The organism is Rhizobium sp. NFACC06-2, assembly GCF_900101425.1.
Classification (GTDB): Bacteria; Pseudomonadota; Alphaproteobacteria; order Rhizobiales; family Rhizobiaceae; genus Agrobacterium; species Agrobacterium leguminum.
In genome coordinates this window covers 337,359-450,242 of the sequence record NZ_FMVA01000002.1, presented here as the reverse complement: position 1 = coordinate 450,242, position 112,884 = coordinate 337,359, and the positions used below count along the sequence as shown (strand labels likewise).

Sequence of the window (112,884 nt, the reverse complement as noted above, 5' to 3'; positions counted from 1 at the left end):
ATGGGCCTGCATGAGGGTATCGGCCGCGGCCATGCTGTCGCAATGGACGACCTCGGCTTCCGTTTCTTCCGAAAGCCGCGTCTTCAGCAGCATGGAAAGAGCAACGGAATCTTCAATCAGAAGGATTTTATCCTGCATGGCCGTCCCAAGCCCCCCTGGCCTGTCTTCACAATCTTTCCTCAACGCCGAATATTCGTCATCCGCGTGTCTGCGGATTCGAAAGCCGGCTTATGCATTGTTGTGGAAAAAAATGCGGAATAGAAAAGTTCTTTTGTATTCACTAATCTATACGTCGGTGTTCGTATAGCCTTCTTGTGGAAGGCGAGCTTTTTACTACACTTTCGTTGCAGCTTCGTTACAGAAGGCCGCCGATTTTATGAAAGACTGACGCTCTGCAATTTAGCGGCAGTGCTTGAAACAAAAACGGCGCCCGGAAAAGGCGCCGCGTGATTGTCGATTTTCCGTTGGGAACGTTCCGTTTTCCGGGCAGTCCGCAAAATTCGAAAAATCAAAAAACCGAATATTTTCAGGCGGTTTTGGCGGCAGGCTTGCGCTTCAGCATCAGGGCTGCGGCCGCAACGGCCTTCAGTCCGAGCGGGCGGTAGTGGCTGTTGAGGTCGGGCTTCGCCTGCGGCTGCGCCTTCGTCTCGTTCGTCATTTCTCTCTCTCCACAATTCACGCCAATCGCCGTTGCGATGCGTGTGAGCCACTTCTTTCGCGGCTAATCTTGACGGATTCGAGGCGAAGAAAAACGAAGGCGGCTTTTCAGGCTGCGACATTTTGCGTCACATCTTGCGCCGGCATGTGCGAGAAAAAATAAACCTGCGGTTTTAAATACCGCGATCGAGGCCGTTGCCGCCATTGGCGTCGTCATGCCCGTCTTCCTCGATGGTCAGCGTGCCGTAGCGGCGATGCCAGAGGCGGGCGCTGATGGGAATGAAGACGAGATAGGCGGCAACCGTCAGAACCAGAACTTCCCAGGTGAAGCTCATCAGCATCGCTACATAAAGCACGACGACGAGGATCATCGGCAGCACCAGATCGCGGCGAATGCGGCTGGTGCCCGATTTGCCCGACCAGACCGGCAGGCGGCTGATGAGAAGGTAACCGATCAGCACGGTATAGGCGGCGGCGACATAGGCGAAGGGCTTGTCCGGCTCGACGCCGAGGAAGCCGAGATAAACCGGCAGCAGCACCAGCATGGCGCCCATCGGGGCGGGAACGCCCACGAAGAACTCATTCTGCCAGGGCGCCTTCACCGGCCGCTCGATCATGACGTTGAAGCGCGCCAGACGCAGACCGGCGGCGATGACGTAAATGAGGGCGGCGATCCAGCCGATGGAGCGTGCCTGATCGAGAAGGTAGGCATAGACCACCAGCGCAGGGGCGACACCGAAATTGACGATATCGGCCAGAGAATCCATCTGCTCGCCGAATTTGGACGTCGCTTTCATCATGCGGGCGATGCGCCCGTCTATGCCGTCGAGGAAGGCGGCCAGCAGCACCATGCCGACAGCCAGTTCGAACCGCCCCTCGATGGCGAGACGCACGCCGCTCAGCCCCGCACAGATGGCCAGAACGGTGATGAGATTGGGAACGACGAGGCGAAAGGGAATTTCCCTCAGCCGGGGTCCACGGCCGCTGTCGCTGCGGCCCTCTGGTTTGCCGTTCTGTTGCGGCTCGGCGATCGGCGTTTCCATGCGCATGCCCTTCCTGTTTCCGTCAGCCGCGGCGGCTGACGACCGGACCCTTGGCGGAGCCGAATTCGGCGAGCACGGTTTCACCGGCAATCGCCGTCTGGCCGACCGATACGCGCGGCTCGAAACCTGCGGGAAGGAAGATATCGAGGCGCGAACCGAAACGGATAAGACCGAAACGCTCACCGGCATCGACTGGTTCATTCGGCTTTACCCAGCAGACGATGCGGCGTGCAACCATGCCGGCGATCTGCACCACACCGACCTTGCCGTGCGATGTCTCGATGACGAGGCCGTTGCGCTCATTGTCTTCGGAAGCCTTGTCGACTTCGGCATTGAGGAAGAGGCCGGGACGGTAGGCGACATTGACGATGCGGCCGCGTACCGGCGAACGGTTCACATGGCAGTTGAACACGTTCATGAACACCGAGATGCGCACCAGCGGCTCCTTGCCGAGTTCCAGCTCCAGCGGCGGAACGACGCTCTGCACGGCGGAAACCTTGCCATCGGCCGGGCTGATGATGAGGTCGTCATCCTGCGGCGTGACGCGCTCGGGATCGCGGAAGAAATAGGCGCACCAGGCCGTCAGCACGAGGCCGACCCAGAACAGCGGTTCGGCGATCCAGCCGAGCACCAGCGATGCGACGAAGAAGGCCGCCACAAAGACATAACCTTCCTTGTGGATCGGTACGATGGTGTTGCGAATGGTGTCGAACAGATTCATGAGATTCCTTGCTCCGGTTTCCGTCTGTCGCGTCTATATGTGGTCGTGATACGACACGATCCAAACGGCAATGCGACAAATTTTGCCTAGCTGGTTACAGCCAAAAGGGCCGCCCGGCAATGGTGGGGTTCTTCTGTCGGCCCTGTTACCCCGGGGTACAGCCATCAATGGGCGGGTTCCCCGCGGTCGATGACACCCAGATCGTCGGTTTCGCGCACATGGCGCAGCATTTCCTCGGCCCGGATCGCCTCGCGCTGGCGGCTCCACATCGAGGCGTAGAGGCCGTTCTGCCCCATCAGCGAGCTGTGCGTGCCGCGTTCGGCGATCTGCCCGTCCTTCAATACGATGATCTCATCCGCGCCGATGACGGTGGAAAGGCGGTGGGCGATAACCAGCGTCGTGCGGTTCTTCGAGACGATGTCGAGCGCGCTCTGGATTTCCTGTTCCGTATGCGTGTCGAGCGCCGAGGTGGCCTCGTCGAGAATGAGGATCGGCGGCGCCTTGAGGATCGTGCGGGCAATCGCCACGCGCTGTTTTTCCCCGCCGGAAAGCTTCAGACCGCGTTCGCCGACCATGGTGGCGTAGCCCTCCGGCAGCTTGCCGATGAAGGCGCTGATCTGCGCCGCATCCGCCGCAGCCCTCAGTTCCTCGTCGGTGGCCGAGGGACGGCCATAACGGATGTTGTAGGCGAGCGTGTCGTTAAAAAGCACGGTGTCCTGCGGCACCATGCCGATCACCGAGCGCAGGCTCTTCTGCGTCACATCGCGAATATCCTGCCCGTCGACGGTGACGGAGCCTTCCTGAATATCGTAGAAACGATAAAGCAGCCGCGAGATCGTCGATTTTCCCGCACCCGAAGGGCCGACGATGGCTACCGTCTTGCCCGCCGGCACGTCGAAGGAAACGCCCTTCAGGATCGGTCTTTCGGGGTCATAGGCGAAATGCACGTCGCGGAAGGAAATCGCGCCGGGTCCGGCTGCGAGCGGTTTTGCATCCGGTTTGTCGGTGACTTCCGCCTCCACTTCCAGAAGATCGAACATCTGCTCGATGTCGGTCAGGCCCTGGCGGATTTCGCGATAGACGAAACCGATGAAATTGAGCGGCACCGAAAGCTGCAGCAAAAGCGCATTGACGAAGACGAAATCGCCGATGGTCTGTTCGCCGCGCTGCACGGCAAGCGCCGACATCACCATCATAACGGTCGAGCCGATGCCGAAGATCACGCCCTGGCCGAAGTTCAGCCAGCCGAGCGAGGTCCAGATCGAGATCGCCGATTTTTCGTAACGCTCCATGGCGACGTCGAAACGCCGCGCCTCCATCTCCTCATTGCCGAAATATTTGACGGTCTCGAAATTCAGAAGCGAGTCGATCGCCTTGGTATTGGCGTCTGTGTCGCTGTCGTTCATGGCGCGGCGAATGCCGATACGCCAGTTGCTGGCCCGCACGGTGAACCAGATATAGGCCCAGACCGTGATGACCGTGACGAGCACATAGGAAAAACCGTAGGAGGCCCAGAAGATGATCGCCGTCAGCAGGAATTCGATGAAGGTCGGCGCGGTGTTGAGAATGGTGAAGCGGACAATGGTTTCGATGCCCTTGGTGCCGCGCTCGATGACCCGCGACAGTCCGCCGGTCTTGCGCTCCAGATGGAACCGCAAAGAAAGCCGGTGCATGTGCACGAAGGTCCTGTAGGCGAGCTGACGCACCGCATGCTGGCCGACGCTGGCGAAAAGCGAATCGCGCAGCTGGTTGAGCCCGACCTGGATCAGCCGCGTCAGATTATAGGCGATAACCAGCGCGACGGCGCCGAGCAGGAAGGCGGGAACAAGCCCGGCCATGTCCAGCCGGCCGTTCAGCGCATCGGTCGCCCATTTGAAGAAATAGGGAACGGAGATCAGCACCAGCTTGGCGACGACGAGGTACACGGTGGCCCAGATCACCCGCATCTTCAGGTCCCACCGTCCCTCCGGCCACATATAGGGCCAGAGATTGATCAGCGTCTGGGTGGGATTGCTGGAATCCGCCGAAATGGTTTTTTTCTTCGTGGCCATCATTCGCTCCGGTCACTGCCGGAAGCCGACAGCAGGGCGGCGGCTTTGGTCAAGCCGCCGCGCGTGTCACAGATAGGGTCGTTGCGGGTTCACCGCAACGCTTCAAATGCTCAGGAGCCGCTCTTCAGCCGCTTGCGGTGAAGTTCTTCCGCATTCGGCAGCGCCTCTTTCGGCACGCCGAAAATCTGGCCGGGCTCGATCAGATCAGGGTTTTTGATCTGATCTTCGTTGGCGAGGTAGATCGTGGTGTAACGCACGCCCTGACCATAAACGCGACGGGAAATCTGCCACAGCGTATCGCCACGGCGGATGATGACGCTGTTCTGGCTCTCGGCAAGCGGCGCCTGCTCGAAGGTCTGCGGGCCGGCGGGCGCCTGTGGCGCGGGAGCGGCGGGTGCCGTGATGTGGAGTTCGGCAAGGCGGCTTGCCAGCGACGCAATACCCTTGCCGATTGCCGCCACATCGTTCGGCCATGCTTCGACCGATGTCAGCAACTGACGCGCTTTGGCGGTAATATCGCCCGCAAAAGCGGTGAAGGCGGGTTCGGTCGCGGCTGCGGTGCGGAATTCCGAAAGCGACTTGAGGCCGATGACGACGGCGGAGCGGCCGGCAATGGCCTGATCGAGCGCCGGCGTGGCCTGGTCCTTGTAGAGATTGGAAAGAATGCCGAAGGCCTTAGCGACATCGGCGCGCAGCTTTTCGAAAGCGGCGCGGTCGCTTGCCGTGCTCTGGTTTTCGGCAGGCGCCGCAGTCGTGGTCGCTGACGACGAAGCGGACGGCGACTGCATTGCGACGGTTGCCTGGTCGGTCTGCGGCCGCTCGAAGGGAACGCGCACGCGCACCTTCGCGGTCCCGTCGGCATTCAGTTCCTCGACGGTGATGATGTGGCTGCCGACGCTAAGATCGACATCGCCTTCGACGACGAAATGGCCGGAGGCTTCCGTGGTGCTCTTGCCGATTTCCCTGTCATCGACCAGCGCGCGCACCGTCGAACCGGCGGGCGCGGAACCGGCGACGAAAATCTTCGATCCCTCGAACTCGACGGCGGTGACCTGAACGCTCGATGTCAGCGGGGCCGCAGCGGACGGAGCCGCAGTACCGGCGAGCGGTGCGGAAGCGGTGTTGGCGCTGGGCTCAGGTGTTGCCGCAGGCTGCTGCGACGGCGCGGCTTGCGGCTGAAGCGCCGGCGGAGCCGCCTCCGGCATGGCCAGCACGCGGCTTGCCTTGCCGGGCTTGGAAACCATGGCCAGAAGCTCGCCCGTCTTGCCGTCAGGCACGGAAACCGTGGCCACTTCTTCGGATTGCGTCGCCTTGCCGCTGGCATCGGTCGAACGCAGCACCAGCTCGTGATCGCCCGGGGGAAGCGGATTGTCGAAAACCGCGGCGAAATCGCCGGTGCCGTCGATGGTCGTCTGGGCGACCACCTTGCCATTGCTCAAGATTTCGAGCTTCGCGCCGGGCTGTGCCTTGCCGGCAATCACGGCCGAACCATCCGGCTCGACGCGCAGCACGTCGAAAGTCGGTGTGCCGGAAGACGACTGTGCTGCATCGGCCGGTGCTGCGGCCGGTGTTGCCGGTTGGGGTGCGCCATCGTCGGTGCCGGCGAAGACGCCCGCCAGACGACGCACCTGTGCTGCCGCCGCCGCCGCATTGTCGGGCAGGCCGCGGAGGAACGCCGTGGCACGTTCGGCCGCCGTGCGGGCCGTGGTGATGAGCCGCGACGTCGTCTCGTCCAGCGACTCTGGAATTTCGATATTTGTCAGTTCCTTGAGCGAGGTCTCGACCTTCTTGCGCGCCGCTGCGAAATCGGCGTCAGAGGGAACCTTGCTATCGGCGAAAAGCGTCGTCAGATCCTTGATCGACTGGGTGGCGGAAGCCGCCCGCCGCCCGACCTTGTCGGCGATATTGGCGGTTTCTTCGGCCGCGTCGGAGAGAATGTCGCCCGCCTTGTCTGCTCCCATTTCAACGCTGTTCTTCACGGCGTTGCCGGCTTCGTTGATGGCGTCGCCGATCGGTTTGCCGTCGTTTGAAATCCGCGGCAGGACGAAAAAGATCATGAGCAGGGACGCAACGCCCAGCACGATCAGCGCCAGCAAACCGGCCTTATTATTTTTCATCCTGGAATCTCCGGGTATTTCAAGCTTTTCACACGAGTTGAGATTGCTAGCGTTTTACCTTCTCCCAGACAAGCGGCGAGTGGCCAAAAGGCCATATTTGCAAGGGATTTCCCAAATTTTCTTGACGTGCCGCATCGCACATAGTTCCTTCCCTTCATGACGGACAAAAATACAGCGATTCGATCCATCTGCGTTTATTGCGGCTCCCAGCCCGGACGTGATCCGGCCCATATGGAAGCGGGCCGCGCGCTTGGGAAGTCCATTGCCGAAAACGGCATTCGCCTCGTCTATGGCGGCGGCACCAAGGGCATCATGGGCGCAGTTGCCAGCGGTGTTCTTTCCAATGGCGGCGAAGTGACCGGCATCATACCGGAATTTCTGGTCGATATGGAGGCGACGCGCCATTCTCTCGGACAATTGAACGAGCTTGTCATCACCAAGGACATGCATGAGCGCAAACATATGATGTTCGAGCGCTCCGATGCCTTCGTGACATTGCCGGGCGGTGTCGGCACGCTGGAGGAGATCGTCGAGATCATGACCTGGGCGCAGCTCGGCCGCCATGCCAAGCCGATGGTCTTCGCCAATATCAACGGTTTCTGGAACCCGATGCTGGAACTGGTGCAGCACATGCGCGACCAGGGTTTCATCCACCGCGCGCATCTTCTCAACCCGCTCGTCATCGACGAGGTGAAAGATATCGTGCCCGCCATCATCGACCGGGCGCTCGCGCAGCAGAACCCGGAAGGCGATCTTTCGGTGATTTCCCGCCTCTAGGTCTGCCGTTTGTTAACGGCCGTCCGGGCGGCTCGTTACAATTTTAAGTGTATATTAATACAGATTTAACGGCGGCCTCGTTCCGCCCGCTCTTTTCATGGCTCTGCGACTGATCCTGTGCCAGCCTCAATAAGGCGTTGGTTGTCGCGGAATTCGTTTCGCCGCCATGAGAGTGGGTGTCATCGGGAAATGATTGCTTTTGTGGTGCGGCTCAAAAGTCGGGCGCATTTTATCATTCAGAGAAATTCCGCGCAGGGCAGGGAGGCGCTCCTTGGTTCCGCCGCCCGCCGCAGGGTCGATGCGCGCATGAGGCTCGGCATCGTGATCGCCGTCTTCGCCGTCATCTATGGCGTCGTCGCCGCGCGTCTCGTCCAATACGGTCTTGCCGAACCGGTGGCGACCGCATGGATCAATACCGGCGCAAACGCCGTAGCCTCCCGGCCGGATATTATCGATCGCAACGGCACGCTTCTGGCGACCGATCTCAACATGGTCTCGCTCTATGCGGATCCGCGCCGGATTGTCGATCCGGATGAGGTGGTGGAGAAACTCGCGACCGTCATTCCCAATCTCGACTGGCGTGAAACGCACCGCCGGTTGCGTTCGGATACCGGTTTTCAATGGCTGCAACGCCAGCTGACGCCCCGGCAGCAGGCGGATATTCTCAATCTCGGCATACCGGGCATCGGCTTCCGGCCGGAAAAGCGAAGGTTTTATCCGGGCGGCCCCACCGCGTCGCATATTATCGGTCACGTCAATGTCGACAATCAGGGGCTTGCCGGCATGGAGCGTTATCTCGACCAGCAGGGCCTGGCCGATCTGCGCGCCGTTGGTCTTGCCAGCGGCGCGCCGCTGGAGCCGGTCCGTCTCTCCATCGATCTCAGGGTACAGAACATCGTCCGCGAAGTGGTCGTGAAGGCGAAAAGCGCCTATCAGGCCGAAGCGGCAGGCTCTGTGATCCTCGATGTGGAGACGGGCGAAGTGCTGGCCATGGCCTCCGTGCCGGATTACGATCCGAACGAGGCTTCCCGCACCCTTGCCGATGGCAGCATTGACAGGGAGTACGAAAAGGGCTGGTTCAACCGGATGAGCAACGCCACCTTCGAAATGGGCTCCACTTTCAAGAGCTTCACGCTCGCCATGGGGCTGGATGCCGGGGCGATCACGCTGGGTTCGGTGGTGGATGCGTCGCGGCCGATCCGCATGGGCGGCTTCACCATCAAGGATTTCAAGGGCCGGAACCGGCCGCTTTCCATTCCGGAAGTGTTTCAATATTCATCGAATATCGGTACGGCGGCGGTGGCGGACAGGGTCGGCGTCGAGGGCCATCAGCAATTTCTGACGAAACTCGGGCTGCTGACCAGAATGGACACGGAAATGCCGGGCGTTGCCACGCCCACTCAGCCGAGAAACTGGAAGAAGATCAATTCCGTCACCATCTCCTTCGGCCACGGCGTCGCCACCACCCCGTTGCAGACGGCGGTGGCCGCTGCCGCGCTGATCAATGGCGGCAACCTGATTTCGCCGACCTTCCTGCCGCGTTCGAAAGAGGCCGCCGCATCGCTCGCGCGCACCGTCATCAACGACAGGACGAGCGCCGATATGCGTTACCTGTTCAACTGGAACGGCATCAAGGGTTCCGGCCGTGGCGCGCAGGTGGAAGGATTTCATGTGGGCGGCAAGACCGGAACCGCCGACAAGGTGATCAATGGCCGTTACGCCAAGGATATCAATTTCAACGCCTTCGTGGCCGGTTTTCCCATGCACAAGCCGAAATATGTCGTGCTGACGATGATCGACGCGCCGAGAACCGGCGTGAACGGCGGGCGAACGGCGGCCTCCACCGCAGCCCCCATGACCCGCGAAATCATCGCCCAGACGGCGGGCCTTCTCGGCGTCAAACCGCGTTTCGGTTACGATGCCAACCCGCATTTGCTGGTGGATTATTGACGCCACTTCTCCCCATTCCCGTGATGAGCAAAGGAATGAGGGAAGCGGCCCGGATTACCGCTTGAGCCGCAGCAGGCTGGAGCCGGTATAGATCGCCAGCGCCACCCAGATCATCGCAAAGGCGGCCATGCGCACCATGTCGAACGGCTCCTTGAAGACGAAAATGGCGATGAGGAAGATCATCGTCGGCGCGATATATTGCATGATGCCAATGGTCGACAGCCGCAGCAATTTCGCGCCATTGCCATAGAGGATGAGCGGCACGGCCGTGATGAGCCCGCTTGTCGCCAGAAGCCAGGTATCGGCGGAATTGCCGCCCATGAAATGCGCCTGTCCGTTGAAGGCAAGCCAGATCATCACCAGCACGGCGGGGATGGACAGAAGCATGACTTCCAGCAGGAAGCCCTGCGTCGCGCCAATCGGCAAAGTCTTGCGGAAAAAGGCGTAAAAACCCCAGGACACGGTGAGTGCGATGGACACCCAGGGCAGGCTGCCCGCATGCCAGGTGAGGATGGCCACCGCCAGCGCCACGAGGCCGATGGCGGCGATCTGCGCCGGATAGAGCTTTTCCTTGAGGAGAACCGCACCGAGGAAAATACTGAACAGCGGATTGATGAAATAGCCAAGCGCGGCATCGAGCGCGCGGCCTGCGCCGATCGCCCAGATATAGACGCCCCAGTTGATGCTGATCAGGATGGCCGTCAGGCTTGCCATCGCCAGCATCTTGGGAGTTCTGAGCGCGGTTCTGATTTCCGCCGTGCGTCCGAGCGCAATCAGCACGACGGCCGCAATCGGCACCGACCAGACGACGCGATGGACGATGACCTCGATCGGCGAAATATGCGCAACCGCCTTCATGTAAAAGGGAAGAAACCCCCAGAGCAGATAAGCGGAAAGCGCGAAAGCAAAACCGCGCGCGCTGTCGCCGCCCTCCTGGGCCGGGAGCGATTTGTCGAGTGCCATGGGGAGTACCGCCAATTGTTCGGATAGCGTTTTATAACGGATCGCCACAGTGGCGGCCAATTCATTTCCGTGAAGGTTTCATGAGAAAAACTGCATGAATAAAAGGCGCTCTGCCCTTGAAATGGGCTGCACCGCGACGGGAGGAGATGATTCACGCAGGAAGCCCCGCGTGAATCATTGTCTTATCCGGCCGTTGCAAGGCGCTGAAAGGACTGGTTATTTCCCGGCAAAACGGTCGTTGGCGCGGATCAGTTGGTCAAGAATGCCCGGCTCGCTCATCGCGTGTCCGGCCGCCTCGATGATGTGGAAATCCGCCTTCGGCCAGGCCTTGGCCAGCTGCCAGGCATATTTCAGCGGGCAGGGCATGTCATAACGCCCATGCACGATGACGCCGGGAATATCTTTCAGTTTGCCGGCGTCGCGCAGCAATTGGCCTTCCTCCAGCCAGCCGCCATTGACGAAGAAGTGGTTTTCGATGCGGGCGAAAGCGATGGCGTATTTATCCTCGCCGAAATCCTCGACCCGGTCGGGATCGCTGACGAGCGAGATGGTCGCCCCTTCCCACTGGCTCCATGCCTTGGCGCATTCGAGCTTCTTCGCCTCGTCGGCGCCGGTGAGATAGCGGTTATAGGCCTGCATCATCTCGCCGCGTTCAGCCTGCGGGATGGGCGCGATGAATTTTTCCCACCGATCCGGATACATTTCGGAAACGCCGAACTGGTAATACCAGTCCAGTTCCGGTCTGGTGACGGTGTAGATGCCGCGCAGAACCAGTTCGCTGACGCGGTCGGGATGGGTCTCGGCATAGGCGAGCGCCAGCGTCGAGCCCCAGGAACCGCCGAAAACCAACCATTTTTTGAAGCCGCAGAGTTCGCGCAGCCTTTCGATATCGGCAACGAGATGCCATGTGGTGTTGGCTTCAAGCTCCGCATGCGGCGTGGAGCGGCCGCAGCCGCGCTGATCGAACAGGATGACGTCGTAAAGGGCGGGATCGAAGACGCGGCGATGCGTGGGGTTCACCCCGCCGCCCGGACCGCCATGCAGGAAAACCGCCGGTTTTCCACCGCGCGTGCCCACCCGTTCCCAATAAATCGTGTGGCCATCCCCGACATCGAGCATGCCGGTCTCGAAAGGTTCGATCTCGGGGTAAAAGCCGCGCAATTCTTCGGTCATGGGTCATCGTCCTTCGCTGGCCATTCGGCCGTATCATAGTCCGGGTGCTGGCAATTTTTCACCCGAGGGGGAGGGCTATCCGTTGCAGGTTCCGGCTCGACCGGCAAGCCATCGAGTGCGCCGAACCAGTGCATTTTACCGGCGAGATTGGATTGCGCCTCGGGTCTTACCCGCTGGGGTTCGTCGAGCGAACCGAGGGTGATATTGATGAAATCGGCGCCCGGCATGTCATAGAACAGCGGCGTGCCGCATCTGCCGCAGAAACCGCGACGCACGTGATCGGAGGACTGGAACCACGCTGCTTCGCCACGGGTCATTTCAAATTGCGTAAGCGCAGCTGCGGCAAGCGGCATGAAATAATTGCCCGATGCCTTCTGGCACATGCGGCAATGGCACAGATGCGGATAACGAAGACCGCCCCCTATCCGATAACGCACCGCGCCGCACTGGCATCCGCCGCTGAAACCCTTGGCCCCGCTCATGCGCGCTCGTCTTCCGGTGGCCAGGCCTGCGTGTCGTGATCCGGGTGCTGATAGGAGGTGATCTCCGCCTCGTCCACGCCCTGTTCCACGGCCGGTTTGCCGAACAACTGCTCGATCCACGGCATGCGCTTGTGGAAATTGACCTGCACCTGCGGCTCGATAAGCTCGGGCTCATCGAAAGCGCCGATGGCGATCTCCACGCCGCCGGGATAATGATAGGTCAGCGGCGTGCCGCATTTGTTGCAGAAACCGCGATGGATTTTTGCCGAAGAGCGGAAGAGGGACGGCTGGCCGCGTGTCCAGGTCAGATGAGCCTGATCGGCGCTGACCAGCGCGCCGAAGAAATTGCCGAAATGTTTCTGGCACATGCGGCAATGGCAGATGGAGGCCCGGCCGAGCTTGCCCGCATGGAAACGCACGGCGCCGCACTGGCAACCGCCGGAGAATCCCGCTTCACTCATCATCTCTTCTCCGGTGGCCAGTTTTCAGTGTCGTGGTCGGGGTGCTGGTAGGAAACGAGATCGGCGAGGTAATCCACCTGCGTCAGGTCGTCCTCGGTGGCAACGGCAGGCAGCGTGTGAAGCGTGTCGACGAAATCGATCTTGCGTTCAACGCCCCACTGAATGGTCGGCGGCAACGCGGCGGGATCGTCAAAGGCCCCGGCCGCCACCGCCACACCGTCAGGCGCTTCATAAGTCAGCGGCGTTCCGCATTCTGGGCAGAAACCGCGCTTGACGACACTGGAGGACTGGAAGCGTTTCGGCTCTCCCCGCGTCCATTCGAATTCCACGCCGCGCACCGAAACCAGCGGCGCGTAATAGGCCCCGAAAGCCTTCTGGCACATGCGGCAATGGCATATGGAACTGTCTTTCAGTTCACCGGAGGCGCGAAAACGGATCGCGCCGCACTGGCATCCGCCGGTATATGTCGTCATGGTCGGTCCTCCTTTACCGTTCGGATAATATGGAGACAGACATTGTCGATGTCTCTGAGGATATCCTCGTTCCAGAAACGGAGGACTGTCCAGCCAAGTTCCTCAAACGTGCGTGTTCTCTCTCGGTCATAGGCTGCCGCAGCGTCGTCCGCGTGCTGAAACCCGTCCAGTTCGACAATGATCTTATGCGAGGGGCAAGCGAAATCAACGATATATCCGGCGACCGGCATCTGGCGTCTGAAAGACATGCCGTCAAGGCGGTGAGCGCGGACGGCGTTCCAGAACTTCAGTTCTGCGTCGGTCATGGCCTTTCGCATCTGCCGGGCATACGCGCGGTGTTTTAGCTCGACCTTGGCATGGGGCACGGGATGCTCGCGGCTTGATGGGGGTGCGGCGAGATTGGAGCATGGCGTGGGTGAAAGCAAGGGCGTGTCGTGGGTCTTACCCCCCTCTGCCCTGCCGGGCATCTCCCCCTCAAGGGGGGAGATCGATCTGTGGCTCGGCCTTGCCCATCTCAACGCTTAAGAGTGAAGTTGAGATAGTGCCTCTGGCTGATCTCCCCCCTTGAGGGGGAGATGCCCGGCAGGGCAGAGGGGGGTAAACCGCAAGCCGCAGCAGCAAATTACCGCTTCAACTCCCACGTCGTCGTCCGCTCCCCGGTCTCCTTGTCCTTGCCATCCTTCAACTGAATGCCGTTCTCGGAAAGCTCATCGCGCAACCGGTCCGCCTCCGCAAAGTTCTTCGCCTTCAGCATCTCCAGACGCAGCTGCACCAGCGCATCGACGGCCGAAACGATGGCCTCGTCCATTTCCGCCTTCTTCGGCAGGACACCTAGCAGGGCAGCACTCGCCGCAAAGGCGGGCAGCCTGGATGGGTCGGTGTTGGCAGCATGCGCCAGCGCATGCAGCGCCTGCACGGCGGCAACCGTGTTGAGATCGTCGGCGAGCGCTTCGAGCACGGTTTCATCCGGTGCAGCATCGGATGCTTCCGCTGCTGGCCATTTGGCGAGCAGGCGTTCGGCTTCTTCCAGACGCTTCACCGAAAAATCGATCGGCTCGCGATAATGCGTCATCAGCATGGCGAGGCGCAGAACCTCGCCCGGCCATTTCCGGCCGCCAAATTTCTCCGTGTGCAGCAATTCATAGATCGTCACGAAGTTGCCCTCGGACTTCGACATCTTGCGGCCTTCCACCTGCACGAAGCCGTTATGCATCCACAAATTGGCCATGACATGGGTGCCATTGGCGCAGCGCGATTGCGCAATTTCGTTTTCGTGATGCGGGAAAATGAGGTCGAGCCCGCCGCCATGAATATCGAAGACCTCGCCGAGATATCGGCCGGCCATGGCCGAGCATTCGATGTGCCAGCCCGGACGGCCACGGCCCCAGGGGCTTTCCCAGCCGGGCTCGTTATCCGAGGACAGTTTCCACAGCACGAAATCGCCGGGGGTTTTCTTGTGGGCTTCCACCGCCACGCGCGCCCCGGCCTGCTGCTCGTCCAGCGGCCGCTTGGAAAGCTGGCCATAATCGGCCATCGAGCGGGTATCGAACAGCACCTCGCCGCCGGCCGTATACGCATGTCCGCGGGCGATCAGCTTCTCGATGAGGTCGATCATCTCGGCTATATAGTCGGTGGCGCGCGGTTCGACGGTCGGGGGAAGGCAGCCGAGCGTGGCCACATCCTCATGGAACTGGTCTGCGGTCTTTTTGGTCACCGCATGGATGGCGTCGTTCAGCGGCAGATGCGGATAATCCCTCAGGGCCCGCGCATTGATCTTGTCATCGAGATCGGTGATGTTGCGGGCATAGGTCACATGGTCTTCGCCAAAGACGTGGCGCAGCAACCGGTAGAGAACATCGAAAACGATGACCGGGCGCGCATTGCCGATATGAGCAAAATCATAAACCGTCGGGCCGCAGACATACATGCGCACATTGTCCGCGTCGATCGGCGCAAATTCCGCTTTTTCGCGTGTGAGTGTATTGTGAAATTTCAGGCGCAAGGACATGCGGCAGTTCCCTAAAGGCAGAATATTATCCTGGCCGGAACGTTTATCTTTCTTGACCTTGCGGGAGACGAAAACGATCTGGCCGGTGGCGAACCAGCAAAAAAAATCTCAGCAGCAGGTGCAGATCATCGTTCTCATATCTTGCTTTATGGCGCGGCGGTGCGGCCCGGTCAAGAGCAACCGTGGTGACCAAATCGCCGCTCCGAGCGGAAAATATTCACTCCGGCTGACGGTAATCCACGAATTTCCCCTCGCGCACGAGGAAGAGTTTGCCTGTTTCTTTGAGATCGGGCGAGGCGAGCGGGAGAATGGCCGCGGCCACCTCTGACGGATGCGGCACGGTGGCCGGGTCTTCGCCGGGCATGGCCTGCGCGCGCATCGCCGTGCGCGTGGCGCCTGGATTGATGCTGTTGACGCGAAGGGCGCTCTTCTGCGTTTCCGCCGCCCAGGTGCGGGCCAGCGCTTCGACTGCCGCCTTGGAGGTGGAATAGACGCCCCAGAAGGGGCGACAGCTATGGGCGGCGCCCGAAGACAGGATCAGCGCGCGGCCGGCATCCGACTTCAGAAGCAGCGGTTCGACCGAGCGGATCAGCCGCCAGGTGGCGGTGACGTTGATGTTCATGACTCTTTCGAAGACTTTCGCCTCGATATGGCCAACCGGCGAAATGACGCCGAGAACGCCGGCATTGGCGACGAGAATATCGAGCTTGCCCCAGCGCTCGAAAATATTCGCGCCCAGCGCATCGATGGCTTTCATGTCGGAGAGATCGAAGGGAACCAGCGTCGCCGTGCCGCCGACGGCCTTTATGGCGTCGTCCAGCTCCTCAAGGCCGCCCACCGTGCGGGCGCAGGCGATGACATGCGCGCCGGCCCTGGCGAGCTCCAGCGCCGTGAAATAGCCGATGCCGCGCGAAGCGCCGGTAACGAGAGCGATGCGGCCCTTGAGATCGATAGTCCCCTTCAGATCGGTAGTCATTGTCTCCCCCGAATTGATTGCGCTTCCTTCTACGAAGCGCCGCTGGCTTTTCGCAAGCGATCATATCGTCGCATGCGAGGGCCTGAACAAAAGGCAAGAAAAAAGCGGCCACCGGAAGCCGGATGGCCGCTTTGTGTGAGGCGTGTCAGCCGTTGCTGGCCAGCATGGAAATCTTGCTGCCCATCGCCTCGCCATTCTGGTCGAGAAGGCGGGTCGGATAATCGCCGGTGAAATAATGGTCGGTGAACTGCGGACGCGCGGGGTTGCGGTTTTCGCCGCCCACCGCACGGTAAAGTCCGTCGATGGACAGGAAGGCCAGCGAATCGGCGCCGATATATTTCGCCATCGCCTCGACATCGGCATATTGGTTGGCGAGCAGCTTGTCGGCGTCCGGCGTGTCGATGCCGTAGAAGTCCGGATGGAAGATCATCGGGCTGGCAACGCGGATATGAACTTCCTTGGCGCCCGCCTCGCGGATCATCTGCACGATCTTCACCGAGGTCGTGCCGCGCACGATGGAATCATCCACCAGCACCACGCGCTTGCCCTCGATCATCGCCCGGTTGGCGGAATGCTTGAGCTTGACGCCGAAAGCGCGGATCTGCTGCGTCGGCTCGATGAAGGTGCGGCCGACATAATGGTTGCGGATGATGCCGTATTCGAAGGGAATACCGCTTTCCTGCGCAAAACCAAGTGCTGCCGGCGTGCCGCCATCGGGAACCGGAACCACCACATCGGCTTCCAGCGGGGCTTCCTTGGCAAGGTTCATGCCCATGTTCTTGCGCGTCGTATAGACGTTGCGGCCGCCGACGACGGAATCGGGGCGGGCGAAATAGACATATTCGAACAGGCAGAGACGCTCCGGCTGCGGCTTTGAAGGCTTGCGTGCATCGATGGTGATCGAACCGTCAGGCTGGATTTCGCAGATGATGACTTCGCCGTTCTCGACGTCACGAACGAACTTCGCGCCGATGATATCGAGAGCGCAGGTTTCCGAGCAGAAGATCGGCTTGCCATCCAGCTCGCCCATGACGAGAGGGCGGATGCCGATCGGGTCACGCGCGGCGATCAGCTTGGTGCGCGTCATCGCCAGCATCGAATAACCGCCTTCCATCTGGCGGATGGCGTCGATGAAACGATCGGCTGTGGAGGAGTGGCGCGAGCGGGCGATGAGGTGAAGGACGACTTCGGTATCGGATGTCGACTGACAGATGGCGCCGGTGGCGATGATCTGGCGGCGAAGCGTCAGGCCGTTGGTGAAATTGCCGTTATGGGCAATGGAAATGCCGCCTTCTTCCAGTTCGGCAAACAGCGGCTGCACGTTGCGCATCGCCACTTCGCCTGTCGTGGAATAACGGGTGTGGCCAATGGCGATGGAGCCGGGCAGGCGGGCAAGGGTTGCGGGATCGGTATAATGATCGCCAACGAGGCCCATATGGCGTTCCTGATGGAAGCGCTTGCCATCGAAGGAGACGATGCCGGCTGCTTCCTGGCCGCGATGCTGAAGCGCATGCAGCCCGAGAGCGGTCAGCGCCGAGGCGTCGGCATGGCCGAGAATGCCAAACACGCCGCATTCTTCATGCAGCGTATCGCCGTCGATCTCTTCCTTGAAAGTGGCCCCAGGGAACGGGGAATGCGAAAGCGGCTCAATCATCCGGCTTGCCCTTGCTCTCTACCGAGAAAAAAGAAAGACCTCTCCGGTGAGTATTTCACCCGGTCGGTCCGTCTGTGTCGTGCTTGATATTTAGCACAAATAGCGCGCCTTGCATGCATTGCAAGGCGCGACACTGTGTCAATTATTCGTTGCCGGCGGATTTGTTGCCGGCACATCTTCCGCAGGCGCCTGCGTGGCTGTCGGTTCCTGTGGTTTTCCGAGGATGCGGGCGCGGATCTGCGGTTCGATATCGTCAGGCAGAACCGCCTCCAGCTTGCCCACCAGCCCATCGAGGAAGGGCTTGGACTTCGCCTGCGTCACCCATTCCGGCTGCGTCTTCACATCCACCAGCCAGTTCCAGAAGGCGACCGCGACGACAAGCAGCAGAATGCCGCGCGCCGCGCCGAACAGGAAACCGAGCGTGCGATCCAAAGCGCCGATGCGGCTGTCGATGATGAAATCGGCAATGCGCGAGGTGATGAAGGAAATCACGATCAGCGAGACGAGGAAGACCACGCCTGCCGAACCGGCAATGGCGATCTTGTCGTCATCGGTATAGTTGCGCGCATAGGGCAGCAGGACGGGATAGAGATAATAGGCGGCGGCGACCGAACCGCCCCAGCTCGCAATCGACAGAATCTCGCGTGAAAAACCGCGCACCATTGCAAGAAGGGCGGAGAAAAGAACAACGGCGATGACGATGCCGTCGAAAATTGTAATGGGCATATACCAACTCCGGAGGTGCGACGCCTTGTCAGACGCTGCCTTGCCAATTTTGCGATCCTCTTACACCACTGTTTCCCTTGGCGAAAGGATCAATATTCGTCGTCCTCAACCTGTTTGAACCGGTTGCCGGAGCCGGCGATGCGGGCGACGAGGTCCGGCAGGCTTTCAATTTCCGTCCAGCGACCCTTGCCCGCTTTCGGCAATTCAGCCGAACCAGACGGCAGAAGTGCGGCGGAAAAGCCAAGTTTTTCAGCTTCTTTCAATCGCTGGCCCGTATGCGAGACCGGCCGAACCGCGCCCGACAGGCTGATTTCGCCGAAATAAACACAATCGGCGGGCAGGGCAAGACCGGCAAGCGAGGAAACCAGCGCCGAGGCAATCGCCATATCGGCGGCCGGTTCGGAAATGCGGTAGCCGCCCGCGACATTCAGATAGACATCATGCTGGCCGAGCTTCACGCCGCAATGGGCCTCCAGCACGGCCAGAATCATCGCGAGGCGGGAACTGTCCCAGCCGACCACGGCGCGACGCGGCGTACCCAGCGAAGTGGCAGCGACCAGCGCCTGCACCTCGACAAGCACGGGCCGCGTGCCCTCGATGCCGGCAAAAACCGCAGCACCCGGCGACTTTTCGTTGCGCTCGCCGAGAAACAGTTCGGAGGGGTTGGAGACTTCCCGGAGACCGCGATCCGACATTTCGAAAACACCAATTTCATCGGTCGGCCCGAAGCGATTCTTGACGGTGCGCAGGATGCGATGATGATGTCCGCGGTCGCCTTCGAAATAAAGCACGGCATCGACCATGTGCTCGACCACGCGCGGACCGGCGATCTGGCCTTCCTTGGTGACATGGCCGACGAGCACCATGGTCGCGCCGGTCTGCTTGGCGAAGCGGATCATCGCCTGCACACCGGTGCGCACCTGCGTCACCGTGCCGGGGGCGGAATCGGCCGTATCACTCCACAGCGTCTGGATGGAATCGATGATAACGAGATCGGGCCGCTTGCCTTCGGAAATCGTCGCCAGAATATCCTCGACATTGGTTTCCGCCGCCAGCAGCACATCGGTTTCCGCAGCCCCGAGACGCTGGGCGCGCAGACGCACCTGCGCCACCGCCTCTTCACCCGAGACATAGATGATGCGATGCCCGCGCCGCGAAAGGGCCGCTGCGGCCTGCATCAGCAACGTCGATTTGCCGATGCCCGGATCGCCGCCGATCAGAACCGCAGAACCGCGCACGAAACCGCCGCCGGTCGCCCGGTCGAGTTCGCTAATGCCGGTCGGAATGCGCGGCGCTTCCTCGATCTCGCCGGAAAGCGAGGTGAGGGTGACAGGTCGACCCTTTTTGGGTGTCTTGCCCGGCCCGGAGCCGATGCCACCCATCGGGTCCTCCTCGACGATGGTGTTCCATTCGCCGCAGCCTTCGCATTTTCCCGCCCAGCGGTTGTGAACCGTGCCGCAGTTCTGGCACACGAATTGGGTCTTGGCTTTGGCCATGTTATGTCAGTTTTCTTCTTCTACGTCTTCAGTGCCAATGTGTTGATGGCCGTGGACGATGCGCAATATGCGCAGTTCGTTTTCTTTTACACGAAAATAGATGCAGCGGTTTTTGTGATTTACGGCACGAAGACCGCTGCTGATCCAGTCACGGGAAACTCCGGTTAGACCCAGCCGGGCTGTATCCCGGATTTTCCGCTCAATAGCCGATACGAGCTGTTCGCCGGCGACCGGATTTTTGTCCTCCAGAAATTTATAGAGATGGATAAGATCACGAATGGCACGCGATGAGAGGGAATAAGTGCGGGCCTTTGTCACTTTTCGTTTCTGGCGCGTTCGATGATGTAGGCGGTCAGATCATCATCCGTCGAAAAGGTCACGTAGTCACCCCGTTCGAACTCTGCGTCAGATTCGTGAATCATCTTCCGGAGCTCCGCGAGTCGTCCCTCGTCACTGCTCAACAACTGCAGGCTCGCATGAATAACCGCGTCCGCATCGCTGTAGATGCCCGCCGCCACCTGCTCCTCGATGAACTTCTCGTCCTGCTCGCTCAAATGGATTTCGGGCATTTCGATCTCCTTTTGTTCTCTTCTAGCACAGGTCACCGCAGCTTTCCAAGGGCTAAAGGCGCGGCTCAGTCGTCGGCCATCAGATATTGCCGCTCGTAACGCAGGCCAAGCCCCGTCAGCATCTCGTAGCCGATGGTGCCGGCCGCCCGCGCGGTCTCGTCGACAGGCACATTGGGACCGAAAAGCTCGATATAGTCGCCGGCACGGATGGCATTGGCCGGAACATCCGTCACGTCGAAAATGGTGAGGTCCATGGTCACGCGGCCGGCGACCGGCACCCTGTGGCCGTTGACGACGCCATAGGCGCCACCATGGCCCATTTCGCGCAGCGGAATGCCGGAACCGGAAAGCGAACGCTGATATCCATCCGCGTAACCCACGGAAGCGATGGCAAGGCGGCTTGCGCGCTTCAGCAGAAAGGTGCCGCCATAACTCACGGTCTGTCCCTCGCCCGCTTCGCGAATCTGAATGATCCGCGCTTCGGCTGTGGCGACGGGACGCATCGGGTTCGCCATGCCGTTGACCGCTTCGCCGCCATAAAGGGCGATGCCGGGGCGGGTGAGGTCGAAATGATAGTCCGAGCCGAGGAAGATACCGGCGGAAGCCGAGAGGCTTGATTCGATGCCTTCGAAAGCAGCGCTAACCTTTCGGAATGATTCGAGCTGGACGCTGTTCATTGGCGATGAGGGCGTGTCGGCGCAGGCGAGGTGCGACAGCACCAGAACCGGGTCGAAACTCGCCGGCCGCGTCACGTCTTCAGCCAGAAACAGCGCGTCGTCGAGGGGCAGACCGAGGCGGTTGAAGCCCGTATCCACATGCAGCGCGCAGGGGTGATCGCCCCGCTCGGCAACCGTCGCCATCCAGAAGGAAAGCTGCTCCTCTGAGGCCAGAACCGGCACCAGATCATTGTCGAAAACTTGGCGTTCCTGGCCTTGCCAGATGCCTGATAGCACGAAGATACGCGCTTCCGGGGCATAGGAACGCAGGGTCGCACCCTCGGCCACAGTCGCCACGAAGAAATCGCGCGCGCCGGCATGGTAAAGCGTCGCCCCGCAATCCTCGATACCGAGACCATAGGCATCGGCCTTGACCACCGCTGCCGTCCGCGCCCTGCCGGAACGCTTCTTCATGTCCCGCCAATTATCGGCCAGAGCGCCGAGATCGACGGTCAGCCTCAGCGGCGCGTGCTCGAAAATGTCGGTTTCGTTTTCGGGAAAGCTGTCTTCGAAGTCGTCTGTCATGCCATGCGTCCGGTTGATTTTGGAACCGGCCAGACCCTAGCACTTTTGTTCAAGACGGTAAGGATCGAATGCTCTAAACTTTGCTCATGCACAATGTTTCGCAGGAACAGGCCATAGACGTCATGCCGATTGCGACGACGGAAACCACGCGTTTCTGGCGCGACAGGCGTTTTGGCGGCATGGAGTGCCTGAGCGCGACTTTTCTGACCCATGAATATTCGCCGCATGCGCATGATACCTTCTCGATCGGCGCAATCGAAAGCGGCTCGCAGATTTCCACCATTCAGGGCACAACCGAGCAGACGGGGCCGGGGCATCTTTATCTCATCAACCCGGATGAGGTTCACGATGGCGCACCGGGCGGCGGCGGTTATCGTTATCGGATGATCTATCCCGATATCGGCTTGCTGCGCGATATTATCGAGGATGTGACGGGCAGGGCCTTTCAAGGCACGCCCTCCTTTCCGAGATTTTTGCCCCGCGATCCGCAGATGGCGGCGGCTTTCCAGATGGCGCATCGGCGGCTGGAGGAGAAATCCGGCGCTCTGGAGGCGGATGAGGGCATGTTCTCGGTTCTCGCCGCCCTGTTCGGCAGGCACGGCAGCGCCATTATCCTGCCCGTCGAAACACGCGAGAAAACGGCGGTTTATACCGCCCGCGATTATCTTTCCGACAATTACGAGAGCGATATCGGCCTAGAGGAACTGGCCTCCATCGCCGGTCTCAGCCGTGCGCACCTCATTCGCGCTTTCAGGAAAGAGTTTCACATCACCCCGCATGCCTATCTGACGGATGTGCGCATCCGCAGGGCGCGCCGGCTTCTGCGCGCCGGCGAGATGCCGGCCGAGGTGGCGGCGATGTGCGGTTTTGCCGACCAGGCGCATTTCACCCGGCATTTCAAGGCCCGCACCGGTGTCACACCGGGGCAGTTCCGGTTGGCCTGAGTTCAAAGGCCGCATTTCCGTTCGGAAATGCGACAAAAGAAAAGGCGACGCTTCAGCAGAAAACCGCCTGACATCACTTTCGTTCAAGACCGAACAATGTCGCAAGCGTAATCCCTCTCTTTCGAAAGGGAGAATGCGATGTCGATATCGGGAAAAGGCGCGGAATTCAGCGCGGGATTGCGGGCCGCCGCGCCATTGCTGGTCGCCATGGTGCCGATTGGCGTGGTCTTCGGCGCTGTCGCCATCGGCAAGGGCCTGTCGCCGCTCGAAGCCTCGCTGATGTCGCTGCTGGTCTTTGCCGGCGGTTCGCAATTCGTGGCGATGGATTTATGGACGCATCCGGCAAGCTGGAGCGCGCTCGGCTTTGCGGCGCTGCTGGTCAATCTGCGCCATGTGCTGATGAGCGCCTCCATCGCCGGCAAGCTGGAGGATTTCAGGGGCTGGCGCAAATATGCCGCCATGCTGGTGCTGACGGATGAATCCTGGGCATTGTCCGAATTCCGCGTCATCGCCGGCAGGCTGACGGCGGCCTTTTTCACCGGCGCTGCGCTGTCGATCTATCTCGTCTGGAACCTTGCAACTCTTGCCGGCGCGCTGCTCGGTTCGGTGGTGGGGGATATGTCGGTCGTCGGTCTGGATTTCGCCTTTCCCGCCGTCTTCATCGTGCTGCTCATGGGGTTCTGGAAGGGCAGGGAAACCGGCTTCGTGCTTCTGGCAAGCGCCGCCGCCGCCTGTCTCACCCACGCGCTGGTTCCCGGCGCCTGGTATATCGCCGCCGGCGCGCTGGCGGGTCTGGCCGTCGCCGCCTTTGGCCACGAGGAACAGGCGGAGCAGCCGGCATGACACTCGATCCGAATACGCTGCTGACAATCCTTGCCATGATGGCGACAACCGTCGCCACGCGCCTTGGCGGCCTGTTGCTGGTCACTCATTTTACGCTGACACCGCGCCTGAAAAAGGCGCTCGGCGTGGTGCCGCCCGCCGTCCTGATGGCCGTGGTGACGCCGACAGCGCTCGCCAGTGGGCCGGCAGAAACCATCGCCTGCGCGATAACCGCCATCGCGGCGCTGCGCCTCAGCCTTCTGCCGGCCGCAACGCTCGGTGTTGCCGCCGTGGCGCTGCTGCGCGGAATCGGATTGTAAAAAAATCCTGCCAAAGTCCTGAAAAGATTCCGGACTCTGCGTTCGAAATGCAACGGGCGCAGCGAGGGCAAAAATACATCACCCTCGCTGTGCTTCAGATCAATGTTCTTCGTACTGGCTGAAGCTCGGATCGGCCAGATCCGTAAAGCGGGTGAATTCGGACTGGAAGGCGAGCTTTACCGTGCCGGTCGGTCCGTGACGCTGCTTGGCGATGATCACGTCGGCCGTGCCTTTCACCTTGTCGAACAGCGCTTCCCATTCGGCATATTTGGGATCGGAAATATCGCGCGGCTCCATGTTCTTGACGTAGTATTCCTCGCGGAACACGAAAAGCACCACGTCGGCGTCCTGCTCGATGGAGCCGGATTCACGCAGGTCGGAAAGCTGCGGGCGCTTGTCTTCGCGGCTTTCCACCGCACGGGAGAGCTGTGACAGCGCAATGATCGGAACGTTGAGTTCCTTGCCGAGCGCTTTCAGACCCGTGGTGATCTGGGTGATTTCCTGCACGCGGTTTTCGCCGCTCTTGCCGGAGCCGGTCATAAGCTGAACGTAGTCGACCACCAGAACGTCAAGGCCACGCTGGCGCTTCAGGCGGCGGGCGCGGGCGGAAAGCTGGGCAATCGAGATACCACCGGTCTGGTCGATGTAAAGCGGCACCTTCTGCATCATCTGGGAGCAGGCGACAAGCTTTTCGAAGTCAGCCTCGGTAATGTCACCGCGGCGGATTTTCGAGGAAGACACTTCGGTCTGCTCGGAAATGATACGGGTGGCGAGCTGTTCGGACGACATTTCGAGCGAGTAGAAACCGACGACGCCGCCGTTCTTCGCCTTGTACGACCCGTCCGGCTGCACTTCCTGCTCGTAAGATGCGGCGATATTGTAGGCGATGTTGGTCGCAAGCGAGGTCTTGCCCATACCGGGACGACCGGCAAGCACGATAAGGTCGGAACGCTGCAACCCGCCCATGCGGGCGTCGAGCGAATGAATGCCGGTGGAAATGCCGGAGAGATTGCCGTCGCGTTCGAAGGCGGCGCCCGCCATGTCGATCGCCAGCGCTACTGCATCGTTGAACGACTGGAAACCGCCATCGTAACGGCCGGTTTCCGCCAGCTCGAACAGACGCCGCTCGGTGTCTTCGATCTGCGCCTGCGGCGGCATGTCGAGCGGCGCGTCATAGGCGATGTTGACGACATCCTCGCCGATCTGGATCAGCGCGCGGCGCAGCGCCAGATCATAGATCGCGCGGCCGTAATCTTCCGCATTGATGATGGAGACGGCTTCCGCCGCCAGACGTGCAAGATACTGCGCCACCGTCAGATCGCCGATCTTGTCGTCGGCGGGCAGGAAGGTCTTGATCGTCACCGGATTGGCGGTCTTGCCCATGCGGATGATGTCGCCCGCCACCTCGAAAATCTTGCGGTGCAGCGGTTCGTAAAGGTGAACGGGCTTCAGGAAGTCCGACACGCGGTAATAGGCGTCGTTATTGACGAGGATGGCGCCGAGCAGCGCCTGTTCGGCCTCGATGTTGTTCGGCGCTTCGCGGTAATGCGGTTCCGCCGGTTGCGCGGGGGTGATCTTTCTCACAGCGTCGTTCATGGTTTGCGCGATCTCCCTTTGCCTTTGTCCTTGAACCTCGGGTTTGGCTTTCTGGGGCATGGCAGTCAATGATAATGTTGCAACACTCTATGGCAGGCTGACGTCCGCTCTGCGAAGCTCGATCACTTCTTCAGTTGTCCCCAGCAATCCACAGGCGGGTTGGGGACAAGGCGCCGGATCCTTCCGGCAAGGTGATTCGCTGCCATGAGTTTATCGCATGGCAGACCCGGCGTGAAAGAAACTTGAAAATCGTCAGTCTTACGAATAAATAGGCAGAAAATAAGTAGTGTGCTAATTATAAGGCTTGCTGACATGTCCCGCGAGACCGACAAGGAACAGCTTCTGGATGAAGTCTCCGCTTTCACCCGCAAACTGCGCGCGTTTTTCGATGCGCGGGTGGGGGAGAGCGGGCTGACGCTTGCACGGGCGCGAGCGCTCTTTGCGCTCTCGCGTCGTGGACCGCTGACGCAGACCGAGCTTGCCGAGGAAATGGAAATCGAAACGCCGACGCTGGTGCGGGTGCTCGATGGCATGGAGAAACAGAACCTCATCGAGCGCCGTTCCGATGAGAACGACCGCCGCGCCAAACGCATCCACATGACGGCAGAAGGGGAGAGAACCTCCGAGACGGTGCAGGCGATGGCGAAGTCGCTGCGCTCCGAGATTGCCGCCGATATTTCTTCGCAGGAACTGGCTATGGCGCTCGATGTCATGCGCCGGCTTTCGGCCAATCTGCAAAATCTGGCGGCGGGGAGGGCGCAATCGTGAGTACCCCGGTGCCACAAACCGCAGATGAGGCCGCTGCCCGAAATGCCGAGGCGGTCTCCAAACCCGCCGACCTTCCGGAAGAGGCAGTGACGCCGGTGAGTGCTTCGGGCGCGAGTGAAGCCGTGCCAGAGCCTGCCGCCGCCGCACCTCAGCCGGTCGAGCGGCCGCTATGGCTGCGGCTGTGTTTCATCTTCGCGGGCCTGTCGTTCTTCATTACCCAGGGCCTGGGCATGAACCTCGTCATGGCCAATATTTACCAGTTGCAGGGCGAGTTTTCCGCCACCGTGGCCGAGGTCGCCTGGCTGTCCGCCGCCTATATGGCGCCCTATGCCACCTTTTCCATCGCGCTGTTCAAGGTCCGGGCGCAATATGGCCTGCGGCCTTTCGCCGAAGTTTCGATTATCGTGTTTGTCGTCGCTTCCTGTCTCAACCTGTTCGTGACAGACCTGCATTCGGCAATCGTTATCCGTTTTGTCAGTGGCATGGCCGCCGCACCGATCTCGTCGCTCGGCTTTCTCTATATTCTGGAGGCCTTTCCGCCTGCGCGGAAATTCTCGCTCGGTTTCAGCATAGCGCTGACCGGTACGCTGCTGTCGGCGCCGCTCGCGCGCATCGTCTCGCCATCCCTCTTGGAAATCGACGGCTGGAATGCGCTCTATTCCATGGAAGTGGGATTCGCGCTGATCGCTTTCGCCATGATCTATGTGCTGAAAGTCACGCCGCCGCCGCGCGCGAAAGTTATCGAGCGCATGGATATTCTGAGCTATCTTCTGTTTGCAGGTGGTCTCGGCTGTCTGGCGGTCATGCTCACGCTCGGCCGGTTCTACTGGTGGTTCGAAACCTGGTGGCTGGGCGTTCTTCTGGCAACGTCGATCACACTTCTGACCCTCATGGCTTTCATCGAATTGCCGCGCAAGAATCCGCTGCTCGACCTGCGCTGGATTTTCTCGAAAACCAACCTGCACATTATTGCGGTCCTGCTTGTCTACCGTGCGGTTTCCTCCGAGCAATCCTCAACGGCGGTCAGCTTTTACCAGCAGCTCGGCTTGCTGAACGAACAGACGACGACACTTTATGCGCTGGTGCTTTTGGCGACCGTTCTCGGCGGTGCTGCCTGTGCGTGGCTGATGCTCACGAAATACGTCGATACCGCCCACGTGATTGCGCTGGCGCTGATCGCCGCCGGTTCGTTCATGGATAGCCAGTCCAACAATCTGACGCGGCCGGGTGAGATGTATCTCAGCCAGATGATGATTGCCTTTGGCGCTGCCATGTTCCTGCCGCCCGTCATGGCCAAGGGTTTTGCCGCCGCTCTGGCCCGGGGTGCGCCCTATCTGGTGAATTTCATCACCATCTTCCTATTTACCCAGATCACCGGATCGATGCTGATGACCGGCCTGCTCGGCAGTTTCGTGACGCTGCGGGAGAAATTCCACTCCAATATTCTGGTGGAAAATATCCTGCTCACCAATCCGATGGTCGCCCAGCGCGTCTCGCAGCTTTCCGGCGCTTACAGCCATGTCATCACCGATCCGGCATTGCTGAAGGCCGAAGGACTGTCGCTGCTTGGCCAGCAGGTCAGCAAGGAGGCCTATGTGCTTGCCTATAATGACACATTCCTGCTGGTCTCCGTCGTCTCTGCGCTGGCGCTGGCCACGCTTTTGATCCACCTTGCATGGCTGCGCATCCGCCCTTTCCTTTTCCGGAAAGAAATCGATGCCTCACCGGCACCACAGTCTTGAACATTCCAAGAGTGACAAAATGCTGAAGAAGTTTTTTACCCCCGTTTCCATTCTCGTGCTGCTCGGCGGTCTCGCCGGCGTGGCGCTGGTGCTTTACGCCTGGCGGCTGCCGCCGTTCCTTTCCACCGTCGAAATGACCGACAACGCCTTCGTGCGCGGTTATGTCACGACGATGAGCCCGCAGGTGAGCGGCTATGTCGTGGACGTGCCGGTGAAGGATTATCAGGAGGTCAGCCAAGGCGCGCTGCTGGCGAAGATCGATGACCGCATCTACCGCCAGAAGCAGGCGCAGGCGGAAGCAACGCTCGATACGCAGAAGGCGGCTCTCGATAATTCCCGCCAGCAGGAAAATGCGGCCAATGCCAATATTCTTTCCAGCCAGGCGGCGGTCGACAGCGCCCAGGCCTCGCTGAAACAGGCGCAGCTCGCATCCGACCGTCAGGATAACCTCATCAAGAGCGGTGCGGGAACCTCCAGTCTTCAGGAAGAGGCCCATGCCGCGCTCGAAAAGGCGCGGGCGTCGCTTTCGCAGGCCAAGGCGGCGCTTGAGGTTTCGCGGCAGGATCTGCAAACCATCATCGTCAACCGCAGCTCGCTGCAGGCGGCCGTCGCCAATGCAGAAGCGGCCGTCGAGCTTGCCCGGATCGACCTTGCCAATACCGAAATCCACGCGCCCGTGGATGGCAGGCTCGGCGAAGTCGGCGTCCGCACCGGACAATATGTCACCGCCGGAACGCAACTGATGGCCGTCGTGCCGCATGATGTCTGGGTCATCGCCAATTTCAAGGAAACCCAGCTTGCGGGCATGCAGGTCGGCCAGCCGGTGACGATCGCCGTGGATGCGCTGCATCGCCGCAAGCTTACCGGCCATGTGGAGAGGTTCTCGCCCGCCACCGGCTCGGAATTCGCCGTCATCAAGCCGGACAATGCGACGGGCAATTTCGTAAAGATCGCCCAGCGCCTCGGCGTGCGTATCGCCATCGATGCCGATCAGCCGCTGGCGGCGGATCTGTCGCCGGGCATGTCGGTGGTGGTGCATGTGGATAAGAGCGTGGCGCCGGAGGGAGCGGAGACGGCGGAGAAGTAGTATTACGCCGAATTTGCTGCGGGACACCCCCCTCTGTCCTGCCGGACATCTCCCCCTCAAGGGGGGAGATCGGCAAGGCGGGCTTACATCGCCAAAATCGCAACGTTGAGATGGTCGAACGGTAGCCACGATTCGATCTCCCCCCTTGAGGGGGAGATGCCCGGCAGGGCAGAGGGGGGTAAACTTCCCTGCAAACTCTCAGCGCGCAAACAAAAAACCCCGGATGCTTCCATCCGGGGTTTTCCTTTGACCGTTAAGCCAGATCTTATTCGTCGTCGCCGTCGCGGTCAGCTTCCGGATCGAAGAAGTCTTCCGGACGCAGCGCGTCTTCGTCAACGCCGTAGATGGCGTCAGCGGAGGTGAGGCTTTCGCCCTTGGCCTGACGCTCGGCTTCTTCAGCCGAACGGGCAACGTTCAGCTCAACCTGCAGCTCGACTTCGGCATGCAGGTGAAGGGTAACGTTGTGCAGGCCGATGGTCTTGATCGGCGTGTTCAGTTCAACCTGGTTACGGCCGATGTTGAAGCCTTCTGCGCCGAGGATTTCAACGACGTCGCGAGCGGCGACAGAGCCGTAGAGCTGACCGGTTTCGCCAGCCGAGCGGACGACGATGAAGGACTTGCCTTCCAGAGCCTCGGCAACCTTCTGGGCTTCCGACTTGCGCTCGAGGTTACGGGCTTCGAGCGTTGCGCGCTCGGTTTCGAAACGTGCCTTGTTGGCAGCGTTGGCGCGCAGCGCCTTGCCCTGCGGCAGCAGGAAGTTACGGGCGTAGCCGTCGCGAACCTTTACGGTTTCGCCCATCTGGCCGAGCTTGTTGATGCGTTCGAGAAGAATGACGTCCATCTTCTTGATCCTTTCTATGGTTTGGTTTCGTTCGTATTGTCGGTTTTCCGCGTCGGAGTAAGAGAGATCGTGCTGCGCACGTCGCTCAGGCCGAACACGAGAATGATGAACAGCGGAAAGACAAAGACCGCCGAGAGATATGCGAGAATGAGAACCGGCAGCCGCCAGTCCTTGCCGCGGGCGCGCTTGTGCAGCGAGGCGTAACCCGCCATCAGAAAGCCCGCGCCGAAGGTGCCGCAGATGACCGCGCCGACCATGGCCGCGACGCCGCCGAGGAACATGGCGACAATGCCGGCCAGAAAAATGAAGATGGCGTTGCGGTGCATGCGCAGCGCGGAAGCGATATCCTCACGCGGGCGAAGGCCCTTGCCGAAGGAGCCGACCACCCGGGTCGCGAAATAATAGGCCGCAAACAGAAGGATGACCCACAGGCCGCCCTGCACGATCGGCAGCATCAGCACCAGCAGCGATTTCGTCTGGGCGAGCGCCTCGGCATTGGGTTCGAACAGCGGCTCACGGTTCTGCACCGAGGTCATCATGATATCGACCATGCGGGCGACCAGATCGGGGCCGTAACCGATCATCCAGCCGAGAATGACGACGGCGATGGAGACCAGAATGCACAGGTGCAGGACGATGCCGGAGAGCGGATACCAGGCGAGAAGATCGTCCGGGCCGCCGAGTTCGGAAGCCGGGCGTGCCAGATTGGCGAGATGCGAAAGCCAGCCCGCCGGGATCAGCGTGAAGATAGCAATGGTCAGCGCAAACAGCGGCGACATGACGAGAGCGCCGATGATGGCCGTGGTGATGATCGCGACGATGGCGGCGCGATTGCCCCAGCCCATGCCTGCGATCAGGATGGGCATGGCGGAACCGGCATAGAGCAGGAAGGAAAAGGACGACTGTGCCGTTGCGCCAAGCGTCAAAAACGCGGCGCATATGCCGGCGAGAACGCCGGTGATCAGCACTGTCTGGTTCAACTTTTGCACTTCGCTGTCCTGCTGAAACTAAAGCAGTTAGAGGATTGCTCCGTGGAGCCTCATCCCCAACATGGGTTTTATGGTATCGATCCGCGCCCAACGCGGAAGGATGAAGACCCTCTGGTTTGGGACCAGAGGGTCTTCGTTTAGTGTATTACGCTACGACGTAAGGCAGCAGGCCGAGGAAGCGGGCGCGCTTGATCGCCTGGGCGAGTTCGCGCTGCTTCTTCTGGGAAACGGCCGTGATGCGGGACGGAACGATCTTGCCGCGCTCGGAAATGTAGCGCTGCAGGAGACGAACGTCCTTGTAGTCGATCTTCGGAGCGTTTGCGCCGGAGAAGGGGCACGTCTTGCGACGGCGGTGGAACGGGCGGCGTGCCTGGGAAGAGGATGCGTCAGCCATTGGTCAAAACTCCTTCTTATGCACGGTCTTCGCGCGGACGGCGCGGACGGTCTTCGCGGTCGCCGAAGCCACCTTCGCGCGGTGCGCGGGGGCCACGATCTTCACGCGGGCCACGGTCCGGACGGTCGCCGTCACGGCGCGGACGGTCGTCACGGTCGCGCTTCTGCATCATCGCGGACGGGCCTTCTTCGTGGGCTTCGACGGCGATGGTCATGTAGCGAAGAACGTCTTCGTTGATGCGCATCTGGCGCTCGACTTCATGGATGGCGGCCGCCGGAGCGTCGATGTCCATGAGAGCGTAGTGAGCCTTGCGGTTCTTCTTGATGCGGTAGGTGAGGGACTTCAGACCCCAGTTCTCGATGCGTCCGACTTTGCCGCCGAACGATTCGATAACGCCCTTGTACTGCTCGACAAGTGCGTCGACCTGCTGGGCAGAAATATCCTGCCGGGCAAGGAAGATGTGTTCGTAAAGAGCCATTTAAGCTTTGCCTTTCTTGCGTTTCGTCCTTCACCCGGCAACGGCGCTAAGCCTCAACGACTGCTCCTGAAAAGGCGTGAGCCTTAAAGCAAGAAAAGCGTTGTTCGAGACGGTCGAGAGCGGAGACACGGGAGGCCGGAAAAACCTTATGGTTCCTGCTGTTCCGTTACCGGAACCAGCCCTCCGTTCAGCCACCAGCCAGTTGGACCGGGTGTTGTGAACAGCGCGCTTATACGGATTTTTGCCCGGAATGCAAGGGCGACCGTGAAAAAGCGCGCCGTTTGATCATCAGATCGGCATTGGATATTGCCGGTGGATGGCTGCGATACCCGTCAGCACCTCGTCCGACAGCGTCACATCCGCAGCCGCAATATCCACCTTCAACTGTTCCATCGTCGTCGCGCCGATGATGGCCGAGGCCATGAAGGGACGTGTCAGGCAGAAGGCGATGGCGAGCTTTGCCGGATCGATTCCATGCTGTGCGGCAAGCTCCAGATAGGCCTTGACCGGCGCTTCCTGATGCGGCTGCAAACGGCCGCCGAGGTCCTTGTTGATGGTTCCGCGCGATCCCGCCGGGCGCGCGCCGTTCTGGTATTTCCCGGTCAGCAGCCCGGCTGCCAGCGGCGAATAGGCGAGCAGGCCGACATCCTCGTGATGGGCAACTTCCGCCATGTCGAGATCGAAACTGCGATAGAGCAGGTTATATTCGTTCTGGATCGTGGCGACGCGCGGCAGGCCGTTGGCCTTGGCGATGTCGATATATTTCTGCGTGCCCCAGGCGCTCTCGTTGGAAAGGCCGATGGCGCGGATCTTGCCGGCCTTCACCAGTTCGCCGAGCGTTTCGAGCTTTTCGGTGATTTCGGCGAGCGTGCGCTGCTTTTCCTGGCCGGAAGCATCGAAGCTCCAGACGCCGCGGAAATGATAGGTGCCGCGATTTGGCCAGTGAATCTGGTAGAGGTCGATGTAATCGGTCTTCAGGCGCTTGAGGCTGGTATCCACCGCCTCGCGGATGGCGGCGGCGTCGATATCGCGACCGCCGCGAATATAATCGCGTCCCGAACCGGCGACCTTGGTGGCGAGCACGACCTGATCTCGCTTGCCGGTCTTTTCAAACCAAGTGCCGATGTAATCTTCCGTCCGGCCCTGGGTCTCGGCGGAAACGGGGGTGGTGGGGTAGAGTTCTGCCGTATCGAAGAAATTGACGCCGTTTTCGACGGCGTAATCCATCTGCGCATGCGCGTCGGCTTCGGTGTTCTGCGTGCCCCACGTCATCGTGCCGAGGCAGATTTCAGACACGGAAATATCCGTGCGGCCCAATAGTCTCTGTTTCATGGAAATGTCCCGGTGCTTGGCCAGATAGTTTGGAAGGTGGTGTGAAAGTAATGGGGAATTGCCGCAGTGCAAGAAAAAATATGATGAAAGATAAGGGGAAAACAGGACGGCAAAACCCCTGACATGGGCCTGCCATGGGGCTTCAAGCCTTGACTTCGCTGGCGGGAATGTGAATGGAAGTCGACAAGAATAAAGGCAAGGCCAGACAAGAAGGACGACATCCCATGGGTATTGCATTCACATTTCCCGGACAGGGAAGCCAGGCCGTCGGCATGGGCAAGGAGCTGGCGGATACCTATCCGGAAGCGCGCGCCGTGTTTCAGGAAGTCGACGAGGCGCTCGACCAGAAGCTTTCCGATATCATGTGGAACGGCCCGGAAGAGACGCTGACGCTGACCGCCAACGCGCAGCCGGCGCTTATGGCTGTGTCCATGGCGGTCATGCGGGTTCTCGAAGCGCGCGGCTTCAAACTGTCCGATACGGTTTCTTATGTCGCGGGCCACTCGCTCGGCGAATATTCGGCGCTCTGTGCCGCCGGCACCTTTTCGGTTGCCGATACCGCCCGTCTTCTGCGCATCCGCGGCAACGCCATGCAGGCCGCCGTGCCGGTGGGCGAGGGCGCCATGGCGGCGATCATCGGGCTTGAGCATGACGCCGTTTCGGCAATCTGCGAAGAGGCGGCCATTCTCGGCGTCTGCCAGATCGCCAACGACAATGGCGGCGGTCAGCTCGTCATCTCCGGCGGCAAGGTCGCCGTCGAGAAGGCTGCGGCGATCGCGTCCGAAAAGGGCGCCAAGCGCGCCATCATGCTGCCGGTTTCCGCACCCTTCCACTCCGCGCTGATGGCGCCGGCGGCGGAAGCCATGCGCGAGGCGCTGGCGGCCGTCGAAAAGCACAACCCGGTCGTGCCGGTCATCGCCAATGTGCGCGCCGCCCCCGTTTTCGATGCCAATGAGATCGCCGGCCTGCTGGTCGAGCAGGTGACGGGCCAGGTGCGCTGGCGCGAGACGGTGGAATGGTTTGCCGCCAACAATGTCACGCAGCTTTACGAGATCGGCTCCGGCAAGGTGCTGACGGGCCTTGCCCGCCGCATCGACAAGACGGTGAACGGCGTTGCCGTCAACGGCGCTGCCGATATCGACCAGCTTCTTGCCACCCTCATCGGCTGAGACGGGATACTCCGGCTGCCGCATTCATCGGGCGCAACTGCGCTGAACATTTTCAGTCCGAAGCTCTAAAGAAGGAATAGGACATGTTTGATCTGACAGGCCGCAAGGCTCTCGTAACCGGCGCGACCGGCGGCATCGGCGAAGAAATCGCCCGCCTTCTGCACAGCCAGGGCGCAACTGTGGGCCTGCACGGCACCCGCGTTGAAAAGCTCGAAGCGCTGGCGGCGGAACTTGGCGAACGCGTCAAGATTTTCCCGGCGAACCTTGCCGACCGCGCCGAAGTAAAGGCGCTCGGCGAAAAGGCCGAAGCCGAGCTGGAAGGCGTCGATATCCTCGTCAACAATGCCGGTATCACCAAGGACGGCCTCTTCGTGCGCATGAGCGACGAGGACTGGGATAACGTCATCGAAGTGAACCTGACGGCGATGTTCCGCCTGACGCGCGAGCTGACGCATCCGATGATGCGCCGCCGTTTCGGCCGCATCATCAACATCACCTCCATCGTCGGCGTTACCGGCAATCCCGGTCAGGCCAACTATTGCGCCTCCAAGGCCGGCATGATCGGTTTTTCGAAGTCGCTGGCCCAGGAAATCGCCACCCGCAACGTCACCGTCAACTGCGTGGCGCCGGGCTTTATCGAAAGCGCGATGACCGGCAAGCTGAACGACAAGCAGAAAGACGCCATCATGGGCGCCATTCCCATGAAGCGCATGGGGACAGGTGCCGAAGTCGCCTCGGCCGTTCTCTACCTCGCCTCCAACGAGGCGGGCTACATGACCGGCCAGACCCTGCACGTCAACGGCGGCATGGCGATGATCTGACGGCACTTGTGACCGTCATAAAAGGATTGCGGCGCTGTTTAAGCACCTTCTTGGGTAGCTGGCGCCGCAAGGCCCCGCCGGCTGGTTTTCGGCGAAATTGCCTGTCATACGCTGTGCTTAGCGCGTTTTCAGGCTTTTCGACCGATTGAAACCATGTTAAGCGGGCCAAGACTGTGAACAGTCGTCCCGGAGAGACAGGAAGCCGTTGCGATTTTGCGTGACGATGTCTAGCTTGGACCGGGTTGAACGGGTTTGCCAGCAGTGCCGGATTTGAACGGCGCATGAGGGCTTCTAACAGGGCAGGGTGCCGTAAGGCATTCCCTTCAAAATAAAGGTCGAGGAAACCGACATGAGCGATATCGCAGAACGCGTAAAGAAAATTGTAATTGATCATCTTGGCGTTGACGCCGACAAGGTTGTCGAAGGCGCCAGCTTCATTGACGATCTGGGCGCTGATTCGCTCGACACCGTTGAACTGGTCATGGCTTTCGAAGAAGAATTCGGCGTTGAAATCCCCGACGACGCAGCTGACTCGATCCTGACCGTCGGCGACGCCGTAAAGTTCATCGAGAAGGCCCAGGCCTGATCGACCTTGATGGGGGAGGTGCAATATCCTCCCGTCCTTGGCCCGGCTCGTCCGGGCCAATGTTTTATAGGCAGACGGTAACATGCCCGCGGGTGGTGCGTGTTCCGGGCAATGCATGGGGGGCAAGGGCCGGAAACGGCGCCCACAACCTTCGTGCTGAGATTTGAAATACTGCAGCATCCGATGAACATCTCCTGATGTCCGGCGTTGCATGAAGACCGATGATTTGGATAAGGGCGGAGCATTGGCGATGAGGCGTGTCGTTATCACCGGTACCGGCATGGTATCTCCTCTTGGATGCGGGACGGAAGTGACCTGGGAGCGGCTGCTGGCCGGCCAGAACGGCGCCCGTCTCGTGACTGAATTCGAAGTCGAAGACCTTCCGGCAAAGATCGCCTGCCGCATTCCCGTGGGCGATGGTTCCAACGGCACCTTCAATGCCGATGACTGGATGGAACCCAAGGAACAGCGCAAGATCGATCCTTTCATCCTGTACGGCATGGCTGCTGCCGACATGGCGCTTGCCGACGCGGACTGGCATCCGGAAACGGACGAGGACCAGATCGCCACCGGCGTTCTGATCGGCTCCGGCATCGGCGGCCTGGAGGGCATTGTCGAGGCGGGCTATACGCTGCGCGACAAGGGTCCTCGGCGCATTTCTCCATTCTTCATTCCCGGCCGCCTGATCAACCTCGTATCCGGCCAGGTTTCCATCCGCCACAAGCTGCGCGGACCGAACCATGCCGTGGTGACGGCCTGCTCGACTGGCGCGCACGCCATTGGCGACGCCGCCCGTCTGATCGCGCTCGGCGATGCTGACGTCATGGTCGCCGGTGGCGCCGAATCGCCGGTCTGCCGCATCGCGCTTGCTGGCTTCGCCGCCTGCAAGGCGCTCTCCACCCAGCACAATGACAATCCGGAAAAGGCCTCGCGTCCCTATGATCGCGACCGTGACGGTTTCGTCATGGGTGAAGGTGCAGGCATCGTCGTTCTGGAAGAGCTGGAACATGCCAAGGCGCGCGGTGCGAAGATTTATGCGGAAGTCGTCGGTTACGGCCTTTCGGGCGATGCCTATCACATCACCGCACCGTCCGAGGACGGTGAAGGCGCCTATCGCTGCATGTCGATGGCGCTGAAGCGTGCAGGTCTCACGCCTGACGATATCGACTACATCAACGCCCACGGCACCTCGACCATGGCCGATACGATCGAGCTTGGCGCGGTGGAGCGGCTTGTCGGCGAATCGGCTTCGAAGATTTCCATGTCTTCCACCAAGTCGGCCACCGGCCATCTTCTCGGTGCGGCGGGCGCTATCGAGGCGATCTTCGCGACGCTTGCGATCCGCGACAACATCGTTCCGCCGACGCTGAACCTCGACAATCCCGATGTGGAGACGAAGATCGATCTCGTCCCGCACAAGGCGCGCAAGCGGAAGGTCGATGTGGCGCTCTCGAACTCCTTCGGCTTCGGCGGCACCAACGCCTCCCTCGTGCTGCGTCGTTACGAAGCATAATTGCGGCGGCGGCTCTGCCGCCGCTGGCTCCCTCCCACCGGGTGCTGACAAAGGACGTTCTTTCCTTTGAAGAGCGCATTGCTGCTTGCGAAAGCCATTCCGGTTTTCGCGCCGATATTGTAGTCGTTTATGGGAAGCGTTTGCCGGTTCGGGGTAATTTCCGGCCGCAGGCTGCTTCCTCCATCGGCTTTGTCCGAAACGATGTTCGTGAAGCGGGAATAGCAAGGCTTCACGATATCTCTATGTGGTGCAGGAAGACATTCCGAACCTGTTTTTGCCGCATTACCTGCGCAAAAAGCGCTGACAACGCCGAACTGAAAAGGACCGACGGTGAGCGACACGAACCAGAACAGCCAGGGACAATACGGACAAAACGGCGCGGGCGAAGGCAATCGCGGCCCGATCATTCCGAAATCCCCGACGGAAGCCCTGCGGCCGGAAAAAGTGCCGGCTCCGCCCAAGCGCTCCCGCAAGGCCCACGGCCAGCTTGTGATCTTTCTGAATTTTCTGATGACGCTCGCGGTTGCCGTCTGTGTGCTGGCCATTGCCGCTTTCTACTACATGATCGATGCGTTTCAGGAGCCCGGTCCGCTCCAGACGAACACACATTTCACTGTGCGCAACGGTGCCGGCATTATCGAGATCGCCAATAATCTCGAGCGTAACGAGGTCATCTCCAACGCCCGTGTCTTCCGCCTGATGACCGGCAGCTACCTGCAAAAGGACCAGACGCTGAAGGCCGGCGAATATGAGATCAAGGCCGGCGCATCGATGAAGGATATCATGATGCTGCTGGAGTCCGGCAAGTCGATCCTTTATTCCGTGTCGCTGCCGGAAGGTTTGACCGTAAAGCAGATGTTTGCGCGCCTTGGAGCGGATGAAGTGCTGGATGGCGAACTGCCCTCGGCCCTGCCACCGGAAGGCAGCCTGCGCCCCGATACCTATCGCTTCACCCGCGGCACCAAGCGCGAAGAAATCATCAACCAGATGAGTGCGGCGCAGGACAAGCTGATCAATATGATCTGGGAACGGCGCGATCCGGACCTTCCGATCAAGACCATCGAGGAATTCGTGACGCTTGCCTCGATTGTCGAGAAGGAAACCGGCAAGGATGATGAGCGCGCCCATGTCGCTTCGGTGTTCTACAACCGTCTGAAGAAGGGCATGCGCCTGCAATCCGACCCGACGATCATCTACGGCCTGTTCGGTGGCGATGGAAAACCGTCGGACCGTCCGATCTACCAGTCGGACCTGCAGAAGCAGACACCGTTCAACACCTATGTCATCAAGGGCCTGCCGCCGTCGCCCATCGCCAATCCGGGCCGGGCGGCGCTTGAGGCCGTGGCCAATCCATGGCGCACGGATGACCTTTATTTCGTTGCCGATGGCACCGGCGGCCATGTGTTTGCAAAGACGCTTGAAGAGCATAACGCCAATGTGCGCCGCTGGCGCAAGATAGAGGCCGAAAAGGCGGCCTCCGGCGCCAATCCCGATGTTGTCGTGGATGGCCAGCCGGGCGGGGCCGAGGCGGAAAAGCCGGCCAACAATTGAAAATCCTGACCGGGCCCTGCGATCCGCACGGGCCCGGTTTTGCACAGCATGACGGGGGCTTCCAGATATGACATTGCAATCGATGACCGGCTTCGCACGCAGCGAAGGAACCTCCGGCCGTTACCGCTGGGCGTGGGAATTGCGCTCGGTGAACGGCAAGGGGCTCGATGTGCGCCTGCGTCTGCCGACCGGTCTTGAAGCGCTGGAAACGGCCCTGCGCGAAATCGCGGGCGAGCATCTTTCCCGCGGCAATATCCAGGCGGGCCTGACGCTGGCGATTGCGGAAAACCGGCTGGAGGCGGTGATCAACCGCGATGCTCTGGCGGCGGTTCTGGCGCTGAAGAAGGAGCTTGGCGATGTCGTGGAAGACAAGCTGCTGAGCTTCGACACGCTGCTTACGCTGCGCGGGCTCGTCGATTTTCGCGAGGCGGAAGATGACGCGGAGGCGCAGGCCGCACGCAACGGCGATGTGCTTGCCGGCTTCGCCGCCGCCGTCGAGAAGCTGAAGGATATGCGCGAACGGGAAGGGGCGTCGCTGTTTGGCATCCTGTCCGGTCAAATCAACCGGATCGAGCAGCTCGCGGACATCATTGAAAACGATCCTTCCCGCCAGCCGGAACAGATCGCGGCACGGCTCGCCCAGCAGATCGCCCTCATCGGCGACGGCTTGCATGGTCTCGACCGTGACCGGCTGCATGCCGAGGCGGCGCTGCTCGCCACCAAGGCGGATCTGCGCGAAGAGATCGACCGGCTGCACGCCCATGTTCAGGCGTCGCGGGAGCTTTTGGCCAATGGCGGGCCCGTAGGACGCAAGCTCGATTTTCTTGCACAGGAATTTAACCGCGAGTCGAATACAATCTGTTCCAAATCGAACGCCAGTGCGGTAACCGCAGCAGGCATAGAGCTGAAAGTGGTGATCGACCAGTTCCGCGAGCAGGTCCAAAATCTGGAGTAGACCCAATGGTCCCGGTGAATAACTCTCCCGTCACGATTGCCCGCAGAGGGTTGATGCTGGTGATTTCTTCGCCATCCGGCGCGGGCAAATCGACGATTGCGCGCAACCTGCTCGACAAGGACAAGAATATCGGCCTGTCCGTCAGCGTCACGACGCGCCCGCGCCGCCAGAGCGAGATTGACGGCATCCACTACCATTTCATTTCCACGCGTGAATTCGAGCGCCTGCGGGATAGCGATGCGCTGCTGGAATGGGCTGAAGTTCACGGCAATTTTTACGGCACGCCGCGTGGGCCGGTGGAAGATGCCATGGCCGCAGGCCGCGACATGCTGTTCGATATCGACTGGCAGGGCGCCGAGCAGCTTCAGGACAAGATGAAGGCGGATGTCGTTTCGATCTTCATCCTGCCGCCGACCATGACCGAACTTCAATCGCGCCTGCATCGCCGCGCCGAAGACACCGAAGAGGTCATCAAGACCCGGCTCCTCAATTCCCGTGCCGAGATCGAACACTGGCGCGACTACGACTATGTCATCCTCAATGACGACCTGCAGGCTGCCTTCGAGGCCGTCGAAGCAATCGTGAAGGCCGAACGCGTCCGCCGCGACCGCCGCCACGGCATGTTCGATTTCGTGCGGGCGTTGCTCGAGGAAGAGCCGAAGCTCTGATGGAAGGTAGCGTCTGGCGACCGGCCCCAAAATCTTGAAATCGAACCCGTTAGACGTTATGTATATCCCGGCGGGATATACGAGGCTCTGACAATGGCTACGTCAACGGTTTTTATAAGCAATCGCAGTCAAGCTGTAAGGCTACCGAAGGCCGTGGCTTTTCCTGATGACGTGCATAAGGTCGATGTTCTGAAAATCGGTCTTGCGCGTGTTATAGTGCCGCAGGGAAAGCGCTGGGACGACCTTTTTCTGACCGGCCCTCGTGCAACGGATGATTTTCTTTCCGTTCGCGAAGAGCCTGCATTGGATGAGCGCGAGCCCTTCTGATGCTCACATATATGCTCGATACCAATATATGTATCTATGTAATGAAGACTTATCCTCCGGAACTGCGGGAGAAATTCAACGCCCTGGCAGATCAACTGTGTATTTCGAGCATCACACTGGGCGAGCTTTATTATGGTGCTGAAAAATCCGTCCGGCGCCAGGAAAACATCAACGCCATTGAAAATTTTACCGCGCGTTTGGACGTTCTGCCTTTTGCCGAAAAAGGCGCCGCACATTACGGCCAGATCAGGGCCGAACTTGCCAAGGCTGGAACGCCGTGCGGCGTTCATGATATGCAGATTGGTGGTCATGCCCGTAGCGAGGGGCTGATCGTCGTAACCAATAATATGCGCGAGTTTGTCCGGATGCCCGGTTTGCGAGTTGAAAACTGGATTTAGTCCTCGGCCTCGCCCTGTTCCAAAACGTTCGGCTAACCGATGGGAGAGGCTGCTGCTCTCTGGGAGATAGGTTCATTTGCCGCCCATTGGCGAGATAGCCGCTCGTCTGCGGCGTCTTCAGCCCAGCCGTGGCCCGTCTCAACTGTCTGCAGAACAACATCCGCACCGGCCGATGCCAGTTGTTTGGCCAAATGCGGCGCATCGGTGGGGTGACGCCTTTCGTCGTAGGCGCCGGCGAGCAGGAGTATGGGGTATCCTGAGAGGTTTGGGAGAGCCTGATCCGGTCTTGGAGAAAGCGGGCGAAGCAGAATGGCTCCCCTCGACAAATTCCGATTCAAGGATATGGTTTCAGCCGCTATGATCGCGCCGTTCGAATATCCAACGAGAAGGGGTCTCTGCCCGGTCTCATGAAATACAAAGTCGATGAACTGGCAGAGGCTGGTCGCTCGATGTTTGAGGTCGTCAGTATCAAGCTGTCTGTCGGGCTTTCGGCGGAAAAACGCGAATCCATTCTCCCAGGAAACAGTGCCTCTCGGAGCATATAGAACGCTCTTGGGAAAGACGGCGCGGCCAAACAGAATGAGGTCGTCTTCCGTTCGCCCCGATCCATGCAGCAAGACAACCGCGCAGTCGGGTGTTTCAGCGGGAATGTCGAGCTTGTAATGAAAACCGGCACTCTCCACGCACTTCTTCCTTTATTCGCGGTCTCCACGAACTCGTGTCCCGCTGCTCGGAACTGCACATTACACGACGGATTTACAGGCAGTTCGCCAAAGTGACGAATTCCTCCACCGACAGCGTTTCCGCTCGCCGTGTGGGATCGATGCCCGCTTTTTCCAGCAGCGTTTCGCCGCCAAGGCTTTTCACACTCTGGCGCAGCATCTTGCGGCGCTGGCCGAAGGCGGCTTCCGTTACCTTTTCAAGCTTGGCGACATCGCAGGGCAGCGGCTTGTCCTTCGGCAACAGGTGCACGACCGTGGAGGTTACCTTCGGCGGCGGGCTGAAGGCCTGCGAGGGGACGTCGAAGGCCATTTCGGCAACCGTGCGCCAGCCGGCGAGAACGCCCAGCCGGCCATAATGGTTGTCGCCTTCTTCGGCCACGATGCGCTGGCCGACTTCCTTCTGGAACATCAGCGTCATGGAGAGCCAGAAGGGCGGCCATTGTTTCGGCAGCAGCCAGTTGACCAGCAATTGCGTGCCGACATTGTAGGGCAGGTTGGCGATGATCCGCACCGGTTCGCCGGCGGGAACCAGAGCCTCGAAATCGGTCTTGAGGGCGTCGCCCTCGATGACCTCGAGCCGTCCGGGATAATGCGCTTCGATTTCCGCCAGCGCCGGCAGGCAGCGGCTGTCGCGTTCGACGGCGATGACCTTTTTTGCCCCGAGCGACAGAATGGCGCGGGTGAGGCCGCCGGGACCGGGGCCGACCTCTATCACCGTCACGCCGTCGAGCGGCCCTGCCGTCCTTGCGATCTTCTGGGTGAGGTTAAGGTCGAACAGGAAGTTCTGGCCGAGCGATTTCTTCGCGTCGAGCCCGTGGCGCTGGATGACATCGCGCAGCGGCGGCAGTCCGTCGATGGCCGCCATTATGCGTTGGCCCGGCTGCGGAGGAAAATATCCGCCGCCATCTTCAGCGCCGCCACGAGGCTCGCCTCATTGGCTATGCCCTGGCCGGCAATGCCGAAGGCGGTGCCATGGTCGGGCGAGGTGCGGATGAAGGGCAGGCCGAGCGTGACATTGACGGAATCGTCAAAGCCGAGCGCCTTGGCCGGAATCAGCGCCTGATCGTGATACATGCACACCGCCACGTCATAACGCTTGCGGGCGGCATCGTGGAACATGGTGTCGGCGGGCAGGGGGCCGAAGGCATCGATCCCGTCCTTGCGCAACCGCATGGTCGCCGGGTGAACGATATCGCGATCCTCGGTGCCCAGTGCGCCATCTTCGCCCGCATGCGGGTTGAGGCCGGCAACCGCCAGACGCGGCGCCTCAATGCCGAATTTCTGCCGGAGATCGGCATCGATGATCCGGCAGGTCGTGACGATCAACTCTTCGGTGAGCGCGGCCGGCACGTCTTTCACGGGGATATGGATCGTCACCGGGACGACACGGACCCTGGGGCCGGCAATCATCATCACCGGGATGACTTGCTCGCCGGTCTGGCGCAGGGCGAGATCGGCCAGAAATTCCGTATGGCCGGGGAAGCCGAAACCCGCCTCGTATAGCACCGATTTCGCGATCGGATTGGTGACGACGGCCGCAGCCTTGCCCTCGACCGTCAGCGAAACGGCGGTCTCGATGGCCTTGATCGTTGCGTGCGCCGCGCCGACATGCGGCTGACCCGCCTGCACTTCGAAGCCGACAGGAAGGGAGAGGATGGGGAAAGCCTGTTCGAACAGGCCGACGGCGCTTTCCGCATCGCAGGTCTCGATATTGACCGGCACGCCGATCAGCGCCGCACGGCTCGCCACCACATCGGGGTCGCCGATGAAGATGAAGGGCGGCACGCCGTTCTCCCGGCGCTTTGCCCAGGCGGTGATGGCGATGTCGGGGCCGATACCGGCTGGATCTCCCTGTGTCAGGGCAAGCGGCAGGGATGCATATGTCACGGAAAGACCCGGCTCTCGTATCAATATCAAGTGTTGACGATCTGCGCCTTCTTGCGCAGCTCATCCATATATTTCTTTTCGTTCGGGTTTTCGCCGTCCTTGGCCTTCATCAGATCTTCGGACTTGAACACCATCTCCGCCGCATAGTCGTCGGAAACCTGGCGCTGCTTGCAGATGGCCAGATATTCGACGCCCTTTTCGGTGACGCGGGTGCCGGTGGTGCCGCCTTCCTTGGTCTTCTCCACCAGCGCCTTCCAGTCTTCCGGCAGCTCCGGCGCCAGAATGCGGCCAAGGTCCTTGATCGCCACATCACGCATGGTCGCGGCGAAGCTCATGGCCTGGTCGCAGCCGGGATAACGCTTGCGCGATGCTTCAGCCTCGGCCTTGCGCTTGCCGGTAATGGCGTTGCGTTTCGATTCCGGGATAACGAAAATGACCTGCTGCAGGAAATATTCCGTGGTGACGGGCTTGTCGCCGCGTTCCTTCAGTCGGGTCACGAGATCCTGCGTCGACATCTTGCCGCGTGCGCCATAACGGGCGTTGACAAGGCGCGGCCAGCTCATCTGAACGGCGATGAAGGCCTTGAAATGGTCGGCTCCAACACCCGCCTGCGCAAGCACCTTCGTCAATTGCTGCGGGGTCATCTTGTTGTTGCTGGCAAAGCGTGCGAAGGCCGCATCGACATCGTCGGTGCTGACCGACATCTTAACGCGGCCGATTTCCTCGCGCTTCAGCGCTTCGTCGACAAGCTGCTCACGCGCCTTTTCGTTGAGATTGCCGGACTGGCGCTGCAACTTGAGGAAGGCGACGCGCTTGGCAATATCGTCATTGGTGATGGGGGTCTTGTTGACGACGATCTTGACGGTGCTGTCGGCGAAGGCCTGGCCGGCATAGGGCACAACGGCCATGGGAACGGCGAATATCGCAAAGGCGAAAGCAGCGCCACGCAAAGCCGTCTTTCCGAAATTCATCATATCCTTCTCCCTTTCGTCGGGCAGGGTGCTGTTGCCCTGTCCCGCCAATCTGTTCTGCCTGATGAGGGGAATATTGAACTCTCCCGCTTTTCAGACCTGCAACTGTGCATCCGCACCGCGAATTTGCCACGTATATATCATCGCGATCCGCAAGACGGCAATGTGTCGGTTTGTTGAAAGAAAACCCGATAGGTTCCATGCGCGGCCGACATTGGCGTGTTGTTGCGGCGAAACCGTGGCTTTACTGGCCAAATGGTAAAAAGGCAGGTCACGATGCTGCGTAACCTGCCTCTAAACTCAGTAGTTGTTTGGCTTCCAGCCAATATCCATGTCGTTCCAGTCCTCATTGGCTGAACCGACGCTGATATCGCCGAGCGTACGGAAGGCCAGACGGGCGTTGATCGACCAGTCATTGGCGGCCTGACGGCTGGAATTGATATTGCCTTCGTCGGAATAGCTGACCGTCAGGATCGTGCACTCATCCTGATAGGCAATGCCGATGCGGCGTTCGGCGGCAAACTTCCCGTTCAGATCGTAATTGATCGAACCGAACAGCGACCAGTTGTCGTCCATGCGCAGCGAACCGGACGCCTGGATGATATCGCGGTCTTCGTTATAGCCGTATTTCGGCTGTGCCTTGACCTGCGTATAGCTGAGCTTGCCGGTAAGGCGACGGTCCGAATAGCTGATACCGGTTTCCGAGCGGTTGATGTCGAAATCGTCCTTGTCGAGACGCAGGCTCGACGACAACGAAAGTCCGATCGGCGCATCGAAAGCGGCCATGGCGACGTAATCCGAACGGTCGGATTCGAGGCCCGAGTTGGCGCCTGCATTGACGAGATCGTAGGAGGCGAAGGAATTGTCGCCCGCCAGATGGAAGGACTGGCCGGCAATGGCGCGAACGCCGTAGCCGTTGTCGAACGTACCGTTATAGCGGAAGCCGATATTCGCGCGCGTGCCGCCTTCGATCCGGTCGAAACCGGAGAATTTGTCGCGTTCGAACAGGTTGGTCGCGTCGAAGACGAATGCCTGTGCATCCTCGTTCGGAAGGCGGCCGGCATATTGTTCGTTCGGGCGCACGAAAATCTGTGCAATGGGCTCGATCACGTGGCTGCTGTTGAGCGCGGTGAACAGCCAGGGATAACGCACTTCCAGACCACCGGTGACCATGCCGCGGAAAGCCGCGCCGTCATGCATCATGCCCTCATAGGCATAGGAGGTCCCGCCCGAGGTGAAGGCTGCAGGCGACATGTCCGTCCAGAGCGCGTCGCCGCGCGCGGCAAGGATCGGCGTGATCTGCAGGCCGCTGTCCATCGTGAAGGTGCGCTTCCACTCGGCTTCGGTGGAAAGGCGCGTATAGTCACCCTCAAGCCCGCTGAAACGCGGATAACCGCCGAGCGCGTAAGCATCCTGCCGCAGGCGCGTGATGCTCGTCAGGTTGGTGGTCAGCGAAAGTTCGCCGCCATAAACCGGATCCGGCACGAAATAACGGTAGTCGACAACCGGGTGGACGATTGCCTGTTTGCGTTCCTTGGCTTCGGTATTGTCCGTATCCTGAACGTTGAAATAATAACCGCGGGCTTCGAAGCTGTTACGCTCACTCGCACCGTTCAGATAAATCTGGTTGGTCTGAACGTCGTTTTTATAACCCTTCAGCCCGTAGGTGCGCGAAAAGTTATTGTCGGTCTGCACCATGGCATCCCAGCCGAACGCCCAGCGCGGGTTGATCGAGAAATCACCCTTGCTTGCGATCATGCCGCGATTGTCGTTGAGGGCGTCGCTGGTGCCGGCCGTGAAGGTTTCGGACTTCTGCTGGCTGATGCCCGCAATCGTGACCGTGTGCATGCCGGTTTCGAAGCGCTGGCGCAGTTCCGCCTGCAGCAGCAGACCCTGCGTCGTGTAATAGGTCGGCGTGACGGTCACGTCCGAGGTGTCGGACAGAACGTGGAAATAGGGGACGCCGATACCGAAACCGAGATTGTCGGTAATGCTCATCTGCGGGAACAGGAAGCCGGATTTACGCTTCACCGTATTGTCCGGAACCGTAAGGAACGGCAGATAGGCGATCGAATGGCCGAAAAGCTGCAGGCGGGCCTTTTCCAGCCGCACCGTATGGGTCTTGCCGTCCTGAACGACGCGCTCGGCCTTGACCTGCCACAGCGGCGCCTTTTCGGGCCGCTCGGCGCAGGGCAGACACGCGGTGTAGACACCGTTGTTGAGCACCATCAGGTCGCCTTCGAGACGCTCGGCGCTTTCACCGGCAATACGGGTATTGTCCGTGGTCTCGACGCGCAGCGCATTGACGAAGCCCTGACCGAAATCGTCGGTCACGTCCATCTCGTCGGCATAAATCTTGTTGCCGCCCGGCTCGATCAGCTCGATGTTGCCATGGGCGATCACGCGGCCGGTCTGCTGGTTATATTCCACTTGCTGGGCCACCATGCGGTAGCCCGAATATTTCATGCGAACCACGCCCTTCGCGATCACACGCTGGGAATCGCGATTATAGGTCAGTTCATTTGCTGTAAGCAGGAGTTTCGAATCGTCTTGGCTTGCCGACGCAAGCAAACCATCCTGGCCGATAGCGACCGGGCTGGATGCCAAATACGCGCACACAGCGGCACCTGTCAGAAGGGCCGTCCAAAGCCGCCTGATATTCCCGCGGTCATATACCGCCACTAGCCGTCCTCCTGATGAAGCAGAATGGTTGCCCCCAAAGCCAACGCCACGATGACTGGAACCCAGACCGCGACGGTGGGAGGGACAACGCCACCACTCCCGAATGCCCTTACGAGCACGGTTACTACATAAAGCACGAAGCCGGAAACGATTCCACCCAGAATCACGGAGCGCGATTGGGCGAAGCGGCTGAACTTTAATGAAACGGTCGCGGCGATCAAGGTCATCGCAACCAGAAGCAAGGGCGTCGATAGCAGGAAATGATACTGCGTCTCAAGCGCCTTCGAAGATAGTCCAAAGGACTTTGCAACTTCGATCTTGTGAGAAAGGTCAAAGAAAGCAACGGTTTCCGTCTGCGTCATGCGCTCCTGGACGAATTCCCGTCTCAGATTGGTACTGATCCGCGTGCTTTCTTGCCGAACTGGCACATGCCCGGCGCGCGTTTCCGAAACGCCATTAAGAAGCCAGTAACCATCTTCCAATTTAGCCGACTTCGCATCCTTACGGGAGACGATGTTTCCGTCCTTGTCGATGTCGATCAGAACCACGTCGAGAAGCAGCGTTCCATTGTCCTCGAAGCTCTTGGCCCCGATGATCGTATCCTGGCCGCCGCTTGCCTGGCGCATCCACGGAATGATCTCCTGCTGGCGGCCGCCGCCCGCTTCGTTGCGCAGGCCGGCTTCCATCGCCAGCGACTTGTTCTGGCCCCATGCCGCGATGGGGTTCAGGACGGTGACCGACAGGATGCCGATGAAAACCGCGCCGAGCACGAAGGGAAGGATGAACTGCCAGGCGGAAATGCCGGCGGCGCGCGTCACCACCAGTTCGTAACGCCGGTTGAGCGAGATCAGCGTCGTCATGCCGACGAAAAGTGCGATGAAGGGCACGGTCTGTTGCAGGATCAGCGGCAGGCGAAGCGCCGTCAGGCCAAGGGCGGCCGGAACGGAATAGCCGGGCAGGCCGGACATGCGCCGTGCCGTTTCGCTGAAGTCGGCGAGGTAAATGATCGAGGATACACCGAGCAAGAACCAGATGGCGGTGATCAGATATCGCTTCAGGAAATACCGGGAGAGCGTGTTGAAAATCATGCGTTGCCGCTCCCAGAGCTTTTCGCCATCCGGCTGGAGAAGAGACGGCGCAGACGACCCATCGCATCGGCGATGACTTTCGGCATCTTCGGCTTGCGGCCGGTTAGCAGAATGAAGGCGGCGGCGCCGCCGCTGAGGCCCGGAACGGCATAGACCAGCGGAATGAAGGCCGCGCTCTGCTTGATCTGATTGGTGACGTAAAAACCAAGCCACCGCAGCATGAAGGCCGTCACCAGTGCGGCGACCATCGGATGCAGGCGCGCTTCGCGGTGCGAACGGGCATCGGCGGCGATGACCAGCGAAATCAGCGCGAAGGAGAAGGCGAACATCCAGTCCGACAGGCGCTTGTGCAGCTCGCTGCGGAAGGCTTCCGGCGAGCGCTTGTAGCTCGCATTGTTCTCGTCGGGCGAAAGAAGGAAACCGAGGCTGGCATCGCCCGGAGAGAGCGACGGCTCGGAATCCTGCTTTTCCGACATGGTCGAAAGGTCGAAGGCATAGGACAGGAACTTGACGATCGAGACCTTGCCGTCCGGCGTCTTCTGCTGCACTTCGCCGTCGCGCATGGTCAGCGACGTGCCGCTTTCATCGATCATGCCTTCCTTGGCATAATAGATGAGATCGAAATTCGGATCGCGGCGGTCGGCGACGAACAGGCCCTTGAGGATACGGCCTTGCCGCTGGGCGATCTGCACGTAAAGACCGTCCTGAATGGTGCGGAAAGTCTTTTCTTCGATCACCGAGGACAGAAGGTCGGCATAGGCGGCGGCCACCATCTGCCGGGCGGAGCTGCGGGCGGGCGGCTCGATGAAATTGGTGATGGTGAAGGAAAGCGCGCTCAGAATGGCAGCCAGAATGAGAACCGGACGATACATGATCGAACGGGGCGATCCGGCCGCATCGATGATGGCAAGCTCGGAATCGTTGTTCATCGTCGTGAAGATCTGGGTGATGCCGATCACCAGCGCGAAAGGCAGGACGACCGGGATCAGCGTCGGCAGGATCATCGTCGCGAGCGCCATGAAGGAACCCATCGACTGGCCGGTATCGGTGACGAGATTGATTCTCTGGAGAACCTGGATGGTCCAGATGATGGCCAGCACCGGCAGCAGCGCGACCAGAAACATCTGCGTTGTCCGCCGCAGGATATAGTTCTCGAGAAGCTTCATACGGCCCTGTTCGACATTGTTTTTCCGTGCGATCGCTCGCCGAGTTTCCGCCTATCTAATCGCATCGTTTGCAATTGGCTATTCCGGCGTGCTCACAAATATGTTTTGCGCGATGATTTTTCCATCGCCTGTGTCTTTTTGTGGAACAAGCTGTCGGTTTCATGACGCGATTTCGCATTCCACAAAAATGCCTTTCCTTTAACGACTGTAGGCCTTTAAAGAATGCGGGGTTGCGCCCGGGGCCGAAAAGGCCATGATCATGCGCATCGTGCAAGTCGTAGAAGAAGAGCAGGAAAACATGTCCGCCAAATTCGATATTTCTTTCGCCAATTCCGCCGCGCTTGAAAACGCGCTCGCCGTTGTGCTGCAGGCCTCGGGTGAGGCGCAGGCCGTCGCCGGCGCCTCCGAGGCCGATCCGGGCGGTGTGATCGAAAGGGCGGCGAAGATTTCGGGCTTTTCCGCAAAATCCATGACGACGCTCGACGTGATCGCGCCGCAGGGTTCCGCCGCCGACCGGCTGCTCGTCATCGGCCTCGGCAAGCCCTCGAAGCTGGTCGCCCATGACTGGCTGCGCGCCGGTGGCACCGCCGCCGCCAGTTTCAAGAAGGCGGACAGGGTCGTCATCTATCTCGATGCGCCGGGCGTAGAGGTCGGTGCGCAGGCGGCTGCGGATTTCGCGCTTGGCCTGCTGCTGCGCGCCTATAGCTTCGATGCTTACAAGACCAAGAAAAAGTCCGACGAAGAGAAGACGCCGAAGAAGGTGGAGATCGTCATCGTCACGGCCGCCCATCAGGAAGCGGAAAAGGCTTTTGCCGTCTCCGAGGCCGTTGCGGGCGGTGTTACCCTGGCGCGCGATCTCGTCAACCTGCCACCGAACGCTCTCGGCCCCGTCGAATTTGCCGAGAAGGCGGAGGAGCTGCGCAAGCTCGGCGTCGAGGTGGAAGTCCTCGGCGAGAAAGAGCTGAAGAAGCTCGGCATGAATGCGCTTCTCGGTGTGGCGCAGGGATCGGCGCGCCCGCCCAGACTTGCGGTGATGCAGTGGAACGGCGGCAACAAGAAGGATGAGCCGATTGCCTTCGTCGGCAAGGGTGTCGTTTTCGATACCGGCGGCATTTCGCTGAAGCCCGGCCTCAATATGGAGGATATGAAGGGCGACATGGGCGGGGCCGCCGCCGTGACCGGCCTGATGCATGCGCTGGCCGCCCGCAAGGCCAAGGCAAATGTGATCGGCGTCATCGGCCTTGTGGAAAACATGCCTGACGGCAATGCCCAGCGTCCGGGCGATATCGTCACCTCCATGTCCGGCCAGACCATCGAGATCATCAATACCGATGCCGAAGGCCGTCTGGTTCTGGCCGATGCGCTCTGGTACACCAAGGATCGCTTCAACCCGAAATTCATGGTGAACCTTGCCACGCTGACAGGCGCGATCACCGTGGCGCTCGGCAATCTTCAGGCCGGTCTTTTTTCCAATGACGACGAGCTTGCAGCGCGCCTCACGCAGGCGGGCGATGTGACGGCAGAAAAACTGTGGCGCATGCCGCTCGGCAAGGATTACGACAAGATCATCGATTCCAAATTCGCCGACATGAAGAACAGCTCGGGCCGTCTGGCGGGTTCCGTCACCGCTGCGCAGTTCCTCAAGCGTTTCGTGGGCGAAACCTCCTGGGCGCATCTCGATATCGCCGGCACCGCCATGGGGTCGCCGCTGACCGAGATCAACCAGTCATGGGGATCGGGCTACGGCGTCAGGCTGCTGAACGAACTCGTTCGTGCCCATTACGAAGATTGAAGCGAGCGGAGCGGCACGTCTGCGGATGACTGAAATTCTGTTTTACCATCTGACGGAATCGAAGCTGGAGGATGCGTTGCCGCCCCTGCTCGAGAAATCGCTGGAACGCGGCTGGAAGGTCGCGATCCAGACGGTGGGCGAGGAGCGCCGTGATTTCCTCGATACGCATCTGTGGACCTTTCGTGACGACAGTTTCCTGCCGCACGCCACCGATACTTCGCCCGCACCGCAAAACCAGCCGATTCTCCTGACGGCGTCCGACGAGAACGCCAACGCGGCAAGTGTCCGCTTTCTCGTCGATGGCGCCGAGCCGCCGGCGGTTGAGGCCTACGAACGTATCGTATTCATGTTCGACGGGTACGATGCCTACCAGCTCGAAATGGCGCGGAATCACTGGAAAAGACTGAAAACAGAGGGACATTCCCTGACCTACTGGCAGCAGTCGCCTGAAGGCCGCTGGCAGAAGAAGGCCTGATCGCACCGCCGATTGGCCATCGCGACGATTGGTTCCATACGCAAAGAGACCGGCAAAAATTCGCACGTGGCGTCAATTGCGGGTTTTTGCATTATGCGCTCGAAGGAAACCTGGTGGAATGGGCTTTCGCTTCGAGCGAGGCGGCTGGTTTGACCCGCTCTGCCTCGGGCGGCTTCCTGTAACGCAACAGCAGAAGGACTTGAGTATGGGACAGGCGATATCGCGACCGGAGGGAGAAACCGAGCGTCTGGTCGCGGTGCGGTCGATCATGTCCTTCAAGAATGCCGAGATGCCGGAGCTGAAAGTGCTGTCGCAACTGGGGCAGGGGGTTTTTGGCGTGGCGCGTGCGGCGATCAATATTGTCGACGAGGATTGGCTTCATATCGCCGAGCAATCGGGAATGCAGCTGTCGGAATGCCCGCGCGATCTGTCGATCTGCAACCGCGTCGTCGCCAAGCAGGATGTGGTGGTGATTCCCGATCTCACCGAGCATCCGCATTTCCGCTTCATGCCCTATGTGAAAGAGGGGCCGGAGCTGCGTTCCTATGCGGGTGCGCCGATCGAACTTGAGCCCGGTCTTGTTGTTGGCGCCTTTTGCCTGGTCGATACGGTGCCGAGAAATTTTTCCCGCATCGAAATCGACAATCTCAGACATTTCGCGTTGCTGGCGGCTGCATTGCTGCGGCTTCAAAAAGCCAATTTCACCATGAGTCTGGCCGAACGCGAATTGCGCGATGCTGCGATGACCGATCCGCTGACCGGGTTTTACAATCGCAAGGCGCTGGAGGCGATTGTCGACGGCCAGCTCGGCGCGGCCCTGCGTGCAAACGAGGCCTTCGGTGTGCTCTATCTTGATCTGGACGGTTTCAAGACCATCAACGACACGTTCGGCCATCCTGCCGGTGACCGCGTTCTGACCGCCGCCGCCGGACGTATCCGCAAGGCAATCCGCAAGGAGGATATCGTCGTGCGCATGGGCGGCGATGAATTCGCGATTTTTATACCGCGGCCCCGCAGCCCAGATGTCATGAGCGGAATGGCGGACCGGCTTCTGGCCGCTTTCCGAAACCCCTTCGACTTGGACGGGCAGGAGGTGGACGCCCGTCTCAGCATCGGCGGCGCGCTTGCTCCGCAGGCGGGTGCCGACCGGGCAACGCTGCTATCCAGCGTCGACGAAGCGTTGTATCAGGCCAAAAAATCAGGGCGCGACCGTTTCGTCAGCCGCGCCCTTTGAGGCATTGTCCTTCGGGAAGCGTTTTTGCCTCTCAGTCGTAGAAGGAATCCACGAATTTGTGGCGGCCGAGCAGGAAGGCGTCGGCTACGTGGGTCAGCGGCGCGAGATCGACATCGGAACGGCCAGCCTTGATGATTTCCGAGAAACGCTCGTAAAGGGCAGGATATTCCCGCTCCGGCTGTGAGAGTTTTTCTTCGCCATTGATGGCAAGCTTTGCGCCGCCTTCCGAAAGCACCATCCGTCCCGCTGCCGTCTCGGCAACGATATCCCAGCTCTGCTTGCCGGTCTGGCGCCAGTCGAATTCGGCATGGACGGGCGTTTTCGCCACATCGGAAAAATGCAGGTCGGCGGCGATCGGGGCGTCGCGGTTTTCCGGGAACTCCAGCGTCGCCTTGGTCAGGAACAGCGCGCGCGGCAGGATATGGGTGATGATCGAAAGCGCATTGATGCCGGGATCGAACACGCCAAGACCGCCAGCCTGCCAGATCCAGGCCTGGTTCGGGTGCCAGTGGCGCACATCCTCTTTCCAGATGACATGCACGCTCTCGATTTTGGTGGAAGCCAGAAACGCCTTCGCAGCCTCGACCGCCGGGGCATAACGCGAATGCCAGCTTGCAAAGAGCGAAAGGCCCTTCGAATCCGCCAGCCGGACGAGATCCTGCACTTCCGAAAGGGTGGCGCCCGGCGGCTTTTCGAGGAAAACGTGCTTGCCCGCATTCAGCGCCGCGTAGGCCGCCTCGTAACGATATTGCGGCGGCATGCACAGCGATACCGCGTCGATAGCAGGCACGGCCTCCAGCATGGCCTCGATGGTGCCATAGGAAGCGACGCCGTCCACGGTGCCGTGGCGGCTTGCGGTGCAGATCAATTCAAAATCCGGATTGCCTGCAATGGCGGGAAGATGCTGGTCGCGAACGATTTTGCCGACGCCGACGATGGCAAGCTTGGTGGCTGACATGAAGTGGAACCCGTGTGAGTGCTGCAGGGGATAAAGTGTGATTTTTACAAGTTTTTAGCAGAAACGACCGAAGGAGCAAGGTGATCGTTTCCACGCCGCGCGTCTTTTTTCAAGCTGTAATGTCATAACAAAATTTTGGTATTTACATTCGTTGCTTTGATAGAATTTGAGAATAGAAACTATTTTTCTGAATTTTAAAATGTTGTTTTTTGTGATTCAGCAGTTTTAATGTCGATTTTTTTCGGTATATTCGAAGAATATTCGTATTAATTTTAGATTTCGCTTTAATATATTTTTTAAGAGTCGGTGCATGGTGGTTTTACTTGAAGATGGCCGTTCGTCTGGCTCCCTTCGCAAAGTCGATGACAGCAGCCATCCATTCAATGCACATGCATTGGTTTTCGGTGTCATGAGCTGGCCGTATGCTGGCCGTCGCTATGCCCGGTTCGCGGGCTGCCTCGGCATTCCGGTTCCCGATGACGGCAGAAGCACCGTGGCCGGTGCTGGCCTCCGTGTATATGGGACCAATTGTCGGGGGTCAGCGAAGCTTTACAGCGTCGAAGCCGCAATGGCGACATAGGACACTGAAGGCCTGGCGATTGTATTATAAATTCTGTCCTGCACGAAGCAGGATTTGTGAAGGCCATATGCCGGAATGCCGGCGCCAGAACAGATAATAATGGGGGAATGCAGATGATGGAATTGATCGCCGCACAAGCGGCAGCATCGGCTGCCGAACTTCCGTTTCTGCTGCTTCAGGCGGCTGCTGTCGTTGGCATGGTGTCTGTGCTGATCCTTCTGCGGCGAAACATCGCCCTCGAGGATCCACGCTATAAAATCTATTACGGCATCGTGTTCGGGGCGACTGGCTTTCTGCTGACATTGCTGGTTTCCGAATTCATCAAGCTCCCCTCCAAACCCTATATCCGCTCCGACCTGCTGTTTCTGGCCGGGGTGCTGGGATCCTGGCAGGGCGGACTGATCAGCCTTGCCCTCGTGGCGGCCGGGCGTTTCGTGTTCGGCGGTCCCGTGCTGTTTTTTGCGGCCCTGCAGGACATGGCCGTCATTTCGGCCTGCGGCATCATCATGTATGGCTGGATGCGCAAGCGCCGCCTCGCCGATCTGGGAATTCGGGATATCCTTACTGTCTTCGCGGTCAGGTTCATTGCAGTGCTGCTTGCGATCTCTGTCTCACTCGCGCTCGGGCTGGTCGACCAGACGCTGTTTTTGAGTGCAATAGGCCGCCGAACCCTGGGCGCGGTCGCCGTCGGCCTGCCGATGATCGTCTGCCTGTTCATCCTGCTGCGCAGCGAGGCGCGGGCGCGGGAAGAGACACGGAAACGCGAGGTGGCGGCGCGGACGGATTCATTAACCGGCCTGCCCAACAGACGCGCCCTCAAGGACCATATAGAAGCGGCGATGCGGCAGGAGCCGGCCGTTCCGCACGCCCTCATTCTGATCGAGATCGTCAATATTGCCGATGTCGCCGCCTGCGAGGGCGAGGACTGGAGCGATCTTTTCTGGCCCCGGCTGGCGCGGGAGATCTGCAACGGGGACTACGGCGTCCTTTGCGAAACGAATGCGCCCTGTAGCTTCATGTTCGGCGATACGACACTCGCAGTCGTCATGCAGGGGATTTCGCTTGAAAAGTCCGAAAGTGCGAAACTCATGATGCATCTGCATGAGGGTTTGAGCACGTTTTGTCGCTCGGCGGAGGCAGGGCCGGTCCCGCATCTCAAAATCGGCGCGGCAAATCTGGACAAGCTTTCGCAACGGAACGTCGCCTCCTTCCTCAGGCACCTCAGCCTGGCGCTCAAGGGCAGCGATCATCCGGTGCAGATTTTCCCCTTCTCCTTTGCCGAGAAAGCGACACTGGACGAGGCGGTGCGGCAGATGCTGGTCAACTGGATCAAATCCGGCACGCCGCCCATTTGTTATCAGCCGAAATTCGAAATGCGCAATCGCCGCATGATCGGCGCCGAAGCGCTCCTGCGCGCGGTCGATGCGCGGGGGCAGGCGCTTTCGCCTTATTATGTGCTGGAAATCGCCGAACGCCATCGGCTGCTGGTGGAATTCGAATGGTCGACGATCGAGGCCGTCGTGCGCGATCTTCGCGACCTGCACGGCCTCGAGGCGGATTTTCATCTGGCGGTGAATATTTCCGCTTCGTCCTTCGCGAGCGCGCATTTCGCAGACCGGGTCGTGGCGCTGCTGCACGAAATGGCGGTGCCGGCGCATCGCCTCTCAATCGAAGTGACGGAGATGAGCAGGATACCGACCACCGATATCGTACAGCAGAATTTCGATACGCTGATTGCCGCAGGCGTCCGGCTGGCGCTCGATGATTTCGGCACCGGTTATGCCGCCCTCACTTTGCTGGCGCGGTTCCCGTTCGAAGAGGTCAAGATCGATCACTGGATGACATCGAGGCTCGACCAGTCGCGGTTCAGGGAGGCCATTGCGCTCGCCTTCGAGAGTGCGGAGCGTTACGGCGCAAAGCTGGTGACGGAAGGCATAGAAACCGAGGAGCAGAGCCGGCTCCTGATGCAGATGGGCATTCGCTTCGGGCAGGGTTATCTTTATTCCCCCGCCGTACCGCTCGACCGCCTGCAACCGCGCAGGGCATGCGCCTAGGACATATCCAGTTTAACCGAAAGCGCAGTCGCGCATCACCCCGCCATTGCTTCTTCATATTCGCTCGAAAGCAGCAGCCATTGCTCCTCCGCATCCGAAAGCTTCGCGGCGGCCTCGCCACGCTCCTTCACTTTCTGCGCGGCCTTGGCGGGCGCTTTTTCGTATAGGACGGGATCCGCCAGCTCGGCGTCGAGCGACTGAATCAGTTTCTCAAGCTTCGCCGTCAGGGATTCGATTTCGTTGATCTTTTTCTTGAGCGGCGCAAGCTGGGCGCGCTTTTCCGCACTGGCCTTGCGCTGATCGGCTTTGGAGGCCTGATCGGCCACAGCGTCGGTCTTGTCTTCCTTCTTTTTACCGGAGGAAACGACGAGATCGCGATATTCCTCCATGTCGCCTTCGAAGGTCTTGACCGTGCCGTCAGCCACCAGCCACAGCCGGTCCACTGTCGCCTCGATGAGATGGCGGTCGTGCGAGATGAGGATGACCGCGCCGCTGTAATCGTTCAGCGCCTCGATCAGCGCCCTGCGGCTGTCGATATCGAGATGGTTGGTCGGTTCGTCGAGGATGAGCAGGTTCGGCGCGTGGAAGGCCGCAAGTCCCATCAGAAGCCGGGCCTTTTCGCCACCGGAAAGGTCCTTTGCCGCTGTCGCCATCTTTTCGGTTGCGAGACCCATCTGCGCCACGCGGGAGCGCACCTGTGCCTCTGGCGCCAGCGGCATCAGCTTGCGCACATGTTCGACCGGCGTTTCGTCCGGCACGAGGTCATCGAGCTGGTGCTGCGCGAAGAAACCGATTTTCAGGCCAGGGGCGACGCGAAGATCGCCCGCCTGCGGCGCAAGCCGGCCGGAGATGAATTTCGCGAAGGTGGATTTGCCGTTGCCGTTGGAGCCGAGCAGCGCAATGCGGTCGTCATTGTCGATCCTGAGATTGAGCTGCTTCAGGATCGATTTGCCCGGCTCATAACCCACAGCCCCGCCATTGATGGCGACGATGGGGGAGGCGGGCTGCTTTTCCGGCTCCGGGAAGGTGATCGGCTGGACGTGATCCTCGATCACGGCGGCGACGGTGCCCATGCGCTCCAGCGCCTTGATGCGGCTCTGCGCCTGCCGCGCCTTGGTGGCCTTGGCGCGGAAACGGTCGATGAAGCTCTGCAGGTGTTTGCGCGCGGCGTCGTTTTTCGCCTTCGCCTTCATCTGCAATTCGTCGGCCTCGGCCTTCTGCCGCTCGAACTGGTCGTAACCGCCGCGATAGAAGGTCAGCTTCTTCTGGTCCAGATGCACGATGGAGTTGACGGCATTGTTGAGAAGATCGCGGTCGTGGCTGATGATGATGACGGTGTGCGGATAACGCCGGATATAGTCCTCCAGCCAGAGCGTGCCTTCGAGGTCGAGATAGTTGGTCGGCTCATCGAGCAGCAGCAGATCGGGTTCGGCAAACAGCACGGAGGCGAGCGCCACGCGCATGCGCCAGCCGCCGGAGAAGGAGGAGGCCGGGCGAAGCTGCGCTTCGTGATCGAAACCGAGGCCGGCAAGAATGCTGGAGGCGCGCGCTTCCGCCGAATGGGCGTCGATATCGACGAGCCGCATCTGGATTTCGGCGATACGGTGCGGATCGGTTGCGGTTTCCGCCTCGGCCAGAAGCGCGCTGCGCTCCTTGTCGGCCGAAAGCACGATGGAAATCAGCGATTCTTCGGTACCCGGCGCTTCCTGCGCCACTTGGCCGATGCGCGCCTGTTTCGGGATTGTCACCGAACCGCTTTCCGCCGAGAAATCGCCGGTGATGACCCGGAACAGGGTGGATTTGCCGGCGCCGTTGCGGCCAACAAGGCCCGCCTTCACACCGGCGGGAAGCGTCACGCTGGCATGGTCGAGAAGCAGACGCCCGGCGATACGGGCGGAAAGATCGGTAATCGTAATCATGGCGCCGTTTTGGCCGAACTGTCTGGCCAAGGCAAGAGCGCCCGCGCCACATCGGGCGAGATTAAACTGTCAATCGCCGAGCTGCACCAGATAGCTGCTGCGGCTATGCTGCGCCACCTCCCGCGAATAACCGACGACGCAGTTGCGCGTGCCGCAGCGGGCCGAAAGCAGAGCGAGTTCGGCATGGCTGAAAAATTCGGCGGGCGTTGCGGTTCCGTCCACCGCAGCGACGCCGATCGAAACGGTCAGATGTTCGCCGTCTCCTTCCTGCGTCACGAAACGCAGCGCCTCCACGCTTTGCCGCAACCGCTCGGCAATGGCCTCGGCCGTGTTCTGCGGCACGCCGGCAAACAGGAAGGCGAATTCATCGCCACCGATACGGGCGACGAAATCGTCCTTCTTGATGGTTTTGCGAAACAGGGCGGCGAGACGCCGTAATGCCTTGTTGCCGGCGGCGGAGCCATATTTGCCGTTGATTTCCCGGAAATGGTCGATATCCAGCAGCACCAGCGAGGTGGCGGATGCGGCCCGGTCCTTTGGAAAAAGAGCGCCAAGCTTTTCGAGAAAGGCCGCCCGGTTTGGCAGGGCCGTCAGCGCATCGCGCAGCGAGGCAGCCTGAAGCTCCCCACGGTTTCTTTCAACCTCGCGGATTTTCACCAGTCCCATGGCGATGAAATGCCGAAGGCTCGTCTGTTCTTCGTGGATATCGCCCAGCAAATCGATGAAGCGCTCCGTTGCGGGCGGCTCGCCATCCTCATTCTGCGCAAGGCTGGCCAGAAAGGTTTCGGTGCGCTGAAGGCTTGCATCCAGCCGCGCGGAAATCTGCGTCAGTGTATCGAAGGCCGCGCTTGCCATCTGTTCGGCTTCGATGCGGGAAAAGCCGGGCAGATTGTGCCGCTGGCCGATGAGGTCGATTTCATGCTGCTGCGGCGCATTGCCGAGCGCGAGAATGTCACGGCCCATGGCCGGATTGTGTCCGGACAATATTTCATAGATCAATTCATAATTGCGCGGCAAAGGTGCAATGTTCATCTTGGCGATGAACTGCGTGATCTTGGTAACGACAAGAGCGCTTCTTGCCTGTTCGCGTTTTTTATCGCCCGCCGATGTCGTCACTGACAGCCCCAATAGCAATGGATTATTATGAATGGACCGGCGATAACCGATTGTTGAACGGCGTTATTCTTACAAGCGACGGTTTAAAATAGAATAAATCCACAAAGAATTTTGCCGTCCCGAAGCATAGATTCCGCGTTGCGGAAGGCGGTGTGCCCCAAGCGTTCCTTGATCGATAATATGACAAATCCTGATTTGATTTCGGGCGGCGACCGTTTTTATATCGCTCCATCGATGTTGCAGAAGAGGGGCAGCCCATGACGACTTCCAGAACGCTCTATTCGCTATGCGGAAGCGACACTTCCCGGCCATTTTCTCCCCATTGCTGGAAAACCGTGCTTTCGCTGGCGCATAAGGGGCTGGATTTCGAGGAGCGGCCTTTACCCTTCACGGTGATCCCGACGGTGGAGGATGGTTTTTCGAAGACCGTGCCGATCCTGCGAGACGGTGACGAGCTGGTGAGTGACAGTTTTGAGATCGCGCTTTATCTGGACGAGGCTTACCCGGAGCGCCCGTCGCTGTTCAACGGCGAGGGCGGCAAGGCCATGGCCCGTTTCGTCGAAAGCTGGTCGCAGACGATGCTTCACCCGGCCATCGTCCGTATTGCCGTGCTCGATATCCACAATATGCTGGACGAGCCGGACCGCCGTTATTTCCGCGACAGCCGCACGAAAGCGCTCGGCCGTCCGCTGGAGGATGTGGTGGCAAACCGCGAGGCGGAAATCGCAGCCTTTCCGGCATTGCTTGCGCCGATCCGGCGTATGCTGAGCTTCCAGCCTTTCATCGGCGGCACATCGCCGCTCTTTGCGGATTACATCGTGTTCGGCGCGCTGCAATGGGCGCGGATCACCACCGGGGCGGATCGCCGATAACGACCCCGTGCGGGACTGGTTCGAAGGCTGCCTCGATCTCTACGATGCGAGAGGCCGCAGTGTGACAGCGGCGTGAAATGTCTGGCATCATTGCCGCAATCTCGTCGATCCCCCTTGTTTTCGGGCCTTTGGGCGGGTAAAGACCGCCCACTTTCTCTGAAGGAAAAGGAAACGGACATATGGCGATTGAACGCACATTTTCGATGATCAAGCCGGACGCAACCAAGCGTAACCTGACGGGCGCGATCACCAAGGTATTTGAAGACAACGGCCTGCGCGTCGTCGCCTCCAAGCGCGTCTGGATGAGCAAGCGCGAAGCCGAAGGCTTCTACGCCGTTCACAAAGAGCGTCCCTTCTTCGGCGAACTCGTTGAAGGCATGACTTCCGGTCCGACCATCGTTCAGGTTCTGGAAGGCGAAAACGCCATCCTCAAGAACCGCGAAATCATGGGCGCCACCAACCCGGCCCAGGCCGCTGAAGGCACCATCCGCAAGACCTTCGCGCTCTCCATCGGCGAAAACTCCGTTCACGGCTCCGACGCCCCGGAAACCGCCGCACAGGAAATCGCCTACTGGTTCGCCGAAACCGAAATCGTCGGCTGATTCAAAATCTCAACGGCTTGAATCGCTGTTGCAGGCGATTGCACGAAGCTGCTGAAAAGACTCGAAGAAACGGAGCCGAAAGGCTCCGTTTTTTTTTGTTTTGGAGCGCTGCCTGCAAGACGGTGCGTTTCTGCGGAGACCTCACTTCATACTCCGTCACCCCGGACTGGATCCGGGGTCCAGCGCGATCAAGTCCTTGATCGCAAAGACTCTTACGCCACGCAGACGCGCGGCGGCTGGATGCCGGGTCAAGCCCGGCATGACGGAAGAGAGGTTTGCCACCCCCTACAGAGAACTGAGCCTAAGGCTGCAATTTTTTGTTAGGACGCCGGACACCCCTGAACCGGTCGCATATCCGTCGTGCCATCCGGTTTGAACACCTCCGGATTGGGCGTATAAAGCGGGCCGACCACCAGCGGCTTGGCGGGAAGAAGCGACTGGTCGGTGTCGGAGCGGATCGTGGTTTCGATGGTCTGAAGGATGTCGCCTTCCGGCCCCTTGATGCGGATGGTGACCTTATAGGGCCGGTCCTGCTTCACACATTCCACCGGTGGGCTCTGAACCGTGATCTTTTCGTCTTTCGGGAAAATCTTCTCGCGGCTGGTAAGGTCTGGACCGCCGCGCGGGTTTTCGAATGTCGCTTCCACCGTGCTGCCATCGCGAATGGGGGCGATGCGCTGAAGCGTCACCAGATAGGTGGCGATGGCGACGCGATAGTTGAAAACGAACATCCGGCCGGAAACCTTCGCCACTTCGCGCGGTTCGTCCCGCTGGCAGCCGGAAAGAGCGAGCATTCCCGCAATCGCCAGCAAGGGAAGGGCAATTCTTCTCATGATCGCACGTCCTTCTTCCGGTGATAGTGCCGGCTGGCTTTCTGCCGGTTGCCGCACACAGCCATATCGCACCAGATACGGCTTCTGTTCTTGCTGCGGTCGATGAAAAGCCAGCCGCAATTGCCGCAAATCCGCAGCCGCTCCCGTGTTTCACCGGCAAGCAGCGAGAGGGCGGAATGGGCGGTGGCGTTGCCGAGGCTTTCGGCAATCGGAAACGTCCGCAGTGCCATGCCGCAGGCGAAGAGAAGTCCGGCCAGCCTGTCGTCGTCATCGTCGCCGCCGGTAATGGCGGCGCGGAAATAATCGTCGACAGCCTCGCGAAGATCGAGAAAAACCGCCTGCTTTTCCGCCTCGGGCGCGATGAGCGTGGGAAACCTGTCACGTTCCGCACCAAGCCTTGTGGCCGCTTCAGCAAAGGCCGCGATCTGCGCCGGCACGGCAAAACGGTCGACTGATTTTGCCGCATCCGAGCGCAGGATCACGCTATTGGCGACATCCAGCGCCAATGCGCCGCCTGCGAAACGATGTTCTGTCCAGCGAAAGGTCATGCTGCACATTATAACTGTCAAAATGAGTTTTAACAGTTATAATCATGGCGGGAGGACGCGCTTGGCCTATTTCCTGCAACAATTGCTGAATGCCGTGCCGGTCGCCTCGCTTTATGCGGTTCTGGCCTTTGGTTATGCCATCGCATTTTCGGTCACCAAACGCGCCGATGTCACCTATGGCGCCATATTCGCCTTTGCCGGCCAGACCTGCCTGTTATTTGCGGATTTCGGCTGGAACCGGCTGTGGCTGGTTTTGCCGGCAACATTGGCGCTCGGGGCAGGGGCAGGCCTGTTCGGCGGGCTGTGGGCGGCGGGTTTTGTCGGCCGGGCGGTGATGCGCCCGCTGGCGAAAGCCTCTCCCAATGCCGTGACCGTCGCCTCCGTCGGCGTGCTGATTGCGCTGACCGAAAGCGCGAGGTTGGCCGCCGACACAAGGCAGTTATGGCTGCCGCCGCTTCTGTCTCAGCCGGTGCGCTTCTGGGCCGATGGCGGCTTTGCCGTGACCCTGACGCCGATGCAGATGCTGAACACGGCGGCGTTCTGCCTGCTCATTCTCGCAGGGTCGCTTTATCTTGGCCGTTCCGCTTTCGGCAGGCGCTGGAAATCGGTCTCGGACGATGCTTCCGCCGCCGCCTTATGCGGGGTGAATGCCGGCCGGATATTTCTCGTCTCCTATTGTGCGGCGGGCCTCGTTGCCGCCATCGCCGGCGTGCTGGCCACATTCTATTACGGCACCATGGATTTCGGTGCCGGTCTGGTCTTTGGCCTGAAGGTGGTGCTGATTTCGGCGGCGGGCGGTTATGCCAGTCCGCTCATTTGCGGCCTTGGGGCCGCCGCCGTCGGCTTTGCGGAAACTTTCTGGGTCGGTTACGGACCGGCGGCCTGGCGCGATGCGGTGGTTCTGGCGATGCTGGTCGGCTGGCTGATTGTCATGCGCAGCAGGGTGGAAGCGCCCTGAGTCTGGCCCCTGGAGCGCTTTCGCGTTTCTTCGAATGGCAAAAGCGCTCTAACTCTTTGTTTCGTCGCATTTCCGGACGGAAAACCGGGCTCCACTTTTCCTGGAAATGCTCTATCGCCACTTGTTCTTCGCCGTGTCGTCGGTTGTCTTTGCCGCAACCCAGTCGCCCGCCGAGCCATCCTTGCCATGTTCCTTTTTCCAGAACGGGGCGGATGTCTTGAGATAATCCATCACGAAATTGGCGCCATCGAATGCCGCCTGTCGATGCGATGAAGCTGCGATGACGAGGACGATGTTTTCGCCGGTGGCGATCTTGCCGTGGCGGTGGATGGCGGTGAGGCCGAGAAGGCCGAAGCGCTCCATGGCAAGTCTGGCGATGCGGGTTATTTCCGCCTCCGCCATGCCGGGATAGTGTTCAAGCTCCAGCGCCGCAAGCGTGCCGCCATCATCCCGACAGAGCCCGGTGAAGGCTACGACCGCGCCGATGCTCCTGTCACCTTCCGTCAGCCGGCGGGTTTCTTCCGCAGCGTCGAAATCCTCTGCCTGCACGCGGACCGTCGGCTGCATCCGCTCATCCCCCCGTCATCGGCGGGAAAATGCCGATCTCGCGCGCGCCGACGATGCTTTCATCATGCTCGACATGCTCCTGATTGACAGCGACGCGGATCACATTGGGGAATTCGAAGGCAGCTTCGTAATTCTCGCCGCGCGTCGCAAGCCAGGCGATCAGCTCGCCGGCGGTGGTGACGAAGGAGGGGATGTCCAGCTCTTCTTCGTCCGTGCCGATCTTCTCGCGAACCCAGGCGAAATAAACGATCCGTGTCATCAGTCTTCATCCACGATGTGCTTCAGGCCGGCCTTGAAGTAATCATAGCCGGTATACATGGTCAGCGCCGCCGCGATCCACAGCAGGGTGATGCCCATTTCGGTCGTGTAGGGGAGAACCTTGTCGCCCGCAGGACCCGCGAGCAGGAAGGCGATGGCGACCATCTGGATGGTGGTCTTCCATTTGGCGATGCGGGTGACGGGAACGCTGACCTTCAGCGCCGCCAGATATTCTCGCAGGCCCGAGACCAGAATTTCGCGGCAGAGAATGGTGATGGCCGCCCAGAGCGACCAGCCGGCAATGGTGCCATCCGCCGCCATCAGAAGCAGGACGGAGGCGACCAGCAGCTTGTCGGCGATCGGGTCCAGCATGCGGCCGATATTCGACGTCTGGTTCCAGATACGCGCGAGATAACCATCGAGGAAATCGGTCAGCGAGGCGATGATGAACAGCCACAATGCTGTCCAGCGCGCGAAATCCGAGCTTTCCAGTTTCCCTTCGATGTAAAAGCACAAAACGATGACAGGAACCGCGAGGATGCGGCCATAGGTGAGTAGGTTGGGAATGCTGTATGCGCGCGAAGCCATGGGAAACCTGTCAGTCTAAGATTAGCTGCCTTGATGCCGCCGCCAGGGCATAGCGTCAACATGTGATTATGTTTTTTTAGCAGTTCGCCACGACGGCGCTGCGTCAATCGCTGCCGCTCTCGTGGAAGTGATTGTAGATTTGCCGCGCAACCGTCTCCGAAATGCCGCTGACAGCCATCAGGTCGTTGAGGCCGGCGCGGGAAACCGCCTTGGCCGTGCCGAAATGCTGCAGCAGGGAGCGCTTGCGGCCCGGACCGATTCCCGAGATTTCGTCGAGCGGATTGCGCACCATTTCCTTCTTGCGCCGCGCCCGGTGCGAGCCGATGGCGAAGCGGTGCGCTTCGTCGCGCATGCGCTGAATGAAATAGAGCACGGGATCGCGCGGCGGCAGCGAAAAATCGCTGCGCCCATCCGCAAAGAAGCGCTCGCGGCCCGCCTCGCGGTCCACACCCTTGGCGACGCCGATGGCGGTCACGCAGTCGCGAATGCCGAGTTCATCGAGAATGGCCCGTACCGCCGTCATCTGGCCCTGACCGCCATCGATCAGGATCACATCGGGCCAGGCGGGGAAGGGCATATCGGCGGCTTCCTCCGGCGTCGGCGTCTGCGACTGCCCACGGTCGGGCTTTCCCTCTTCCTTCAGCAGGCGCGAGAAGCGGCGGGTCATTACCTCGCGCATCATGCCGAAGTCGTCACCGGGGGTGATGTCGGTCGATTTGATGTTGAACTTGCGGTACTGGTTCTTCACGAAACCTTCAGGGCCCGCCACCACCATGCCGCCCACGGCATTGGTGCCCATGATATGGGAGTTATCGTAAATCTCGATCCGGCGCGGCACATAAGAGAGACCGAAGGTTTCCGCAAAACCTTTCAGCAGCCGCGCCTGAGACGAGGTTTCTGCCAGCTTGCGGCCATGCGCCTCGCGGGCATTGGCAAGCACATGGTCGGTGATGTCCTTCTTCTCGCCGCGCTGCGGCACGCTGATTGTCACCTTGTGCCCGGCCTTTTCGCCGAGTGCTGCGGCCAGCAGCTCCTGCTCCTCCACCGTTTCGGAAAGCAGGATCTGTTTCGGCACCGGCTTGTCGTCGTAAAACTGCGCCAGGAATGCGTTGAGGATTTCCGAGCCGGCGAGCGATGGGTCGGCCTTGGGGAAATAGGCACGGTTGCCCCAGTTCTGCCCGGTGCGGAAAAAGAACACCTGAATGCAGGAGATGCCGCCTTCATGGTGGATGGCGAAGACATCCGCCTCCTCGATGCCGGCCGGATTGATGCCCTGATGGCTCTGGACATGCGAAAGTGCGGCCAGCCGGTCGCGATAGACCGCGGCGCGCTCGAAATCGAGGTCCTCGGCCGCCTCGTTCATCTGCCGCGCGATCGCGGTCTTCACGCTCTGGCTCTTGCCGGACAGGAAATCCTTGGCTTCCTTCACGAGTTCTTCATACCCCTGATCGCTGATCTCATGCGTGCAGGGGCCGGAACAGCGCTTGATCTGGTAAAGAAGACAGGGACGCGTGCGGGTTTCGAACACGCTGTCAGTGCAGGTGCGGATCAAAAAGGCGCGTTGCAGCGAATTGATCGTGCGCCCGACCGCGCCGGCCGACGCAAAGGGGCCGAAATAATCGCCCTTGCGCGCCCGCGCTCCACGGTGCTTGAAAATCGCCGGCGCGCGGTTGTCTGCGGTAATGAGAATATAGGGGAAGGATTTGTCGTCGCGCAAAAGCACATTAAAGCGCGGCCGCAAGCGCTTGATGAGATTCGCTTCCAGCAGAAGCGCCTCTGTTTCCGTGCGGGTGGTGACGAATTCCATATGGGCGGTCAACCGCACCATCTGGGCAATGCGGTTGGAATGCACGCGGCCCTGCGCGTAATTGCCGACACGCTTCTTCAGCGAGCGCGCCTTGCCGACATAAAGAACGTCGTTCGCCTCGTTGAACATGCGATAGACGCCCGGCGCATTCGGCAGGTGTTTGACGAATTCGCCGATCAGATCCATGCCCTTCAGGCCGGATTCGTTCTTCCAGCCCGCATTCCAGTCCATGCCGGCGACGTCGCGCGGCGCCTCGGCAGCATCCGTCGCTGCAGGGTTGGCATCGTCGTCTTCGTCGTCGGTTTCATCGAAGAGAATACCGCCATCAGGCAGCTTCTTTCCGTTCATTCATTTATCTCCGCCACGTCAGGGGTTTCCCAGCCAAGATGCTGGCCGCCGTCGAGCGCGATCATTTGTCCGGTGACCGACGGCGTATCATAAAGAAAGCGAATCGTCCGGCCGAATTCATCCGGCGCGGGACCACGCTTTAATATAAGGCCGTCGATCTGCGCCTGAAAGTCCTGGGGCGCCTGTCTTTCGCTTTTGAAGGTGGGACCAGGCCCGATGGCATTGACCCGCACACGTGGCGCAAAGCTCTGCGCCATGGTGCGTGTGGCGGTCCACAGCGCCGATTTCGAAAGCGTGTAGGAGTAAAAACGCGGCGTGAGCGCAAGCACACGCTGGTCGATGATATTGACGATCAGCCCGGATTTGTCGGCCGGCAATTGCTCGACAAAGGCGGCGGCGATGAGGGAAGGGGCCCGCACATGCACGGCGAAATGGGCGTCGAAGACATCAGGATCGGGCGTTTCTGCGGTATCGGCGAGAAAAACAGACGCATTGTTGACGACGACGCCGATGGGGCCAAGGGCGGAAGCGGCCTTTTCGACAAGCGCCATGGTCGGCGTCGATTGTGTCAAATCCGCCTGAACAGCCGTGGCCTTGCCGCCTTTTTGCCTTATTTCGTTAGCGAATTCCTCCGCCTGCGCCATCGATTCATTGGCATGGACGGCGATGGCGAAGCCATGGGCGGCCAGATCGGTGGCGATTGCCCGCCCGAGCCGGCGGGCGGCTCCCGTTATCAAGACTGTCTTTTGTATATTTTCTTTCACGGCTGACCTGCATTTGCTCATATCCGTCCTATTTGCTGGATATAAATGCAAATCGCAAGCTGTCCATCGGCCCCAAAAGAATTGGGCGATTTTTTATTCACAATGCAATTTCGGTTTAATTTGAATATAACTAAGTTTAAAGGCGATCTATTGCTGGTTAGGCTTCTGTTAGGGTTAATAAACCCCTTGTGGCAATTAGGCAACGTCTAATTCTAGTCACGTCGCTGCCCCAAACAATTCACATTTTGGCTCTTTGATCTCCGCATTCTCCTATCAAATTCAGTTTCCAGAGGGGCGATTAACCCGACGAGTTTACACCGCGTCTGAGAACAATGTTTTGAGTACAGAGCGGTCCTGAAAGGAGAATAGCATGCGTATTTTCGTAGCAACCCTTATGGCTTCGACCATGGCAGCCGCCGGCTTTTCGGCTGCTCACGCCGCTGACGCCGTAAATGAAGTGCCGCAGGCACCGGTTTCCTACGACCAGCCCGCGCCGGTCAAGGATTGGTCCGGCGCCTACCTCGGTGGTACGGTCAACTACGATTGGGGCCGTTTCAGCTCCAGCAACGACGGTCGTGACGCCAAGGGCGCTGGCGGCGGTCTCTACGGCGGTTACAACTGGCAGAACGGCCAGCTGGTTTACGGTGCGGAAGCCGACGTCAACCTCGGTGACGAGCGCGGTTCCGCCGGTACGGTCGCAGGTCGCGCCGTCGAAGGCAAGCAGGGCGTCAACGGCTCGCTGCGTGGCCGCGTCGGTTACGACATGAACCCGTTCCTGCTCTACGGTACGGCCGGTCTTGCTGTTTCCGACAACAAGGTTCGTGACGGCGTCAACAAGGACAGCGCCACGGCTCTCGGTTACACGGTTGGTGCCGGTGTTGAAGCCATGGTTACCGACAACATCACCGCTCGTCTGGAATATCGCTACAGCGACTACCAGAAGAAGGACTACACGCTCGGCAACGACGCCTTCTCGCGTGGTTATGACGACCACTCCGTCAAGGCCGGTATCGGCGTCAAGTTCTGATCCCTCAAGGATCGCTATTGGAAAAGCCGGGGTTTTGCCCCGGCTTTTTTGTTTTTCGCTCTTAAGCGTCGGCATGAATGCCCGGCCTTCCGGCCGGGCGTCCTTCTGCATCCGCCTCAGGCGGCGGCCTTCATTTCCGCGTAGGCTTCGAAACGCTTGCCGAAGGTTTCCGGCCAGGCGGCCAGCGCATCGCGCCCTTCGGCCCATTCGCCGGCGAAACGCAGGTCGAGATAACCGATCATCGCGGCAAGGGCGAAATGGCCGCCATGCAGTTTCTTGCCGGTTTTCGGCAGGTTGGTGTTGAGATAATCAAGCCCGCGGACCACCTTGCTCCACTGCTTGTCGATCCATGGCTGGTGGATCTTTTCTTCCGGGCGAAAACGACGCTCGTAGACGATGGCGAGCAGGCAATCCATGATGCCGTCGCACAGCGCTTCGAGAATTTCCACATCCGTGCGCTTGCCGTTCTTTTTCGGGTAGAGCTTGCCACCCGAAAGACGGTCGAGATAATGCATGATCGCCACGCTGTCATAGACCGAGCCGCCTTCATCCAGAAGCAGGACCGGAATTTTGCCGAGCGGATTGTTGTCCATCAGCGTTGCGGGCTCGGCATTGGTATCGACACGCACGGAGGTAATGTCGATGCCGAGATGGCGCGCGGCCATACGGACCTTGGCGGAGTAGGGGGAGGCGGGCGAGTAGAGCAGTTCCATGGTCGTGTCCTGTGGGTTGTCGTCTGGGGACTGGATTAGTCAATAAAGCTGCATAGCGGTTTTATGTCTGGAAAATGTGTAGAAGAGCGCAACAGGGAACATTCGATGCGCTCTAGCGAATGGGGATGATTTCCGTGGCGTTGGCGCGGCAGCCCTTGCGGTCAAGCTCGGGGCAGTCGCGGAATGTCATGTCCCTGTTCAGGCAGATACGCACTTCCTCGAGGCGCCTGCCGTCGCAGCTGATGGAGATGCCGCGTTTCGACAGGCCGGGATTGGCGTCGGTGAAAGCGGTTTCTATGGCGTCGGCGGAGAGAGTGGCGGCTTCGGCGCCCGAGGCGATCTTTCCCGGCAGCCGGATGGCTTCGAAGGCGGCCCGCGTCGCTGAGAAATAGTCCCTCTGCGACAGGCCGGAGCAGGAGCCGTGCTTGCGCCACTGGTGGCCGATCAGGCCCATGGACGGCATGATATCGAACATGGTGCGGCCGATCGCGTCCGGAACACGGTCGGGCTCGCCGCTCTGGCAGAATTCGGGATAGCCGTTTTCGTTCTGCGGCCACAGCCCGTGCACCACGAAACCGTAACGCCTGTCGCTGCCGCATTGCTGGCGGTTGCCCGAGCCTTCGGAACTGGCGCAGAACGCCGGTGACCAGGAGAGCGACAGCACGTAAAAATCGAACCCGTTTCCGCGGGGCGCAGGGTTCTTGGCCGTCTCCTGTCGGGAAACGTCGCGCCCTGGGGCGTCCGGCCGGGAATTGCCGGCGGCCTGCGATTGGGATTGCGTCTGCCGGTTGCCGGCGGGATCGGTCGGAGCCGGATTTTCCCGCGCGAACCACAATGCGCCGAGCGACAGAAGGCCCAGGGCGATGAAACCGGCATAACGCTTCATTCCGTGTACGTTCTCCGGAAAATGGACGACCTCATATCGCCGGCGGGCGACGATCCGGTCTTACATCAACTTGTGAACGGGGCAAACCGCCAATCTTTGATGAAAAGGTTGAAAGCTTTGCCGCATAACGAATAAAGTCGAACGAATCTTCCGCAAAGACGGAAAAGGGCTGGGGTGAGGCTGGAGGAAATAGGCGGGCATGACCGCATGAAATTCAAGAAATATATCTGGCCCGTCGTTGGCTTCGCGACGATCGGTTTTTCCGCCTGGTTGCTCTTTCACGAATTGCGCGGCCTGTCGCTCGATGATCTCTGGGACAGTCTGAAAGCCATTCGCGTGCGGGACTGGCTGTGTTCGGGCCTTGCTACCCTGCTGGCCTATGCCGCGCTCGCCGGTTACGACCGCATCGCGTTGCAGCATCTTGGCCGCAAAGTGAACTGGTTCTTCATCACGCTCACCTCTTTCACCACCTATGCGCTGTCCCACAATGTCGGGGCCTCGGTATTCTCCGGCGCCGTGGTGCGATATCGGGCCTATACTTCCAAGGGGCTGAGTGTGGCGGAAGTGGGTGTGCTTGTCGGCCTCTGCTCCTTCACCTTCCTTATCGGTACGATCATGCTGATCGGGCTGGTGCTGCTTTACGAGCCTGACATCACCGAACGGTTTACCGGCATTCTGCCCGTCGAAGCCTCCACCACCACAGGTGTGGTGCTTCTTCTTTTCGTCGGTCTTTATATTCTTGGCAGCCTGCTAAGGCTGAAACCCCTGAAAATCGGTTCCTTCGTGCTGCCATACCCCGCGCCGAAGCTTGTTGCGCAGCAACTCGTCATCGGCCCGATCGAGCTGATCGGTGCGGCGGGCATCATCTATTTTGCGCTGCCGGAAGCCGGAAATCCCGGTTATATGGTCATTCTCGGCATATTTCTGGTTTCCTTCTCGGCGGCGCTCATCTCGCACGCGCCGGGCGGTCTGGGGGTGCTGGAACTGGTCTTCGTCACCGGCCTGCCGGACATGAACCCGGCGGATGTCATCGCGGCGCTTCTGGTCTTCCGGCTGTTCTACCTCATCATTCCCTTCATCATGGCCCTGTTCGTGATCCTGTTCTTCGAACGGTCGCAGCTTGCGCAGGCGCAGAGGCGGGAAGGGCTGAGATAGCCCCTCAAATCTCTTCCGATTTTTCCTCGCCGCGCAGCCAGAAGGCGCGCTGCGAGGCGAACCTGTCCTGCGCCAGCATTGTCTTCAGATAGGGCAGCAGCGTATGCAACTCGTCCTTCAGCGTATAGGGCGGATTCACGATGATAAGGCCGGAGCCGCTCAGGCCATCCAGCCGGTCGCTTCTGACGGAAAGCTCCGCGCACAGCATCTTCGGAATGTCGAAGGATTGCAGCCGCTCGTGAAAGTCCTTGATCGGTGCGCCTTTCTTCAAGGGATACCACAGGCAATAGGTGCCGGTGGAAAAACGCCGATAGGCCTTGTTCAAACCATCCGCCAGACGCTGGTATTCATTCTCAAGCTCGAAAGGCGGATCGACGAGGATGAGGCCGCGCTTTTCCTTCGGCGGCAGATGCGCGCCGAGCGACAGCCAGCCATCCAGCTCGGTGACACGCACCTGATAGTCCCCCTCGAACAGGCGTGCGAGCGCCCGGCTGTCATCCGGGTGCAGTTCCATGGCCGAAAGCCGGTCCTGCGGGCGAAACAGCATGCGCGCGAGTTTCGGTGAGCCGGGGTAGAATTTCACGCCACCTTCCGGATTAAGCTCCTTCACGGCATCAAGATAAGGCTCAAGCAGTTCGGCGATGGGGGCGGGCAGATCGGCCTCCATCAGCTTGCCGATACCGGTCTGCCATTCGCCGGTCTTCTGCGCCTCTTCCGAGGTCAGGTCGTAAAGCCCGATGCCGGCATGGGTGTCCAGCACCCGAAACGCCTTGTCCTTGTTCTGGAGATAACGCACGAGGCGGGCGAGAACGGCATGTTTGAGGACATCCGCGAAATTGCCGGCGTGATAGATATGGCGGTAGTTCATGGATGTGTCTCGCTTGCCGTTTATCCGGATGAATGGTCAGGATGAATATTCTTGATGGACGTCACTTCGGCCTTTTTGCCGCATCGTTGATGCAATATACAAAAGACATGAACGTTGCGACCCCGATTTCCGCTGAAAAAGCCGCCCCGAAGTCCGAAGTCCGTATCGGACACACGGTCTGTCCGCATGACTGTCCGAGCGCCTGCGCGCTTGAGGTCGACATCAATGCCGATGGCCGCATCGGCCGCGTGCGCGGCGCGAATGCCAACACCTACACCGCCGGCGTGATATGCGCCAAGGTGGCGCGGTATTCCGAGCGCATCTACCATCCCGGTCGTCTGCTGAACCCGAAGCGCCGCAAGGGCGCAAAAGGCGCAGGCGACTGGCAGGAAATCTCCTGGGAAGCGGCGCTGGACGAGGTCGCGGACGCTTTCGTAAAGGCGGAAGCCCGTCATGGTGCGGAGGCCATCTGGCCCTATTTTTATGCCGGTACGATGGGGCAGGTGCAGCGCGATTCGATCGAGCGGCTGCGCCACGCCAAGAAATATTCCGGCTTTTTTGGCTCGATCTGCACCAACATGGCCTGGACCGGTTATGTGATGGGCACCGGCGCATTGCGTGGCCCGGATCCGCGCGAGATCGCCAAGGCCGATGTCGTCGTCATCTGGGGCACCAATGCGGTCGCCACGCAGGTCAATGTCATGACCCATGCGGTCAAAGCCCGCAAGGAACGCGGCGCGAAGATCGTCGTCGTCGATATCTACGACAATCCGACCATGAAGCAGGCGGATATGCGCCTCGTCGTCCGCCCCGGCACGGATGCCGCACTTGCCTGCGCCGTCATGCACATCGCCTTCCGCGACGGTTACGCCGACCGTGAGTATATGGCGCGCTTCGCTGACGATCCGGCCGGGCTTGAAGCACATCTGAAGACGAAGACGCCGCAATGGGCGTCCGAAATCACCGGCCTTTCCGTCGACGAAATCGAGGATTTCGCAAGGCTTGTCGGCACCACCAAGAAGACCTTCTTCCGGCTCGGATATGGTTTTGCCCGCCAGCGCAACGGCGCGGTCGCCATGCATGCGGCGCTTTCCATCGCCACGGTTCTCGGTTCCTGGCAATATGAGGGCGGCGGCGCGTTCCACAACAATGGCGACATCTTCCGGCTCAACAAGGCGGAGCTGATGGGCAGTTCTTACGCCGACCCCGAGGTGCGCCAACTTGACCAGTCGCAGATCGGCCGCGTGCTGACGGGCGATGCGGAAGCGCTGCGCCATGGCGGCCCGGTGACGGCCTTGCTCATCCAGAACACCAATCCCGTCAATGTCGCGCCCGAACAGCGACTGGTAAAACAGGGCTTCCTGCGCGACGATCTCTTCGTCGCCGTGCATGAGCAGTTCATGACCGAAACGGCCGATGTAGCCGATATCGTGTTGCCCGCCACCATGTTCCTCGAACATGACGACATCTACCGTGCCGGCGGCCAGAACCACATTCTGCTTGGCCCAAAACTGGTGGAGCCGCCGGAAACGGTGCGCACCAATCTCTTCGTCATCGAGGAACTGGCAAAACGCCTCGGCGTCGACCATATGCCGGGCTTCGGCCTTTCGGCCCGCGACCATGTCGACCGTATGCTGAAAGTCAGCGGCTGGGGCGATTTCGACACGCTGGCTGAAGAGAAGTGGATCGATGCGCAGCCGTCCTTCGAGGTGGCGCATTATCTCGAAGGATTCGGTTACGGCGACGGCAAATTCCGTTTCAGTCCCGAATGGGCGACGGGACCCTCTCCGAACAAGCCGCCGAAGAATATCGGTGTGATGGGGCCTGTTGCGCAATTTCCGAAATTCCCGGATCAGGTCGACGTCATCGAAACCGTAGACGGTGACCATCCCTTCCGGCTGGCGACATCGCCGGCGCGTAACTTCCTGAATTCCACCTTCGCGGAAACGAAGACCTCCGTGCAGAAGGAAGGCCGTCCGGAATTGATGATCTGTCCCGAGGATGCGAGCGGCAATGGCATCGCCGATGGCGACATCGTCCGCATCGGCAATGCGCGCGGCGAAGTGCGCCTCCATGCGAAAATCGTGGAGGGTGCAAGACCGGGTGTGCTGATCGCCGAAGGGCTGTGGCCAAACAGGGCGCATCTGGATGGCGAAGGCATCAATGTGCTGACCGGCGCCGATGCCGTCGCCCCCTATGGCGGTGCGGCTTTTCACGACAACAAGGTGTGGCTCCGCCGCGATGACGAGGTCCGCCAGGCTTGATATTGCGCCGCAACACGGGCAGGCTGAAATCCCACGACAGGCAAGGACATATCCGGTGACACAGACGCAGGCGAAAAACATTCCGGCCGACACGGATGCGGGCAGAATCCGGCTGGTGGAAAAAGAAACCGTCTGGAAGGGCTTCGTGCATATGCAGAAGCTCGTTTTCGACCAGCGCATGCCGGATGGCAAAACCATACGCATCGTCCGGGAAGTCCACGATCATGGCAGCGCTGCCGCCATTCTCCTTTATGATCCGAAGCGCGACAGCGTGGTAATGGTGCGCCAGTTCCGCCCCGCCGCTTTCGTGAACGGCGATCCGAGCTTCATGATCGAGGTACCGGCGGGTCTTCTCGATGACGACGATGCCGCCGATGCCATTCGCCGCGAGGCGATGGAGGAATCCGGCTATGCGGTCGAAAAGGTCGAGTATCTCTTCGACATGTATGCGAGCCCCGGCACGCTGACGGAGAAGGTCAGCCTCTTCGTCGCGCGCATCGACCTCGACGTGCAGGCCGGCAACGGCGGCGGGCTGGAGGACGAAGGCGAGGATCTGGAGGTTCTGACCTACGGGCTGGATGAAGCCTTCGGAATGATCGCCTCGGGTGAAATCACCGATTCCAAGACGATCATCCTGCTGCAATGGGCGATGTTGAATCGAGGCCTCCTAAACAAGAGCTGATCAGCCCCGCCCCTTAAAGATGCGGACAAGTTAGCCTATTTAACGCTGTAAGTGTTGTTGAGGCTGCCGGTCTTCGCGTCCAGAAATTTCAGTTCCGTTCCACTGCCCACGACGACTTTGTTACATTCCTTGAATTTCATCGACTTGAATTCGGAACACAAGGTATCGTTCTTGAACGTCCAACTGAGGTCGCCCGAGGTTTTGCCTTCGATGGAAAACTTGCCCTTGCCATTGGCGTCATAAGTAGCCGTAAAAGTATCACCTTTCTTGGTCTTCGTTGTGAGCGTCTTTCCGGCGGTGGCTGTGATGAATTCAGCCTTGGTCGCAAATTTCTCGGCCGCAAGTACCGGAGCCAGCATCGCGGAGGAGATGGAGAATGCTGTCACGTAAAAAGCGGAAACAATACGAATTGATTTCATCAGAAATCTCCAAATTTTTTATGAGAATGACTTGAATAATAACTTCTGAGACAGGTTGCTTGGCAACTATAAAGTAACGCCGATGAAAATAAGAAGTCAATCGTCGCCCGAACGTTGCTTTTCATGGGAACGACGATACGGCGTGCATCTCACCTATATGCGGTGATGTCCGCTGACCATCGGCGAGCGCCCTATGCTGCGCTTCCGTCTCAAAGTTACCGCATCCTAGAACCGTCCCTTGACGCCCATCCCCACGAAAATCGACTGGAGGTCACCGCCGCCGGCATTCTTTTCAGAGGCGAGATTTCCCGCGCCTGCGCCGCTGTAATGGGTGTCTCCGCGTCCTAGGCTGGTATAATCATAGGCGCCGTCGATGTAGATTGAAGCGTTCTGGGTCAGGTCATAGGCAACGCCTGCTTTTACCCCAAACATGCCGGCGACATCGAATTTGTCGGTGAAGCGCATGTCGCGTAGATGATGGTCGTCTGTTGCCTTGCCATAGACCATCGCGCCGCCTTCGAGGCCAGCATTCAATGACCAGTTGCCGAACCTCTGGCCGCCTGTAAGGTTGCCGTAAAAAACCGGGATTTGCTGACGGTAGGTGATGCCTTTGACATCATCATTGAACCTTACACTCAGGTCCCGTGGTGAGAAAAGGCTGTAGGTGCCTTTGCCGCCATAAGCCGACCATTGAACATCCGTATAACGAAAACCCACACCGGCGCTTAGATATTGCTGCGGATCGTCCAGCAACATGCGATTGAGTTCGAGGCTTCCCGAAAAATAATGGTCGAGCCGCGTGTCGTCATGCTGGGAACGGTGGCTCCAATTGTCTTTCGAGCTATCTCTGGAAAAAGGCCAAACCCAGTCATAGTCGGTCATGTAGCCGTCGCCCTCGAAGCCGACGCGGCCTTCCGCCTTGACGCGCCAGCCGGGCGCAAGTTCAAGCCCGAGCGAGCCGCGCAATGCCACGGCGTTTTTGGTTTCCCATTCGAGTTCGCTCAACTTGCGTCCACCGATATGAACGGTTTCCGTTGCGCGGAGATTGAGAACGCCGGCATCCACTGAGGCCGTAATGCCGCTTTGCTCAGCCGCGACGGGCAGACTGGCGCCCGCCATCAGGACAACAGAAAGCGGCAGGGAAAATCTCGACAATGGCATAATCGCTCCTGAATGACCGGAGGGCCCGAAATAAGGGCCGTTGCGGGCATTAAAGATGATTATGGTAAACGATCGGTTTATTTTCCGAAAAATACCATTATGAGTGTTTTTGTACTTTAGTTATAGCTTTATCAGGAGGCGGAGATGAGATTTGAATACTCAGTTTTACTTTCGCCATCCGTGGAGACCGCCTTGCCGTCTTCCATTCGAACCTTGCCTTCGGCAAGCCGCTTCAGGGTCAGCGGGTAGAGCTGATGCTCGACTGTCAGGATCCGCGCCGCCAGAGTTTCGGCCGTATCGCCGGAAATGACCGGCACCGCACCCTGCGCGATGGTCGGACCTTCATCCATGCCTTCGGTGACGAAATGGACGGTGCAGCCGGAAATCTTCATGCCGCTGTCAATGGCGCGCTGATGGGTGTTGAGGCCGGGGAAAAGCGGCAGCAGGGAAGGGTGGATATTGATGATGCGCCCTTCATAGGGAGCAATGAAATCCCCCGATATCAACCGCATGTAACCGGCGAGACAAATGATATCGGGCGCGATTTCACCAAGTGCGGCCAGAATGGCGCCCTCATGCTCGGCCTTGCTGGCATAGGTCTTGCGCTCGAAGACCAGCGTGGGAATGCCCATGCCCCTTGCCTTTTCCAGGCCGCCCGCAGATGCCTTGTCCGAGATGACGCAGACGATTTCCGCCGGAAAATCCGCCGCCTGACAGGCCTTGGCCAGCGACACCATATTGGAGCCACTGCCGGAAATGAAAACGACGACGCGTTTGCGGCCGGACGGGAAGGCGGCGCTCATCATAGGCCGAGAGCGCCCTTGTAGATGGTGCCATGCGCGCCTTCTTCGCGGGCGACCATGCGGCCGAGCGGGAAGACGGTTTCACCTTCGGCAGTCAGAACATCGGTGACCTTTTCGGCATTTTCAGCCGAAACGACGACGATCATGCCGACGCCGCAATTGAAGGTGCGCAGCATTTCCTTCGCTTCAACACCGCCGGTTTTCGCAAGCCAAGAGAAGACGGCCGGAACCTTGATCGCGTCGAGATCGATTTCGGCGGCGAGATGCTTGGGCAGAACGCGCGGAATATTCTCCGGGAAACCGCCGCCGGTAATATGCGCCAGCGCCTTCAGCGCGCCGGTCTCGCGGATCGCCTTCAAAAGCGGCTTCACGTAGATGCGGGTCGGCGTCAGCAGCGCTTCGCCGAGCTTCTTGCCATCCGCGAAGGGGGCCGGCGCGCTCCAGTCGAGACCGGAGATCGACACGATCTTGCGCACCAGCGAAAAGCCGTTGGAGTGAACGCCGGAAGAGGAGAGGCCGAGAATGACGTCGCCTTCGGAAATATCGCCAGCCGGCAGAAGCTGGCCGCGTTCGGCCGCACCGACGGCAAAGCCCGCGAGATCGTAATCGCCATCGGAATACATGCCGGGCATTTCAGCGGTTTCGCCGCCGATCAGTGCACAGCCGGATTCGCGGCAGCCAGCGGCAATGCCGGAAACGATGGCCGCACCCTGGTCTGGGTCCAGCTTGCCGGTGGCGAAATAATCGAGGAAGAACAGCGGTTCTGCGCCCTGCACCACGAGATCGTTGACGCACATGGCGACGAGATCGATGCCGACGGTGTCGTGATAGTCAGCATCGATGGCGATCTTCAGCTTGGTGCCGACGCCGTCATTGGCGGCTACCAGAACCGGATCGGTGAAGCCCGCGGCTTTCAGATCGAACAGGCCGCCGAAGCCGCCGATTTCGCCATCCGCACCGGGACGCCGCGTCGAGCGCACCGCCGGTTTGATCTTTTCGACCATCAGGTTGCCGGCGTCGATATCCACACCTGCATCACTATAGGTAAGACCGTTCTTGCCCGACTGGCTCATGGCTCTCGTCTCCGCTGGTTCCTTTGGCGTCGCCATTCGCACGGGACGGGGCCTGATGCAAGGGTTTGAGTGGCAAAAGCTCCGGTTTTTAACGGCTTTGGCGGGGCTGGCCGGATTGGGTGCTTACGATGGCTGCGGCGCGGCGCGACAGACGAGATTGAGCAGGCCGTCATTGGACGTATCGGAATTTTCCTCTATCGGCCGTCCGTTCTCGCCATAACGCGCGGCGATCTCAAAGCCCGCCGCTTCCAGCTGGCGGGTCTGGGCGGCAAGGTCGATGAAATAAAACAGGCCGCTCCATCGATGCGCCTGATCCGCGAGAATGGCATATTCCGGCGTCCGCCGTGTCGAAGGTTGCAGTCGCAGATAGTTGATCCAGCTTTGCGGATGCAGCGAATTCACCACCTCGCGAGGGTGCCAGGAGCGGCGGTGCAGCGGCATGCCGCCAGCCCGCTTCCATTGCCGGTTATGAAAAGAAAAGATGAAGTACCCGCCCGGTGACAGAATGCTTCGCACGGCATGGATGATGGCAAGCCGGTCCTCATGGTCGAAGGCGCTCAGAATCGCGAGCGCGCCGAGCACGCAATCGAAACGCTCCGCGCCGAACTGGCCGATCGCCCGCACATCCATATCGAGAAACGTGGCGGCTGGAAAATTTCGCCGCGCCAGCGCAAGCATCGGCTGCGAACGGTCAATGCCGATATAGTCTCCCACGAGCGGCAAAAGCGGCTTCGTCGTTCGGCCGGTGCCGACACCGAGGTCAAGCAGCCGCTTGCCCGCATAGGCATGGCGGAACTGGTCGAGAATGATGCGTTCGGCCGGATAAAGCTGCTGGTTGTCATACCATTCGGCAACTTCGGGATTATCGAAGAGACCGGCATTATATTCCGCGATGCCATTTTCACTGCTGTTCTGCATCGTGCCCCCCGGCCGCCGGACATGAAGGAGCGCCGCTGGCTCGCCCGGCAATATTTGATAGTTGTCTAATATTTACCGTCGGTCAACCTGCCGTTGCGAGGGGTTGGCCGGAAATGAAGGATTTTACCGCTGTGCGGGCAGCCTCCTTCTGCCCACGCGCGAAAGCGCCGGTCTTGACCATGTGCATGTACGCATCCTATCTCCATCACGGGCGGTGACGGTGCGGCGATAAAGGATGAACGGATGCAACCCCATGTAAGCGGTACGAGCCTGCGCCGGCAGGTTTTTTTCTGGATCGGCGTGCTTGCCGTCTTTGTCCTTTTCCTTATGGTCTTCAGCTCCATTCTCCTGCCTTTCGTGGCGGGCATGGCGCTTGCCTATTTTCTCGATCCGGTTGCCGACTGGCTGGAACGGCGCGGCTTGAGCCGGTTGATGGCGACCGTCGTCATCCTCGTCTCCTTTGTGCTGATCTTTGCGCTGTCGCTCATCATCATCATCCCGCTGATCGCCGCCCAGGCCTCGGAATTCATCACGCGCATCCCGCAATATATCTCGTCATTGCAGCAGCTGATTGCCGGCGCCGACACCAATCTCCTGCCGGATTGGGTGAGCAGCCAGATCGACGCCGTGAAGGAGAATTTTTCCAAGCTTTTGACCGAAGGCGCCGGTTTCATCGGCACGTTGCTGACGCAGATATGGAATTCCGGCAAATCGCTGGTTGATGTCATGTCGCTTCTGGTGGTCACGCCCGTGGTCGCCTTCTATCTGCTGCTCGACTGGGACCGGATGATCGACAAGGTCGATAGCTGGATACCGCGCGACTATGTCCATACCGTCCGCCAGATCGCCCGCGACATGGACAAGACCATTGCCGGTTTCGTGCGCGGGCAGGGGTCGCTCTGCATCATTCTCGGCGTTTATTATGCCGTCGGCCTGTCGCTGGTTGGCTTGAATTTCGGCCTGCTGATCGGCCTTTTTTCAGGCCTCATTAGCTTCATCCCCTATATCGGCTCCATGGTCGGCCTCATCCTCGCCGTTGGCGTCGCCATCGTGCAGTTCTGGCCGGATTACATTTATGTGTTTCTGACGCTCGTCGTGTTCTTCTCCGGCCAGTTCATCGAAGGCAACATCCTGCAGCCGAAGCTTGTTGGCAAAAGCGTCGGCCTGCATCCGGTCTGGCTGATGTTCGCCCTTTTCGCCTTCGGTGCGCTTTTCGGTTTCGTCGGGCTTCTCGTCGCGGTGCCGGCTGCGGCGGCGGTCGGCGTGCTTGTCCGCTTCGCCTTGTCGCGGTATCTTGAAAGCGATCTTTACCACGGGCATGCCGCCAACCTTCCCTGGGACACAAACCCTGCCCTGGAAGAAGGGGAAACGTCCTCCGGCAAGGTTGACTCTCAGAGCTGACGATGACTGACCAAATCAAAACCGACAATGCCCGGTTGAAGGCCGAGCAGCTGCCGCTCGCATTCTCGCACCAGTCCGCTTCCGGCAGGGATGATCTCCTCGTCTCCGCCTCGCTTGCGGCTGCCGTCAGCCTCATCGATGAATGGCCGAACTGGCGCTCGCCCGTCGTCGTGCTGGCCGGGCCGCCGGGTTCGGGAAAATCGCATCTCGCCAATATCTGGAAAAATATCAGCGACGCCCGCGACATTCACCCCCAGACGGGCTCCGATGCCGCGCGTGCGGCCGAAACGGGACCGGTTCTTTTCGAGGACGCCGACCGGCGCGGTTTTGACGAGACCGAACTCTTCCATGTCATCAACAGCGTACGCCAGCACGGCACCACGCTTTTGATGACGAGCCGGCAATGGCCGGCCGCATGGCCGGTGACGCTGCCCGATCTGCGCTCGCGCCTCAAAGCCGTAACGGTGGTGGAAACCGGCGAGCCGGACGAGGGGCTTTTAGCGCAGGTGCTGGTGAAACTCTTCGCCGACCGGCAGCTTTACATGGATGACAAACTCATAGGTTACATCGTCAATAGAATGGAGCGTTCGCTCGATACGGCCCAGACGATCGTGGACCGTATCGACCGGCTGGCGCTTTCGCGTGGAACGAGAATTACACGGCCGCTGGTGGCGGAGGTCCTCAATGCGATGGACAACGCAGCAGGGGGCAGCGGACTGGATGTCGATTGACTGTCACAGTTCCGTCGTCAAACTGTTATACGGGCAAGAAGGACGATCGCGCGATGCAGCAGGATCACGGGACGGAAATCGGTCAGGGGATGGAACAGGGAATGGACGCTATCGCGCAGGAAGACTTCAACAAGGTTCAGCCGGTGACCGAAGGCGAGAGCCTGTGGGACAGCCCGGCGCGTTTCATCAACCGCGAATTCTCCTGGCTCCAGTTCAACCGCCGCGTTCTCGAAGAAACGCTGAACACGGATCATCCGCTGCTGGAGCGGCTGCGTTTCCTCTCCATCTCGGCCGCCAACCTCGATGAATTCTTCATGGTCCGCGTCGCCGGCCTCGAAGGGCAGGTCCGCCAGAAGATCACCGTCAAGACGCCGGACGGCAAGACGCCGGCCGAGCAGCTCGAAGATATTCTGAAGGAAATCGATAATCTGCAGATGGAGCAGCAGGCATCGCTCGCCGTTCTGCAGCAATACCTCGCCAAGGAAGAAATCTTCATCGTGCGCCCCGCCGCACTTTCGGATGCGGACCGCATCTGGCTGGAAACGGAGTTCGAGGAACGCATGTTCCCCGTTCTGACGCCGCTCTCCATCGACCCGGCGCATCCGTTCCCCTTCATTCCCAATCTCGGCTTTTCAATGGGCCTGCAGCTCGACAGCGTCAACGGCCGCGAGCCGATGACGGCGCTCTTGCGCCTGCCGCCCGCGCTCGACCGTTTCGTACGCCTGCCTGACGAAAAGAACGCCATCCGCTACATCACCCTTGAAGATGTGGTCGGCCTGTTCATCCACCGGCTCTATCCCGGCTACACCGTCCGCGGTTCCGGTACGTTCCGCATCATCCGCGACAGCGATATCGAGGTTGAGGAAGAGGCGGAAGATCTGGTCCGTTTCTTCGAGAGCGCGCTGAAGCGCCGCCGCCGCGGTTCGGTCATCCGCATCGAGACCGACAGCGAAATGCCGCAGTCGCTGCGCCAGTTCGTGGTGCATGAGCTTGGCGTGCCTGATAATCGTGTTGCCGTTCTGCCCGGCCTTCTCGCGCTCAACACCATCTCGGAAATCGTCCGCGCGCCGCGCGACGACCTGAAATTCGAACCATACAACGCCCGTTTCCCCGAGCGCGTGCGCGAACATGCCGGCGATTGCCTCGCCGCCATCCGCGAAAAGGACATGGTGGTTCACCACCCCTATGAAAGCTTCGACGTGGTCGTGCAGTTCCTGCTGCAGGCCGCGCGCGATCCCGAAGTGCTCGCCATCAAGCAGACGCTTTACCGCACCTCCAATGACAGCCCGATCGTTCGTGCGCTGATCGATGCGGCCGAAGCCGGTAAATCCGTCACCGCGCTGGTCGAGCTGAAGGCGCGTTTCGACGAAGAGGCGAATATCCGCTGGGCGCGCGATCTGGAGCGCGCCGGCGTGCAGGTCGTCTTCGGCTTCATCGAACTCAAGACCCACGCCAAGATGTCGATGGTTGTGCGCCGCGAGGACGGCAAGCTCAGAACCTATTGCCATCTCGGCACCGGCAACTATCACCCGATTACCGCCAAGATCTATACGGACCTGTCCTTCTTCACCTGCAACCCGAAGATCGCCCATGACATGGCAAATATCTTCAACTTCATCACGGGTTACGGCGAACCGGAAGAGGGCATGAAGCTGGCCGTTTCGCCCTATACGCTGCGCGCCCGCATCGTGAAGCACATCAACGAAGAGATCGAACATGCCAAGCGCGGCGCGCCGGCGGCGATCTGGATGAAGATGAATTCGCTGGTCGATCCTGAAATCATCGATACGCTGTACCGCGCCAGTGCGGCGGGCGTGGAGGTCGATCTCGTCGTGCGCGGCATCTGCTGCCTGCGCCCGCAGGTGCCCGGTCTGTCGGATAATATCCGCGTCAAATCCATCGTCGGGCGCTTCCTTGAACACAGCCGCATCTTCTGCTTCGGCAATGGTTTCGGCCTGCCGTCGGACAAGGCGCTGGTCTATATCGGCTCGGCCGACATGATGCCGCGCAACCTTGATCGGCGTGTGGAAACGCTGGTTCCGCTCACCAATCCCACCGTGCATGAGCAGGTTCTTTCACAGATTATGCTGGGCAATCTCATTGACAACCAGCAGAGCTACGAGATACTTGCGGACGGAACGTCGAGGCGCATCGAGGTGCGTAAAGGCGAAGAACCGTTCAACGCGCAGCACTATTTCATGACCAATCCCAGCCTTTCCGGACGTGGTGAAGCCTTGAAATCCAGTGCGCCCAAATTGATTGCCGGGTTGATTTCGTCCCGCAAGAAACAGGCTGAATGACTCGATCAGAAGCACAGGGGCGGCTGACCGGCCTTGCCCCCGTTTCCGTCATAGATATTGGTTCGAACTCCGTTCGTCTCGTCGTATATGAAGGTCTTTCCCGCGCGCCTGCGGTGCTGTTCAATGAAAAGGTCCTGTGCGGCCTTGGCAAGGGACTGGCGCTGACGGGCCGCATGCATGAGGAAGGCGTTAGCCGGGCGCTGATGGCGCTTCGGCGTTTCCATGTCCTTTCCGAGCAGGCGCAGGCGCAGAAGCTTTATGTGCTGGCGACGGCTGCGGCGCGTGAGGCGGAAAACGGCCCGGATTTCATCCGCGAGGCCGAAGCCATTCTCGGCTGCGAGATCGAGGTTCTGTCAGGCGAAAAGGAAGCGCTTTATTCCGCCTATGGCGTGATCAGCGGTTTCCATGATCCAGACGGCATTGCCGGCGATTTGGGCGGCGGTTCGCTCGAACTCATCGACATCAAGGGCAAGAGTTGCGGCGAGGGCATCACCCTGCCGCTCGGCGGCCTGCGGCTGTCGGAGCAGTCGGACGGCTCGCTGGAAAAAGCGGCGACGATTGCCAGAAAACACGTCAAATCCTTCGCCAAGCTTCTGGCGGCAGGTGAGGGGCGCACCTTTTACGCGGTGGGCGGCACCTGGCGAAACATCGCCAAGCTGCATATGGAGATATCGGGCTATCCGCTGCATATGATGCAGGGCTATGAATTGCCGCTGGAGGAAATGCTGAATTTTCTCGAGGAGGTCATCGTCTCCCGGGATAGCAAGGATCCGGCCTGGCAGGCGGTCTCCAAGAACCGCCGCTCGCTTCTGCCCTTCGGCGCCATCGCCATGCGCGAAGTTCTGAAAATGATGAAGCCGGCCAGGATCGCCTTCTCGGCGCAGGGCGTGCGCGAAGGTTATCTCTATTCGCTGTTGACGGAAGAAGAGCGGGATTCCGACCCGCTGCTGGTTGCAGCCGATGAACTTGCCATTCTGCGTGCCCGCTCGCCGGAACATGCGCGCGAACTGGCGGACTGGAGTGGCCGCACCTTCCCGGTCTTCGGCGTTGACGAGACCGAAGAGGAGAGCCGTTACCGGCAGGCGGCCTGCCTTCTCGCCGATATCAGCTGGCGCGCCCATCCCGATTATCGCGGATTGCAGGCGCTCAACATCATCGCCCATTCCTCCTTCGTGGCGATCACCCATCCCGGCCGCGCCTATATTGCGCTCGCCAATTATTATCGCTTCGAAGGTCTGAACGACAACGGCACCACACAGCCGCTCGCCGCCATGGCGGGTGACCGGTTGCAGGAACTCGGTAAATTGCTCGGCGGCCTGCTGCGCGTCGTCTATCTCTTCTCGGCCTCGATGCCGGGCGTCGTCGACCACCTCAAATTCCGCAAATCCAGCAATCCCGATCTCGATCTGGAATTCGTCGTGCCGCACGATTATTGCGATTTCGCCGGCGAGCGGCTGGACGGGCGTTTGCAGCAACTGGCGAAGCTGACGGGCAAGCGGCTGGCATTCGTGTTCGAATAACGAACGGCGCGTCTCTGTTTCGCGACAGGACGGTTCTTGCGTCCGCTAGGACCAGCGCTCGCAAAAGGCTTCTATGTCGCTCGACTGAAAATCGGAAAGCCGTGCCATGATCGTTTCGAATGGCCAGTCCCACCATGCGATTGATGCAAGCTTTTCCGCGATGGGCCGCGAAAATCGTTCGCGAATGATCTTTGCGGGAACGCCGCCGACGATGGTGTAGGGCGGCACGTCTCTGGTGACGACCGCGCCGGCGGCGAGCACTGCCCCGTCTCCAACCGTGACACCCGGCAAGACGATAACGCCGTGACCGATCCAGACATCGTGACCGATGACGGCGCGTTCCTCCCTGCGCCGGTCGAAAAAGGCGTCATCGCGCACGGCATCCGCAGAATAATATTCAGGGCAATAGCTGAAACGGTGCATGGATGGCCGGTCCATCGGATGGTTCGGAGCGCCTATCCTGACCTCTGCGGCGATGGCGCAGAATTTTCCGATCGTTGCATCGCCCACCATGCAACGGGGGCCAAGATAGGAGTAATTGCCAAGTTCCGCATTGTGCAGGGAGGTGTCAGCCAGAATTTCGCAGCATTCGCCGATATTGGAATCTCTTATGCTCGCCGTTGCATGGATGACGGTCTCTGCGATTTTCGGGCGCTTGATCTGTGCGGTCGAATCCATTCCAGCCTCCGGATTTGCGCCTGCTTAACCGGCGATGATGAAGGTGCTGTGACGTGGAATGGCCAAAGGGATCCGGCCGGGCCGGGCATCTTTTCTAAAACGCAGATCGCGCGCGATGCCGCGTGACACGAAATCCTGTCTTCACGCGGAATGTATCACTTGCCGGGGACATCCGCCGCGGCAGGCGTTTTCTTCCAGTAGTGGTCGGAAATGTTTTGCGCGTTCCGAATGATGTGGCCGGCGATTTCGGGGTCTCCGCCCTTGAAGGTTTTCGGGTCCGCCCCGCATAACATCAGGAAGAGCTGCTGATGGGCGACAGCGGCAAAATAGTCGCGGGGCGGTGGCTGCATGTCTGAATCGACGGCCCGGAATTCCTCAGTGACCTCTTTGCTGGCACGTTCGAGCGCTGCGTGAATGGTGGCCATCATCGCCGCTTCCGTGCGCTCCAATATGGCCTGTACCTGCCGTTCCGCCGGTGTCAGGACCGGGCAACTTTCACTCATCGAATATCTCTCCAGCCGGTGCAACCATTCCACCTGGCGATATTATCGCAAGGATTGTGTCTGCTTTGCGGGAAAGATTGACATCGTGGTCTTGAAACGCAACACACTTGGCTGGCCACCGTGCCGCGATGCGCTTTTGCTAACGGCTCAGCCGTGCCCGAGCGCCTTGCGGATGCAGGCGCTGAGATAGGCATATTGCAGCGGCGTTATCGTCGCCATGGCTTCCGTGCGGCTGGCAAGCCTGTCCTGATAGCCGACCGGAATATCGAACTGGCTGAAGGTGAAATCCCAGCGGGTGCCTTCGACGATATTGTAAAAATGGTCGGCACCGCTGACAGCGGTTTTGGCAAGCTCTCCGCCGAAAATATCCTGTACCACCAGCGCGGTGACGCTGCCTTGGCCCTTGGCGGGGTTTTCGCGCGACCAGAGGCCGCTCGTCTCGCCCGACCAGCTTTTCTTCAGGGCGTAATAAAGTCTTTCTGCATGGTCCTGCATGAAACGTCTTCTTTTCCGCTAGCTCTGGAAAATCGGAACGGAGCGCCATGCAGACATTTGTGTCTGCCGGGCGCTCCGGCCGGATCATTCGCGGCCGTCAAAGCAAGTGACAGCAGCCTTGGTCTTATTTCGCCTCAAGCAGGTCCTTGACCTCCAGCAGGACGAATTCGTTGTCGTCAGCCTTGTCCAGCGCACGGCCGGCGGAGAAGGGCAGGTTGTTGTCGTTGCCGACGACGATATGGGTGGCATCGACGCGGTCGACATTCTCGATGGTGACGAAAGGCATGTCGTAATAGCCGTTACCGCCGCCCTGACGCTTCTTGTTCTCCGGGTCGGAAATCTTCATCAGGTCGATGTAGCCGATCTTGCGGGCGGCCTTGCCGACATTGGCGTCGTTGAATTCGATCTTGTAGATGCGCTTCAGCTTGGCAGGGCGGGCGAAGCAGTCCGCAGCCGGAGCCTTGGGGTCGGCGCAGGCCTTGTCGGCCGTGCCGGCGCCGTTGTCGCGCTCAATGACGAGCGCGGTGGTGTCATTTAGCATGTTGAAGTCGCCGATTGCCTCGCCGCCTTCCGCCAGCGGATAAAGCCAGCTGCGGCCGGTCCACGCCTTCTTGGCGGTGTCGAGTTCGATGATGCGCAGCGCGGTCGCGCCGTCTTCGGTTTTTTCCACTTGGCCGTCGGCCATGTAGAGCGGGCCTTCCAGCAGGCCATAGAGCTTCGAGCCGTCCTTGGAGAGCGCCATGCCTTCATAACCGCCGGAACGCTTCAGGTTGAAAGCCGGCATTTTCTGTGTCGGGTTGCCGGGCAGGGCAAGAGCCGGATGGTCGGGAGATTTCACCTCGATGTCGCCGGCCTTGGTCGAGATCACGTCGGTCAGCTTGCCGTCGCGGGTGAATTTCAGAATGTAGGGGCCGAATTCCTCGCCGACCCAGAAACCGTCAGCGACCGGCTGAATGGATTCGACGTCGAAATCCGCACCCGTCAGGTAACGCTTGCTCGAGCCTTCCAGAACGATGGGGAAGGGCGCCTTCATGTCGGGATCGGAGAGGAACACGGTTTCAAGCGCGTTGACCTTGCCGGCGTCCCAGTCGAACTTCAGATGGTGAAGCATCAGCATGGCGTCGCTGGAATTGAGCTTGGAACCGAAACCGTTGTCGGAAAGGCTCCAGAAGCTACCGTCCGGCATCGCCCTTATGCCGGAAAAGCCCTGCATCGGCTGGCCGTTGAACGGCATGGAAAGGCCGGTCAGGCGCACGCCGTCCTTGCCGGGCACGGTGCCGAGGCCCTCGGCGCGCTTGCGGTCGGCCGTGGTGAATTTGGCGGAGGTCTTGAGGTGCTCCGGCGCATCGGCAGGTGCGGCGATCATGGTGTTGGCAGGCAGAATGGCGTGCGAAACGAGCTTTGCCGGAAACTCCTTTTCCGCCGCATGCGCCGCACCGGTGAGCGCGAGAACCGCGAAAGGTGCAAAAAGAATGTGCTTCATGATGGAGACCCCTCTCAATACCTGTTGAAGACAGGATTGACGCGATAGGGTCGTCGCATGACAGGCAGGTGATTGCCGTTTGAAGCTTTGATGAATTTTGATGACGGCCATCGCCGGCAAATGGGCCGCACGGCTTTTTTGCGCCCGTGGCCCTTATGCGGCAGGCGCCTGATATTGGCTGAGCGTGCAGACGCCGAGCGTCTGGCCACGGCCCTTGACGGCATGTTCGCCCAGATATTCGCTGCGCACGCCCTTCGGAAGCACCAGCTGATGGGCAAGGTCGGCGGAAATCAGCACCGGGTGGCCGAGCATCTTGCTCAGCGATTCGAGCCGCGAGGTCGTGTTCACCGTATCGCCGAAATAGGTGATCTTGTGATGGTCGACGCCGATTTCCGCGGTGATGACCGGCCCGCCATGAATGGCGAAGCGCAGGCGCGGCACCTCGCCGAAGCGGGAAAGCCACATGTCGCGGGTGTTTTCAATGGTCGCCTGAATATCGAAGACGCAGCGCACGCAGGCCGCCCGCCGGATCGCCATGTGATAGGGCCAGGTGATGATGGCGGCGTCGCCGATATAGTCGTCGATGACGCCGCCGTGTTTTCTGACCGGTGCGGCATAACTTGCAAAAATTTCGCCGAGAAATTCCTGGGCCTTCAGGTCGCCATGGGTCTCGGCGAAGGAGGTGGAGCCGACGAGATCGATGAAGATGAAGACGCGGTCTTCACTGACCGGCCGGCGATAACGCCCCAGGATGAGGTCGATGAAGATATCGCGGCCGAGAAGCTCGCGCACCCGCATGATGAAGACGATGATGCCGCAGACAATGAGGGTGAAGATCAGCGTCTGCACCTCGGCATGGACGGCGCGTTTCCAGGTGCCGGGAAATATCCCGCTCAACCACAGGATCGTGCCGCCAAGCCCGAAGCCGCAAAAGACGAGGATGGCATAGATGACGAGGCCAACGGCAATATAGGCCGGCGTCGGCAGGGCGCTCACCTGCCGCGACAGGCCGGGCATGATGTACCCGCGCTCGAAGGCGAGGATGGGTGCGCAGGCAAACAGCGCATAGGTCGCGCCGATCAATGCGCCGCCGCCATATTCCAGAAAGGCGTAGGCCACGCCGCTGCCGGCCACGGCAACGAAGAGCACCACGTAATCCAGAATGGGCAGCAATTTTCTCATGTCGGTTCTTGGGTCTCGGGAAGGGAAGGCTTTGGTCTTGGCAAGGAAGGGCAGGCCGCTCCCTTCGGGCGAAGCTTCTGTTCAGGTCATATGCGACATTAATGTGGAAAAAGCGCCGCAAAAAGTGAGCAATCGGTAAGGTTGCATGAAGGATTGGTAAGGCTGTTGCGCCGTTGCCGCAAAATCGGCGTTGCCGCCGTTCTACGCCTGATAGGATGTTCTGTAATAGACAGTTTCAAGCGGGGATTGCGGCCGGTCATTTGGCGAGCGGTTCGACCATTTGACGGGGAAGGCGGAAAAAAAACGCAGCCGGTTGCCGTCGATCCAAGCCCGGTCGAACAGGGTTTCTCCCTTGCGGGCGAAGGTGATGGCGGCGCAGGTGCGGCCGTCGACATCGAAGGGAATGTTCTCCTTCCAGCCGCTCAATCCGCAACCCATGCCTTTCGGTTCGCGATATAGCGGTCGACGACGTCACCGTTGGGGTGGAAAGCGGCGGGCTGTTATGGCTCGCTTGCCGCAACCTCCACCGCCTCTACCTTCTTGCCAGCGAAACGCAGCGCTACTTCGCCATTGATGAGCTTCAGGGCCACATCGCCGAAGAGTTCCCGCCGCCAGCCGGTCAGCGCCGCCACGGTTGCCTTTTCGCCCTCGGCGGCGATCTTGTCCAGATCGTCGCTATTGGCGATGACCTTGGCGGCGACGCCATGCTTGTCCGCCGTCAGCTTCAGCAGAACTTTCAGAAGTTCCACGGCAGCGCCGGAGCCTTCCGGTGCGTGGCTGTGACGCGGCGCCTTCGGCATTTCCTCTTTCGGCAGCGCCAGCGCCGCATTCACCGTCTCGACGATGGCGGTGCCGGAGGCGGAGCGTTCCCAGCCCTTGGGAATGGTGCGAAGCCGCGACAGCGCCTCGGCGTCCTTCGGCTGCTGCTGGGCGATTTCGAAGATCGCATCGTCCTTCAGCACGCGCGAGCGCGGCACGTTGCGGGAGCGCGCCTCACGCTCGCGCCAGGCGGCGACGAATTTGAGGATGGCAAGTTCCGTCGGTTTGCGCAGGCGCGATTTCAGCCGCAGCCACGCATCGTCGGGATGCATGTCATAGGTGTCGCGAGACTCGAGAATATCCATCTCTTCGGTCAGCCACAGCGAGCGGCCTTCGCGCTCGAGCTGGGCCTTCAGCGAGAGATAGACATCGCGCAGATGGGTCACGTCGGCCAGCGCGTAATCCAGCTGCTTTTCGGTCAGCGGACGGCGGCTCCAGTCGGTGAAACGCGAGGATTTGTCGATCTGCACATTCTTGATCTTCTGCACCAGCTGGTCGTAGGAGATCGAATCGCCGAAACCGCAGACCATGGCGGCAACCTGCGTGTCGAAGATCGGGTGCGGAATAAGCCCGCCGAGATGGTAGATGATCTCGATATCCTGGCGTGCCGCGTGGAAAACCTTCACGACATCGGGATTGGCCATCAGTTCGAAAAGAGGGGTCAGATCGAGACCCTTCGCCAGCGGATCGACCAGCACTTCGAGCGTCGGGCTTGCCATCTGCACGAGGCAGAGTTCCGGCCAGAAGGTCGTTTCCCGCAGAAATTCGGTGTCGATGGTAATGAATTCCGATTTCGCCAGTTCCGTGCAGGCTTCGGCGAGGGCGGCAGTCGTTTCAATCATTGTTATTGGCCAATCGTGAAAATTATCCGTCTTACTTTCCCTTTGCCGGGCGCATGTCAATACAAAGCCCGCTTTTGAAGGCTCAAGGATCGTTTTTCTCGGGCGGATGGGGCTCCGCTTCATCCTTTTTGGGTGACGGAGCCGCGGCGAGCTTCTGGAAATAGGCTGAGGTGCGCAAAAGCGAGCTGAACCGCCAGTTCCGCTCCTCCACGGGCACACCTTCGCGCACCTGCAGCCGGTAGATGGTATAGGCGATGAAAACGATCTGGATCGCTGCCGTATAGCTGAACAGCGCCTTCGGGCCGAACTGGTCGATCAGCACGGAGGCGAGCAGCGGCCCGACGGTTGCGCCCACCGACCAGAAGAATAGCAGTCCTGCCGACATCATCGCGTGTTCGCCTTCCCTGGCATGGTCGTTGCCATGGGCGGAACTCAGCGAATAGAGCGGCAGGGCGAAGGCGCCGAAGATGAAGACGCCGATGATGTTGCTCCATTCATCCGTGCCGGCGAAGAAGGCGAGAAACAGGCCGACGACGACCGAGCCCGCCGTGGTGGCGAGAATGATGATGCGCCGGTCATAACGGTCGGAATAGACGCCGAGCGGATATTGCAGCACCACGCCGCCAATGATGCCGGCGCTCATGAAGGTGGCGATGGCGGTGACGGAAAGGCCGATCTGTTCGGCATAGATCGGGCCGATATTGCGAAACGCCGCCATGCTGAGACCGACGGCCACGCAGCCGACGACGGCAAGCGGCGAGATGCGCCACACCGCGAAGAGATTGAAGGGTATCTGTTTCGGCGGCGCAGGGTTGGATTTGTCGGCAAGCGAGATCGGCACCAGCGACAGCGTCAGCGCCATGGCGATCAGCGAAAACACTACGGGTCCGTCGATGCCGGCGACGGGAATGATATATTGCGCAAGCGTGACGGAGCCGAGATCGACGAAACGATAGATGGAGAGCGTGCGCGCCCGATTGGAATTGGTGACCTGCGCGTTGATCCAGCTTTCGATGGCCGCGAAAAGACAGGCGACGGCAATGCCGGTGACGAAGCGCATCAGCATCCAGAACAGGGGATGGATAAGGAGCGGCATGGCGATCGCTGCGGCGGATGCGATGGCCGCCATGGTGGCGAAGGTGCGAATATGGCCAATCTTGCGCAGAAGCCGCGTCACCGAAATGCAGCCAAGCGCGAAACCGAAGCTGTAGGCGGCGCTGATGAGGCCGATGGTGCTGGCGGACAACCCTTCGGAGAGACCGCGCAGTGCTATATAGGTTCCCTGCAGGCCGTTGCCGCCGATCAGGATGCCGGCGGTGACGAGAAGCGGGATAAGAGGTCTGATCTGGCTCATTGCGGGCCGACTCGGTTTGGCGGGCTGGATTAGCCCTATCTAAAGCGAAGGCAGGGGAAAGGACAGGCTGAAGGCGACATTGTTGTGCTTTGCCTTGACAAATCAGGCTGGCCATGCGCTTTTCCGGCAAATTTCGACAGTGCCGCCCATCTGGCCTCCATCAGGCCCACGACACGTTCCAGGATAAAAAAATGCATCGTTACCGCAGCCACACCTGTGCCGCTCTCCGCAAGTCCGACGTCGGCGAAACCGTTCGCCTTTCCGGTTGGGTTCATCGCGTGCGAGATCATGGCGGCGTTCTCTTCATCGACCTTCGCGACCATTACGGCATCACCCAGGTGGTGGCCGATCCGGACAGCCCGGCCTTCAAGGTTGCCGAAACCGTGCGCGGCGAATGGGTCATCCGCATCGACGGCCTCGTCAAGGCGCGTTCGGAAGACACCGTCAACAAGGGCATGGCGACGGGCGAGATCGAGCTTTACGCCCAGGAGATCGAGGTTCTCGGCGTTGCCAAGGAACTGCCGCTGCCGGTCTTCGGCGAGCCGGAGTACCCGGAAGACGTCCGCCTGAAATACCGCTTCCTCGATCTTCGCCGTGAAACGTTGCACAAGAACATCGTCAAGCGCACGCAGATCATCTCCGCCATGCGCACCGGCATGGCCGATGCCGGCTTTGCCGAATATACGACGCCGATTCTCACCGCTTCCTCGCCGGAAGGCGCGCGCGACTTCCTCGTGCCGTCGCGTATCCATGAAGGCAAGTTCTTTGCGCTGCCGCAGGCGCCGCAGCAGTACAAGCAGCTTCTGATGGTGGCCGGTTTCGACCGTTATTTCCAGATCGCGCCGTGCTTCCGCGATGAAGACCCGCGCGCCGACCGCCTGCCGGGCGAATTCTACCAGCTCGACGTCGAAATGAGCTTCGTGACCCAGGAAGATGTCTGGACCACGATGGAGCCGATGATGACGGCCGTGTTCGAGAAATTCGCCGAAGGCAAGCCGGTTACCAAAGAGTGGCCGCGCATTCCCTATGACGAGGCGATCCGCAAATATGGTTCCGACAAGCCGGACCTGCGCAACCCGATCGTCATGGAAGCCGTGACCGAGCATTTCGATGGTTCGGGCTTCAAGGTCTTCGCCAACATGATCGCTTCCAACCCCAAGGTTCAGGTCTGGGCCATCCCGGCCAAGACCGGTGGTTCGCGCGCTTTCTGCGACCGCATGAACGCATGGGCGCAGTCTCAGGGCCAGCCCGGCCTCGGCTACATCTTCTGGAAGGAAGAGGACGGCAAGGTCGGCGGTTCCGGTCCGCTCGCCAAGAACATTGGCGAGGAACGCACCGAAGCGTTGCGCCAGCAGCTCGGCCTTGAGGCGGGCGATGCCTGCTTCTTCGTCGCCGGCGATCCGGCCAAGTTCTACAAGTTTGCCGGTGAGGCGCGCACCCGCGCTGCCGACGAACTGAACCTGATCGATCGTGACCGTTTCGAAATGTGCTGGATCGTCGATTTCCCCTTCTTCGAATATAACGAGGAAGAAAAGAAGATCGACTTCGCCCACAACCCCTTCTCCATGCCGCAGGGCGGTCTGGAAGCGCTGGAAGGGCAGGATCCGCTCTCCATCAAGGCGTTCCAGTATGACGCGGTCTGCAACGGCTTCGAAATCGCCTCCGGTTCGATCCGTAACCAGTCGCCCGAGCTGATGGTCAAGGCCTTCGAAAAGGTTGGCCTGTCGCAGACCGACGTTGAAGAGCGCTTCGGCGGTCTCTACCGCGCCTTCCAGTATGGCGCGCCTCCGCATGGCGGCTGCGCATTCGGTATCGACCGCGTGGTCATGCTGCTGGTTGGCGCGAAGAACCTGCGCGAAATCACGCTGTTCCCGATGAACCAGCAGGCGCAGGACTTGCTGATGAACGCGCCGTCGCCGGCGACGCCGACCCAGCTTCGTGAGCTGGCGCTGCGCGTCGTTCCGTCCAAGAAGGACTGATATGGTGAAGACGCTGCTCGACCGGGTTCGCGCAGCCTTCACCCGTGCATTGGCGGCCGCTCTTGCGGCCGCTTTTGCGTTCTGGGTCGCGCATCGGTGGCTGGGCCACCCGCAACCCGTCTTTGCCGCAATCAGCGCGCTTATCTGCCTTGCTCCGGGAATTCCAAGCCATGTTCGTCAGGGCCTAGGCCTGATGGTTGGTGTCACCGTCGGCATTCTCGTTGGGGAGATCGCACTCCTTGTCCCGCATGACTTCGCTGAAATCCGGCTGGCCTCGGCGACCTTCATCGCCATGATCCTTGCGTCCATGTTCGGCCTGCCGCCGGTCGTGCCGATACAGGCAGGCGCTTCAGCCATGCTGGTGCTCTTGATGGGGCCGCAGGCTGCCGGTTTTGTCCGTTTTGTCGATGTGATCGTGGGCGTGGCGACCGGTTTGGCCGTAGCGCTCGTCTTCTTTCGCGAGCGGCTGAAGCTCTAGCGGTCTTGCGCAAAGCGGCATGAGGCATACGATCGCAGACATCGAGAGCGGGCGCGCAACTTGCGGCCCGCTTTTTTGCTGTTTATAGGTGAATTACTCACCACGGACCCGGTGAAACTCCGGGTGGCTCTTCTGGCCGCCGATCCGCCAGACAACGCAAAGCACCGACATTTCATTTCAATCTACCGGACATGGCTCCGGCCGGTGCGTCATTCTTTGCGAAAAAATCAGATGAACAGATTTCAGACTTACAGACGTGAGTGGTTTTCCAATATTCGCGGCGATCTCCTTTCCGGCATCGTCGTGGCACTCGCCCTCATTCCCGAAGCCATCGGCTTTTCCGTCATCGCCGGGGTCGATCCGAAGGTGGGATTGTTCGCCTCCTTTGCGATTGCCTGCGTTTCTGCCTTCACCGGCGGTAGACCGGGCATGATCTCGGCGGCAACCGCCGCCACCGCCGTCCTGATGGTTACGCTCGTCAAGGAACACGGACTGCAATATCTCTTCGCCGCCACCATCCTCATGGGCGTGCTGCAAATTCTGGCGGGCCTTGTAAAACTCGGCCGGGTGATGCGCTTCGTCTCGCGCTCGGTCATGACCGGCTTCGTCAATGCGCTGGCGATCCTGATCTTCATGGCGCAATTGCCGGAACTGATGGGCGTCCCGGTCGAAACCTATGTCATGATCGCGGCCGGTCTCGCGATCATCTATCTCTTCCCGCTCGTCACCAAGATCGTGCCATCGCCGCTGGTCGCCATCATCGTTCTCACCTGTGTAGCCGTCTTCTCCGGCATGGATATCCGCACGGTCGGCGATCTGGGTGAGTTGCCCTCGACACTGCCGGTACTCGCCCTGCCGCAGGTACCACTGACCTTCGAGACGTTACAGATCATCTTTCCCTATTCCGTCGCGCTCGCCGCCGTCGGTCTGCTGGAATCGCTGCTGACGGCACAGATCGTCGACGACATGACGGATACGGGCAGCAACAAGAGCCGGGAATGCATCGGGCAGGGGACGAGCAATATCGCCTCCGCCCTCATCGGCGGCATGGGCGGCTGCGCCATGATCGGCCAGTCCGTCATCAATGTCAGCTCCGGCGGTCGTGGCCGCTTGTCCACCTTCGTCGCGGGCGCGTTCCTGCTGTTCCTCATACTGGTGCTGGACGATCTCGTGCGCATTATTCCCATGGCCGCGCTGGTGGCGGTGATGATCATGGTCTCCATCGGCACATTTTCGTGGCGCTCCATCCTCGATCTGCGCCGCAACCCGCCATCCTCCAGCATCGTCATGCTGGTCACGGTCGGCACGGTGCTTGCGACCCATGATCTTGCAAAGGGCGTGCTGGCCGGCGTCCTTCTCTCCGGCGTGTTTTTCGCGGGCAAGGTGTCGAAACTCTTCCATGTCCGGCCGGAGCTTTCAGCCGATGGCCGGGAGCGGATCTATCGTGTCGACGGCCAGATTTTCTTCGCCTCGACCGAAAGCTTCATCGCCGCCTTCGATTTCGCCGAAGAGGTTGAGGCGGTGACAATCGATGTCACGCAGGCGCATCTGTGGGATATTTCCGCAGTCGGCGCTCTGGACAAGGTGGTGCTGAAATTCCGCAAGGCGGGCAGGCGGGTCGAGGTGATCGGTGTCAACGAGGCGAGCGCCCACATGATCGACCGCTTCGCCCTGCACGATAAACAGGATGGCGCTGCCGCGCCGCTGCACTGAGCGCAAAAGAAAAGCCCCGGCATGACCGGGGCTTTTTTAGTTTTATTCGTTTGCCGTCACCGTGACGCCGAGCATTTTCGGCAGGGTGTTCGGTGCGCCCATCGCAGCGCCCATGATCATCGGGAACGGAACCGGCTTTTCCGGCTCCGCCGTGATCGAGAAATTCTTCGGATTGTCGACATAGGCGTTGACGGCCGCCGACACCATGTTCTGCAATTCCGGCACGTTGAGCGAGGCCATCATGATCGGCGCCATGCCCTTGATGGTCTGGGCAAGCTGATCGCCTGTCATGCCCTGCTGGCTTGCCGCATAGTCGATGGCGCGCTTGGTGATGCTGGCGTCTTCGAAGCTGATTTCAGCGTTGATGAAGGAGAGCTGCTGCATCAGGCCGAGCATGGCAAGGCTTGCCGCCTGGTCCGCCTGTTCCTTGTTCGGATTGGCGGCCTGCGCCTTCACCGTCTCCTGCATCGACTTGATGAAGGCGAGCGTGTAGCCGGAGAAACCGAACGACATGTTCAGACGGCCGACATCATCGAGGTCGATGGCGTATTCTTCAACATCGATAGTACCGGAGGCCACTTCCCAGCTGCCGCTCATGGTCATGTCGCCGGAGAGCGCCTGCAGCTTCAGCTTTTCGATTGCGTCCTTGGTCGCAGGATCGGTCACTTCGCTGAGATCGGCCTTGAAACCGGAAGCATCGAGTTCGAAGCCGATAGAGTTCTTGTCATCGCTGACCGACATTGTCGCGCTGGTTTCCTCAAGCGAGAAAGCCGGCTTGCCGTCGATGGAAACCGAAACCGGACCGCTATGTGCTTCGTCATAGAACATCAGCGCATCGACGGTGCCGGTGGTGGAGTCTGCGGGAATGACGAGACCGGACATGTAGATGTCGCTTGCCTTGATCTCCACGTTTTCCTGCTTGTAGTCGATATTGTCGAAGCGGGCGTTCTTGATCTTGTAGCCGCCGTTGTTTTCCTCGACGCCTTCGAGCGTCACATTACCGACCGGGATCTTCTTGGCCGGATCTGCGACTGCGTTGAAGGTCACGTCGTTCAGGGTGACCGTCGAGCCGTTGACGGCAACGGAACCGGCGGCGATCTCACCGCCCTGCGCGGCATAGGCCGCATTGATCTTCTTCAGCACATCCCCGCCATCCAGCGCGAAAGCCGGCGCCGAAAGCGTAAGAAGCGCGGCGCTCGCGAAAAGAACCTGCCGGGTGGATTTCAGTCTCATGATGTTTCTTCCCTCAACGTACGGCTGTGCACCGTGTTCGAATTCGAATGCTGATACTTATATTCGCGATTATTCAAAGGTCTATAGGATTTAGATCGATTCCCATGACGGCGGCATTGCGGCATTTGCAACGCGGTTAACAAAAAACAGCATGAAAGGGTTGCGTTCATCCACAGGCGCGACCCCCGAATTTCTTGCCGGGAATCGGCATTTCCGCTAGTCAAGCACCATGGGAAAAAATCTTGTACCTCCGTCCGGCGGAGACGATAACATTCATCCGGTCGATTTGAAGGCGGCGCTTGAAGAGCGCTACCTCGCTTATGCCTTGTCCACGATCATGCATCGTGCGCTGCCGGATGTGCGCGACGGCCTGAAGCCGGTACACCGCCGCATCATTCACGCCATGAGTGAAATGGGCATTCGCCCCAACTCGGCCTTCAAGAAATGCGCGCGTATCGTCGGTGACGTGATCGGTAAATTCCATCCGCATGGCGACCAGTCGGTCTATGACGCGCTGGTGCGCCTCGCGCAGGATTTCTCGCAGCGTTATCCGATCGTGGACGGGCAGGGCAATTTCGGTAACATCGACGGCGACGGCGCTGCCGCCTATCGTTACACCGAAGCGCGCATGACCGAGGTTGCGGCGCTGCTGCTTGAAGGCATCGGTGAGGATGCGGTGGATTTCCGCGCCACCTATAACGAGGAAGACGAAGAACCGGTCGTATTGCCGGGCGCTTTCCCCAATCTGCTCGCCAACGGCGCCTCCGGTATTGCGGTGGGCATGGCGACATCGATCCCGCCGCACAATGCCCACGAACTTTGCGATGCGGCGCTGCATCTCATCAAGCACCCCGATGCTACGGTTGAAAAGCTGGTGGAGTTCATTCCCGGCCCCGACCTGCCGACCGGCGGCGTGATTGTCGAAAGCCGCGAGAATATTCTCGATGCCTATAAGACCGGCCGCGGCGGTTTCCGTGTGCGCGCCAAATGGGAAACGGAAGATCTCGGCCGCGGCGGTTACCAGATCGTCATCACCGAAATTCCCTTCCAGGTGCAGAAGTCGCGCCTGATCGAGAAAATCGCCGAGCTGCTGATTGCCCGCAAGCTGCCGCTTCTCGAGGATATTCGCGATGAATCGGCCGAAGATGTGCGCATCGTGCTGGTGCCGAAGAGCCGTACCGTCGATGCGACGCTGTTGATGGAATCGCTGTTCCGCCTGTCCGACCTCGAAAGCCGCCTGCCGCTCAACATGAACGTGCTGTCGCTCGGCAAGGTGCCGAAGGTGATGGCGCTGAACGAGGTGCTGAGCGAGTGGCTGGCGCACCGCAAGGATGTGCTGGTCCGCCGTTCCCGCCATCGTCTGGCCGCCATCGACCGCAGGCTGGAAATCCTGGGCGGCCTGCTCGTCGCCTATCTCAATCTCGATGAGGTCATCCGCATCATCCGCGAAGAGGATGAGCCGAAACAGGTGATGATGGCCAAGTGGTCGCTCACCGACAATCAGGCCGAAGCCATCCTCAACATGCGGCTGCGCAACCTGCGCAAGCTCGAGGAATTCGAAATCCGCAAGGAATTCGACGACCTCAGCAACGAGAAGGCTGAAATCGAGGGGCTGCTCGCCTCCGATGACAAGCAATGGCAGACCGTCGCCTGGGAAATCGGCGAAGTCAAAAAGAAATACGCCAAGGCAACCGAAATCGGCCGCCGTCGTACGCAGTTCGCGGATGCGCCGGATGCCGATATCGAGGCCATCCAGCAGGCGATGATCGAGAAAGAACCGGTCACTATCGTCATCTCGCAGAAGGGCTGGATCCGGGCGCTGAAGGGGCACATGTCCGACACCTCGTCGCTCACCTTCAAGGAAGGCGACGGACCGAAACTCGCTTTCCCGGCGCAGACGACCGACAAGCTGTTGCTGCTGACGACCGGCGGCAAGGCCTATACGCTCGGCGCAGACAAGCTGCCGGGCGGTCGCGGCCATGGCGAGCCGATCCGCATCATGGTCGATATGGAGAACGATCAGGACATCCTGACCGCCTTCGTGCACGATCCATCGCGCAAGCTGCTGCTCGTTTCCACGGCGGGCAATGGTTTCATCGTGGCCGAGAGCGAAATGGTCGCGAATACCCGCAAGGGCAAGCAGATCATGAATGTCTCGATGCCGGATGAAGCCAAGCTCGCCGTGCCGGTCACGGGCGACCATGTCGCCGTCGTCGGCGAAAACCGCAAGCTCCTGGCTTTCCCGCTGGCGCAGGTGCCGGAAATGTCGCGCGGCAAGGGCGTGCGCCTGCAGCGCTATAAGGATGGCGGCGTCGTCGACGTCAAATGTTTCGCGCTTGCCGAAGGCTTGTCATGGTCCGACACGGCCGGGCGTCTCTTCAACAAGGTGGGCGAAGAACTGCGCGAATGGCTGGCCGACCGCGCAACAGCGGGCCGCACCGTGCCGAAGGGCTTTCCGCGTAGCGGGAAATTTGGTGGGTAAGAGTTACGGGTATGGGACGATATGATCTTTGAGGAACCGGCTCACGCCATCCTCATCGATCTCTCCAGAGGCGACGGCCATAACGAATTGGTAGAGATGTGCTTCTTCCGTTTGGATCATGAAACCGTTTTCCATCAGGAAAATACCGGCGGTCACGATAGCGATCCGCTTATTGCCATCGAGAAACGCATGATTTCTCGCCAGTCCAAAAAGATAGGCCGCAGCGAGATCGCACACGTGGCCGCAGCCATAGTCAGCTTTGTTGATGGGTCGGTTTAAGGCCGAATCCAGCATGCCTTCGTCACGCAGCCCGTGAATGCCCCCGAAATTATCGATTTGCATTTTGTGAAGCTGCTTGACGGTCTTGACATCCAGGAAAATAAACTCGGTCATTCAGCGAGTTTCTTCAAGGCTACCTTGTATTTATCCATGAAGACGCGTGCATGTTCTAGTTGACGTGCGAAGGCTTCGTCTGCAACGCGCACACGCAGCTCGCCGTTGCTTTCGTCGAGATCAAGGGTGTCGCCTGCCTTAACGCCCATGCGCTCCAGAACTTCCTTGGGGATAATGATGCCTTCGGAATTACCGATTCTGCGCACCGTCACGTTCATAGCTAGATACTCCATGTTATAACGGCGTTATAACATTGCTGGGGCGCTGTTGCAACGGAGTTGCAACACTGCGCTCAAACGTGGTCTGGCTCGTAAACCTCCCACCCGCGCGGGGTCAAATGTTCCTGCGGATGGTAGCGGGTCTTGTAACCCATCTTTTCCGAACCATCGACCCAGTAGCCGAGATAGACATGCGGCAGGCCAAGCGCGCGGGTGCGGGTGATGTGGTCGATGATCATGAAGGTGCCGAGCGAGCGTTTTTCCAGATCGGGATTGAAGAAGGAATAAACCATCGAGAGGCCGTCGCTCATCACGTCGCTGAGCGCCACGGCCAGAAGTTCGCCGCGCTTGCTGGAATCGATGCCGGAGCCGGGCTCGCGCACGCGATATTCGATGATGCGGGTGTTCACATGCGTGTCTTCCACCATGATCGCATAGTCCAGCGCCGACATGTCGGACATGCCACCCGACTGGTGGCGGTGGTCGAGATAGCGGCGAAACAGGGCGAATTGTTCGGTGGAGGGCTCGGCGGCGTGAACGGTGGCGACGACATCCCTGTTGGCGGCAAGAACGCGCCGCATCGATTTCGTCGGCTGGAACTGTTCGGTCAGTATACGCACGGAGACGCAGGCGCGGCAGTTTTCGCAGGCCGGGCGATAGGCGATGTTCTGCGAGCGCCTGAAGCCGCCCTGGGTCAGAAGATCGTTCATTTCCGAAGCGCGCGGGCCGACCAGATGGGTGAAGACCTTCCGCTCCATCTGGTTCGGCAGATAGGGGCAGGTGGCCGGCGCCGTAAGATAGAATTGGGGAGAGGGCGTCGCCTGCGTGTTCATCGAACCGTGATCGCCTCCTGCGTCTGTTATGAAAGCGCGCCGCGATTTCACGGGGTTGGCGGCGGCGCTTCAAGCGACATGCATAATGTCACAGAATGGCAAAATGCCGGAAAACGTCAACTGCGAGATGCGGCATTTGCTGGGTTTGAAAGCCACGTTTGCGTGGCTTTCCGCAAAATCAGCGTGTTCTGACGATGACGGTGCCGAGCAGGAAGTCGTGAACGAGGCGCGAACGCTCGGTAAACAGGCCTGCAAGCAGGATCAGCGGCGTCAAAACCGAGTTGATGACCCAGAAAAGCACGATGTGAACGGTCGACAGCAGGAAATCGATTCGCCGCCCGTCCATCCGCGCCATGGCGATCCCCATCGCCCGCATGCCGGGGGTGGCCTGCGAGGGGCCGCCGAGCGTCATGCCGAAATAAAGCACGGCAACGATGACGAACAGCGCCGGATAAAGGAAGAAGCCAAGGCCGAGGGTAATCACGCCAAGAAAGAACACAATTACAGCCGCCGGAATGCACAGCAGGAGAACGATCGCATAATCGATCAGGAACGCGAAGACCCGCCGGCTCAGGACGCCGCTATAGGCGCGCCAGTCGTCCGGTGCGGCATAAGTGGGGTTCTGGTCGAGGCTCATCGGTCGTTTTCTCCTGAGAAGGTCTGACAGCGCGGCATATATGCCGTGTCAGCAGACAATATGGGAAGAAAACGACCGAATACAATAAGAGGTGGCCGTCAGCCCTTTGCGAGTTTGCGTGCAGCCTCGATGGCGAAATAGCTCAAGATGCCATCGCAGCCCGCGCGCTTGAAACAGAGAAGCGTTTCCATCATCACCCGCTCGCCATCGATCCAGCCGTTCATCGCGGCAGCCTTGATCTGGGTATATTCGCCAGACACCTGATAGGCGAAGGTCGGCAGGCCGAAATTCTCTTTCAGCCGCCAGCAGATGTCGAGATAGGGCAGGCCGGGCTTGACCATCAGCATATCCGCACCTTCCTCCACGTCGAGCGCTGCGTCGCGGATTGCCTCCATGCCGTTGGCAGGGCTGATGTAATAGCTGTTCTTGTCACCCTTCAGCAGGCCGGCCGTGGAGATGGCCTCGCGATAGGGACCGTAGTATCCGGAAGAGAATTTCGTCGCATAGGACATGATGCCGACATTCTGGTGCCCGGCGGCATCGAGACCGCGACGGATGGCGCCGATGCGGCCATCCATCATCTCCGACGGGGAAATAATGTCCGATCCGGCTTCCGCCTGCAGGATCGCCGCCTTGACGACCTGTTCCACCGTCTCGTCATTGACGATCTCGTCGCCGCGCAGAATGCCGTCATGGCCGTGGCTGGTGAAGGGATCGAGCGCAACATCGGTGATCATGCCGATATTGGGAACGGCTTTCTTGACGGCGATGGTTGCCTGATTGATGAGGTTATTCGCCTCCAGCGCGTTCGAGCCGGTCTCGTCGCGCAGCTCCATCTCGATATTCGGAAAGGTCGCGATTGCCGGAATGCCGAGATCGGCGGCCTCTTTCGCGGCTTCGACCAGTTTGTCGACGCTCATGCGGTTGACGCCCGGCATCGCCGGAATGGGTTCGACAATATTGCTGCCCGGCACGATGAAGACCGGCCAGATGAGATCATCAACGGTCAGGCGGCTTTCCTGCACCAGACGGCGCGTCCAATCCGCCTTGCGATTGCGCCGCATGCGACGATGGCCGGTGATCTCGTCGACCAGATGCGTTTTGTCCTGCATGTAAGAATGTCCTTCGATCAAATTTGGAAAGCTGCATAGCATGAAGCTTGGTCTATGCGAATGCGACAATCTTCCCTCATCGGCGTCCTGCGATGACGATGATGCTTTGACAAGGCAGGCGGCGGGATTCAATATGGGCTGGTCGCCCGTTCGTCGAGATCGTATCTTCCGGCCATGGAACCTGATTCTCAACCTCTGCCGAAACGCCCGCTTACGGAAATCCTCTTTCTGGTCTTCATGAGGCTGGTCGCGGTTTCCTGTTTCTGGTTCGGCCTGCAATATTGGGCGATGCTGACGGGCTATTCGCTTGGGGGCCATGGGCGGTTCGATATGCTGAACCTGCCCTGGCGCGTGGCCGGCAGCGCGCTGGCCGTTATTTTCCCTGTCGCGGCACTCGGTCTCTGGCTCGGGGCCTCCTGGGGCGCGGTCATGTGGGTCATGGGCGCGGGTGCGCAGATCGCCATGTATAAGGTGTGGCCGCATATCTTCGGCGCCAACACGCTGGTGCCCGTCATGCACGGCCTTGTGGCAACCATTTATATACTATTCCTGGTCGCTTTCTGGCTGGATCAGCGCCAGAATGAAGAACGCGCAAGAATTGATTTACCATAAGAATAAAGCAATTCGGCCTGGTTTTGGGCCGTGTTTCATGGCTAAGTCATTGATTTATAATAGTTGACCTTCGACCATTCCCGCTTCGCCACAAGTTGGGTCCTCCGGGGAAAATGCAGGTAACCATTTGTTAATCGTAGCTTTTAAGTAGAATTTTATGCGCATTGATTAGGTTCTCACTCAAGGCGGGAGACAAACAAACACACCGCCAAACAAAACAGTGAGGCAGTCATGATCAATAGCAAAGTTAAGCCCCAGGCCGTTGTTGCCGATGCACATGAAGATACCATCCGCTCGCTCTACATGGAGTCGCTGCACCTGGTGGAACGCCTCCACCGCCGCCTCCTCGATGTCATCAAGGATGAGTTCGACCGTCAGGGTCGCGATGACGTCAACGCCGTTCAGGCCCTGCTGCTGTTCAACATCGGCAATTCCGAACTGACGGCCGGCGAGCTTCGTTCCCGCGGTTACTACCTCGGCTCGAACGTCTCCTACAACGTCAAGAAGCTGGTCGATCTCGGTCTCATCAACCACCAGCGTTCGCGCGTCGACCGCCGCTCGGTCCGCATCAGCCTGACCGAAAAGGGCCAGGAAATCGCCGAAACGGTCGCCCGCCTTTATGAACGCCACGTCGGCTCGATCGAAAAGGTCGGCGGCATCGGCACTGGCGAGTTCTCCGAGATGAACAAGCTCCTGCAGCGCCTCGACCGCTTCTGGAACGACAGCATCGCATATCGCCTCTAATCCAATTGTGTGTTGATCCTGATTTATGATTAAAACGCTCTAAGTGGCGCGCCGTCTGCGCGCCACTTACTCACTAATGTCCGGTCGGTTTTCCGCGCACTACGCGGAAGTTATCGGGGACGAGGCGCCGGTGGCAAGTTGCTCGAATATTCGATATTCATTCCGGCGAGCGAATTGATGACAGGCGGTATCTTATGGGATCTGTCTTTAAACCATCGCAACTGTTCTTCCGTATAATAGTGACATAGAGCGGCCGCCATGACGATTTGCTTCTTAACACCGTCCGGCTCATCTTTTAAATATTCCGGTGAAAAATAGAAAAACGACGTGACGAGCTGGGCTTGCTCAGTTCTCGCGAATGTGCCTTCGGGTATAAAAGTGCGAAATTCAAGAAGGTTATCCTTCGCGACTTCTTCTGCGGCGGCTACTCGGTCGATGTAAGTTCCCACATCGAAAGCTGCCCTATCAAAGCCCAAGTTCGTTGCCGTAACAAAGAGATGCCCTTTCTCATCGAAAAAGGGAGTCCCCACCTCCAGAAAGTATTCCGGAGGGGTGATAGCGTTACAGAGTTTATTCCATGAAGAGATGTAGGCGCGAAATGTGGCGTTAGCATCTGCATTCGTCAGGGCTTCGCGCGCATACTTTGCCTGCTCAGCAGTCGAGGATGCGGCTTGCCAAGCGAAAAAAGATGATAGTGCGGCAACTCCCGTTCCGAATCCAATGATTGCCAGTTCAACTAGCCTGACAGGGTCGCGCCTGAACTGTTCGGTCCAATTCGCTTTCGCAATGGATCTTATACGGCGACGATTTTCCTGCATTCCCACCTCTTAGCGAACGCTTTCTCCATTCCATTGCCATAAATTCTTAGCTTGAGCTCTTAGAATAATGGTGGTCGTTCAATGCTCGATCGCTTATCGCCTCTGATATCCGCTACGATTTCACTGTAGAGCCGCGGGTATTGAGCTGCATCCGACTTGCAAATTCAGGCCATAAAGTCGGACGACTTCCCTTGTCAACCCAGGCGCAGGAGTCGAGGTCTTCGCCCTGTATTTCAGGCGAACACAGCTTCGTGAGAACGGCCCCGTGACACGAATCGGCCATATTGATATGGGAGGCGCAAAGGCATAGGAGCCGGCTGTTTCTCCTGTTGTTGCGGCAAGTGTTCGACTGTAATGCCAGACACCAGCGCCCTGATCATGGCGTATCGAGTACTACCAGCCGGCAGACACGTTGTACGTGTTTGTTAATCATATTGATTTAGGCATTGTTGAGAATGCCGAAGAGAGTGGCTGGTAGGTAGAATGACAAAGAAATCCGTTTCCGATTCCGTATCGCGCCGCGCGCTTCTGCGTTCGGCCGTTTCCGTTGGTGCCGCCGCGCTTGCCGCGCCGGCCTTTGCGCAGAACGCGCTCAACGATCTCATGGGCTCTTCGCGCCGCGGCAACTGGGATGACCAGTTCGACGCCAATACGTCGCGTTCGGCCGTGGGCGTCGTTTCCAACAATCCGGTTCTCGGACGCGAAGCGCCGGTCTACATGCAGCAGGCGATCATGCAATATCAGCAGATCGTGCAGAATGGCGGCTGGCCGGAAGTGCCCGCGTCCCAGCAGCGTCTCCAGATCGGCGTCTCCGATCCTTCCGTACAGGCGCTTCGCCAGCGACTGATGGTGTCCGGTGACCTGCCGCGCGAAGCCGGCATTTCCAGTGCCTTCGACTCCTATGTCGATGGCGCGCTGAAGCGTTTCCAGGCCCGTCATGGCCTTCCGGCAGATGGCGTCAGCGGCGAATACACCACCAAGGCGCTCAATGTTTCCGCGCAGATTCGTCTGGCGCAGTTGCAGACCAACCTCGTTCGCATCCAGTCCATGTCCGGCGATCTCGGCCAGCGTCACCTGATGGTGAATATCCCGGCCGCCGCCATCGAAGCCGTTGAAAATGAACGCGTCGTGCTGCGCAACACGGCTGTCGTCGGCCGCGCCAGCCGCCCGACGCATGTGATCAATTCCAAGATTTACGAAGTCATCCTCAACCCTTATTGGACCGCGCCGCGCTCGATCGTCGAAAAGGACATCGTGCCGCTGATGCAGAAGGACCCGACCTATCTGGAGCGGAACAATATCCGCCTCATCGACGGCAAGGGGCAGGAAGTTTCGCCAACCGCAGTCGACTGGTTCGCGCCGAAGGCTCCGAACCTGATGTTCCGTCAGGACCCCGGCAAGATCAACGCCATGTCGTCCACGAAGATCAACTTCCACAATCCGAACAACGAATATATGCACGACACGCCGCAGCAGGGCCTGTTCAACAAGCTGATGCGTTTCGAATCCTCCGGCTGCGTGCGCGTGCAGAACGTGCGCGACCTGACGAGCTGGCTGCTGCGCGACACGCCCGGCTGGTCGCGTCAGGAAATGGAGCGTGTCATCGCCACCCGCGTCAACACGCCGATCAAGCTGGCGCAGGAAATCCCGGTCTATTTCGTCTACATCACCGCGTGGTCGGCGAAGGACGGCGTGGTGCAGTTCCGCGACGACATCTATGAAAAGGACGGCAACGCCGAACTGGCGCTCAACACCACGAGCGGCATGGAACAGCCCGCCGGCCCGGTGGATGACGATCTGTTGCCGCGCAACTGATCGGGCTTTGTTGTCGGTTTCTTACCGCGAATGAAGGCCGCGCTTCGCCGGGTGCGGCGTAGCCTTCATACGCCGTCACCCCGGACTTGATCCGGGGTCCAGTGCGATCAAGGACTTGATCGCGAGAGTGCCCTTTCACGGCGCAGACGCGCCGTGATTGGATGCCGGATCTAGTCCGGCATGACGGGAGGAGAGCTTGTCGCCTTTCTTCACAAGTCTGATCCGCTGCGTGCGGCTTTTCTCCCTCTGACCGCTACTTTAAAAAAACATCTGTCGTTTTTTGTCGCAACGTCGCAGTTTGACGGGCAAATCTCGCTGCCCGTATTGCTCTTGTCGGGGCAGGGCGCTAAGACGCCATCGCATTACTGTTTCAGGAGCCTTCACCATGTCGAACACAGATGCTTTCTTCTCCCGTCCGCTTTCCGATGTCGATCCGGAAATTTTCGGCGCGATCGAGAAGGAACTGGGTCGCCAGCGCCACGAGATCGAACTGATCGCCTCGGAAAACATCGTTTCCCGCGCCGTGCTCGAAGCGCAGGGTTCGATCATGACCAACAAATATGCCGAAGGTTATCCAGGCAAGCGTTATTACGGCGGCTGCCAGTTCGTCGACATCGCTGAAGAACTCGCGATCGAACGCGCCAAGAAGCTGTTCGGCGTCAACTTCGCCAACGTGCAGCCGAATTCCGGTTCGCAGATGAACCAGGCCGTGTTCCTCGCACTGCTTCAGCCGGGCGATACCTTCATGGGTCTCGATCTGAATTCGGGCGGTCACCTGACGCATGGTTCGCCGGTCAACATGTCCGGCAAGTGGTTCAACGTCGTCTCCTACGGCGTGCGTGAAGGCGACAACCTGCTCGACATGGACGAGGTTGAGCGCAAGGCCAAGGAACACAAGCCGAAGCTCATTCTCGCCGGCGGCACCGCCTATTCGCGTGTATGGGACTGGAAGCGCTTTCGCGAGATCGCCGATGAAGTCGGCGCATACCTCATGGTCGACATGGCCCACATCGCCGGTCTCGTCGCCGGTGGTCAGCATCCGTCGCCGTTCCCGCACTGCCATGTCGCCACCACCACCACGCACAAATCGTTGCGCGGCCCGCGCGGCGGCATGATCCTCACCAATGACGAGGATCTGGCCAAGAAGTTCAACTCGGCCGTTTTCCCCGGTCTGCAGGGCGGCCCGCTGATGCACGTCATCGCCGCCAAGGCCGTCGCTTTCGGTGAGGCCCTTCAGCCGGAGTTCAAGGACTATGCCGCACAGGTCGTCAAGAACGCCAAGGCACTGGCCGAAACCCTGATAGAAGGTGGTCTGGACGTCGTTTCGGGCGGCACCGACAACCACCTGATGCTGGTCGACCTTCGCAAGAAGAACGCGACAGGCAAGCGCGCGGAAGCCGCACTCGGCCGCGCCTACATCACCTGCAACAAGAACGGCATTCCTTTCGACCCGGAAAAGCCCTTCGTTACCTCGGGTGTCCGTCTCGGCACACCGGCCGGTACGACGCGCGGTTTCAAGGAAGCGGAATTCCGCGAAATCGGCAAGCTGATCGTCGAGGTTCTCGATGGTCTGAAGGTTGCCAATTCGGATGAGGGCAATGCCGCCGTCGAGGCTGCGGTGCGTGAAAAGGTCGTCGGCCTGACCGACCGTTTCCCGATGTACCCCTACATGTAAGAGAGGAAGACGATGCGCTGCCCATTTTGCGGTTCCGAAGACACGCAGGTCAAGGACTCGCGTCCGGCGGAGGACAATACCTCCATCCGCCGGCGGCGCATCTGCCCCGATTGCGGCGGCCGCTTCACGACCTATGAGCGCGTGCAGCTGCGCGAGCTGATGGTCATCAAGAAAAGCGGCCGCAAGCTGCCCTTCGACCGGGAAAAGCTGGTGCGATCCTTCGAGATTGCGCTGCGCAAGCGCCCGGTCGATCGCGACCGGATCGAGCGTGCCGTCTCCGGCATCGTTCGCCGTCTGGAAAGTTCGGGCGAGACGGAAATCCCCTCGGAAGAAATCGGCCTGCAGGTTCTCGAAGCGCTGAAGAGCCTCGATGACGTGGCCTTCGTGCGTTACGCCTCGGTCTATCGCGATTTCAGCCATGCCGAGGATTTCGAAAACGTGATTGCCGAAATCAACGCCAAGATCGCCCGCGATACGGACGCCGGAGTCTAGCCGTGACCACCCGCGCCGATGACGAAAAATTCATGGCCCGGGCAATCGAGGTTTCTCTCCGCCATCAGGGCCAGACGCTTACCAATCCCTCCGTCGGCTGCGTGCTCGTCAAAGACGGACAAATCATCGCCGAAGCGGTGACCGCCATCGGCGGCCGCCCGCATGCCGAACGGCAGGCGCTGGAAATCGCCGGCGAGGCGGCGCGCGGCGCGACCGCCTATGTGACGCTCGAACCCTGTTCACACTGGGGCAAAACCCCGCCTTGCGCCAACGCGCTGGTGGAATATGGCGTTGCCCGTGTCGTGGTGGCGGTGGACGATCCGGACGAGCGCGTCTCCGGCCGTGGTTATCAGATATTGCGCAATGCTGGCATCGTTGTGGAAACCGGTCTGCTGCGTGATGAAGGTAAGAGGGCGCTTGCCGGCTACCTCACAAGACAGGTGAAAAAACGCCCGCATGTGATTCTGAAACTTGCGATTTCCGCTGACGGCATGATCGGCAGGAGAGGCGAGGGGCAGGTGGCGATCACCGGGCCCGAGGCTCGCCATGCCGTGCATGAATTGCGCGCGCGTTGCGATTGCATTCTCGTTGGTATCAGGACCGCCATTGCGGATGATCCCGAACTGACGGTGCGAATAGCTGGTCTCGAGGATCGTTCGCCGGTTCGCATCGTGCTGGATCGGCAGTTTGAGTTGCCGCTGACATCGAAGCTGGTGAAGACAGTGCGGGAGGTGCCGGTGATCGTTGCGGCGATACCCCCCTCTGCCCTGCCGGGCATCTCCCCCTCAAGGGGGGAGATCGATGGAGCGCCGCTTCGCCCTGCATCGGCAGCTGGAGAGGGTGAGCCGGAGGCACAATTTGCACGAGCGGCTAGCCCCTTGCCGATCTCCCCCCTTGATGGGGAGATGCCCGGCAGGGCAGAGGGGGGTAGCCGCGACCACCGACGCCAGCTTCTCACCGACGCTGGCGTCCAGATTCTCGAAGCCCCAGCGCTCGAAAACCTCCTCCACATCCTCGCCGAAAGCGGCATGTCGGAACTTCTGGTCGAAGGCGGCGCCTTTGCCGCAAAATCATTCCTTGAAGCCGGGCTGGTGGACCGTATCATGCTGTTCGAAAGCCCGGTGGTGATCGGTGAGGGCGGCATTGAAACGCCGCTCAAACGTGCCGATATTCCGGGCGACTATGCTCTGGTCAGCGAAACCGCCTACCGGCCGGATCGCTGCTTCGATTATGAAAGGCCGATTTGATGTTTACCGGAATTGTCACCGACGTCGGAACCGTTTCCGAGCTGGAAGCTCTGGCCGAAGGCGTGCGTCTGCGGGTGGCGACAAATTACGACCCCAAGACCATCGATATGGGCGCGTCCATCTCCCATGGCGGCGTCTGCCTGACGGTGACGAGACTGCCGGAAGATGGCAGCAATGAGCGCTGGTACGAGGTCGAGGCCTGGGAAGAGGCGCTGCGCCTGACGACGATTGCCGGCTGGCAAAAGGGTACCCACGTCAATCTGGAGCGGGCGCTCAAGATCGGCGATGAGCTTGGCGGCCACATCGTCTCCGGCCATGTCGATGGCAGGGCGGAAATCCTTTCGGTGGAGCCGGAAGGCGAGGCGGTGCGAATCCGCCTGCGCGCGCCGGAGCATCTGGCGAAATTCGTGGCGCCCAAGGGTTCCGTGGCGCTCGACGGCACCTCGCTCACCGTCAACGCCGTCGAAGGCACGGATTTCGACGTGCTGCTGATCCGCCACACGCTGACTGTCACCACATGGGGCGAACGCCAGCCGGGTGATTTCGTGAATTTCGAAGTCGATACCATGGCGCGTTACGCCGCAAGGCTTGCGGAATTTCCCTCAGCGTAATGTGACGAGCTTTGGAGAGGAGGACACACCGACGCCTCCTCCGTCATTCCGGCCTTGAGCCGGAATCCAGCCAGCCCAAGTCTTTGGGCTGAAAGAACTTTTCCCGCCGCGCAGACGCGCGTTGACTGGATTCCGGCTCAAGGCCGGAATGACGGAAAGGGAGTGGCCAACACCTGAAATCGCGGCACATTGCAATTGTTCTCATGCACCGCTTCCGATGAAGCTGGAAACGCTATAGGACTTTTTAGGCCGTTTGATATCGACCGCGAGCCAAACGGGGTAGGGGAAATACATCATGCCGTCCTTCGAACTGCTGACAGCCTTTTTCATAACCACCGCCTTGTTCGCCTATATCCCCGGTCCGGCCATGCTTTATGCGGCGGCGCAGACCATGGCGCGCGGCCGGTTTGCCGGGCTGATGGCGGTGCTTGGAATCCATGTCGGCTGCTATTTCCACATCTTTGCCTCTGCGGCAGGGCTTTCGGTGCTGTTTCAGGCCGTGCCGTGGCTTTATCTCGCCGTGAAGCTCTGCGGCGCGCTGTATCTTGTGTGGCTCGGCTTCTCGATGCTGCGCAGCAAGCTTGAAGGCGAGGCGGTCAATCTGACCATCGAGCCGAAATCGGCCCGCCGCGCCTTTGTCGACAGCATCATCGTCGATGTGCTCAATCCGAAGACGGCGCTGTTCTTTCTGGCCTTCCTGCCGCAATTCGTGGACCCTGCGGCAGCCTTTCCGGTCTGGCTGCAATTGCTGATCCTCGGCATCGCCGTCAATTTCATTTTTTCCTCGGCCGATCTCGTCGGGGTGCTTCTCGCGGGCGCCATGGTTGGGCGTTTGGAGCGTTCCGGCACGGTGCAGGTGCTCGCACGGCGCGCGGCTGGGACGGTGT

General features: G+C 59.9%; 109 protein-coding genes, 2 pseudogenes and 1 other annotated feature (2 of these 112 running past the window's edge). Of the genes and pseudogenes, 44 read left to right on the top strand and 67 right to left on the bottom strand.

Going from position 1 to position 112,884, the window contains the following annotated elements:
• From F3H58_RS06615 to F3H58_RS06595, 6 genes are all read right to left on the bottom strand, one after another.
• Positions 1-138: the 5' end (the start) of a GGDEF domain-containing response regulator gene (locus F3H58_RS06615; protein WP_020811513.1), read on the bottom strand. The gene continues 1,155 nt to the left of window position 1, outside the view; 138 of the gene's 1,293 nt are visible here — the first part of the coding sequence; its start codon is at positions 136-138; its stop codon lies off the left edge, out of view.
• Between the two features lie 388 nt (positions 139-526).
• On the bottom strand, positions 527-658 hold the full coding sequence (locus F3H58_RS27500) for a hypothetical protein (protein WP_003496883.1): 132 nt from the start codon (positions 656-658) through the stop codon (positions 527-529).
• Positions 659-830: 172 nt separating this feature from the next.
• The gene (gene pssA, locus F3H58_RS06610) at positions 831-1,700 is read right to left on the bottom strand and encodes a CDP-diacylglycerol--serine O-phosphatidyltransferase (protein ID WP_059753142.1); all 870 of its coding nucleotides are present in this window, start codon (positions 1,698-1,700) and stop codon (positions 831-833) included.
• 22 nt (positions 1,701-1,722) lie between these two features.
• A complete protein-coding gene (locus F3H58_RS06605; RefSeq protein WP_003520681.1) occupies positions 1,723-2,421 on the bottom strand; it encodes a phosphatidylserine decarboxylase in 699 nt (232 codons plus the stop codon).
• 164 nt (positions 2,422-2,585) lie between these two features.
• On the bottom strand, positions 2,586-4,472 hold the full coding sequence (locus F3H58_RS06600; protein WP_149741609.1) for an ABCB family ABC transporter ATP-binding protein/permease: 1,887 nt from the start codon (positions 4,470-4,472) through the stop codon (positions 2,586-2,588).
• A gap of 110 nt (positions 4,473-4,582) precedes the next feature.
• Positions 4,583-6,589 (bottom strand): LysM peptidoglycan-binding domain-containing protein, encoded by a 2,007-nt coding sequence (locus F3H58_RS06595; protein WP_149741608.1) that lies wholly within the window; start codon positions 6,587-6,589, stop codon positions 4,583-4,585.
• Between the two features lie 156 nt (positions 6,590-6,745).
• Between F3H58_RS06595 and F3H58_RS06590 the strand changes: the two genes are divergently transcribed.
• Both F3H58_RS06590 and F3H58_RS06585 read left to right on the top strand, forming a co-directional pair.
• Positions 6,746-7,366: an LOG family protein gene (locus F3H58_RS06590; protein WP_149741607.1), complete on the top strand. Its 621-nt coding sequence runs from the start codon at positions 6,746-6,748 to the stop codon at positions 7,364-7,366.
• Positions 7,367-7,555: 189 nt separating this feature from the next.
• Positions 7,556-9,316 (top strand): peptidoglycan D,D-transpeptidase FtsI family protein, encoded by a 1,761-nt coding sequence (locus F3H58_RS06585; protein ID WP_149741606.1) that lies wholly within the window; start codon positions 7,556-7,558, stop codon positions 9,314-9,316.
• 54 nt (positions 9,317-9,370) lie between these two features.
• Here F3H58_RS06585 and rarD read toward each other — a convergent pair whose 3' ends face one another.
• The 14 genes from rarD to alr all read right to left on the bottom strand — a co-directional run bounded on the left by rarD (position 9,371) and on the right by alr (position 21,538).
• Positions 9,371-10,279 (bottom strand): EamA family transporter RarD, encoded by a 909-nt coding sequence (rarD, locus tag F3H58_RS06580; RefSeq protein ID WP_035237103.1) that lies wholly within the window; start codon positions 10,277-10,279, stop codon positions 9,371-9,373.
• Between the two features lie 216 nt (positions 10,280-10,495).
• Positions 10,496-11,452, bottom strand: a complete 957-nt coding sequence (gene pip / locus F3H58_RS06575; RefSeq protein ID WP_149741605.1) for a prolyl aminopeptidase — start codon at positions 11,450-11,452, stop codon at positions 10,496-10,498.
• Positions 11,449-11,934, bottom strand: a complete 486-nt coding sequence (locus F3H58_RS06570; protein ID WP_149741604.1) for a GFA family protein — start codon at positions 11,932-11,934, stop codon at positions 11,449-11,451. The genes pip and F3H58_RS06570 overlap by 4 nt, the downstream gene beginning before the upstream one ends.
• On the bottom strand, positions 11,931-12,395 hold the full coding sequence (locus F3H58_RS06565) for a GFA family protein (RefSeq protein WP_149741603.1): 465 nt from the start codon (positions 12,393-12,395) through the stop codon (positions 11,931-11,933). The genes F3H58_RS06570 and F3H58_RS06565 overlap by 4 nt, the downstream gene beginning before the upstream one ends.
• Positions 12,395-12,868, bottom strand: coding sequence for a GFA family protein (locus F3H58_RS06560; protein ID WP_125145860.1), 474 nt, complete (start codon positions 12,866-12,868; stop codon positions 12,395-12,397). Before F3H58_RS06560 ends, F3H58_RS06565 begins: the two co-directional genes overlap by 1 nt.
• Positions 12,865-13,233: an endonuclease domain-containing protein gene (locus F3H58_RS06555; protein WP_149741602.1), complete on the bottom strand. Its 369-nt coding sequence runs from the start codon at positions 13,231-13,233 to the stop codon at positions 12,865-12,867. Before F3H58_RS06555 ends, F3H58_RS06560 begins: the two co-directional genes overlap by 4 nt.
• A gap of 257 nt (positions 13,234-13,490) precedes the next feature.
• Entirely contained in the window at positions 13,491-14,876 is a 1,386-nt protein-coding gene (cysS, locus tag F3H58_RS06550; protein ID WP_149741601.1) for a cysteine--tRNA ligase, read from the bottom strand.
• 217 nt (positions 14,877-15,093) lie between these two features.
• A complete protein-coding gene (locus F3H58_RS06545) occupies positions 15,094-15,852 on the bottom strand; it encodes an SDR family NAD(P)-dependent oxidoreductase (RefSeq protein ID WP_149741600.1) in 759 nt (252 codons plus the stop codon).
• A gap of 145 nt (positions 15,853-15,997) precedes the next feature.
• Positions 15,998-17,506: an amidophosphoribosyltransferase gene (gene purF, locus F3H58_RS06540; protein WP_003520704.1), complete on the bottom strand. Its 1,509-nt coding sequence runs from the start codon at positions 17,504-17,506 to the stop codon at positions 15,998-16,000.
• A 138-nt stretch (positions 17,507-17,644) separates the two neighbouring features.
• Positions 17,645-18,232 carry a CvpA family protein gene (locus F3H58_RS06535; protein WP_003520707.1) on the bottom strand — a complete coding sequence of 196 codons (588 nt, stop codon included), beginning with the start codon at positions 18,230-18,232 and terminating at the stop codon, positions 17,645-17,647.
• Positions 18,233-18,321: 89 nt separating this feature from the next.
• Positions 18,322-19,728, bottom strand: a complete 1,407-nt coding sequence (radA, locus tag F3H58_RS06530; protein WP_149741599.1) for a DNA repair protein RadA — start codon at positions 19,726-19,728, stop codon at positions 18,322-18,324.
• A 6-nt stretch (positions 19,729-19,734) separates the two neighbouring features.
• Positions 19,735-20,046, bottom strand: coding sequence for a type II toxin-antitoxin system RelE/ParE family toxin (locus F3H58_RS06525; protein WP_125145864.1), 312 nt, complete (start codon positions 20,044-20,046; stop codon positions 19,735-19,737).
• Positions 20,043-20,297 carry a type II toxin-antitoxin system ParD family antitoxin gene (locus tag F3H58_RS06520; protein WP_149741598.1) on the bottom strand — a complete coding sequence of 85 codons (255 nt, stop codon included), beginning with the start codon at positions 20,295-20,297 and terminating at the stop codon, positions 20,043-20,045. The genes F3H58_RS06525 and F3H58_RS06520 overlap by 4 nt, the downstream gene beginning before the upstream one ends.
• Positions 20,298-20,362: 65 nt before the next feature.
• Positions 20,363-21,538, bottom strand: coding sequence for an alanine racemase (gene alr, locus F3H58_RS06515; protein ID WP_149741597.1), 1,176 nt, complete (start codon positions 21,536-21,538; stop codon positions 20,363-20,365).
• Between the two features lie 86 nt (positions 21,539-21,624).
• Here alr and F3H58_RS06510 point away from each other — a divergent pair, with 86 nt between their 5' ends.
• The 3 genes from F3H58_RS06510 (at position 21,625) to F3H58_RS06500 (ending at position 23,624) form a co-directional block, all read left to right on the top strand.
• Complete coding sequence (locus F3H58_RS06510) at positions 21,625-22,482, top strand: AraC family transcriptional regulator (RefSeq protein WP_188128802.1); 858 nt, start codon at positions 21,625-21,627, stop codon at positions 22,480-22,482.
• A gap of 138 nt (positions 22,483-22,620) precedes the next feature.
• Positions 22,621-23,325: an AzlC family ABC transporter permease gene (locus F3H58_RS06505; RefSeq protein WP_149741596.1), complete on the top strand. Its 705-nt coding sequence runs from the start codon at positions 22,621-22,623 to the stop codon at positions 23,323-23,325.
• The gene (locus F3H58_RS06500; protein WP_149741595.1) at positions 23,322-23,624 is read left to right on the top strand and encodes an AzlD family protein; all 303 of its coding nucleotides are present in this window, start codon (positions 23,322-23,324) and stop codon (positions 23,622-23,624) included. The genes F3H58_RS06505 and F3H58_RS06500 overlap by 4 nt, the downstream gene beginning before the upstream one ends.
• A gap of 99 nt (positions 23,625-23,723) precedes the next feature.
• On the opposite strand, the gene F3H58_RS06495 is transcribed toward F3H58_RS06500, so the two are convergent.
• The gene (locus F3H58_RS06495; RefSeq protein ID WP_003520716.1) at positions 23,724-25,220 is read right to left on the bottom strand and encodes a replicative DNA helicase; all 1,497 of its coding nucleotides are present in this window, start codon (positions 25,218-25,220) and stop codon (positions 23,724-23,726) included.
• Between the two features lie 312 nt (positions 25,221-25,532).
• On the opposite strand from F3H58_RS06495, the gene F3H58_RS06490 reads away from it, so the two are divergent.
• From F3H58_RS06490 to F3H58_RS06480, 3 genes are read left to right on the top strand one after another with little or no spacing between them, the layout of a single operon-like run.
• Positions 25,533-25,988 carry a MarR family winged helix-turn-helix transcriptional regulator gene (locus tag F3H58_RS06490; protein WP_149741594.1) on the top strand — a complete coding sequence of 152 codons (456 nt, stop codon included), beginning with the start codon at positions 25,533-25,535 and terminating at the stop codon, positions 25,986-25,988.
• Positions 25,985-27,730, top strand: coding sequence for an MFS transporter (locus F3H58_RS06485; RefSeq protein ID WP_188128801.1), 1,746 nt, complete (start codon positions 25,985-25,987; stop codon positions 27,728-27,730). Before F3H58_RS06490 ends, F3H58_RS06485 begins: the two co-directional genes overlap by 4 nt.
• A gap of 19 nt (positions 27,731-27,749) precedes the next feature.
• Positions 27,750-28,817 (top strand): HlyD family secretion protein, encoded by a 1,068-nt coding sequence (locus tag F3H58_RS06480; RefSeq protein WP_142778987.1) that lies wholly within the window; start codon positions 27,750-27,752, stop codon positions 28,815-28,817.
• A gap of 265 nt (positions 28,818-29,082) precedes the next feature.
• On the opposite strand, the gene rplI is transcribed toward F3H58_RS06480, so the two are convergent.
• The 5 genes from rplI to F3H58_RS06445 form a co-directional block, all read right to left on the bottom strand.
• Positions 29,083-29,658, bottom strand: coding sequence for a 50S ribosomal protein L9 (gene rplI / locus F3H58_RS06470; RefSeq protein WP_003520720.1), 576 nt, complete (start codon positions 29,656-29,658; stop codon positions 29,083-29,085).
• Positions 29,659-29,672: 14 nt separating this feature from the next.
• A complete protein-coding gene (locus F3H58_RS06465) occupies positions 29,673-30,647 on the bottom strand; it encodes a DUF2232 domain-containing protein (RefSeq protein WP_065654091.1) in 975 nt (324 codons plus the stop codon).
• A gap of 145 nt (positions 30,648-30,792) precedes the next feature.
• Positions 30,793-31,041: a 30S ribosomal protein S18 gene (gene rpsR / locus F3H58_RS06460; protein ID WP_003502063.1), complete on the bottom strand. Its 249-nt coding sequence runs from the start codon at positions 31,039-31,041 to the stop codon at positions 30,793-30,795.
• Between the two features lie 16 nt (positions 31,042-31,057).
• Positions 31,058-31,519, bottom strand: coding sequence for a 30S ribosomal protein S6 (rpsF, locus tag F3H58_RS06455; RefSeq protein WP_003520723.1), 462 nt, complete (start codon positions 31,517-31,519; stop codon positions 31,058-31,060).
• Between the two features lie 288 nt (positions 31,520-31,807).
• Complete coding sequence (locus F3H58_RS06445) at positions 31,808-32,851, bottom strand: aldo/keto reductase (RefSeq protein ID WP_149741593.1); 1,044 nt, start codon at positions 32,849-32,851, stop codon at positions 31,808-31,810.
• A 224-nt stretch (positions 32,852-33,075) separates the two neighbouring features.
• On the opposite strand from F3H58_RS06445, the gene fabD reads away from it, so the two are divergent.
• From fabD to fabF, 4 genes are all read left to right on the top strand, one after another.
• On the top strand, positions 33,076-34,020 hold the full coding sequence (gene fabD, locus F3H58_RS06440; protein ID WP_149741592.1) for an ACP S-malonyltransferase: 945 nt from the start codon (positions 33,076-33,078) through the stop codon (positions 34,018-34,020).
• Positions 34,021-34,103: 83 nt separating this feature from the next.
• On the top strand, positions 34,104-34,841 hold the full coding sequence (gene fabG, locus F3H58_RS06435) for a 3-oxoacyl-[acyl-carrier-protein] reductase (RefSeq protein WP_003520726.1): 738 nt from the start codon (positions 34,104-34,106) through the stop codon (positions 34,839-34,841).
• A gap of 349 nt (positions 34,842-35,190) precedes the next feature.
• A complete protein-coding gene (locus F3H58_RS06430; protein WP_003502080.1) occupies positions 35,191-35,427 on the top strand; it encodes an acyl carrier protein in 237 nt (78 codons plus the stop codon).
• Between the two features lie 250 nt (positions 35,428-35,677).
• On the top strand, positions 35,678-36,940 hold the full coding sequence (fabF, locus tag F3H58_RS06425) for a beta-ketoacyl-ACP synthase II (RefSeq protein WP_035261994.1): 1,263 nt from the start codon (positions 35,678-35,680) through the stop codon (positions 36,938-36,940).
• On the opposite strand, the gene F3H58_RS27145 is transcribed toward fabF, so the two are convergent.
• A complete protein-coding gene (locus F3H58_RS27145) occupies positions 36,928-37,281 on the bottom strand; it encodes a hypothetical protein (protein ID WP_188128800.1) in 354 nt (117 codons plus the stop codon). The genes fabF and F3H58_RS27145 overlap by 13 nt on opposite strands.
• On the opposite strand from F3H58_RS27145, the gene mltG reads away from it, so the two are divergent.
• The 5 genes from mltG to vapC all read left to right on the top strand — a co-directional run bounded on the left by mltG (position 37,271) and on the right by vapC (position 40,839).
• Positions 37,271-38,491 carry an endolytic transglycosylase MltG gene (gene mltG, locus F3H58_RS06415; RefSeq protein ID WP_149741591.1) on the top strand — a complete coding sequence of 407 codons (1,221 nt, stop codon included), beginning with the start codon at positions 37,271-37,273 and terminating at the stop codon, positions 38,489-38,491. The two genes, F3H58_RS27145 and mltG, sit on opposite strands and share 11 nt — an antisense overlap.
• 67 nt (positions 38,492-38,558) lie before the next feature.
• The gene (locus F3H58_RS06410) at positions 38,559-39,446 is read left to right on the top strand and encodes a YicC/YloC family endoribonuclease (protein ID WP_149741590.1); all 888 of its coding nucleotides are present in this window, start codon (positions 38,559-38,561) and stop codon (positions 39,444-39,446) included.
• A 5-nt stretch (positions 39,447-39,451) separates the two neighbouring features.
• Positions 39,452-40,114 carry a guanylate kinase gene (gmk, locus tag F3H58_RS06405; protein ID WP_080817281.1) on the top strand — a complete coding sequence of 221 codons (663 nt, stop codon included), beginning with the start codon at positions 39,452-39,454 and terminating at the stop codon, positions 40,112-40,114.
• A 93-nt stretch (positions 40,115-40,207) separates the two neighbouring features.
• Positions 40,208-40,441: a type II toxin-antitoxin system VapB family antitoxin gene (vapB, locus tag F3H58_RS06400; protein WP_031233980.1), complete on the top strand. Its 234-nt coding sequence runs from the start codon at positions 40,208-40,210 to the stop codon at positions 40,439-40,441.
• Complete coding sequence (gene vapC / locus F3H58_RS06395; protein ID WP_149741589.1) at positions 40,441-40,839, top strand: type II toxin-antitoxin system tRNA(fMet)-specific endonuclease VapC; 399 nt, start codon at positions 40,441-40,443, stop codon at positions 40,837-40,839. Before vapB ends, vapC begins: the two co-directional genes overlap by 1 nt.
• A gap of 32 nt (positions 40,840-40,871) precedes the next feature.
• Here vapC and F3H58_RS06390 read toward each other — a convergent pair whose 3' ends face one another.
• From F3H58_RS06390 to F3H58_RS06360, 7 genes are all read right to left on the bottom strand, one after another.
• Positions 40,872-41,522, bottom strand: coding sequence for an alpha/beta hydrolase (locus tag F3H58_RS06390; protein ID WP_149741588.1), 651 nt, complete (start codon positions 41,520-41,522; stop codon positions 40,872-40,874).
• Positions 41,523-41,595: 73 nt separating this feature from the next.
• On the bottom strand, positions 41,596-42,426 hold the full coding sequence (gene rsmA / locus F3H58_RS06385) for a 16S rRNA (adenine(1518)-N(6)/adenine(1519)-N(6))-dimethyltransferase RsmA (RefSeq protein WP_149741587.1): 831 nt from the start codon (positions 42,424-42,426) through the stop codon (positions 41,596-41,598).
• Positions 42,426-43,448 carry a 4-hydroxythreonine-4-phosphate dehydrogenase PdxA gene (gene pdxA / locus F3H58_RS06380; protein ID WP_149741586.1) on the bottom strand — a complete coding sequence of 341 codons (1,023 nt, stop codon included), beginning with the start codon at positions 43,446-43,448 and terminating at the stop codon, positions 42,426-42,428. The genes rsmA and pdxA overlap by 1 nt, the downstream gene beginning before the upstream one ends.
• A 26-nt stretch (positions 43,449-43,474) precedes the next feature.
• The gene (locus F3H58_RS06375; RefSeq protein ID WP_149741585.1) at positions 43,475-44,422 is read right to left on the bottom strand and encodes a SurA N-terminal domain-containing protein; all 948 of its coding nucleotides are present in this window, start codon (positions 44,420-44,422) and stop codon (positions 43,475-43,477) included.
• 297 nt (positions 44,423-44,719) lie between these two features.
• Complete coding sequence (locus F3H58_RS06370; protein ID WP_065654082.1) at positions 44,720-47,101, bottom strand: LPS-assembly protein LptD; 2,382 nt, start codon at positions 47,099-47,101, stop codon at positions 44,720-44,722.
• Entirely contained in the window at positions 47,101-48,189 is a 1,089-nt protein-coding gene (gene lptG / locus F3H58_RS06365) for an LPS export ABC transporter permease LptG (protein WP_149741584.1), read from the bottom strand. Before lptG ends, F3H58_RS06370 begins: the two co-directional genes overlap by 1 nt.
• A complete protein-coding gene (locus F3H58_RS06360) occupies positions 48,186-49,355 on the bottom strand; it encodes an LptF/LptG family permease (RefSeq protein WP_149741583.1) in 1,170 nt (389 codons plus the stop codon). Before F3H58_RS06360 ends, lptG begins: the two co-directional genes overlap by 4 nt.
• Before the next feature lie 298 nt (positions 49,356-49,653).
• On the opposite strand from F3H58_RS06360, the gene F3H58_RS06355 reads away from it, so the two are divergent.
• The 3 genes from F3H58_RS06355 to F3H58_RS06345 all read left to right on the top strand — a co-directional run bounded on the left by F3H58_RS06355 (position 49,654) and on the right by F3H58_RS06345 (position 52,856).
• Positions 49,654-51,147, top strand: coding sequence for a leucyl aminopeptidase (locus F3H58_RS06355; RefSeq protein ID WP_059753150.1), 1,494 nt, complete (start codon positions 49,654-49,656; stop codon positions 51,145-51,147).
• Between the two features lie 25 nt (positions 51,148-51,172).
• On the top strand, positions 51,173-51,622 hold the full coding sequence (locus F3H58_RS06350; RefSeq protein ID WP_003520745.1) for a DNA polymerase III subunit chi: 450 nt from the start codon (positions 51,173-51,175) through the stop codon (positions 51,620-51,622).
• Between the two features lie 205 nt (positions 51,623-51,827).
• A complete protein-coding gene (locus tag F3H58_RS06345; RefSeq protein WP_149741582.1) occupies positions 51,828-52,856 on the top strand; it encodes a sensor domain-containing diguanylate cyclase in 1,029 nt (342 codons plus the stop codon).
• Between the two features lie 31 nt (positions 52,857-52,887).
• On the opposite strand, the gene F3H58_RS06340 is transcribed toward F3H58_RS06345, so the two are convergent.
• Positions 52,888-53,814, bottom strand: coding sequence for a Gfo/Idh/MocA family protein (locus tag F3H58_RS06340; protein ID WP_125145882.1), 927 nt, complete (start codon positions 53,812-53,814; stop codon positions 52,888-52,890).
• Between the two features lie 693 nt (positions 53,815-54,507).
• Here F3H58_RS06340 and F3H58_RS06335 point away from each other — a divergent pair.
• On the top strand, positions 54,508-56,448 hold the full coding sequence (locus F3H58_RS06335) for an EAL domain-containing protein (RefSeq protein ID WP_149741581.1): 1,941 nt from the start codon (positions 54,508-54,510) through the stop codon (positions 56,446-56,448).
• A gap of 35 nt (positions 56,449-56,483) precedes the next feature.
• Here F3H58_RS06335 and F3H58_RS06330 read toward each other — a convergent pair whose 3' ends face one another.
• Together F3H58_RS06330 and F3H58_RS06325 are read right to left on the bottom strand one after the other, a co-directional pair.
• Positions 56,484-58,367 carry an ABC-F family ATP-binding cassette domain-containing protein gene (locus F3H58_RS06330; protein ID WP_142844899.1) on the bottom strand — a complete coding sequence of 628 codons (1,884 nt, stop codon included), beginning with the start codon at positions 58,365-58,367 and terminating at the stop codon, positions 56,484-56,486.
• Positions 58,368-58,436: 69 nt separating this feature from the next.
• On the bottom strand, positions 58,437-59,483 hold the full coding sequence (locus tag F3H58_RS06325) for a GGDEF domain-containing protein (RefSeq protein ID WP_188128799.1): 1,047 nt from the start codon (positions 59,481-59,483) through the stop codon (positions 58,437-58,439).
• A 257-nt stretch (positions 59,484-59,740) separates the two neighbouring features.
• Between F3H58_RS06325 and F3H58_RS06320 the strand changes: the two are divergent.
• A pseudogene (locus F3H58_RS06320) lies at positions 59,741-60,431 on the top strand (glutathione S-transferase family protein).
• A gap of 103 nt (positions 60,432-60,534) precedes the next feature.
• Positions 60,535-60,957, top strand: a complete 423-nt coding sequence (gene ndk, locus F3H58_RS06315; RefSeq protein WP_003496769.1) for a nucleoside-diphosphate kinase — start codon at positions 60,535-60,537, stop codon at positions 60,955-60,957.
• 320 nt (positions 60,958-61,277) lie between these two features.
• On the opposite strand, the gene F3H58_RS06310 is transcribed toward ndk, so the two are convergent.
• Entirely contained in the window at positions 61,278-61,790 is a 513-nt protein-coding gene (locus F3H58_RS06310) for a hypothetical protein (RefSeq protein WP_142779005.1), read from the bottom strand.
• Positions 61,787-62,347 (bottom strand): CGNR zinc finger domain-containing protein, encoded by a 561-nt coding sequence (locus F3H58_RS06305; protein ID WP_188128798.1) that lies wholly within the window; start codon positions 62,345-62,347, stop codon positions 61,787-61,789. Before F3H58_RS06305 ends, F3H58_RS06310 begins: the two co-directional genes overlap by 4 nt.
• A 52-nt stretch (positions 62,348-62,399) precedes the next feature.
• Here F3H58_RS06305 and F3H58_RS06300 point away from each other — a divergent pair, with 52 nt between their 5' ends.
• Positions 62,400-63,296: a branched-chain amino acid ABC transporter permease gene (locus tag F3H58_RS06300; protein WP_149741579.1), complete on the top strand. Its 897-nt coding sequence runs from the start codon at positions 62,400-62,402 to the stop codon at positions 63,294-63,296.
• A 111-nt stretch (positions 63,297-63,407) separates the two neighbouring features.
• On the opposite strand, the gene F3H58_RS06295 is transcribed toward F3H58_RS06300, so the two are convergent.
• The 5 genes from F3H58_RS06295 to F3H58_RS06275 all read right to left on the bottom strand — a co-directional run bounded on the left by F3H58_RS06295 (position 63,408) and on the right by F3H58_RS06275 (position 67,649).
• A complete protein-coding gene (locus F3H58_RS06295; protein ID WP_149741578.1) occupies positions 63,408-63,863 on the bottom strand; it encodes a molybdenum cofactor biosynthesis protein MoaE in 456 nt (151 codons plus the stop codon).
• 4 nt (positions 63,864-63,867) lie between these two features.
• Positions 63,868-64,122 carry a molybdopterin converting factor subunit 1 gene (moaD, locus tag F3H58_RS06290; RefSeq protein ID WP_149741577.1) on the bottom strand — a complete coding sequence of 85 codons (255 nt, stop codon included), beginning with the start codon at positions 64,120-64,122 and terminating at the stop codon, positions 63,868-63,870.
• A complete protein-coding gene (pgsA, locus tag F3H58_RS06285; RefSeq protein ID WP_003520759.1) occupies positions 64,122-64,709 on the bottom strand; it encodes a CDP-diacylglycerol--glycerol-3-phosphate 3-phosphatidyltransferase in 588 nt (195 codons plus the stop codon). The genes moaD and pgsA overlap by 1 nt, the downstream gene beginning before the upstream one ends.
• Positions 64,710-64,812: 103 nt before the next feature.
• A complete protein-coding gene (gene uvrC / locus F3H58_RS06280) occupies positions 64,813-66,864 on the bottom strand; it encodes an excinuclease ABC subunit UvrC (RefSeq protein ID WP_188128797.1) in 2,052 nt (683 codons plus the stop codon).
• Positions 66,861-67,649: an SDR family oxidoreductase gene (locus tag F3H58_RS06275; RefSeq protein WP_149741576.1), complete on the bottom strand. Its 789-nt coding sequence runs from the start codon at positions 67,647-67,649 to the stop codon at positions 66,861-66,863. The genes uvrC and F3H58_RS06275 overlap by 4 nt, the downstream gene beginning before the upstream one ends.
• 349 nt (positions 67,650-67,998) lie before the next feature.
• On the opposite strand from F3H58_RS06275, the gene F3H58_RS06270 reads away from it, so the two are divergent.
• Entirely contained in the window at positions 67,999-68,655 is a 657-nt protein-coding gene (locus F3H58_RS06270) for an outer membrane protein (protein ID WP_035261664.1), read from the top strand.
• A gap of 116 nt (positions 68,656-68,771) precedes the next feature.
• Here F3H58_RS06270 and F3H58_RS06265 read toward each other — a convergent pair whose 3' ends face one another.
• Positions 68,772-69,368: a glutathione S-transferase gene (locus F3H58_RS06265; RefSeq protein ID WP_149741575.1), complete on the bottom strand. Its 597-nt coding sequence runs from the start codon at positions 69,366-69,368 to the stop codon at positions 68,772-68,774.
• 112 nt (positions 69,369-69,480) lie between these two features.
• A complete protein-coding gene (locus tag F3H58_RS06260) occupies positions 69,481-70,254 on the bottom strand; it encodes a ribonuclease T2 family protein (protein WP_149741574.1) in 774 nt (257 codons plus the stop codon).
• 207 nt (positions 70,255-70,461) lie between these two features.
• Between F3H58_RS06260 and F3H58_RS06255 the strand changes: the two genes are divergently transcribed.
• Positions 70,462-71,409 carry a lysylphosphatidylglycerol synthase domain-containing protein gene (locus F3H58_RS06255; protein WP_065654066.1) on the top strand — a complete coding sequence of 316 codons (948 nt, stop codon included), beginning with the start codon at positions 70,462-70,464 and terminating at the stop codon, positions 71,407-71,409.
• Positions 71,410-71,413: 4 nt separating this feature from the next.
• Here the strand turns inward: F3H58_RS06255 and F3H58_RS06250 are convergent, their stop codons facing one another.
• Complete coding sequence (locus F3H58_RS06250; RefSeq protein ID WP_078054080.1) at positions 71,414-72,277, bottom strand: 23S rRNA (adenine(2030)-N(6))-methyltransferase RlmJ; 864 nt, start codon at positions 72,275-72,277, stop codon at positions 71,414-71,416.
• A 41-nt stretch (positions 72,278-72,318) separates the two neighbouring features.
• On the opposite strand from F3H58_RS06250, the gene F3H58_RS06245 reads away from it, so the two are divergent.
• Both F3H58_RS06245 and F3H58_RS06240 read left to right on the top strand, forming a co-directional pair.
• Positions 72,319-74,541, top strand: coding sequence for a molybdopterin-containing oxidoreductase family protein (locus F3H58_RS06245; protein ID WP_188128796.1), 2,223 nt, complete (start codon positions 72,319-72,321; stop codon positions 74,539-74,541).
• A gap of 55 nt (positions 74,542-74,596) precedes the next feature.
• Positions 74,597-75,223: an NUDIX domain-containing protein gene (locus F3H58_RS06240; RefSeq protein WP_149741573.1), complete on the top strand. Its 627-nt coding sequence runs from the start codon at positions 74,597-74,599 to the stop codon at positions 75,221-75,223.
• 35 nt (positions 75,224-75,258) lie between these two features.
• Here F3H58_RS06240 and F3H58_RS06235 read toward each other — a convergent pair whose 3' ends face one another.
• The 5 genes from F3H58_RS06235 to F3H58_RS06215 form a co-directional block, all read right to left on the bottom strand.
• On the bottom strand, positions 75,259-75,642 hold the full coding sequence (locus tag F3H58_RS06235; RefSeq protein ID WP_149741572.1) for a hypothetical protein: 384 nt from the start codon (positions 75,640-75,642) through the stop codon (positions 75,259-75,261).
• 225 nt (positions 75,643-75,867) lie between these two features.
• Positions 75,868-76,803, bottom strand: a complete 936-nt coding sequence (locus tag F3H58_RS06230) for an omptin family outer membrane protease (RefSeq protein WP_149741571.1) — start codon at positions 76,801-76,803, stop codon at positions 75,868-75,870.
• A 131-nt stretch (positions 76,804-76,934) separates the two neighbouring features.
• Positions 76,935-77,609 (bottom strand): phosphoribosylglycinamide formyltransferase, encoded by a 675-nt coding sequence (gene purN, locus F3H58_RS06225; RefSeq protein ID WP_149741570.1) that lies wholly within the window; start codon positions 77,607-77,609, stop codon positions 76,935-76,937.
• Positions 77,606-78,679, bottom strand: a complete 1,074-nt coding sequence (gene purM / locus F3H58_RS06220; protein ID WP_065654060.1) for a phosphoribosylformylglycinamidine cyclo-ligase — start codon at positions 78,677-78,679, stop codon at positions 77,606-77,608. The genes purN and purM overlap by 4 nt, the downstream gene beginning before the upstream one ends.
• Positions 78,680-78,802: 123 nt before the next feature.
• Positions 78,803-79,597: a class I SAM-dependent DNA methyltransferase gene (locus tag F3H58_RS06215; protein ID WP_149741569.1), complete on the bottom strand. Its 795-nt coding sequence runs from the start codon at positions 79,595-79,597 to the stop codon at positions 78,803-78,805.
• Positions 79,598-79,840: 243 nt separating this feature from the next.
• On the opposite strand from F3H58_RS06215, the gene F3H58_RS06210 reads away from it, so the two are divergent.
• The 4 genes from F3H58_RS06210 to ppx are packed head-to-tail and all read left to right on the top strand — an operon-like array spanning position 79,841 to position 85,549.
• Positions 79,841-80,998, top strand: coding sequence for an AI-2E family transporter (locus F3H58_RS06210; protein WP_080818751.1), 1,158 nt, complete (start codon positions 79,841-79,843; stop codon positions 80,996-80,998).
• 2 nt (positions 80,999-81,000) lie between these two features.
• The gene (gene hdaA, locus F3H58_RS06205; protein WP_149741568.1) at positions 81,001-81,729 is read left to right on the top strand and encodes a DnaA regulatory inactivator HdaA; all 729 of its coding nucleotides are present in this window, start codon (positions 81,001-81,003) and stop codon (positions 81,727-81,729) included.
• Positions 81,726-84,029, top strand: a complete 2,304-nt coding sequence (locus tag F3H58_RS06200; RefSeq protein ID WP_374996929.1) for an RNA degradosome polyphosphate kinase — start codon at positions 81,726-81,728, stop codon at positions 84,027-84,029. Before hdaA ends, F3H58_RS06200 begins: the two co-directional genes overlap by 4 nt.
• Positions 84,026-85,549, top strand: a complete 1,524-nt coding sequence (gene ppx / locus F3H58_RS06195; protein ID WP_065654055.1) for an exopolyphosphatase — start codon at positions 84,026-84,028, stop codon at positions 85,547-85,549. Before F3H58_RS06200 ends, ppx begins: the two co-directional genes overlap by 4 nt.
• A 45-nt stretch (positions 85,550-85,594) precedes the next feature.
• Here ppx and F3H58_RS06190 read toward each other — a convergent pair whose 3' ends face one another.
• From F3H58_RS06190 to F3H58_RS06155, 8 genes and pseudogenes are all read right to left on the bottom strand, one after another.
• Positions 85,595-86,227, bottom strand: a complete 633-nt coding sequence (locus F3H58_RS06190; RefSeq protein ID WP_149741567.1) for a DapH/DapD/GlmU-related protein — start codon at positions 86,225-86,227, stop codon at positions 85,595-85,597.
• 155 nt (positions 86,228-86,382) lie between these two features.
• Entirely contained in the window at positions 86,383-86,730 is a 348-nt protein-coding gene (locus tag F3H58_RS06185; protein WP_149741566.1) for a hypothetical protein, read from the bottom strand.
• A 147-nt stretch (positions 86,731-86,877) separates the two neighbouring features.
• Positions 86,878-87,225, bottom strand: a complete 348-nt coding sequence (locus tag F3H58_RS06180) for a YunG family protein (RefSeq protein ID WP_065654053.1) — start codon at positions 87,223-87,225, stop codon at positions 86,878-86,880.
• A gap of 124 nt (positions 87,226-87,349) precedes the next feature.
• Positions 87,350-88,708, bottom strand: a complete 1,359-nt coding sequence (locus F3H58_RS06175) for an esterase-like activity of phytase family protein (protein ID WP_149741565.1) — start codon at positions 88,706-88,708, stop codon at positions 87,350-87,352.
• Positions 88,709-88,861: 153 nt separating this feature from the next.
• A complete protein-coding gene (locus F3H58_RS06170) occupies positions 88,862-89,890 on the bottom strand; it encodes an adenylate/guanylate cyclase domain-containing protein (RefSeq protein ID WP_059752500.1) in 1,029 nt (342 codons plus the stop codon).
• Between the two features lie 201 nt (positions 89,891-90,091).
• Positions 90,092-90,340: pseudogene (locus tag F3H58_RS06165) on the bottom strand (hypothetical protein); the annotation flags it as partial.
• 50 nt (positions 90,341-90,390) lie between these two features.
• Positions 90,391-91,551, bottom strand: a complete 1,161-nt coding sequence (gene rnd / locus F3H58_RS06160; protein ID WP_149741564.1) for a ribonuclease D — start codon at positions 91,549-91,551, stop codon at positions 90,391-90,393.
• A gap of 82 nt (positions 91,552-91,633) precedes the next feature.
• The gene (locus F3H58_RS06155) at positions 91,634-92,905 is read right to left on the bottom strand and encodes an MFS transporter (RefSeq protein ID WP_149741563.1); all 1,272 of its coding nucleotides are present in this window, start codon (positions 92,903-92,905) and stop codon (positions 91,634-91,636) included.
• 191 nt (positions 92,906-93,096) lie between these two features.
• On the opposite strand from F3H58_RS06155, the gene aspS reads away from it, so the two are divergent.
• From aspS to F3H58_RS06140, 3 genes are all read left to right on the top strand, one after another.
• Positions 93,097-94,884: an aspartate--tRNA ligase gene (aspS, locus tag F3H58_RS06150; protein WP_149741562.1), complete on the top strand. Its 1,788-nt coding sequence runs from the start codon at positions 93,097-93,099 to the stop codon at positions 94,882-94,884.
• A 1-nt stretch (position 94,885) separates the two neighbouring features.
• A complete protein-coding gene (locus F3H58_RS06145) occupies positions 94,886-95,362 on the top strand; it encodes an FUSC family protein (RefSeq protein ID WP_149741561.1) in 477 nt (158 codons plus the stop codon).
• A 101-nt stretch (positions 95,363-95,463) separates the two neighbouring features.
• Positions 95,464-95,519, top strand: a sequence feature (sul1 is cis-regulatory element that is thought to sense ions involved in sulfur or methionine metabolism; They are found in Alphaproteobacteria).
• 74 nt (positions 95,520-95,593) lie between these two features.
• Positions 95,594-97,075 (top strand): SulP family inorganic anion transporter, encoded by a 1,482-nt coding sequence (locus tag F3H58_RS06140; protein WP_149741560.1) that lies wholly within the window; start codon positions 95,594-95,596, stop codon positions 97,073-97,075.
• Between the two features lie 42 nt (positions 97,076-97,117).
• Here F3H58_RS06140 and F3H58_RS06135 read toward each other — a convergent pair whose 3' ends face one another.
• Positions 97,118-98,308, bottom strand: a complete 1,191-nt coding sequence (locus F3H58_RS06135; protein WP_142844839.1) for an aq_1923 C-terminal domain — start codon at positions 98,306-98,308, stop codon at positions 97,118-97,120.
• 229 nt (positions 98,309-98,537) lie between these two features.
• On the opposite strand from F3H58_RS06135, the gene parC reads away from it, so the two are divergent.
• Entirely contained in the window at positions 98,538-100,790 is a 2,253-nt protein-coding gene (gene parC / locus F3H58_RS06130) for a DNA topoisomerase IV subunit A (protein WP_149741559.1), read from the top strand.
• A 3-nt stretch (positions 100,791-100,793) separates the two neighbouring features.
• Here parC and F3H58_RS06125 read toward each other — a convergent pair whose 3' ends face one another.
• The 5 genes from F3H58_RS06125 to hemB all read right to left on the bottom strand — a co-directional run bounded on the left by F3H58_RS06125 (position 100,794) and on the right by hemB (position 103,983).
• Complete coding sequence (locus tag F3H58_RS06125) at positions 100,794-101,183, bottom strand: type II toxin-antitoxin system death-on-curing family toxin (protein WP_142839543.1); 390 nt, start codon at positions 101,181-101,183, stop codon at positions 100,794-100,796.
• Positions 101,180-101,401, bottom strand: coding sequence for an AbrB/MazE/SpoVT family DNA-binding domain-containing protein (locus F3H58_RS06120; RefSeq protein WP_142839544.1), 222 nt, complete (start codon positions 101,399-101,401; stop codon positions 101,180-101,182). Before F3H58_RS06120 ends, F3H58_RS06125 begins: the two co-directional genes overlap by 4 nt.
• A gap of 74 nt (positions 101,402-101,475) precedes the next feature.
• On the bottom strand, positions 101,476-102,234 hold the full coding sequence (locus F3H58_RS06115) for an arginyltransferase (protein WP_149741558.1): 759 nt from the start codon (positions 102,232-102,234) through the stop codon (positions 101,476-101,478).
• A gap of 178 nt (positions 102,235-102,412) precedes the next feature.
• Positions 102,413-102,871: an RDD family protein gene (locus F3H58_RS06105; RefSeq protein ID WP_035217820.1), complete on the bottom strand. Its 459-nt coding sequence runs from the start codon at positions 102,869-102,871 to the stop codon at positions 102,413-102,415.
• A gap of 98 nt (positions 102,872-102,969) precedes the next feature.
• Positions 102,970-103,983: a porphobilinogen synthase gene (gene hemB / locus F3H58_RS06100; protein WP_149741556.1), complete on the bottom strand. Its 1,014-nt coding sequence runs from the start codon at positions 103,981-103,983 to the stop codon at positions 102,970-102,972.
• 174 nt (positions 103,984-104,157) lie between these two features.
• Between hemB and F3H58_RS06095 the strand changes: the two genes are divergently transcribed.
• Entirely contained in the window at positions 104,158-104,595 is a 438-nt protein-coding gene (locus F3H58_RS06095) for a DUF6163 family protein (RefSeq protein WP_003496683.1), read from the top strand.
• Positions 104,596-104,829: 234 nt separating this feature from the next.
• Entirely contained in the window at positions 104,830-105,339 is a 510-nt protein-coding gene (gene ldtR / locus F3H58_RS06090; RefSeq protein ID WP_026363448.1) for a transcriptional regulator LdtR, read from the top strand.
• Positions 105,340-105,449: 110 nt separating this feature from the next.
• Here ldtR and F3H58_RS06085 read toward each other — a convergent pair whose 3' ends face one another.
• A complete protein-coding gene (locus F3H58_RS06085) occupies positions 105,450-106,157 on the bottom strand; it encodes a hypothetical protein (protein ID WP_149741554.1) in 708 nt (235 codons plus the stop codon).
• 483 nt (positions 106,158-106,640) lie between these two features.
• On the opposite strand from F3H58_RS06085, the gene F3H58_RS06080 reads away from it, so the two are divergent.
• The 6 genes from F3H58_RS06080 to F3H58_RS06055 form a co-directional block, all read left to right on the top strand.
• Entirely contained in the window at positions 106,641-107,972 is a 1,332-nt protein-coding gene (locus tag F3H58_RS06080; RefSeq protein ID WP_003520799.1) for a L,D-transpeptidase family protein, read from the top strand.
• A 385-nt stretch (positions 107,973-108,357) separates the two neighbouring features.
• Positions 108,358-109,647, top strand: coding sequence for a serine hydroxymethyltransferase (glyA, locus tag F3H58_RS06075; RefSeq protein ID WP_149741553.1), 1,290 nt, complete (start codon positions 108,358-108,360; stop codon positions 109,645-109,647).
• A gap of 12 nt (positions 109,648-109,659) precedes the next feature.
• Positions 109,660-110,139 (top strand): transcriptional regulator NrdR, encoded by a 480-nt coding sequence (gene nrdR / locus F3H58_RS06070; protein ID WP_003496675.1) that lies wholly within the window; start codon positions 109,660-109,662, stop codon positions 110,137-110,139.
• A 2-nt stretch (positions 110,140-110,141) separates the two neighbouring features.
• Positions 110,142-111,386, top strand: coding sequence for a bifunctional diaminohydroxyphosphoribosylaminopyrimidine deaminase/5-amino-6-(5-phosphoribosylamino)uracil reductase RibD (gene ribD, locus F3H58_RS06065; protein WP_149741552.1), 1,245 nt, complete (start codon positions 110,142-110,144; stop codon positions 111,384-111,386).
• Positions 111,386-111,997, top strand: coding sequence for a riboflavin synthase (locus F3H58_RS06060; protein WP_059752541.1), 612 nt, complete (start codon positions 111,386-111,388; stop codon positions 111,995-111,997). Before ribD ends, F3H58_RS06060 begins: the two co-directional genes overlap by 1 nt.
• Positions 111,998-112,292: 295 nt before the next feature.
• Positions 112,293-112,884: the 5' portion of a LysE family translocator gene (locus tag F3H58_RS06055; protein ID WP_149741551.1), read on the top strand. The gene runs 41 nt beyond the window's last position; the window shows 592 of its 633 coding nt (coding positions 1-592); the start codon lies at positions 112,293-112,295; the stop codon falls past the right edge of the window.

Excerpts from the sequence above, each read along its gene's own strand:
- hdaA (WP_149741568.1), top strand. The coding sequence starts at position 81,001 with ATGACTGACCAAATCAAAACCGACAATGCCCGGTTGAAGGCCGAGCAG.
- F3H58_RS06585 (WP_149741606.1), top strand. The coding sequence starts at position 7,556 with ATGATTGCTTTTGTGGTGCGGCTCAAAAGTCGGGCGCATTTTATCATT.
- glyA (WP_149741553.1), top strand. The coding sequence starts at position 108,358 with ATGTCGAACACAGATGCTTTCTTCTCCCGTCCGCTTTCCGATGTCGAT.
- vapC (WP_149741589.1), top strand. The coding sequence starts at position 40,441 with ATGCTCACATATATGCTCGATACCAATATATGTATCTATGTAATGAAG.
- moaD (WP_149741577.1), bottom strand. The coding sequence starts at position 64,122 with ATGACACGGATCGTTTATTTCGCCTGGGTTCGCGAGAAGATCGGCACG.
- rpsR (WP_003502063.1), bottom strand. The coding sequence starts at position 31,041 with ATGGCTGACGCATCCTCTTCCCAGGCACGCCGCCCGTTCCACCGCCGT.
- F3H58_RS06215 (WP_149741569.1), bottom strand. The coding sequence starts at position 79,597 with ATGCAGAACAGCAGTGAAAATGGCATCGCGGAATATAATGCCGGTCTC.
- F3H58_RS06480 (WP_142778987.1), top strand. The coding sequence starts at position 27,750 with ATGCTGAAGAAGTTTTTTACCCCCGTTTCCATTCTCGTGCTGCTCGGC.
- rnd (WP_149741564.1), bottom strand. The coding sequence starts at position 91,551 with ATGATTGAAACGACTGCCGCCCTCGCCGAAGCCTGCACGGAACTGGCG.
- ppx (WP_065654055.1), top strand. The coding sequence starts at position 84,026 with ATGACTCGATCAGAAGCACAGGGGCGGCTGACCGGCCTTGCCCCCGTT.
- F3H58_RS06175 (WP_149741565.1), bottom strand. The coding sequence starts at position 88,708 with ATGAAGCACATTCTTTTTGCACCTTTCGCGGTTCTCGCGCTCACCGGT.
- F3H58_RS06355 (WP_059753150.1), top strand. The coding sequence starts at position 49,654 with ATGTCCGCCAAATTCGATATTTCTTTCGCCAATTCCGCCGCGCTTGAA.
- alr (WP_149741597.1), bottom strand. The coding sequence starts at position 21,538 with ATGACAGACGACTTCGAAGACAGCTTTCCCGAAAACGAAACCGACATT.
- F3H58_RS06340 (WP_125145882.1), bottom strand. The coding sequence starts at position 53,814 with ATGTCAGCCACCAAGCTTGCCATCGTCGGCGTCGGCAAAATCGTTCGC.
- F3H58_RS06265 (WP_149741575.1), bottom strand. The coding sequence starts at position 69,368 with ATGGAACTGCTCTACTCGCCCGCCTCCCCCTACTCCGCCAAGGTCCGT.
- fabF (WP_035261994.1), top strand. The coding sequence starts at position 35,678 with ATGAGGCGTGTCGTTATCACCGGTACCGGCATGGTATCTCCTCTTGGA.
- F3H58_RS06375 (WP_149741585.1), bottom strand. The coding sequence starts at position 44,422 with ATGATGAATTTCGGAAAGACGGCTTTGCGTGGCGCTGCTTTCGCCTTT.
- F3H58_RS06590 (WP_149741607.1), top strand. The coding sequence starts at position 6,746 with ATGACGGACAAAAATACAGCGATTCGATCCATCTGCGTTTATTGCGGC.
- F3H58_RS06335 (WP_149741581.1), top strand. The coding sequence starts at position 54,508 with ATGATGGAATTGATCGCCGCACAAGCGGCAGCATCGGCTGCCGAACTT.
- uvrC (WP_188128797.1), bottom strand. The coding sequence starts at position 66,864 with ATGAACGGAAAGAAGCTGCCTGATGGCGGTATTCTCTTCGATGAAACC.
- F3H58_RS06260 (WP_149741574.1), bottom strand. The coding sequence starts at position 70,254 with ATGAAGCGTTATGCCGGTTTCATCGCCCTGGGCCTTCTGTCGCTCGGC.
- F3H58_RS06495 (WP_003520716.1), bottom strand. The coding sequence starts at position 25,220 with ATGAACGACGCTGTGAGAAAGATCACCCCCGCGCAACCGGCGGAACCG.
- pip (WP_149741605.1), bottom strand. The coding sequence starts at position 11,452 with ATGACCGAAGAATTGCGCGGCTTTTACCCCGAGATCGAACCTTTCGAG.
- F3H58_RS06560 (WP_125145860.1), bottom strand. The coding sequence starts at position 12,868 with ATGACGACATATACCGGCGGATGCCAGTGCGGCGCGATCCGTTTTCGC.
- F3H58_RS06350 (WP_003520745.1), top strand. The coding sequence starts at position 51,173 with ATGACTGAAATTCTGTTTTACCATCTGACGGAATCGAAGCTGGAGGAT.
- F3H58_RS06570 (WP_149741604.1), bottom strand. The coding sequence starts at position 11,934 with ATGAGCGGGGCCAAGGGTTTCAGCGGCGGATGCCAGTGCGGCGCGGTG.
- F3H58_RS06305 (WP_188128798.1), bottom strand. The coding sequence starts at position 62,347 with ATGTGCAGCATGACCTTTCGCTGGACAGAACATCGTTTCGCAGGCGGC.
- F3H58_RS06270 (WP_035261664.1), top strand. The coding sequence starts at position 67,999 with ATGCGTATTTTCGTAGCAACCCTTATGGCTTCGACCATGGCAGCCGCC.
- ndk (WP_003496769.1), top strand. The coding sequence starts at position 60,535 with ATGGCGATTGAACGCACATTTTCGATGATCAAGCCGGACGCAACCAAG.
- fabG (WP_003520726.1), top strand. The coding sequence starts at position 34,104 with ATGTTTGATCTGACAGGCCGCAAGGCTCTCGTAACCGGCGCGACCGGC.
- F3H58_RS06565 (WP_149741603.1), bottom strand. The coding sequence starts at position 12,395 with ATGAGTGAAGCGGGATTCTCCGGCGGTTGCCAGTGCGGCGCCGTGCGT.
- lptG (WP_149741584.1), bottom strand. The coding sequence starts at position 48,189 with ATGATTTTCAACACGCTCTCCCGGTATTTCCTGAAGCGATATCTGATC.
- F3H58_RS06500 (WP_149741595.1), top strand. The coding sequence starts at position 23,322 with ATGACACTCGATCCGAATACGCTGCTGACAATCCTTGCCATGATGGCG.
- F3H58_RS06310 (WP_142779005.1), bottom strand. The coding sequence starts at position 61,790 with ATGAGAAGAATTGCCCTTCCCTTGCTGGCGATTGCGGGAATGCTCGCT.
- F3H58_RS06190 (WP_149741567.1), bottom strand. The coding sequence starts at position 86,227 with ATGGATTCGACCGCACAGATCAAGCGCCCGAAAATCGCAGAGACCGTC.
- F3H58_RS06105 (WP_035217820.1), bottom strand. The coding sequence starts at position 102,871 with ATGAGCCTCGACCAGAACCCCACTTATGCCGCACCGGACGACTGGCGC.
- F3H58_RS06140 (WP_149741560.1), top strand. The coding sequence starts at position 95,594 with ATGAACAGATTTCAGACTTACAGACGTGAGTGGTTTTCCAATATTCGC.
- F3H58_RS06345 (WP_149741582.1), top strand. The coding sequence starts at position 51,828 with ATGGGACAGGCGATATCGCGACCGGAGGGAGAAACCGAGCGTCTGGTC.
- F3H58_RS06410 (WP_149741590.1), top strand. The coding sequence starts at position 38,559 with ATGACATTGCAATCGATGACCGGCTTCGCACGCAGCGAAGGAACCTCC.
- purN (WP_149741570.1), bottom strand. The coding sequence starts at position 77,609 with ATGATGAGCGCCGCCTTCCCGTCCGGCCGCAAACGCGTCGTCGTTTTC.
- F3H58_RS06275 (WP_149741576.1), bottom strand. The coding sequence starts at position 67,649 with ATGAGCAAATGCAGGTCAGCCGTGAAAGAAAATATACAAAAGACAGTC.
- hemB (WP_149741556.1), bottom strand. The coding sequence starts at position 103,983 with ATGCAGGACAAAACGCATCTGGTCGACGAGATCACCGGCCATCGTCGC.
- F3H58_RS06490 (WP_149741594.1), top strand. The coding sequence starts at position 25,533 with ATGTCCCGCGAGACCGACAAGGAACAGCTTCTGGATGAAGTCTCCGCT.
- F3H58_RS06520 (WP_149741598.1), bottom strand. The coding sequence starts at position 20,297 with ATGCCCGAAATCCATTTGAGCGAGCAGGACGAGAAGTTCATCGAGGAG.
- F3H58_RS27500 (WP_003496883.1), bottom strand. The coding sequence starts at position 658 with ATGACGAACGAGACGAAGGCGCAGCCGCAGGCGAAGCCCGACCTCAAC.
- F3H58_RS06430 (WP_003502080.1), top strand. The coding sequence starts at position 35,191 with ATGAGCGATATCGCAGAACGCGTAAAGAAAATTGTAATTGATCATCTT.
- nrdR (WP_003496675.1), top strand. The coding sequence starts at position 109,660 with ATGCGCTGCCCATTTTGCGGTTCCGAAGACACGCAGGTCAAGGACTCG.
- cysS (WP_149741601.1), bottom strand. The coding sequence starts at position 14,876 with ATGTCCTTGCGCCTGAAATTTCACAATACACTCACACGCGAAAAAGCG.
- fabD (WP_149741592.1), top strand. The coding sequence starts at position 33,076 with ATGGGTATTGCATTCACATTTCCCGGACAGGGAAGCCAGGCCGTCGGC.
- rplI (WP_003520720.1), bottom strand. The coding sequence starts at position 29,658 with ATGGACGTCATTCTTCTCGAACGCATCAACAAGCTCGGCCAGATGGGC.
- F3H58_RS06445 (WP_149741593.1), bottom strand. The coding sequence starts at position 32,851 with ATGAAACAGAGACTATTGGGCCGCACGGATATTTCCGTGTCTGAAATC.
- F3H58_RS06545 (WP_149741600.1), bottom strand. The coding sequence starts at position 15,852 with ATGACTACCGATCTGAAGGGGACTATCGATCTCAAGGGCCGCATCGCT.
- pgsA (WP_003520759.1), bottom strand. The coding sequence starts at position 64,709 with ATGGCTTCGCGCGCATACAGCATTCCCAACCTACTCACCTATGGCCGC.
- F3H58_RS06180 (WP_065654053.1), bottom strand. The coding sequence starts at position 87,225 with ATGCAGGACCATGCAGAAAGACTTTATTACGCCCTGAAGAAAAGCTGG.
- F3H58_RS06080 (WP_003520799.1), top strand. The coding sequence starts at position 106,641 with ATGACAAAGAAATCCGTTTCCGATTCCGTATCGCGCCGCGCGCTTCTG.
- parC (WP_149741559.1), top strand. The coding sequence starts at position 98,538 with ATGGGAAAAAATCTTGTACCTCCGTCCGGCGGAGACGATAACATTCAT.
- F3H58_RS06120 (WP_142839544.1), bottom strand. The coding sequence starts at position 101,401 with ATGAACGTGACGGTGCGCAGAATCGGTAATTCCGAAGGCATCATTATC.
- aspS (WP_149741562.1), top strand. The coding sequence starts at position 93,097 with ATGCATCGTTACCGCAGCCACACCTGTGCCGCTCTCCGCAAGTCCGAC.
- rpsF (WP_003520723.1), bottom strand. The coding sequence starts at position 31,519 with ATGGCTCTTTACGAACACATCTTCCTTGCCCGGCAGGATATTTCTGCC.
- F3H58_RS06115 (WP_149741558.1), bottom strand. The coding sequence starts at position 102,234 with ATGAACACGCAGGCGACGCCCTCTCCCCAATTCTATCTTACGGCGCCG.
- purM (WP_065654060.1), bottom strand. The coding sequence starts at position 78,679 with ATGAGCCAGTCGGGCAAGAACGGTCTTACCTATAGTGATGCAGGTGTG.
- F3H58_RS06145 (WP_149741561.1), top strand. The coding sequence starts at position 94,886 with ATGGTGAAGACGCTGCTCGACCGGGTTCGCGCAGCCTTCACCCGTGCA.
- F3H58_RS06360 (WP_149741583.1), bottom strand. The coding sequence starts at position 49,355 with ATGAAGCTTCTCGAGAACTATATCCTGCGGCGGACAACGCAGATGTTT.
- F3H58_RS06235 (WP_149741572.1), bottom strand. The coding sequence starts at position 75,642 with ATGAAATCAATTCGTATTGTTTCCGCTTTTTACGTGACAGCATTCTCC.
- pssA (WP_059753142.1), bottom strand. The coding sequence starts at position 1,700 with ATGGAAACGCCGATCGCCGAGCCGCAACAGAACGGCAAACCAGAGGGC.
- F3H58_RS06295 (WP_149741578.1), bottom strand. The coding sequence starts at position 63,863 with ATGCAGCCGACGGTCCGCGTGCAGGCAGAGGATTTCGACGCTGCGGAA.
- rsmA (WP_149741587.1), bottom strand. The coding sequence starts at position 42,426 with ATGGCGGCCATCGACGGACTGCCGCCGCTGCGCGATGTCATCCAGCGC.
- radA (WP_149741599.1), bottom strand. The coding sequence starts at position 19,728 with ATGGCCAAAGCCAAGACCCAATTCGTGTGCCAGAACTGCGGCACGGTT.
- F3H58_RS06230 (WP_149741571.1), bottom strand. The coding sequence starts at position 76,803 with ATGCCATTGTCGAGATTTTCCCTGCCGCTTTCTGTTGTCCTGATGGCG.
- F3H58_RS06605 (WP_003520681.1), bottom strand. The coding sequence starts at position 2,421 with ATGAATCTGTTCGACACCATTCGCAACACCATCGTACCGATCCACAAG.
- gmk (WP_080817281.1), top strand. The coding sequence starts at position 39,452 with ATGGTCCCGGTGAATAACTCTCCCGTCACGATTGCCCGCAGAGGGTTG.
- F3H58_RS06135 (WP_142844839.1), bottom strand. The coding sequence starts at position 98,308 with ATGAGACTGAAATCCACCCGGCAGGTTCTTTTCGCGAGCGCCGCGCTT.
- F3H58_RS06060 (WP_059752541.1), top strand. The coding sequence starts at position 111,386 with ATGTTTACCGGAATTGTCACCGACGTCGGAACCGTTTCCGAGCTGGAA.
- F3H58_RS06595 (WP_149741608.1), bottom strand. The coding sequence starts at position 6,589 with ATGAAAAATAATAAGGCCGGTTTGCTGGCGCTGATCGTGCTGGGCGTT.
- F3H58_RS06250 (WP_078054080.1), bottom strand. The coding sequence starts at position 72,277 with ATGAACTACCGCCATATCTATCACGCCGGCAATTTCGCGGATGTCCTC.
- F3H58_RS06125 (WP_142839543.1), bottom strand. The coding sequence starts at position 101,183 with ATGACCGAGTTTATTTTCCTGGATGTCAAGACCGTCAAGCAGCTTCAC.
- F3H58_RS06330 (WP_142844899.1), bottom strand. The coding sequence starts at position 58,367 with ATGATTACGATTACCGATCTTTCCGCCCGTATCGCCGGGCGTCTGCTT.
- F3H58_RS06510 (WP_188128802.1), top strand. The coding sequence starts at position 21,625 with ATGCACAATGTTTCGCAGGAACAGGCCATAGACGTCATGCCGATTGCG.
- F3H58_RS06185 (WP_149741566.1), bottom strand. The coding sequence starts at position 86,730 with ATGAGTGAAAGTTGCCCGGTCCTGACACCGGCGGAACGGCAGGTACAG.
- F3H58_RS06505 (WP_149741596.1), top strand. The coding sequence starts at position 22,621 with ATGTCGATATCGGGAAAAGGCGCGGAATTCAGCGCGGGATTGCGGGCC.
- F3H58_RS06095 (WP_003496683.1), top strand. The coding sequence starts at position 104,158 with ATGGAACCTGATTCTCAACCTCTGCCGAAACGCCCGCTTACGGAAATC.
- purF (WP_003520704.1), bottom strand. The coding sequence starts at position 17,506 with ATGATTGAGCCGCTTTCGCATTCCCCGTTCCCTGGGGCCACTTTCAAG.
- F3H58_RS06085 (WP_149741554.1), bottom strand. The coding sequence starts at position 106,157 with ATGCAGGAAAATCGTCGCCGTATAAGATCCATTGCGAAAGCGAATTGG.
- F3H58_RS06255 (WP_065654066.1), top strand. The coding sequence starts at position 70,462 with ATGAAATTCAAGAAATATATCTGGCCCGTCGTTGGCTTCGCGACGATC.
- rarD (WP_035237103.1), bottom strand. The coding sequence starts at position 10,279 with ATGGCACTCGACAAATCGCTCCCGGCCCAGGAGGGCGGCGACAGCGCG.
- F3H58_RS06535 (WP_003520707.1), bottom strand. The coding sequence starts at position 18,232 with ATGCCCATTACAATTTTCGACGGCATCGTCATCGCCGTTGTTCTTTTC.
- F3H58_RS06245 (WP_188128796.1), top strand. The coding sequence starts at position 72,319 with ATGAATATTCTTGATGGACGTCACTTCGGCCTTTTTGCCGCATCGTTG.
- F3H58_RS06170 (WP_059752500.1), bottom strand. The coding sequence starts at position 89,890 with ATGAGAAAATTGCTGCCCATTCTGGATTACGTGGTGCTCTTCGTTGCC.
- F3H58_RS06600 (WP_149741609.1), bottom strand. The coding sequence starts at position 4,472 with ATGGCCACGAAGAAAAAAACCATTTCGGCGGATTCCAGCAATCCCACC.
- vapB (WP_031233980.1), top strand. The coding sequence starts at position 40,208 with ATGGCTACGTCAACGGTTTTTATAAGCAATCGCAGTCAAGCTGTAAGG.
- F3H58_RS06155 (WP_149741563.1), bottom strand. The coding sequence starts at position 92,905 with ATGAGCCAGATCAGACCTCTTATCCCGCTTCTCGTCACCGCCGGCATC.
- F3H58_RS06210 (WP_080818751.1), top strand. The coding sequence starts at position 79,841 with ATGCAACCCCATGTAAGCGGTACGAGCCTGCGCCGGCAGGTTTTTTTC.